The 111,781-nt window shown below is 57.1% G+C and carries 108 protein-coding genes, 6 tRNA genes and 1 other RNA gene; 62 read left to right on the top strand and 53 right to left on the bottom strand.

The window, feature by feature from the left end:
• Together HY282_03340 and HY282_03335 are read left to right on the top strand one after the other, a co-directional pair.
• On the top strand, positions 1-655 hold a 655-nt coding region (locus tag HY282_03340), incomplete at its 5' end, for a GDP-mannose 4,6-dehydratase (protein ID MBI3802775.1).
• A 225-nt stretch (positions 656-880) separates the two neighbouring features.
• Positions 881-2,698 (top strand): ABC transporter ATP-binding protein, encoded by a 1,818-nt coding sequence (locus HY282_03335; GenBank protein ID MBI3802774.1) that lies wholly within the window; start codon positions 881-883, stop codon positions 2,696-2,698.
• A gap of 12 nt (positions 2,699-2,710) precedes the next feature.
• Here HY282_03335 and HY282_03330 read toward each other — a convergent pair whose 3' ends face one another.
• A complete protein-coding gene (locus HY282_03330; protein MBI3802773.1) occupies positions 2,711-3,652 on the bottom strand; it encodes a beta-xylosidase in 942 nt (313 codons plus the stop codon).
• A gap of 636 nt (positions 3,653-4,288) precedes the next feature.
• Between HY282_03330 and HY282_03325 the strand changes: the two genes are divergently transcribed.
• From HY282_03325 to HY282_03240, 18 genes are all read left to right on the top strand, one after another.
• Positions 4,289-5,407, top strand: coding sequence for an SDR family NAD(P)-dependent oxidoreductase (locus tag HY282_03325; protein ID MBI3802772.1), 1,119 nt, complete (start codon positions 4,289-4,291; stop codon positions 5,405-5,407).
• On the top strand, positions 5,404-6,519 hold the full coding sequence (locus HY282_03320) for an NAD-dependent epimerase/dehydratase family protein (GenBank protein MBI3802771.1): 1,116 nt from the start codon (positions 5,404-5,406) through the stop codon (positions 6,517-6,519). The genes HY282_03325 and HY282_03320 overlap by 4 nt, the downstream gene beginning before the upstream one ends.
• Entirely contained in the window at positions 6,516-7,811 is a 1,296-nt protein-coding gene (locus HY282_03315; GenBank protein ID MBI3802770.1) for a TIGR04295 family B12-binding domain-containing radical SAM protein, read from the top strand. Before HY282_03320 ends, HY282_03315 begins: the two co-directional genes overlap by 4 nt.
• A 34-nt stretch (positions 7,812-7,845) precedes the next feature.
• Positions 7,846-8,958, top strand: coding sequence for a glycosyltransferase family 4 protein (locus tag HY282_03310; GenBank protein MBI3802769.1), 1,113 nt, complete (start codon positions 7,846-7,848; stop codon positions 8,956-8,958).
• A gap of 39 nt (positions 8,959-8,997) precedes the next feature.
• The gene (locus tag HY282_03305) at positions 8,998-10,134 is read left to right on the top strand and encodes a glycosyltransferase (protein MBI3802768.1); all 1,137 of its coding nucleotides are present in this window, start codon (positions 8,998-9,000) and stop codon (positions 10,132-10,134) included.
• Complete coding sequence (locus HY282_03300; protein ID MBI3802767.1) at positions 10,131-11,300, top strand: glycosyltransferase; 1,170 nt, start codon at positions 10,131-10,133, stop codon at positions 11,298-11,300. The genes HY282_03305 and HY282_03300 overlap by 4 nt, the downstream gene beginning before the upstream one ends.
• Complete coding sequence (locus tag HY282_03295; protein MBI3802766.1) at positions 11,297-12,406, top strand: glycosyltransferase; 1,110 nt, start codon at positions 11,297-11,299, stop codon at positions 12,404-12,406. Before HY282_03300 ends, HY282_03295 begins: the two co-directional genes overlap by 4 nt.
• A gap of 10 nt (positions 12,407-12,416) precedes the next feature.
• A complete protein-coding gene (locus HY282_03290; protein ID MBI3802765.1) occupies positions 12,417-13,766 on the top strand; it encodes an inositol-3-phosphate synthase in 1,350 nt (449 codons plus the stop codon).
• A gap of 69 nt (positions 13,767-13,835) precedes the next feature.
• On the top strand, positions 13,836-14,345 hold the full coding sequence (locus tag HY282_03285) for a dual specificity protein phosphatase family protein (protein ID MBI3802764.1): 510 nt from the start codon (positions 13,836-13,838) through the stop codon (positions 14,343-14,345).
• 24 nt (positions 14,346-14,369) lie between these two features.
• Positions 14,370-15,626 (top strand): divalent metal cation transporter, encoded by a 1,257-nt coding sequence (locus tag HY282_03280; GenBank protein MBI3802763.1) that lies wholly within the window; start codon positions 14,370-14,372, stop codon positions 15,624-15,626.
• A 34-nt stretch (positions 15,627-15,660) separates the two neighbouring features.
• Positions 15,661-16,752, top strand: coding sequence for a glycosyltransferase (locus HY282_03275; GenBank protein MBI3802762.1), 1,092 nt, complete (start codon positions 15,661-15,663; stop codon positions 16,750-16,752).
• Positions 16,753-16,764: 12 nt separating this feature from the next.
• Positions 16,765-17,565: a nucleotidyltransferase family protein gene (locus tag HY282_03270; protein ID MBI3802761.1), complete on the top strand. Its 801-nt coding sequence runs from the start codon at positions 16,765-16,767 to the stop codon at positions 17,563-17,565.
• A gap of 53 nt (positions 17,566-17,618) precedes the next feature.
• On the top strand, positions 17,619-18,374 hold the full coding sequence (locus HY282_03265; protein MBI3802760.1) for a TIGR04290 family methyltransferase: 756 nt from the start codon (positions 17,619-17,621) through the stop codon (positions 18,372-18,374).
• Entirely contained in the window at positions 18,338-19,180 is an 843-nt protein-coding gene (locus HY282_03260) for a PIG-L family deacetylase (protein ID MBI3802759.1), read from the top strand. Before HY282_03265 ends, HY282_03260 begins: the two co-directional genes overlap by 37 nt.
• Positions 19,177-20,235, top strand: coding sequence for a glycosyltransferase (locus HY282_03255; protein MBI3802758.1), 1,059 nt, complete (start codon positions 19,177-19,179; stop codon positions 20,233-20,235). The genes HY282_03260 and HY282_03255 overlap by 4 nt, the downstream gene beginning before the upstream one ends.
• Entirely contained in the window at positions 20,232-21,281 is a 1,050-nt protein-coding gene (locus HY282_03250) for a GNAT family N-acetyltransferase (GenBank protein ID MBI3802757.1), read from the top strand. The genes HY282_03255 and HY282_03250 overlap by 4 nt, the downstream gene beginning before the upstream one ends.
• 399 nt (positions 21,282-21,680) lie before the next feature.
• Positions 21,681-22,340 (top strand): hypothetical protein, encoded by a 660-nt coding sequence (locus tag HY282_03245; GenBank protein ID MBI3802756.1) that lies wholly within the window; start codon positions 21,681-21,683, stop codon positions 22,338-22,340.
• Positions 22,316-22,951: a hypothetical protein gene (locus tag HY282_03240; GenBank protein MBI3802755.1), complete on the top strand. Its 636-nt coding sequence runs from the start codon at positions 22,316-22,318 to the stop codon at positions 22,949-22,951. Before HY282_03245 ends, HY282_03240 begins: the two co-directional genes overlap by 25 nt.
• A gap of 320 nt (positions 22,952-23,271) precedes the next feature.
• Here HY282_03240 and HY282_03235 read toward each other — a convergent pair whose 3' ends face one another.
• From HY282_03235 to lexA, 4 genes are all read right to left on the bottom strand, one after another.
• Positions 23,272-23,685, bottom strand: coding sequence for a hypothetical protein (locus tag HY282_03235; GenBank protein MBI3802754.1), 414 nt, complete (start codon positions 23,683-23,685; stop codon positions 23,272-23,274).
• The gene (locus HY282_03230; protein MBI3802753.1) at positions 23,624-24,106 is read right to left on the bottom strand and encodes a hypothetical protein; all 483 of its coding nucleotides are present in this window, start codon (positions 24,104-24,106) and stop codon (positions 23,624-23,626) included. The genes HY282_03235 and HY282_03230 overlap by 62 nt, the downstream gene beginning before the upstream one ends.
• A gap of 127 nt (positions 24,107-24,233) precedes the next feature.
• The gene (locus HY282_03225; GenBank protein ID MBI3802752.1) at positions 24,234-26,969 is read right to left on the bottom strand and encodes a DEAD/DEAH box helicase; all 2,736 of its coding nucleotides are present in this window, start codon (positions 26,967-26,969) and stop codon (positions 24,234-24,236) included.
• Between the two features lie 100 nt (positions 26,970-27,069).
• Entirely contained in the window at positions 27,070-27,672 is a 603-nt protein-coding gene (gene lexA, locus HY282_03220) for a transcriptional repressor LexA (protein ID MBI3802751.1), read from the bottom strand.
• 227 nt (positions 27,673-27,899) lie between these two features.
• Between lexA and HY282_03215 the strand changes: the two genes are divergently transcribed.
• Positions 27,900-28,991, top strand: coding sequence for a hypothetical protein (locus HY282_03215; GenBank protein MBI3802750.1), 1,092 nt, complete (start codon positions 27,900-27,902; stop codon positions 28,989-28,991).
• Positions 28,992-29,012: 21 nt separating this feature from the next.
• Here the strand turns inward: HY282_03215 and HY282_03210 are convergent, their stop codons facing one another.
• On the bottom strand, positions 29,013-29,699 hold the full coding sequence (locus HY282_03210; GenBank protein MBI3802749.1) for a hypothetical protein: 687 nt from the start codon (positions 29,697-29,699) through the stop codon (positions 29,013-29,015).
• A gap of 790 nt (positions 29,700-30,489) precedes the next feature.
• Here HY282_03210 and HY282_03205 point away from each other — a divergent pair.
• Positions 30,490-30,717: a hypothetical protein gene (locus HY282_03205; GenBank protein MBI3802748.1), complete on the top strand. Its 228-nt coding sequence runs from the start codon at positions 30,490-30,492 to the stop codon at positions 30,715-30,717.
• Positions 30,718-30,771: 54 nt separating this feature from the next.
• On the opposite strand, the gene HY282_03200 is transcribed toward HY282_03205, so the two are convergent.
• From HY282_03200 to HY282_03185, 4 genes are all read right to left on the bottom strand, one after another.
• Positions 30,772-31,314: a peroxiredoxin gene (locus tag HY282_03200; protein MBI3802747.1), complete on the bottom strand. Its 543-nt coding sequence runs from the start codon at positions 31,312-31,314 to the stop codon at positions 30,772-30,774.
• 71 nt (positions 31,315-31,385) lie between these two features.
• Positions 31,386-31,805 carry a transcriptional repressor gene (locus tag HY282_03195; protein ID MBI3802746.1) on the bottom strand — a complete coding sequence of 140 codons (420 nt, stop codon included), beginning with the start codon at positions 31,803-31,805 and terminating at the stop codon, positions 31,386-31,388.
• Positions 31,806-31,907: 102 nt separating this feature from the next.
• Positions 31,908-31,983 (bottom strand) — tRNA-Lys (locus HY282_03190).
• A 108-nt stretch (positions 31,984-32,091) separates the two neighbouring features.
• A tRNA-Arg gene (locus HY282_03185) sits at positions 32,092-32,168 on the bottom strand.
• Positions 32,169-32,307: 139 nt separating this feature from the next.
• On the opposite strand from HY282_03185, the gene HY282_03180 reads away from it, so the two are divergent.
• Entirely contained in the window at positions 32,308-32,706 is a 399-nt protein-coding gene (locus tag HY282_03180; GenBank protein MBI3802745.1) for a cupredoxin domain-containing protein, read from the top strand.
• 8 nt (positions 32,707-32,714) lie between these two features.
• Here the strand turns inward: HY282_03180 and HY282_03175 are convergent.
• The 4 genes from HY282_03175 to HY282_03160 form a co-directional block, all read right to left on the bottom strand.
• Positions 32,715-32,791, bottom strand: a tRNA-Arg gene (locus HY282_03175).
• 64 nt (positions 32,792-32,855) lie between these two features.
• Positions 32,856-33,413, bottom strand: a complete 558-nt coding sequence (locus HY282_03170) for a DsrE/DsrF/DrsH-like family protein (protein MBI3802744.1) — start codon at positions 33,411-33,413, stop codon at positions 32,856-32,858.
• Positions 33,414-33,451: 38 nt separating this feature from the next.
• On the bottom strand, positions 33,452-33,682 hold the full coding sequence (locus HY282_03165; GenBank protein MBI3802743.1) for a sulfurtransferase TusA family protein: 231 nt from the start codon (positions 33,680-33,682) through the stop codon (positions 33,452-33,454).
• 129 nt (positions 33,683-33,811) lie between these two features.
• Positions 33,812-33,886 (bottom strand) — tRNA-His (locus tag HY282_03160).
• Positions 33,887-33,992: 106 nt separating this feature from the next.
• Between HY282_03160 and HY282_03155 the strand changes: the two genes are divergently transcribed.
• The 5 genes from HY282_03155 (at position 33,993) to HY282_03135 (ending at position 41,069) form a co-directional block, all read left to right on the top strand.
• The gene (locus tag HY282_03155) at positions 33,993-35,519 is read left to right on the top strand and encodes a CCA tRNA nucleotidyltransferase (protein ID MBI3802742.1); all 1,527 of its coding nucleotides are present in this window, start codon (positions 33,993-33,995) and stop codon (positions 35,517-35,519) included.
• Between the two features lie 90 nt (positions 35,520-35,609).
• Positions 35,610-38,498, top strand: a complete 2,889-nt coding sequence (gene ileS, locus HY282_03150) for an isoleucine--tRNA ligase (GenBank protein ID MBI3802741.1) — start codon at positions 35,610-35,612, stop codon at positions 38,496-38,498.
• A complete protein-coding gene (lspA, locus tag HY282_03145) occupies positions 38,452-38,997 on the top strand; it encodes a signal peptidase II (GenBank protein ID MBI3802740.1) in 546 nt (181 codons plus the stop codon). The genes ileS and lspA overlap by 47 nt, the downstream gene beginning before the upstream one ends.
• 131 nt (positions 38,998-39,128) lie before the next feature.
• The gene (locus HY282_03140) at positions 39,129-40,043 is read left to right on the top strand and encodes a tetratricopeptide repeat protein (GenBank protein MBI3802739.1); all 915 of its coding nucleotides are present in this window, start codon (positions 39,129-39,131) and stop codon (positions 40,041-40,043) included.
• A gap of 39 nt (positions 40,044-40,082) precedes the next feature.
• Positions 40,083-41,069 (top strand): RluA family pseudouridine synthase, encoded by a 987-nt coding sequence (locus HY282_03135; GenBank protein MBI3802738.1) that lies wholly within the window; start codon positions 40,083-40,085, stop codon positions 41,067-41,069.
• On the opposite strand, the gene HY282_03130 is transcribed toward HY282_03135, so the two are convergent.
• Together HY282_03130 and HY282_03125 are read right to left on the bottom strand one after the other, a co-directional pair.
• Positions 41,035-41,436, bottom strand: a complete 402-nt coding sequence (locus HY282_03130; protein ID MBI3802737.1) for a hypothetical protein — start codon at positions 41,434-41,436, stop codon at positions 41,035-41,037. The genes HY282_03135 and HY282_03130 overlap by 35 nt on opposite strands.
• A 44-nt stretch (positions 41,437-41,480) precedes the next feature.
• Positions 41,481-41,690, bottom strand: a complete 210-nt coding sequence (locus tag HY282_03125) for a helix-turn-helix domain-containing protein (protein MBI3802736.1) — start codon at positions 41,688-41,690, stop codon at positions 41,481-41,483.
• Between the two features lie 192 nt (positions 41,691-41,882).
• On the opposite strand from HY282_03125, the gene HY282_03120 reads away from it, so the two are divergent.
• The 3 genes from HY282_03120 (at position 41,883) to HY282_03110 (ending at position 44,283) form a co-directional block, all read left to right on the top strand.
• The gene (locus tag HY282_03120) at positions 41,883-42,527 is read left to right on the top strand and encodes an XRE family transcriptional regulator (GenBank protein MBI3802735.1); all 645 of its coding nucleotides are present in this window, start codon (positions 41,883-41,885) and stop codon (positions 42,525-42,527) included.
• A 201-nt stretch (positions 42,528-42,728) separates the two neighbouring features.
• Entirely contained in the window at positions 42,729-43,013 is a 285-nt protein-coding gene (locus HY282_03115; protein MBI3802734.1) for a helix-turn-helix transcriptional regulator, read from the top strand.
• 355 nt (positions 43,014-43,368) lie between these two features.
• A complete protein-coding gene (locus HY282_03110) occupies positions 43,369-44,283 on the top strand; it encodes a branched-chain amino acid transaminase (GenBank protein ID MBI3802733.1) in 915 nt (304 codons plus the stop codon).
• Positions 44,284-44,289: 6 nt separating this feature from the next.
• Here HY282_03110 and HY282_03105 read toward each other — a convergent pair whose 3' ends face one another.
• The gene (locus tag HY282_03105) at positions 44,290-44,667 is read right to left on the bottom strand and encodes a CoA-binding protein (protein MBI3802732.1); all 378 of its coding nucleotides are present in this window, start codon (positions 44,665-44,667) and stop codon (positions 44,290-44,292) included.
• A gap of 80 nt (positions 44,668-44,747) precedes the next feature.
• Between HY282_03105 and HY282_03100 the strand changes: the two genes are divergently transcribed.
• Both HY282_03100 and HY282_03095 read left to right on the top strand, forming a co-directional pair.
• Complete coding sequence (locus tag HY282_03100) at positions 44,748-47,051, top strand: tetratricopeptide repeat protein (protein MBI3802731.1); 2,304 nt, start codon at positions 44,748-44,750, stop codon at positions 47,049-47,051.
• Positions 47,052-47,229: 178 nt separating this feature from the next.
• On the top strand, positions 47,230-47,973 hold the full coding sequence (locus HY282_03095) for a lytic transglycosylase domain-containing protein (GenBank protein MBI3802730.1): 744 nt from the start codon (positions 47,230-47,232) through the stop codon (positions 47,971-47,973).
• 3 nt (positions 47,974-47,976) lie between these two features.
• On the opposite strand, the gene HY282_03090 is transcribed toward HY282_03095, so the two are convergent.
• Together HY282_03090 and HY282_03085 are read right to left on the bottom strand one after the other, a co-directional pair.
• The gene (locus HY282_03090; protein ID MBI3802729.1) at positions 47,977-48,261 is read right to left on the bottom strand and encodes a (2Fe-2S)-binding protein; all 285 of its coding nucleotides are present in this window, start codon (positions 48,259-48,261) and stop codon (positions 47,977-47,979) included.
• 40 nt (positions 48,262-48,301) lie between these two features.
• A complete protein-coding gene (locus HY282_03085) occupies positions 48,302-48,961 on the bottom strand; it encodes an endonuclease III (protein MBI3802728.1) in 660 nt (219 codons plus the stop codon).
• Between the two features lie 141 nt (positions 48,962-49,102).
• On the opposite strand from HY282_03085, the gene HY282_03080 reads away from it, so the two are divergent.
• Together HY282_03080 and HY282_03075 are read left to right on the top strand one after the other, a co-directional pair.
• Positions 49,103-50,071 (top strand): polyprenyl synthetase family protein, encoded by a 969-nt coding sequence (locus HY282_03080; protein MBI3802727.1) that lies wholly within the window; start codon positions 49,103-49,105, stop codon positions 50,069-50,071.
• Positions 50,072-50,106: 35 nt separating this feature from the next.
• Positions 50,107-50,814 carry a TIGR04283 family arsenosugar biosynthesis glycosyltransferase gene (locus tag HY282_03075; GenBank protein MBI3802726.1) on the top strand — a complete coding sequence of 236 codons (708 nt, stop codon included), beginning with the start codon at positions 50,107-50,109 and terminating at the stop codon, positions 50,812-50,814.
• 50 nt (positions 50,815-50,864) lie between these two features.
• Here the strand turns inward: HY282_03075 and HY282_03070 are convergent, their stop codons facing one another.
• The 6 genes from HY282_03070 to HY282_03045 form a co-directional block, all read right to left on the bottom strand.
• The gene (locus tag HY282_03070; protein MBI3802725.1) at positions 50,865-51,341 is read right to left on the bottom strand and encodes a YbaK/EbsC family protein; all 477 of its coding nucleotides are present in this window, start codon (positions 51,339-51,341) and stop codon (positions 50,865-50,867) included.
• Between the two features lie 107 nt (positions 51,342-51,448).
• The gene (locus tag HY282_03065) at positions 51,449-53,230 is read right to left on the bottom strand and encodes an ABC transporter ATP-binding protein (protein MBI3802724.1); all 1,782 of its coding nucleotides are present in this window, start codon (positions 53,228-53,230) and stop codon (positions 51,449-51,451) included.
• 33 nt (positions 53,231-53,263) lie between these two features.
• Positions 53,264-53,686, bottom strand: a complete 423-nt coding sequence (locus HY282_03060) for a hypothetical protein (GenBank protein MBI3802723.1) — start codon at positions 53,684-53,686, stop codon at positions 53,264-53,266.
• 197 nt (positions 53,687-53,883) lie between these two features.
• Complete coding sequence (locus tag HY282_03055) at positions 53,884-54,630, bottom strand: ComF family protein (protein MBI3802722.1); 747 nt, start codon at positions 54,628-54,630, stop codon at positions 53,884-53,886.
• The gene (locus HY282_03050; GenBank protein ID MBI3802721.1) at positions 54,614-55,210 is read right to left on the bottom strand and encodes a VanZ family protein; all 597 of its coding nucleotides are present in this window, start codon (positions 55,208-55,210) and stop codon (positions 54,614-54,616) included. The genes HY282_03055 and HY282_03050 overlap by 17 nt, the downstream gene beginning before the upstream one ends.
• Entirely contained in the window at positions 55,207-55,824 is a 618-nt protein-coding gene (locus HY282_03045; GenBank protein ID MBI3802720.1) for a hypothetical protein, read from the bottom strand. The genes HY282_03050 and HY282_03045 overlap by 4 nt, the downstream gene beginning before the upstream one ends.
• A 165-nt stretch (positions 55,825-55,989) precedes the next feature.
• Here HY282_03045 and HY282_03040 point away from each other — a divergent pair, with 165 nt between their 5' ends.
• The 15 genes from HY282_03040 (at position 55,990) to HY282_02970 (ending at position 65,293) form a co-directional block, all read left to right on the top strand.
• Entirely contained in the window at positions 55,990-56,493 is a 504-nt protein-coding gene (locus HY282_03040; GenBank protein MBI3802719.1) for a nucleoside deaminase, read from the top strand.
• Positions 56,494-56,557: 64 nt separating this feature from the next.
• A tRNA-Ser gene (locus HY282_03035) sits at positions 56,558-56,649 on the top strand.
• A 79-nt stretch (positions 56,650-56,728) separates the two neighbouring features.
• Positions 56,729-56,821 (top strand) — tRNA-Ser (locus HY282_03030).
• A 35-nt stretch (positions 56,822-56,856) separates the two neighbouring features.
• An RNA gene (gene ffs, locus HY282_03025) (signal recognition particle sRNA small type) lies at positions 56,857-56,956 on the top strand.
• 85 nt (positions 56,957-57,041) lie between these two features.
• Positions 57,042-58,724, top strand: coding sequence for a DNA polymerase III subunit gamma/tau (gene dnaX, locus HY282_03020; GenBank protein ID MBI3802718.1), 1,683 nt, complete (start codon positions 57,042-57,044; stop codon positions 58,722-58,724).
• A 24-nt stretch (positions 58,725-58,748) separates the two neighbouring features.
• Positions 58,749-59,069: a YbaB/EbfC family nucleoid-associated protein gene (locus HY282_03015; GenBank protein ID MBI3802717.1), complete on the top strand. Its 321-nt coding sequence runs from the start codon at positions 58,749-58,751 to the stop codon at positions 59,067-59,069.
• A gap of 84 nt (positions 59,070-59,153) precedes the next feature.
• A complete protein-coding gene (gene recR / locus HY282_03010; protein MBI3802716.1) occupies positions 59,154-59,753 on the top strand; it encodes a recombination protein RecR in 600 nt (199 codons plus the stop codon).
• 196 nt (positions 59,754-59,949) lie between these two features.
• On the top strand, positions 59,950-60,576 hold the full coding sequence (locus HY282_03005) for a carbon monoxide dehydrogenase (GenBank protein MBI3802715.1): 627 nt from the start codon (positions 59,950-59,952) through the stop codon (positions 60,574-60,576).
• Positions 60,577-60,629: 53 nt separating this feature from the next.
• Positions 60,630-61,829, top strand: coding sequence for a ferredoxin oxidoreductase (locus HY282_03000; protein MBI3802714.1), 1,200 nt, complete (start codon positions 60,630-60,632; stop codon positions 61,827-61,829).
• Entirely contained in the window at positions 61,822-62,709 is an 888-nt protein-coding gene (locus tag HY282_02995; protein ID MBI3802713.1) for a ferredoxin oxidoreductase, read from the top strand. Before HY282_03000 ends, HY282_02995 begins: the two co-directional genes overlap by 8 nt.
• A gap of 10 nt (positions 62,710-62,719) precedes the next feature.
• Complete coding sequence (locus HY282_02990) at positions 62,720-63,406, top strand: 2-oxoacid:acceptor oxidoreductase family protein (protein MBI3802712.1); 687 nt, start codon at positions 62,720-62,722, stop codon at positions 63,404-63,406.
• Between the two features lie 22 nt (positions 63,407-63,428).
• Complete coding sequence (locus tag HY282_02985) at positions 63,429-63,641, top strand: pyruvate ferredoxin oxidoreductase (GenBank protein ID MBI3802711.1); 213 nt, start codon at positions 63,429-63,431, stop codon at positions 63,639-63,641.
• Between the two features lie 101 nt (positions 63,642-63,742).
• On the top strand, positions 63,743-64,003 hold the full coding sequence (locus tag HY282_02980) for a hypothetical protein (protein MBI3802710.1): 261 nt from the start codon (positions 63,743-63,745) through the stop codon (positions 64,001-64,003).
• Positions 64,004-64,124: 121 nt separating this feature from the next.
• Entirely contained in the window at positions 64,125-64,616 is a 492-nt protein-coding gene (locus tag HY282_02975; GenBank protein MBI3802709.1) for a roadblock/LC7 domain-containing protein, read from the top strand.
• Positions 64,617-64,705: 89 nt separating this feature from the next.
• Positions 64,706-65,293 (top strand): GTPase domain-containing protein, encoded by a 588-nt coding sequence (locus HY282_02970; GenBank protein ID MBI3802708.1) that lies wholly within the window; start codon positions 64,706-64,708, stop codon positions 65,291-65,293.
• Here HY282_02970 and meaB read toward each other — a convergent pair.
• The 11 genes from meaB to HY282_02915 form a co-directional block, all read right to left on the bottom strand.
• On the bottom strand, positions 65,268-66,203 hold the full coding sequence (gene meaB / locus HY282_02965) for a methylmalonyl Co-A mutase-associated GTPase MeaB (protein ID MBI3802707.1): 936 nt from the start codon (positions 66,201-66,203) through the stop codon (positions 65,268-65,270). The genes HY282_02970 and meaB overlap by 26 nt on opposite strands.
• Positions 66,200-67,339: an acyl-CoA dehydrogenase family protein gene (locus HY282_02960; GenBank protein MBI3802706.1), complete on the bottom strand. Its 1,140-nt coding sequence runs from the start codon at positions 67,337-67,339 to the stop codon at positions 66,200-66,202. The genes meaB and HY282_02960 overlap by 4 nt, the downstream gene beginning before the upstream one ends.
• Positions 67,340-67,349: 10 nt before the next feature.
• Entirely contained in the window at positions 67,350-67,913 is a 564-nt protein-coding gene (locus HY282_02955; protein ID MBI3802705.1) for a hypothetical protein, read from the bottom strand.
• Positions 67,914-67,919: 6 nt separating this feature from the next.
• A complete protein-coding gene (locus HY282_02950) occupies positions 67,920-68,408 on the bottom strand; it encodes a Zn-ribbon domain-containing OB-fold protein (protein MBI3802704.1) in 489 nt (162 codons plus the stop codon).
• Positions 68,409-68,909: 501 nt separating this feature from the next.
• Positions 68,910-69,698: a methyltransferase domain-containing protein gene (locus HY282_02945; protein ID MBI3802703.1), complete on the bottom strand. Its 789-nt coding sequence runs from the start codon at positions 69,696-69,698 to the stop codon at positions 68,910-68,912.
• Positions 69,699-69,710: 12 nt separating this feature from the next.
• A complete protein-coding gene (locus HY282_02940; GenBank protein ID MBI3802702.1) occupies positions 69,711-70,529 on the bottom strand; it encodes an SDR family oxidoreductase in 819 nt (272 codons plus the stop codon).
• A 1-nt stretch (position 70,530) separates the two neighbouring features.
• Positions 70,531-71,511 (bottom strand): glycosyltransferase family 2 protein, encoded by a 981-nt coding sequence (locus HY282_02935; protein MBI3802701.1) that lies wholly within the window; start codon positions 71,509-71,511, stop codon positions 70,531-70,533.
• Between the two features lie 30 nt (positions 71,512-71,541).
• Complete coding sequence (locus HY282_02930; GenBank protein MBI3802700.1) at positions 71,542-73,242, bottom strand: glycosyltransferase family 39 protein; 1,701 nt, start codon at positions 73,240-73,242, stop codon at positions 71,542-71,544.
• Positions 73,239-73,958, bottom strand: a complete 720-nt coding sequence (locus HY282_02925; GenBank protein MBI3802699.1) for a phosphatase PAP2 family protein — start codon at positions 73,956-73,958, stop codon at positions 73,239-73,241. The genes HY282_02930 and HY282_02925 overlap by 4 nt, the downstream gene beginning before the upstream one ends.
• The gene (purT, locus tag HY282_02920; GenBank protein MBI3802698.1) at positions 73,955-75,130 is read right to left on the bottom strand and encodes a formate-dependent phosphoribosylglycinamide formyltransferase; all 1,176 of its coding nucleotides are present in this window, start codon (positions 75,128-75,130) and stop codon (positions 73,955-73,957) included. Before purT ends, HY282_02925 begins: the two co-directional genes overlap by 4 nt.
• A 415-nt stretch (positions 75,131-75,545) precedes the next feature.
• The gene (locus HY282_02915; protein ID MBI3802697.1) at positions 75,546-76,547 is read right to left on the bottom strand and encodes a DUF1722 domain-containing protein; all 1,002 of its coding nucleotides are present in this window, start codon (positions 76,545-76,547) and stop codon (positions 75,546-75,548) included.
• A 145-nt stretch (positions 76,548-76,692) separates the two neighbouring features.
• Here HY282_02915 and HY282_02910 point away from each other — a divergent pair, with 145 nt between their 5' ends.
• Both HY282_02910 and HY282_02905 read left to right on the top strand, forming a co-directional pair.
• Positions 76,693-77,070: a hypothetical protein gene (locus tag HY282_02910; GenBank protein ID MBI3802696.1), complete on the top strand. Its 378-nt coding sequence runs from the start codon at positions 76,693-76,695 to the stop codon at positions 77,068-77,070.
• A gap of 36 nt (positions 77,071-77,106) precedes the next feature.
• A complete protein-coding gene (locus HY282_02905; protein MBI3802695.1) occupies positions 77,107-78,291 on the top strand; it encodes an alpha/beta hydrolase in 1,185 nt (394 codons plus the stop codon).
• 12 nt (positions 78,292-78,303) lie between these two features.
• Here the strand turns inward: HY282_02905 and HY282_02900 are convergent, their stop codons facing one another.
• From HY282_02900 to HY282_02850, 11 genes are all read right to left on the bottom strand, one after another.
• Positions 78,304-79,116 (bottom strand): tetratricopeptide repeat protein, encoded by an 813-nt coding sequence (locus tag HY282_02900; GenBank protein MBI3802694.1) that lies wholly within the window; start codon positions 79,114-79,116, stop codon positions 78,304-78,306.
• Positions 79,117-79,205: 89 nt separating this feature from the next.
• Entirely contained in the window at positions 79,206-80,300 is a 1,095-nt protein-coding gene (locus tag HY282_02895) for an AI-2E family transporter (GenBank protein ID MBI3802693.1), read from the bottom strand.
• Between the two features lie 663 nt (positions 80,301-80,963).
• Complete coding sequence (locus HY282_02890) at positions 80,964-82,247, bottom strand: thiolase domain-containing protein (GenBank protein ID MBI3802692.1); 1,284 nt, start codon at positions 82,245-82,247, stop codon at positions 80,964-80,966.
• Positions 82,248-82,365: 118 nt separating this feature from the next.
• On the bottom strand, positions 82,366-83,025 hold the full coding sequence (phoU, locus tag HY282_02885; GenBank protein ID MBI3802691.1) for a phosphate signaling complex protein PhoU: 660 nt from the start codon (positions 83,023-83,025) through the stop codon (positions 82,366-82,368).
• The gene (pstB, locus tag HY282_02880) at positions 83,025-83,786 is read right to left on the bottom strand and encodes a phosphate ABC transporter ATP-binding protein (GenBank protein MBI3802690.1); all 762 of its coding nucleotides are present in this window, start codon (positions 83,784-83,786) and stop codon (positions 83,025-83,027) included. The genes phoU and pstB overlap by 1 nt, the downstream gene beginning before the upstream one ends.
• Positions 83,786-84,601: a phosphate ABC transporter permease PstA gene (pstA, locus tag HY282_02875; GenBank protein ID MBI3802689.1), complete on the bottom strand. Its 816-nt coding sequence runs from the start codon at positions 84,599-84,601 to the stop codon at positions 83,786-83,788. Before pstA ends, pstB begins: the two co-directional genes overlap by 1 nt.
• Before the next feature lie 41 nt (positions 84,602-84,642).
• Entirely contained in the window at positions 84,643-85,527 is an 885-nt protein-coding gene (gene pstC, locus HY282_02870) for a phosphate ABC transporter permease subunit PstC (GenBank protein ID MBI3802688.1), read from the bottom strand.
• A gap of 67 nt (positions 85,528-85,594) precedes the next feature.
• Positions 85,595-86,608 (bottom strand): phosphate ABC transporter substrate-binding protein PstS, encoded by a 1,014-nt coding sequence (gene pstS / locus HY282_02865; protein ID MBI3802687.1) that lies wholly within the window; start codon positions 86,606-86,608, stop codon positions 85,595-85,597.
• 295 nt (positions 86,609-86,903) lie between these two features.
• A complete protein-coding gene (locus tag HY282_02860; GenBank protein ID MBI3802686.1) occupies positions 86,904-88,343 on the bottom strand; it encodes a heavy metal sensor histidine kinase in 1,440 nt (479 codons plus the stop codon).
• The gene (locus HY282_02855) at positions 88,327-88,995 is read right to left on the bottom strand and encodes a response regulator transcription factor (protein ID MBI3802685.1); all 669 of its coding nucleotides are present in this window, start codon (positions 88,993-88,995) and stop codon (positions 88,327-88,329) included. Before HY282_02855 ends, HY282_02860 begins: the two co-directional genes overlap by 17 nt.
• Positions 88,996-89,093: 98 nt before the next feature.
• Complete coding sequence (locus HY282_02850) at positions 89,094-90,365, bottom strand: dicarboxylate/amino acid:cation symporter (protein MBI3802684.1); 1,272 nt, start codon at positions 90,363-90,365, stop codon at positions 89,094-89,096.
• 568 nt (positions 90,366-90,933) lie between these two features.
• On the opposite strand from HY282_02850, the gene HY282_02845 reads away from it, so the two are divergent.
• The 3 genes from HY282_02845 to HY282_02835 are packed head-to-tail and all read left to right on the top strand — an operon-like array spanning position 90,934 to position 96,608.
• Positions 90,934-92,079, top strand: coding sequence for an efflux RND transporter periplasmic adaptor subunit (locus tag HY282_02845; protein ID MBI3802683.1), 1,146 nt, complete (start codon positions 90,934-90,936; stop codon positions 92,077-92,079).
• A gap of 39 nt (positions 92,080-92,118) precedes the next feature.
• The gene (locus HY282_02840) at positions 92,119-95,295 is read left to right on the top strand and encodes an efflux RND transporter permease subunit (GenBank protein MBI3802682.1); all 3,177 of its coding nucleotides are present in this window, start codon (positions 92,119-92,121) and stop codon (positions 95,293-95,295) included.
• Entirely contained in the window at positions 95,292-96,608 is a 1,317-nt protein-coding gene (locus tag HY282_02835; protein ID MBI3802681.1) for a TolC family protein, read from the top strand. Before HY282_02840 ends, HY282_02835 begins: the two co-directional genes overlap by 4 nt.
• Positions 96,609-96,697: 89 nt before the next feature.
• On the opposite strand, the gene HY282_02830 is transcribed toward HY282_02835, so the two are convergent.
• The 4 genes from HY282_02830 to HY282_02815 form a co-directional block, all read right to left on the bottom strand.
• On the bottom strand, positions 96,698-97,918 hold the full coding sequence (locus HY282_02830) for a hypothetical protein (GenBank protein ID MBI3802680.1): 1,221 nt from the start codon (positions 97,916-97,918) through the stop codon (positions 96,698-96,700).
• A 462-nt stretch (positions 97,919-98,380) separates the two neighbouring features.
• The gene (locus tag HY282_02825) at positions 98,381-99,127 is read right to left on the bottom strand and encodes a response regulator transcription factor (protein ID MBI3802679.1); all 747 of its coding nucleotides are present in this window, start codon (positions 99,125-99,127) and stop codon (positions 98,381-98,383) included.
• 39 nt (positions 99,128-99,166) lie between these two features.
• Complete coding sequence (locus HY282_02820; protein MBI3802678.1) at positions 99,167-100,705, bottom strand: oligosaccharide flippase family protein; 1,539 nt, start codon at positions 100,703-100,705, stop codon at positions 99,167-99,169.
• A 75-nt stretch (positions 100,706-100,780) separates the two neighbouring features.
• On the bottom strand, positions 100,781-102,058 hold the full coding sequence (locus HY282_02815; protein ID MBI3802677.1) for an acyltransferase family protein: 1,278 nt from the start codon (positions 102,056-102,058) through the stop codon (positions 100,781-100,783).
• Positions 102,059-102,946: 888 nt separating this feature from the next.
• Between HY282_02815 and HY282_02810 the strand changes: the two genes are divergently transcribed.
• The 7 genes from HY282_02810 to HY282_02780 all read left to right on the top strand — a co-directional run bounded on the left by HY282_02810 (position 102,947) and on the right by HY282_02780 (position 109,373).
• Positions 102,947-103,408 carry an Rrf2 family transcriptional regulator gene (locus HY282_02810; protein MBI3802676.1) on the top strand — a complete coding sequence of 154 codons (462 nt, stop codon included), beginning with the start codon at positions 102,947-102,949 and terminating at the stop codon, positions 103,406-103,408.
• Positions 103,409-103,461: 53 nt separating this feature from the next.
• Positions 103,462-103,656: a YezD family protein gene (locus HY282_02805; protein ID MBI3802675.1), complete on the top strand. Its 195-nt coding sequence runs from the start codon at positions 103,462-103,464 to the stop codon at positions 103,654-103,656.
• Positions 103,657-103,757: 101 nt separating this feature from the next.
• Complete coding sequence (locus HY282_02800; GenBank protein MBI3802674.1) at positions 103,758-105,131, top strand: porin; 1,374 nt, start codon at positions 103,758-103,760, stop codon at positions 105,129-105,131.
• A gap of 35 nt (positions 105,132-105,166) precedes the next feature.
• Positions 105,167-106,183, top strand: a complete 1,017-nt coding sequence (locus HY282_02795; GenBank protein ID MBI3802673.1) for a sulfate ABC transporter substrate-binding protein — start codon at positions 105,167-105,169, stop codon at positions 106,181-106,183.
• Positions 106,184-106,324: 141 nt separating this feature from the next.
• On the top strand, positions 106,325-107,155 hold the full coding sequence (gene cysT / locus HY282_02790) for a sulfate ABC transporter permease subunit CysT (GenBank protein MBI3802672.1): 831 nt from the start codon (positions 106,325-106,327) through the stop codon (positions 107,153-107,155).
• A gap of 25 nt (positions 107,156-107,180) precedes the next feature.
• Positions 107,181-108,062, top strand: a complete 882-nt coding sequence (cysW, locus tag HY282_02785) for a sulfate ABC transporter permease subunit CysW (protein ID MBI3802671.1) — start codon at positions 107,181-107,183, stop codon at positions 108,060-108,062.
• 243 nt (positions 108,063-108,305) lie between these two features.
• A complete protein-coding gene (locus tag HY282_02780) occupies positions 108,306-109,373 on the top strand; it encodes a sulfate/molybdate ABC transporter ATP-binding protein (protein MBI3802670.1) in 1,068 nt (355 codons plus the stop codon).
• 232 nt (positions 109,374-109,605) lie between these two features.
• Here the strand turns inward: HY282_02780 and HY282_02775 are convergent, their stop codons facing one another.
• Together HY282_02775 and HY282_02770 are read right to left on the bottom strand one after the other, a co-directional pair.
• Positions 109,606-110,409 (bottom strand): undecaprenyl-diphosphate phosphatase, encoded by an 804-nt coding sequence (locus HY282_02775; protein MBI3802669.1) that lies wholly within the window; start codon positions 110,407-110,409, stop codon positions 109,606-109,608.
• Positions 110,410-110,481: 72 nt separating this feature from the next.
• Positions 110,482-111,453, bottom strand: coding sequence for an NTP transferase domain-containing protein (locus HY282_02770; protein MBI3802668.1), 972 nt, complete (start codon positions 111,451-111,453; stop codon positions 110,482-110,484).
• Positions 111,454-111,781: the final 328 nt, after the last annotated feature.

The raw sequence follows: 111,781 nt of genomic DNA, 5'->3' as shown, positions 1-111,781 counted from the left end.
CATCGGCATTCGAAGCTGCTATGATGAAGGGAAAAGAGTAGCCGAAACCTTGATGATGGACTATCATCGGCAGTATCGGATCGATATTCGCATTGTGAGAATCTTCAACACCTATGGGCCGCGCATGGCGCCGGATGACGGAAGAGTCGTCAGCAACTTCATCCTCCAGGCCCTGCAAGGAGAAGAGATCACCCTCTACGGAGACGGCCGCCAAACCCGCTCCTTCTGTTATGTCAGCGACCTCATTCGAGGGCTGATTCAGATGATGGAGACCCCTGATCTGACCGGACCGATCAACCTGGGAAATCCGGAGGAGTTCACGGTGCTGGAGCTGGCCGAGAAGGTCATCGCACTGACCGGGAGCCGATCAAAGATTGTCAAAAAGCCGCTTCCGCAAGACGATCCGACGCAGCGCCGTCCCGATATTACACGGGCGAAGCAATCGCTTGGATGGACCCCCTCGATTCAACTCGAAGAGGGGCTCAAGAAGACGATTGCCTATTTTGCAGAGCGGCTCCGCCTCTCACCCGAGACCCTAACCCCGGCGGCAAGGCCGATCCGACTGAATCAGAACGGCAATGGGGAGCGTTCCGACGGAACGCCTTCGCAACGCCGGCCGCGTCTCTCCGGCGGCGCGGTCCGCCGCGTCGGCTAATCGGTTCACTCACATCTTACATATCAAACGCAACGGGCTCCGTTCGGAGTCCGTTGCGTCTCCCCCTCCTTGCGTCAAAGAGGTCTTCTCTATCCATTTTCCCGTCTGAATAAGGTCAATTCCCTATAGCGAAATCTCAAAGATCTGATACCCTGATCGGTTTAGGGTGAACCGATTTCTCTAAGATGAGAGAGCGGATGTAACGGGTCGGGGAAGAGATAACGAATGAGCAATGGGGAGAAGCAGGGGACCTGGTCGTACCAAGGCCGGCGCGCGCTGCGATTTATACAGCCTTTTCGGGGCGCCATCGGGGTGGTTCTCGGACTGACGCTTAGTGGAGCGGTCTTCAGCGCGTTTGAGCCGTTGGTCCTCAAGGCCCTCTTCGATGAACTCGGCCACGAAGCGACCCCGCGGAGCATCGCAATGAACGTCGGGATGCTGCTGCTCTTAGGGCTCGGCCATGAAGGGGTCTTCGCCTTATCGAGATGGCTTTCTTGGCGGGTCCGTCTGGGGGCCCATTATAGTCTTCTCGAAGCGACCGTCGACCGGCTTCAGTCGCTCCCGCTGACCTTCCATCGGCAGGAGAGTGTCGGCGGGATCATGACCCGGCTCGACCGTGGGATTCAGGGATTTTTGGAAGCGCTCAGCGAGATCGTCTTCAACGTCCTGCCGGCGCTCGTCTATCTGGCGCTTGCCCTCATTGTCATGGTGCAGTTGGACTGGCGGCTTTCATTGATGGTGATGGCCTTTACCCCTCTACCGGCGCTGATCGGTGCCTGGGCGGCTGAACAGCAGACAGAGCGGGAGCGGACCCTGCTCGATCGGTGGGCAAAGATTTATTCCCGCTTCAATGAAGTTCTCTCCGGGATCGCCACCGTCAAGAGCTTTGCCATGGAGGACGAGGAGAAGCGACGCTTCCTCCACGATGTGCGCGATGCCAATGCAGTCGTGGTTCGTGGGGTCGGGTTTGATGCAGGGGTCGGGGCTGCGAAGAACCTCGTGGTGATGCTTGCCCGGGTCGCCGCGGTCGCCCTCGGCGGTCTCTTCGTCTTTCGGGGGGAGATTACGTTGGGGACCCTCATCGCCTTTCTCGGATATGTCCAGGGGCTCTTCGGGCCGGTCCAAGGCTTGACCGGGATTTATCAAACGCTGCGGCGCGCCTCGGTCTCGCTCGGCACCCTCTTCTCCATCCTCGACGCCGAGGACCCGCTCGCCGATGCGCCGGACGCCGCCGACGTCGGACCGATTCGAGGGGAGGTTCGCTTCTCGAATGTCTCTTTTGCTTATCATGAGAAACGGTCGCTTCTGCGCCAGATCGACCTCTCTGTCCGTCCGGGAGAAATGGTCGCGCTGGTCGGGCCGAGCGGGGCGGGAAAGACAACGCTCATGGCGCTGCTGCAGCGCCTCTATGATCCGACGGCCGGCGCCATTTTCATCGATGGGGCCGACCTGCGGCGCCTTAAGCAACGATCCCTTCGGCGGCAGATCGGCGTGGTCCTCCAAGAAGCGCTCCTCTTCAACGATTCGGTCCGAAATAACATCGCCTACGGTCGACCGACCGCCTCACTCAGCGAAATCATTGCGGTGGCCGAGGCGGCCAATGCGCATCCCTTTATCGAGCGCTTACAGGAAGGGTATGAAACCGGGGTCGGGGAGCGGGGAGCAAGGCTTTCCGCCGGAGAGCGGCAGCGGATTGCGATCGCCCGCGCCTTGTTGAAGAACCCGCCGATTCTCATCCTCGATGAGGCCACCTCCGCTCTCGATGCAGAGTCCGAAGCGCTGGTTCAGGAGGCGCTCGCACGGCTGATCAAAGGACGGACCACCTTTGTGATCGCCCACCGCCTCTCCACCATCGTGGAAGCCGATCGGATCCTCGTCCTCAAAGAGGGGGAGATCCTCGAGAGCGGAACCCATGAGGCGCTGATCCAGGCCGACGGCTACTATGCCTCCCTCGTTCGCCGGCAAGCGCTGCACATTGTCCGAACCGAAGAAAGACCGGTCCATCCACACAACCTCCTCCCCGCCGTCATATCCCGTCCCTAACCTCATCCACCTTCAGCGAACGTCTTCTGTGGCAGGGGTCCAGATCCGCTGGGGTGTCTCGGTCTCGGTTTTCTGGTTCAGTGCATAGCGCCGAACGACCCACTCGGTGAAGAGGGCGAACTCCTCTAGGACCTGCGGCGGCGAGGTGTGGTGCGGCTGCCGCCCGCGGGACGGCGGGGTAAAGCAGAGGGTGATCGTCGTATCGAATTCGGCGAGCGCATCCATCTGACGGTCGAACCATTCAATGGCGCCCGGCCGATGCCAATCGGCCCAGCTGAGTCCCGTCCTTAATTTCTTCACTCCTATTCGACGGAGCCAGCCGACGGCGGCGTCGAGCCGGTGGTCTTGAAAATGAAACCACTGGCAGACGCCGAGCTGCGGATTGAAGCAGTCGAGCGCCGGCTTTGGTGTTCCGTCATCGCGGACCAGCCCCATGTAGAAATGACGATAATAAGAGCTTCCCTCGCTCTCCTTGTGTCGGGTCGTCGCCTCCCAGTCGGCCGGCAGGTCCAGCAGGCTGTACCAAAAAATCCGCTCCACCCGCCCGAGTAACAGCTCCGTCGTCCGTTGCAGGCCAAAAATCTGGACCTCCTCCGCGCCGAAGGTCGACACCCCGACTTCTGTGACCCATACAGGCTGTCCGGCCGCCTGTTCAATCTCCTCGATCTTCTTCGGCCACTCTTTGAGCTGCCAGTGGTTCCAGTCGAGTGGAAAGCCATGCACCGCCACCACGTCGACGCATTTCAATAGACCGTATCCGCGAAGTAAAGAGATGAAATTCGGATCGATCGGAGAGATCCCGCCGAGCACCCGGCGGAGCGTCGGAGCGAGCGTCCGTACCCGCTCGGCGGCGAGCCGCGTCATCTCGGTGTAGTCTCTCCATTCCGGATCGATCTTGAAGTCCCAGTGGGAGAGATTGTTTGGTTCGTTCCAAAACTTGATCGCCTCAATCATTGCGCATCGCGCCTCCTCTGGTTGCGCCGGCCTGGAGTCTTAAATTTTGATTCAGCCATGCAATCGTGCCGACGTCGTATCTTATACCCTCACCGGCCGATCCGAACCGGCCAAGCGATCTGAAAGGCCTTCGTCTTATAAATACTCCTATGATATTTGATCCGATGGGTATCGCAGCTTCAAAGCTTAATAAAAAAGGGTAGCGTGTTTAAAAAGAGCGCGTCAAGTAAGCGAACTTACAAATGTTGAAAAAGGTTTCAGTCGCGTAAAAATGATGTCGAACTCTCTGCAAATGATTTCGAATCTTTTTGTCATGCCGATTACATTCGCATTTTAACGAGAATGCAAAAGAGGGCCGGGCTGGACCACATTGTGGAAGAAGTGGATATCTAAAAAATGCCTTCCATCAGAAAAATCAGCGTTCCATTTTAACTTAAATTACGGGCATATTCCTTATAATGGGTGTCCGAAAAGGGAGAGATCCCTTTTGTAACTCTTGTGAATATCTTGTGAAATTCTCTGTGGAGAAGTCTTCACGCAGAGGAAGCTGGAAGCCTTTGGCTGAATTTGAGGCATGTCTCTTGCTCCTTCTTCGATGCAACTTTCAAAATGACTTTCTAACGTAAGGAGTCGTACATGAAGAAGCAGATCCTGATCACAGGCGGCGCCGGTTTCATCGGGTCACATCTGGCCGATGAACTTCTCTCGCAGGGGTATCGCGTCCGCGCCCTCGACAGTCTGGAGGCACAGGTCCACGGGGCCGAGGCGGCGCGGCCTTCTTATCTTCATCCCGAAGTAGAATTGGTGATCGGTGATGTCCGCGATCCGGCGGCGGTTCGCCGGGTGCTCGAAGGGGTCGATGCCGTCTATCATTTTGCCGCCGCGGTCGGCGTCGGCCAGAGCATGTATGAAGTGGCCCGTTACACAGAGATCAACAACCTCGGAACCGCCGTTCTGCTCGAAGCCCTGATCGCGCGGCCGGTCGAGCGGCTGATCGTGGCGTCGAGCATGAGCCTTTACGGGGAGGGGTTGTATCGCGCCGCCGATGGGAGCCGGGTGACCGCTGCCGAGCGGAGCGTCGCACAGCTGAAGGCGGGCCAATGGGAGCCGACCGGACCGAATGGCGAGCCGCTCGAGCCGATGCCGACCCCCGAGTCGAAGCTCCCTTGCCTCTCCTCGGTTTATGCCCTCTCAAAATACGATCAGGAGCGGCTCTGTTTGATGATCGGGCGGGCCTATGGCATCCCGACGGTGGCGTTGCGCTTCTTCAATGTGTTCGGAACCCGCCAGGCCCTCTCCAACCCTTATACAGGAGTATTGGCGATTTTCGCGGCCCGGCTGCTGAACGGCAATCGGCCGATGATCTTTGAAGACGGGGCCCAGCGGCGCGATTTTGTGAGCGTCCAAGATGTGGCGCTGGCCTGTCGGCTGGCGCTGGAAGTTCCCGAGGCGGCGGGAGAGGCCTTTAATATCGGAAGTGGGCGCTCCTATCCGATTCAGGGCGTTGCCCGGCAGATGGCGGCGGCGCTCGGACGAGAGGAGCTTCAAGAGGAGATCACCGGCGAGTATCGTGCCGGCGACATTCGGCACTGTTTTGCCGACATTACCCGCGCCCGCAAGGTGCTGGGATTCGAACCGCGTATTCCGCTGGAAGAGGGCTTGGCTGAACTCGCCGCGTGGCTTAAGGGGCAGGTGGCGATCGATCGGGTCTCCGACGCGCGTGCAGAGCTCGCCGCCCGGGGGTTGACGCTATGATCAACGGAGCAGGAAAAGATCGGCCCGTGTTGATCACGGGTGGGGCCGGGTTTATCGGGACCAATCTGGCCCATCGTCTCTTAGAGCAAGGCCGGTCGGTGATTGTTTTTGACAACCTTTCTCGCGCCGGGGTTGAAGAGAACCTTCAATGGCTCCGGAAGCAACATCATGCCGGCCTGGAGGTTGAGATCGAGGATATCCGAAATCTCATCGCCTTGCGGCGGAGCGTGGCGCGGGCCGGCGCGGTTTTTCATTTTGCAGCGCAGGTGGCCGTCACCACCAGCCTCACTGAGCCGATCCATGACTTTGAAGTCAATGCACGCGGGACGCTGAACCTGCTCGAAGCGATTCGGGCTCAGCCCGAGCCGCCGTCGCTTCTATTTACCTCCACCAACAAAGTCTATGGTGCGCTGGAGGATCTCCCGCTCCGCAACGCGGCGAAGCGGTACGCGCCGCAAGAGTCGACGATCCGTGCGCACGGCGTCGGAGAAGATCGGCCGCTTCATTTCCATAGCCCCTATGGTTGCTCGAAAGGGGCGGCCGACCAATATGTTCTCGACTATGCACGGACCTATGGCCTGCCGGCGGTCGTGTTTCGAATGAGCTGTATTTACGGTCCGCACCAATTCGGAACGGAAGATCAGGGATGGGTCGCACATTTCCTCATCCGCGCAATTGAAAACGAGACGATTACCCTCTATGGCGACGGGAAGCAGGTGCGTGATCTTCTCTTCATCGAAGACCTGGTCGATGCCTTCCTGGCGGTGGAGGAGCGGATCGATTTCCTCTCCGGGGAAGCATTCAACATCGGAGGGGGGCCCGCCAATGCGATCAGCCTGCTGGAATTGGTCGAGCAGATCGGGGCGCTGCGAGGGAAGAAGCCGTCCGTACAATTAGATGCATGGAGACGGGCCGATCAGCGTTACTACGTCTCGGATACGAGGAAGTTCCAGGCCGCCACCGGATGGGTCCCCCGTACCGATGTGGAAAAGGGGATCGAGGCGCTCCATGAATGGCTCCTCGCCTTCCGCTCCGAGCGCTCGGCATTGAAGCGGCCACGGAGCGTTTCTAAAATTCGGCTCTCCCGCACCGCCGAGCGAGGGGCGGCATGAAGGTCGCCCTGGTCAATCCCCATTGGCGCTTCGAGGGAAGCATCTACTTCGGCTGTCGGGAGCCGCACCTCCCGCTGGAGTACGGCTATGCGAAGGTCCTCCTCGAGCGGATCGGGGCGGAGGTCTTGATCGTCGACGGTCACCTGGAGCGGTTGTCCCAGGAGGAGGTTCAATCCCGCGTCGCCTCGTTTGCGCCCGATTTTACCGTGATCACCAGCGCCCCCAGCTACCTCTTCTGGCGCTGCGCGCCGCCGGAGCTGCGGATTCCGATCGAGGCCGCGCGCGATCTCCGGGAGGTCGGCGGAACATTGATCGCCGTCGGCCCGCATGGCTCTACCACCCCCACAATCACGCTCAAGAAGCTCGAGGTCGATGTCGTGGTCCTCGGCGAGCCGGAAGAGATCTTGCCGCTTCTCGTTCAAAAAACGGCCGGCGAGTGGCGCGGCATCCCCTCGATCTGCTATCGCGAGGGGGACGAGATCCGGGTCCAGGGCGGGCCGCATGCCGGCGATCTGGCCGCCCTTCCGCCGCTTCGCTGGCCGCGCGCGCTGCTGGCGCGCCATCCGCACCATCATCACCGATTCGATGCCCCACCCGACGGAGCCGGCGCGGAGATGGAGACCTCGCGCGGCTGTCCGTATCATTGTACTTTCTGCGCAAAGGACAATTTCCGGGATGACTATCGGAAGCGCCCCCTCGCGGCCATCGTCGAGGAACTCGACGGGTTGATAGAGGCCGGGGCGACCTACCTCTACTTCATCGACGAGATCTTCCTCCCGAATCAGCCGCTTCTGGAGGCGATCGCCGAGCGGGGGATCCGCTTCGGGGTGCAGACGCGGATCGATCTCTGGACGCCGCCGATGTTGGCGCTGCTGGGGCGCGCCGGCTGCGTGTCGATCGAAGCGGGGGTGGAGAGCATCACGGTGGAGGGAAGAAAGTGGCTCGACAAGCCAAGCCGACTCTCCACCGACGAGATGGTCGATCGGCTCATTATTGCCAAGCGGCATGTCCCTTTTGTTCAAGCAAACCTCCTCGACGCCCAATTCGACGATCCGGAGGCGATTGAACGCTGGCGGGAAAGGTTGCGCAAGGAGGGGGTCTGGGCCAACAAGCCGGTGCCGATGTTCCCCTATCCCGGCTCGCCCGACTATGTCCGAAAGTGGGGGCTGCCGGATGAGGCGGCCTGGGAGCGGGCGCACGAACACTATCTTCGGGAGTATGAGACGTTTAGCGACATCCAAGAGGAACGTCCGATCCCCCTTCCGATGCTGGAGTCGCATGGAAGCAAATGATCCCGACGGAACATTGCTGCCGCGCCGAATTCTCATGACGGCCGACACCGTCGGCGGTGTCTGGAACTATGCATTGGAGCTGGTCGGCGCCCTTGCGCCGCACGGAGTCGAGGTCGTCCTCGCCACCCAGGGAGAAGCTCCCTCGCCGGCCCAGCGACGGGAGGCGGAGCGCCTTCCGAACCTGACGCTCACTTCGGGCCTTTTTAAGCTCGAGTGGATGCGCTCCCCTTGGCAAGAAGTGGCTCAAGCCGGGGAGTGGCTGCTGGAGCTGGAGCGGCAGTGGCGGCCCGATCTGATTCATCTCAACGGTTATGTTCATGGGGCGCTCCCGTGGAGGAGTCCGGTGTTGGTCGTCGGCCACTCCTGTGTTCTCTCCTGGTGGCGGGCGGTCCGGGGGGAGGAAGCCCCATCCGATTGGGACCGCTATCGCCGTGAGGTCCGGCGGGGGATAGAAGCCGCCGATTGCGTCGTTGCGCCGACGGTCGCGATGCTCGACTCTTTGCGACACGATTACGGACCATTTCGTCACGGGAAGGTGATTCCGAATGGACGTAATCCGGCCCTCTTTGCCCCTTCCAAGAAGGTTCCGTTCATCCTCACCGCGGGGCGTCTCTGGGATGAAGCGAAGAATATTGGTCAGCTCGATCGAATTGCTTCGACGCTTCCTTGGCCGGTCTGTGTGGCGGGGGAGTCGTTTCATCCCGATCGTTGGGAAGTTCGGTTCGACGCGCTTCAGCCGCTCGGAAGGCTCGATCCGCCGGCGCTGGCGAGGTGGCTCTCCGAGGCATCGATCTTTGCCCTGCCAGCCCGGTACGAGCCGTTTGGCCTCTTGCCGCTCGAAGCGGCGCTCTCCGGTTGCGCGCTCGTTTTGGGAGATCTGCCGAGCTTGCGGGAGGTTTGGGGGGATGCGGCCCTCTTCGTCCCGCCCGACAATGCCGAGGCGCTGCGGGAGACGCTGCTGCGCCTGATCGGCGATCCCCCTTTTTCCGAGTCGATGGGCCGCCGCGCGCAGCGCCGCGCCCGCCGCTATACGCCTGAGCGAATGGCGGCAGAATACTCGGCGCTTTATGGAGAGATGCTGGCGCGCCACGGCGCATCCCGGGAAGGGAACAAGGCGGCATTGACCCCGCACGCTTCATCCAAATAAAGGCTGCTCAGACAAACAAAGGCTGGTCAGGAGGTTGATTTGCGCATCGCTCTTTTTTATCACTCGTTGGTCTCTGATTGGAACCATGGGAACGCCCATTTTTTGCGGGGTGTGGCGGCGGAGCTGATCGGACGCGGCCATGAGGTCCGTGTCTTCGAGCCGCGCGACGGCTGGAGCCTTTGCAATCTCATCAGGGAGCAGGGGCTGGGGGTCATCGACCGGTTCAGGGAGGTCTATCCCGGCCTTCAGAGCACCTTTTACGATCCGGCTATGTTTGATCGCGCCGATCTGCGAGACGTTCTGGATGAAGCGCTCGAGGGGGTCGATCTCGTCGTCGTCCACGAGTGGAATCCTCCCGAGCTGGTCGGACGGGTCGGAGCGCACCGGGCGGGCGGCGGGCGGTATCGTCTCCTTTTTCACGATACGCATCACCGAAGCGTCACCGCGCCGGAGGAGATGGCCCGATATAACCTCACACACTATGATGGGGTCCTCGCCTATGGTCGCGTCATCCGCGATCTTTATCTCTCCCGCGGCTGGGCGGCGCGGGCGTGGACCTGGCATGAGGCGGCCGATGTCCGCCGCTTCCATCCGCGCAAAGCCGACCGTGAAGGAGATCTCGTCTGGATCGGCAATTGGGGGGATGGGGAGCGGACAGCGGAGCTGGAGACCTTTCTGTTGGAGCCGGTGCGGGCGCTGGGCCTCTCGGCGCGGGTCTACGGCGTCCGCTATCCCGAAGCGGGGCGCGCCGCCCTGGCCGACGCCGGCATTCACTATGGCGGATGGCTCCCCAATTATGATGTCCCGAAGGTCTTCGCCCGGTACCGCGTGACCGTTCATGTCCCCCGTCGGCCGTATGTCCGCGCCCTTCCCGGCATTCCGACGATCCGGCCGTTCGAGGCGCTTGCCTGCGGCATCCCGTTGGTCTCGGCCCCTTGGAATGATGTGGAAGGGCTCTTTACGCCGGGGAAGGATTTTCTCATCGCCCGAAATGGCGAGGAGATGAAGCGGCATCTGTGGGCGGTATTGAACGATGCGTCGTTGGCGCGCGCGCTTTCCGCGCACGGGCGGGCGACGATTCTGGCGCGGCATACCTGCGGCCACCGTGTGGAGGAGCTCCTTGCGATCGATGCCGGGTTGAGGGGCCTGCCGGCGAAAAAGGAGGTGGCGGCATGAGCGGACGAACGATTGCGTTCTTCGGGTCGAGCCTGGTTTCGGCCTACTGGAACGGGGCGGCGACTTACTATCGCGGGGTGATCCGCGCACTCCACGGGCGCGGGTTTCGGGTGACTTTCTACGAGCCCGATGCCTATGACCGCCAGGCCCATCGCGACATCGCCGATCCCCCCTGGGCGCGCGTGGTCGTCTACCCCAACTCCGAGACCGGGGTGGAGGAGGCCTTGGCGTCGGCGCGGGGGGCCGATTGGATTGTGAAGGCGAGCGGCGTCGGGGTCTTCGATGCGCGGCTGGAAGCGGCGGTGCTCGACCTGCGCGATCGCCATACCGAGGCGATCTTTTGGGATGTCGATGCCGCCGCCACGCTCGATCGGGTGTTGCGCGATCCCGGCGACCCCTTCCGGCCGCTCATCCCCCGCTATGATCTGATCCTGACCTACGGCGGCGGGGCGCCGGTGGTTCAGGCCTATCGGTCGCTGGGGGCGCGGGAGTGTCTTCCGATCTACAACGCGCTCGACCCCGAGACACACCATCCGGTCCCGCCCGACCCGCGGTTTGAGGGAACGCTCGGTTTTTTGGGAAACCGTCTTCCCGATCGGGAAGCGCGTGTGGAGCAGTTCTTCTTTAAGGCGGCGGAGGCGCTCCCCTCGGCGCGCTTTCTCCTGGCGGGAGGGGGCTGGGCCGACAAGCCGAAACCACAGAACGTCCACGACCTCGGGCACCTCTACACGCGCGATCACAATGCCTTTAACTGCACGCCGCTGGCGGTCCTGAACATCACCCGCGAGAGCATGGCGCGAAACGGTTATTCGCCGGCGACCCGCGTCTTCGAGGCGGCTGGGGCGGCGGCCTGTCTGATCACCGACGCTTGGGAGGGGATTGAGCTTTTTTTAAATCCGGGAGAGGAGGTGTTGGTCGCACGCGATGGCGCCGAGGTGGCGGCGGAGCTCCAGGCGCTGACATTGGAACGGGCCCGAGCGATCGGAGAGGCGGCGCGGCGGCGAATTCTCTCGGAGCATACGTATGCCCACCGGGCGGCGCAGCTGGAGGCATTGCTCGACGGGAGGGAGGCAACCGGCAGAGCGCGCCGCCGGCGGGAGCGCGCCGACCCGGAAGGAAAAAACAGCGGATCTGAATCGCGTCTTCAAACAGGGGAGGTGTTATGAACGGATCACGATTGTCGATCGTTATCTTGGGCTTATCGATCACCTCTTCGTGGGGAAACGGGCATGCCACGACCTACCGAAGCCTGGTGCGGGGATTGAGCGCGCGGGGCCATGACCTCTGTTTTCTCGAGCGAAACGCCCCCTGGTATGCGTCGAACCGGGATTTGAAGCGTCCGCGGCAGGGCCGCTTCGAGCTCTATGAGAGCCTCGAGGAGCTGAAAGACCGGTTTGCCGAGGAGGTGCGCGAGGCCGATCTGGTGGTCGTCGGCTCTTATGTCTCGGAGGGTTCGGCGATCGGGGAGTGGGTCACGGCCACGGCACGCGGCGCGACCGCCTTCTATGACATCGACACGCCGGTCACCCTCGCAAAACTGGATCGGGACGAGGCGGACTACCTTTCCAGAGCGCTGATCCCGCGTTATCACCTCTATCTTTCCTTTACCGGGGGGCCGATCCTCGGACGGATCGAGCGGGAGTATGGCGCCCGAAAGGCCCGACCGCTTTATTGCTCGGTCGATCCCAGCCTCTATTTCCCGGAGGAGGTCGAGCCGCAATGGTCGCTCGGCTATATGGGGACCTACAGTCTCGATCGACAGGGGCCGCTCGAGGCGCTTCTGGTCGAACCGGCACGCCGTTGGGAGGAGGGGAGGTTCATCGTCGCCGGCTCCAAATATCCCGGGACGATCGACTGGCCGCATAATATAGAGCGGATCGAGCACCTTCCCCCGACGCAGCACCGCGCCTTCTACAACCGGCAGCGCTTTACGCTGAATGTGACCCGCGCCGACATGCGCCGGGCCGGCTACTCTCCGAGTGTGCGCCTCTTCGAGGCGGCTGCCTGCGCCACGCCGATTATCAGCGATGCGTGGCAGGGGCTCGAGACGTTCTTCAAGCCGGGAGAGGAGATTCTGATCTCCCGCTCTCCGGAAGAGACCCTCTCCTATCTGCGTGAGACGTCGGAGGAAGAGCGGCGCGCCATCGGACTGCGCGCCTGCAGCCGTGTATTGGCCGAACATACCGCCGTGCAACGGGCCGCAGAGCTGGAAGAATATGCCCGAGAAGTGTTGACCGTCCTGCCGCGGCTTCGGGAGGCCGCCTCTTTTTAAGGAGTACCGTATGAAGCGTTCCAAGAATGAAGAAGGAAGAGGCCGGTCGATCGCCCCGGCGAAAGGTCGGCTGGGGGTTTTGATTCCGGGAATCGGCGGGGCGGTGGCGACGACGTTAATCGCCGGCGTTCATCTGATTAACAAAGGGCTGGCCCGGCCCTATGGCTCACTCACGCAGATGGAGCGGATTCGGCTTGGAAAGCGATCGCGGCCTCGGTGGAAGCCGATCCGGGAGTTGGTGCCGCTCGCCCCATTGACCGAGTTGGCCTTCGGCGGATGGGATCTTTTTCCGGACGACGCCTATGAGGCGGCGCGAAAGGCGGGGGTCTTGCCGCCGGAGCAGTTGGCCTCGGTGCGGAAGGAGCTGCAGCGGGTGCGGCCGATGACGGCGGCGTTCGATCCGGCGTTCGTTCGGAATCTGCGCGGCTCTCATGTCAAGCAGGCGCGGACCAAAATGGGGCTGGCCGAAGCGCTCATGAAAGACATCGAAGGGTTTAAGGCGGCGCACGACCTCTCCCGACTGGTGATGGTCTGGTGCGGATCGACCGAGGTCTATCAAGCGCAGAAGCCGGTTCATCAGACGCTCGAAGCGTTCGAAAAGGGGCTGAAGGAAAACGACCCCGACCTCTCCCCCTCGATGATCTATGCCTATGCGGCGATTCGGCTTGGCATTCCCTATATAAACGGGGCGCCGAACACCTCCGTCGAGATTCCGGCGCTGGCCGACACGGCGCGGCAGCGAGGGGTGCCGGTCGCAGGGAAAGATTTTAAGACCGGCCAGACGTTGATGAAGACGATCATCGCGCCGGGGCTGCGGGCGCGGATGCTCGGGGTGCGGGGATGGTTCTCGACGAACATCCTCGGAAATCGCGACGGCGAGGTGCTCGATGACCCCGGCTCTTTTCAGGCGAAAGAGGTGACCAAGTCGTCGGTGCTCTCCTCCATTCTCGACGCCGGCCTCCACCCGGAGCTTTATGGCGAGCTCTATCACAAGGTTCGGATCGAGTATTACCCGCCGCGCGGGGATGCCAAAGAGGGATGGGACAACATCGACATCTTCGGCTGGATGGGACAGCCGATGCAAATTAAAGTCAATTTCCTCTGCCGTGATTCGATCTTGGCGGCGCCGCTGGTGCTCGACCTTCTTCTCTTTATCGACCTCGCGCAGCGCTCCGGGCTCAAGGGGACGCAGGAGTGGCTCTCTTTTTATTTTAAAGCACCGATGGCGCGACCCGATTTAGCCCCCATTCATGATCTCTTCGTCCAGTACCTCAAGCTGACGAACACGCTTCGGATCTTGGCGGGCGAGGAGGTCCTGCACCATTCGGGGCTCGACTACTATGAGGAAGAGGCCGCATGATTCAATTTCGGAGTGCGGAATAGCGTGAATGACGAAAAGACAAAAGGCAAAAAGATAGAAGAGAGGAAGATGGGATTTCAGATCTGCTGGATCGATGATGAGAAGAGGCTGGCGCTCGGAGGCTGTCCGAGCGGCGCCGATCCGGAGCTGTTGATTCAGGAAGGAATTGGAGCGATCCTCAGCCTCCAGCAGCATCCGGTCGAGGGACCTCCTCTCTCGGCCGGCGCGCGGCTTGTTTGGGCGAATGTGCCGATTGAGGATGGCGGCGACGGCGGCTGGGATGGGGTCCCGACGGTGGAAGGGCTGGCGGCGGCGGTCGAGCAGATCCGCGGGTGGCATCAAGAGGGCCGCCGCGTTTATCTGCACTGTCGCCAAGGGATCGGCCGTGCCCCGACGGTCGCGATGGCTTATCTGACGCTGGTGCGCGGGATGCACCTCGCGCATGCGATCGCCCGGGTGGTCGAGCGGCGTCCGATGAGCGACCCGAGCGTCTATCAACTCGGTGTATTAACCGAATATGTTCGAAGGGTTTATGAGACGTGCCGGCCCCGGTTGAGCGAAATCCGCCGGGCCAAGTAAACGTCTGGAAGAAGGAAGACCCGATTGGCCATAAAAGATCTTTTTAGAAAGCTGGGGCCCGGCCTGATTGCGGGGGCCTCGGATGACGATCCGACCGCCATCGCCACCTACTCGCAGACCGGCGCCCAACTCGGTTTCGGGATGCTCTGGGCGGTTCTCTTGGTCTATCCCTTGATGGTCGCGGCGCAGCAGATCAGCGGGCAGATCGGGCGGGTCACCGGGCATGGAATCGCTTGGAACATGCGGTATCATTTTCCGAAATGGCTCGTTTATCCCCTCGTCGGGTTTCTCTTCATGGCGAACACGATCGGCTTGGGAGCCGATATCAATGCGATGGGAGAAGCGCTTAAACTGTTGATCGGGGGCTCCTCCCTCGCCTACTCGACCGGTTTCGCGCTTCTCTCTCTTCTGTTGGAAGTCTTTATTCCGTATACCCGTTACGTTCCTTATCTGAAGGGCCTGACCCTCGCCTTATTGGCTTATGCTGCAACCGCCTTCGTCATGGAAATATCGTGGGAGGAGGTGGCCAAGGCGACCTTTTTCCCCTCCATTCGATTGGATCGCGAGCACCTCGCGATCTTCGTCGCCCTTCTCGGGGCGATGCTCAGCCCCTATATCTTTTTCTGGCAGGCAACCGGCGAGGCCGAAGAGCAGAACGGACGACCGGGAGAGAAGCCGCTGAAGCAGGCCCCGGAGCAGGCCCCGGAGGAGCTCCGGCGGATTAAAATCGATACCTATACCGGGATGGCCTTTGCAAATCTGATCGCCTACTTTATCATTCTGACCTGCGGCGCGACGCTTTATCCGCAGGGAATTCACCAAATTCAAAGCACCGCGCAGGCGGCGGAAGCGCTCCGGCCGGTCTCCGGTCGGTTTGCCTCCCTTCTTTTTTCGGTCGGAATGATCGGCACCGGTTTGCTGGCCGTTCCGGTCTTGGCGGGATCGGCCGCGTATGCGTTGGGAGAGACCCTTCAGTGGCGGGTCGGCCTTGAGCGGAAGCCGCATCGGGCGAAGCGCTTTTATGGAGCGCTTGTCATGGCGATGTTTTTGGGGCTTGCCTTCAATTTTTTAGGGATCAATCCGATCCGGGCGCTCTTCTGGGCGGCGATGATCTATGGCGTGGTCGCCGCCCCTGTAATGGGGATGATGGTGGTGCTGGCTTCGAGGCCGAGCGTGATGGGAGCGTTGACCCTCTCTCCGACGCTGAAAGGCTTTGGGTGGCTGACGACCCTGGTGCTTTCGGCCACCGCTATCGGCTTTCTGGTCATGACGGCGCTCTAGGCGCATATCGAGCGGTGGAGGAGATGCGGAAACAATGAAGCTCATCATCTTTGGACTGACGATCAGCTCCTCCTGGGGAAACGGACATGCAACCCTCTGGCGCGCGCTCTGCCGTGCCTTGTTAGAGCGCGGGCACCGCGTTGTATTTTTCGAGCGCGATGTCCCCTATTATGCCGCGCATCGCGATTTTGCCGGCCTGCCCGGACTCGACCTCGTCCTCTATCTCCGCTGGGAGGAGGTCTGGCGGCAGGCGGAGGGGGCATTGGTCGATGCCGATGTGGCAATGATAACTTCCTACTGCCCCGATGCGATTGCAGCGTCGGAACTGGCCCTCTCTTCTCCAGCGCGCCTTCGTCTCTTTTATGATCTCGACACGCCGGTGACGCTGGAGCGGAAGCGGGCGGGCGCGCCGGTAGACTATCTTCCCCCGGGGGGCCTGGCCGATTTCGATCTGGTCCTCAGCTATGCTGGAGGGGAGGCGCTCACCGCGCTTCAGGAGCGGCTTGGGGCCCGCCGGGTCGCGCCGCTTTATGGATGTGTCGATCCAGCGGTCCATCGTCCGGTCTCCCCGGTGGCGGCCTATCGCGCCGATCTCTCTTATCTCGGAACGTATGCGGCCGACCGGCAGGAGGCCCTGGAGCAATTATTCATCACGCCGGCGCGACAGCTCGCTCACCGACGGTTTCTTCTGGGGGGATCGCTCTACCCTCAGAATTTCCCCTGGACGGAGAATCTCTTTTTCCTTCAACATGTCGCGCCGTCGGAGCATCCGGCGTTCTATTGCTCTTCGCGACTCACCCTCAACGTGACCCGCCGGGCGATGGTTGAGAACGGCTATTGTCCTTCGGGGCGGCTGTTCGAAGCGGCCGCCTGCGGCGTGCCGATCTTAAGCGATCGTTGGGGGGGGCTCGATCTTTTTTTCGAGCCCGGCGCGGAGCTCTTGGTTGCCGAGAATGCCGAGGAGGCGATTGCGGCGATCGAGCGGTCGGAGGAGACCCTCTCGAAGATCGCCCGATCGGCGCGGGAGCGGGTGCTCGGCGCGCATACCGCGGCGCACCGGGCCGATGATTTGGAGGAGGCGCTCGAAGCGGCCGCTCGGCCCTCGGTTGAAGATCGAATCGTATAGGAGGATTGAGTCATGTGGGGAATCATCCCGGCGGCGGGTGTCGGAAGTCGGATTCAGCCGCTCGCATTTTCCAAAGAGCTCCTGCCGGTCGGGAGCCGTTCCGACGGCGAGATCGAGCGGCCCCGTGCCGTGAGCGAATATCTCGTCGAGCGGATGATTTTGGCCGGCGCGATGAAGATCTGCTTTGTAATCTCCCCCGGCAAGTGCGATATTTTGGAATATTATGGAGGTCGCCTCTCGTCGACCCACCTCTGTTATACCGTTCAGCCGCGTCCCGCCGGTCTCTGCGATGCGATCTTCTCCGCGTTGCCGCTGATTCATCCGGAGGAGTCGGTTTTGGTCGGCCTGCCCGATACGGTCTGGTTTCCGGAGACCGGCCTACGTGCGCTCGGAAGCGAGACCCTATCGTTTCTCCTCTTTCCGGTCGAGCGGCCGGAGTTCTTCGACGCGGTCGTCACCGACCGGGAGGGACGCGTCCTGAAGGTCCAGGTAAAACAGCCGAATCCCGAGACCCATTGGATTTGGGGCGCCTTCCGGATGCCCGGCGTGGTCCTTCGCGACCTCTTTGAACTATGGTGTTCGCGAAACCGGCGTGACGAATATTTTGGAACGTTGGTCAATGCCTATATCGAAGGCGGTGGGAGAGTTCAGGCGGTTCCGGCCGGAGAGGCCTATGTCGATGTCGGAACGATCCATGGTTATCGCGAGGCGATCAAACTTCTGAGTTTACAAAGAGGGGAGGGTGTGAAGCCGCCCGATCCTTCGGAGGGGAAGGCTGATCCGAGCCGATTCAACGTGCGTCGGGTGGCGTGAGAGAGAGCGTGAATGCGAATACGAGCATCGCGAAGAGAGAGAGGATAGCATAAATGAATCGATCGAGTTCCGCCGTCGGCCGTGATCTCAATCCGGAGCAGATCCGGCAGCAAGTTCAGTCGCTCGGCAAGTGGTTCCATAATCTCAATTTGCGGGGGGTTCAGACCGCCCCCGACCATTTCTTGGGAGACTATCCCACCATTAAATGGCGTCAATTCGCCGATGCCCTCCCCGCCGACCTGAGCGGCCGCTCGGTTCTTGATATCGGCTGCAACGGCGGGTTCTATTCAATCGAAATGAAGCGGCGGGGAGCCGAGCGGGTCGTTGGAATCGATAGCGATCCGGACTATCTTGCCCAGGCGCGTTTCGCCGCGGAGGTCTGCGGCGTCGAAATTGAATTTCAACAGTGCTCGGTCTACGACGTTGGGACGCTCGGGCGAAAATTCGACCTGGTCCTTTTTATGGGGGTCCTCTATCATCTCCGCCATCCGCTGCTGGCGCTGGATCTGCTCCACGAGCATGTGGTCGGAGACCTTCTGGTCTTCCAATCGATGTGCCGGGGGGAGGATCATCTGGAGGCATGGGAGGAAGATTATCCCTTCGAAGAGGAGGGGATCTTCAACCGAGCCGCCTTCCCTCGGATGTATTTTATCGAGCATCAGTATGCGGGCGATCCGACGAACTGGTGGATTCCAAACCGAGCGTGTGCGGAGGCGATGCTCCGGAGCGCCGGCTTTCGAATTATCGATCATCCGGAGCGTGAGGTCTTCATTTGTCGGCGCGGGGCGGAGCAGAACCGACAGGGTTAAAGAGGGCGCTTGCGGGATGGACCGGCAGCACGGTCGCGATCGTCGCGGCGCATCCGGATGACGAGACGATTGGTGCGGGCGGCGTTCTCCCCCGCTTTAAAGCGGTCACCTTTCTCCATTTGACCGATGGGGCGCCGCGCGATGGGCGCGACGCGGCGGCGGCCGGCCTGAAGACGAGGGAGGCGTATGCCGCGGCGCGGCGTCGCGAATTGCTCGCAGCGGCGCAGCTCGCGGGTGTCCCTCCGAGTCGCTGTATCGAGCTGGGGGGGGTCGATCAGGAGGCCTCGCTTTATTTTGAATGCTTGACGCGTCGGCTTGCCGATCGCCTCAACGAAATACAACCGGAGTTGATCTTTACCCATCCCTATGAGGGGGGACATCCCGATCACGACGCCGCCGCTCTCGTCGTCTGTGCCGCGTGCCGGCTCTTGGAAAGGGAGGGCAAGCCTTTCCCGGTGGTCGCGGAGTTTACCTCCTATCATGCACAACAGGAGCGCTTTACCGCCGGTCTGTTTCTCCCCGTTTTACCCGCCGGTGGTTCCGAGCAGACGGTCGTTGTCCTTTCGGAGGCAGAGCGGGAATTAAAGCGGCGGATGTTCTCCTGCTTTATGACACAGCAGAAGGTATTGAGCGCCTTCCCGATCGCGGTCGAGCGGTTTCGTCCGGCCCCGATCTATGACTTCACCCAGCCGCCGCATCCGGGCCGACTTCATTATGAATCGTTCGACTGGGGAATAACGGGAGCGCGCTGGAGAGGCCTTGCCGAGCAGGCCCTCCGGAGGCTCGGCTTGGAAGGTCCCCTGTGAAGCTGACGATCCTCAACGTTGCATACCCATTGGCTGTCGTCCGGCCCGACACCGCGGGCGGGGCGGAGCAGATTCTGGCTCGCCTTGATGCCGCGCTGGTGGCGGCGGGACACCGCTCGATCGTCGTTGCCTGCGAGGGCTCCTCGGTGAAGGGAGAGCTCATCGCCACCCCCCCTCCGGGCGATCTGTTCAGTGCCGAGATCCAAAAGAAGGCGACGGAGCGGCATCGCATCGTGATTGAGGCGCTTCTGCGACACCGCTCGATCGATCTGATTCATTTCCACTGGATCGACTTCGACCACTATCTTCCTCCGGCCGGTCTGCCGGTGCTGGTGACCCTGCATCTGCCGCTCGACTGGTATTCTCCGGAAGCGCGCTCACTGAAGCGGCCGAAGACCTACCTTCACTGCGTCTCCCATTCACAGCAACATGCGCCTCGGGCGGCATTTTGGGCTCCTTCCGGGGGGACGGCTTTTTTACCGCCGATCGAGAATGGGGTTCCGGTCGATCCGCTCGCGCTTCGGATTAGCAAGCGCCGCTTCGCCTTCGCGCTGGGTCGGCTCTGTCCCGAAAAAGGACTGCACCTGGGGGTCGATGCGGCCCGGTCCGCCAAAATCCCGCTCTTGATTGCAGGCCAGTGCTTTCCCTATCCGGATCATCAGCGTTATTTCCAAGAGGTGCTTGCGCCCCGTCTGGCGGGAGGGGGCGTTCGGCTGATTGATGCGCTCGGCTTCGAGCGGAAACGCCGCCTTTTGACCGCTGCCTGGTGTCTGTTGGTGCCGAGCCAGGCGCCCGAAACGAGCTCGTTGGTGGCGATGGAGGCGCTGGCCTGTGGCACCCCGGTGATTGCATTTCGGGCCGGAGCGCTCCCCGAGATCGTCGAGGAGGGAAAGACCGGATTTCTGGTCGACAGCGTTGCAGAGATGGCCGAGGCAATCAAAGCGGTCGGAGCCATTGACCCTCGCCGCTGCCGGAAGGCGGCCCGGCAGCGCTTTTCCGCGGCGAGAATGACGGCGCAGTATCTGGCGCGTTATGAAGCGCTTGTGCGGTCATGATTGATCTGGAAGCGGTCACGACGGTCGAGGCACTGGAGGCGCTTTGCCCCGAATGGTCGGCGCTTCTCGAACGAGATCCTCATGCCACCCCCTTCCAGTCGCCGGAGTGGCTCCTTCCTTGGTGGAAACATTTTGGCCGAGGCGCGTTATGGATATTGGCCCTTCGCTGGCAAGGGGCGTTGGTCGGACTCGCCCCTTTTTATATCGATACCGTGCCGGAAGAGAATCTGCGCGTTCTTTCATGGATCGGCGCCGGGATCACCGATTACCTCGACCTGATCGTCGATCCCGACGTGGCGCTGCCGGCGGCTTCCCGCGCTTATGACCAGCTGGTCCGTTGTCGATCTCGGTGGGATCGCTGCGACCTTCAAGAGCTTCGCACCAGCTCCCCGCTCCTGGCCATCCTGCCGAAAGAGAGCTGCTTAATGACTCTCTCTGCGCAAGAGGCCTGCCCTGCCATCTCCTTGCCAACAACCGTAGAGGCATTTTGGAAGCATTTCCCCGCCGAGCGGCGACGGAAGCTGCGTCGGGCCCAACGGTATCTGGAGCGGTTGGGTGGATTTTCTGTCGAGCGGGCGGCTGCGGAGACATTACAGGAATGTTTGGATGCCCTCTTTCGATTGCATCGCTCCCGCTGGGAAGAGCGTGAACTCCCCGGCGTGCTGGCCGATCCATCTATACAGGTCTTTCATCGGGCGGTGGCGGCCGGATTACTGAAGCGGGGGATGCTTCGTCTCTATGCCCTGCGGCACCGAGGGGCCATTGTCTCGGTCGTTTATGGGTTCGCCGGAAAGAAATGCTTCTATGCCTACCTCGGTGGATTCGATCCGGCACTTGCTCCGGCGAGTCCCGGCGCCCTCCTAATTGCCCATGCCATCGAGGAGGCGATCCGCGAGAGAAGAAGTGAATTCGATTTTCTCCGGGGGAGAGAAAGTTACAAATACTTCTGGGGGGCTCAAGATCGGATGAATTATCGCCTTCAGATGGAATCCTCCTCCCTTTCGACGGAGGAGAGGGTTTCTGTCGAGGAGTCGAACGGTACGTGAGGCCGGCTTGATGGGCACGCCTTCACTCCGATTGACCTCGCCGGCGCTCCGTTTTTTATTGACAGCGGCGCTTTAGAGAGGTTATTTTGTCCATACTTCTCTTTAGAAGAGATCGATCCTGCCAAACCGAAGCCGGCTGTAAGCAATGGAATGAAGTCAAACCGTCTATCTTCAAAAAAAACCATTCACAGGAAGGGGCTTTCTCCTATCCGAGACTCAGGGGACCGAGATCGGGAGGAAAGGCGTTCCCGCTTCCCTCTCTGCCAACCTGCTTTCTGCGCCGGCGGATCGATCGCCTTTAGGGGAAGCGCTCTCTTTTGGAGCAAGCCGGCCTCTCTCATTCTTTTTTTTCTCTTATTCCTTTTTCTCTCTCTGGCGCATCCCTTCCCAGGGGATGCGGTGTCCGCACCGCGCCTCCACTACATCCCTCCGCTTCCGATGATGCGGCTCCATGAGGTTCAGCTCACCGCATCGGTCGCCGATCGATCGGGAGTTGATGCCGTTCTCCTCTTCTACCGGAAGAAGGGCACTCAGGGGTACCGGTCGATCCCCTTCGAGAGAAAAGGGGGAAATGACAGAGAGGGGCTCTACCGGGTCTCCATTCCTCGGATGGAGGTCGGCTCGGAGGGGGTGGAATATTATCTCGTTGCCGAGAGCCGCGCCGGACAGCGAAGTTTCAAAGGAGATCCGGCCCGGCCCCTGCTTCTAAAGATTGCCGCTCCGGCTATTTCGGCGTTAGAGGTCCGGCAGCGTTTCGAAGAACTCCGGCGGGCCTGGCAGGCCCGGGATCTCGCAAGGATTGAAGCGCTCTCTTCTCTCTCCACGGAACGGAAGACTTTCCTTCGGCAGCTGTTCGATCACTATCGTGCGATCGCTATCGAGATGTCTTGGGAGGGGGACAAAGATGAAGAAGGCGTTTGGGCCCTCTTTACCATAAAGGAACTGGTCGATCAGGAAGGGAACAGTGTGGTCCCGGGTGCGGGATGGTCGCAAGCGAGGATTCAGCTCCCGTGGGTTCTGGATAAGGAAGGGGAATGGAAAAAGCTGATCTGGGAATAGGTCCGCGTCGCCTGCTCTCGCCTCTCTTTTGGGTGGGATTGGCACTCTATGCGTTCGTGCTTCAGCCGCTTATTGCGGCGGCGCAGGAACAGGTGCCCGACCTGATCGCACCGAAGATTTTGCACGCCCGGCCGCTCGGGACTTTCCGCGCGGGCCAAGAGGTGGAAATTGCGGCGGCGGTGACCGATCAGGAGTCGGGGGTGGCCGCAGTTCGACTCTTCTTCAGGTCGAAAGGAGAGGAGAACTTTATCGGAACGGAGATGGCGCGCGGAGACCGGGACCAATTCCGGGGGAGGATTCCGGGCGACTATGTGAGATCTCCCGGTGTGGAGTATTACATCGAGGCAGAGGACCGGGCCGGAAATCGGGTCCGGACGTTGAGGCCGCCTGACCTCTTCCCTTCGTTTGTGGCGGTGGAGACCCCTTCGCTCTGGGAGCGGTTTAAGGCGGAGGAACAGCCCTGGTATAAACGTCCCTGGGTCTGGACGCTCGCCGGGGTGGTTGCAGTCGGTGCGGTTGCGGCGATAGCGGGTGGGGGAGGCGGTGGCGGTGGCGGCGGACAGCCTGCGCCGACCACGGGGACGGTGACCGTGACCGGACCGGTTCCATAACACCTCTATCCATTTCGCCGATTCTTTTCAGGCGGGACGAGGAGAGCACCCTCGTCCCGCCTTTCTTTTTTCCTCATCGGATCTTTTGATCTTCTCGAACCGGCGGATGAATCGGCGGCGCGAAGTGTAATATCATCAATCCAAGCATGAGGGGTGAAAAGCCCAAAAAGAAATAGCTGATCTCCAAGATCGTCATAAATTCCTCCTGTGTGTGGGAGTCGATCGCGCCCTTTGCGCCGATCGCTGTCCGAGGAGAAGATTAGCGGAGAATCGGTTTTTTAAAGTGCCCTGTTGGTGGGACAGTTCGGGGGAGGGCGAGGTTAGGAGTATGCCTCGTCAAATCCAACGCCGGCACGGGCCTGCTGCCGGCGGCATCGGCCGCAGATCCAGCGGGAAGAGAGGAGACCGCAGCGGAGGCAGATCCGTCTCGGTTTCATTTTTTCTTCGAGGACGCCGAGGACGGTGGGGAGGTCGATCACGAGGATCTCGGCGATGTCAATCGGGGAGATCCCGGCTGCATCCATTTCAGCGATTTCTTCCCGCTCCGATAATGGAAGGGCTTGGACGGAAGGACGCCCGTACCGTGCGTTCGGGGGAAGGTCGAGAAGGGATCGAAGCTGGCGGTAGACGCGATCGCGCTTGCAGCCGATGAGCTTTGCGATCCATGAAACATTACAGCCGAGGCGGTAGAGCTCCACCATCATCAGCGGTTCGATCGGATCTTCCTTGAGCATGGTTTTTCTCCTTTAAAAAGCGGATTTCCTTCAAAAGCAAGGAGATCACCCGGTCCTTTTGTGTCTCCCGACCGGCGGGGGATTCGGGAGGAGCGAGATCGACCGGTGGAGGAAGCTGGTGGAGACAGATCAACGGGAGAAGGTCGGCCGCTTCCAAGAGGAGGCCATCCGACCGGCCGGTCCATCCGCTCGCCTGGGCCAGGAGCGCCTCGGAATCGATCCCTTCCACCCCCAGCAGCGCCGCGATGCTGGAAGGGGGAAGATCCCGCCTCGCTCCCACCACCCGGAGCAGACGGAGATGAAGGTAGTTTAGGTCTCGAACAAGAGAGAAGATCTCGGCAATCGACGAGGGGGGATCGGGCCGTTCGAGTCTGCCGAGGATTTTCTCCCGAAGCCGTTTGAGTAGTTCCATCCGATCCATCACGTCATCTCCCGCATGTTGTTTGAGCATAACAAGCGGGGGGAAGGAAGTCGTGGTCGATCGGTGGGTTTGATGTGGTTTTTGCGTGGTCGCGCAGTGAGAATCGATCGTTTTTATGCGGCCGCTTTTATCGGATAATTCGGACCGCTTCGGGCGGGAGCGCCAGCAGATAACCCCGACGGGCTTTGGTCCGTATCAGGCCCTGGATCTCCTCATCGGTAATGCGGTCGCCGACCGCCTTCCGGATGCATTGCAATACCCGCCGCTTGTGATCGCGCAGCTGGGCTTCGTATGGGAAGTCGTCGGGGTTCCGGATCTCACCCCAAAGGTGCTCATAGAGCGTTTGTTTGGTGGCGATCTCCCCCGGTTTCTCCGCCAGCGCGACCAGCAGCCGGAGTGTCAGCGGGGGAAAGTGAACCGGAATGCCTTTGTAAAAAACTTCATCCCGCCGGAGGTGGATCAGCAGACGAAAGGAGGCGGAGGGGTTCTTCTGATCCGCTCCGCCCGACGCGTGCGAAAGAGCCGGTCCGGCAAATTCGCTCCGCGCCGCGTTCGGGGTTGTTCCGGGAAGCAGATAATCGGCGTCTTCCTCCCTTGCCGATTCTCGGTCGGGAGGGCAGGGGCTCCATTCAGCGTCTGTCTTTGAATGAAGAAGGGGATGGAGCCGCTCACTCAGCGGGGAGGGGAGAATCCGCTTCATCTCTTCCAAGGAGAGCTCGAAGAGCGCCTCGGGCGTGTCATACCCGGCGCGAAGAAGCTTTAAGAGGGCGCTTCTTCCCGCACGGAGCGGAAGTTTGAAGAGCGACCGTCCGGTGACGGGAAGGCCGTTGATGAGCCGGTTGGAGAGCCCTTGCAGCTGGGCGGCCCCCTCTTCCGGCCAGCCGACCGCCTTGGCGATCGCCGCGGCGGCCTCCACCAGCCAGGAGAACTCCTCACCCACCCGTTTGATCGCGCCGGCATGAAGGTGATAAAAGAGCTCCATCTCGGATGTCGCCTTGGCTGTGACCCACTCCGAGAGGAGGAGGGTTTTTTTGATGGCGGCCGCCTCTTCATAAGCCGACGTTTTCATCGGCTCTGCAAGGGTCTTGAAGATCGGTTTTTGCTCTTCTTGCTGGGAGAAAATTTCTTTTTGGAGGAGGGCCCGATAGTTTTTCCTCCGAATTTCCTCGCGTGAGAGGGGAATCGCGATCGCTTTGGCATCTTTGGTCCGGGCGAGGGCATAGAGGCACTCGATTTCGGAGAGACGTTGGGGATCGCTTTTCCGCATCCAGGCAATCAAAGAGAGGGCGGTCTGAAGTCGAATCCCTTTCAGCGCCGTGATCGTTCCGATCTCGGTGGTCCTGTATCGCCCTTTCTCATCGCGAACCACCACCCCCTGTTCGACCGCCTGACTTAAAATCGCCTCGATCTTCGCTCTCTGGGCGTCATGGTTCCGCTGCTTCCAGCTTCCCGCGCTGAAAGTTTCTTGGAGAAAAGAGAGGAGGTCATCAATCGATGCACCTTTCCCGGAGGCAATGAGGTTGAGGAGATATTCCGTGAGGTCTTCCGAAACAAGCGCGCCGGTGATCTTTTCCAAAGGGCTGTCGATATAGGCGTCGGTCCAGACCCGCCGCTGAAAGGGGGAATGGGTCACGAGGATCGCCCGGCCGAAGTCGTCGATGTAGCCCCATCGGCCGCCGCGGCCGGCCATGTTTTCATACAGTGCGCGGGGGAGATCGCGTGTCGCCATCTTTCCATACCGCCGGTAGTAGTGCCACTGGCGGGATTCAATCAGGACGTTTTTGGCCGGGCAGTTGATCCCCATGGCGAGCGTGCTTGTCGCGCAGAGGATCCGAATCGCACCCGAGCGGAAGGCGCGCTCGACGAGGTCGCGCAGCTCCCAGGGAAGGTCGGCATGATGAAGGGCGACCCCTTTTTTGAGGAGATTGAGAAGAAACGCGCGGGAGGCGGTCTCCTCCATGGACGCCAGTGCTTCAATCGCTTCCTCCGCCGGCGGCAGAGAGACCCGGTCGGCGATCGCTCCGGCGGCGAACTCCACCGACGATTTGTCTTTTAAGAAGAGAAGGGTCGGCTCGCCGCGGCTCTCTCCGAGATACCGGGCGAGCGCAATCAAAAGATCGCTCTCCTTCTTCAGAGGGGGCAGGTCGATCCAGCGTTCCTCTCCGATTTGACCGGTATTATGTTCCCGGTAGAAGAAGGTGCCGTTGCAGAAGATCCCTTTGCGAAGGGGGACCGGCCGGCGCGTTTCCACCAAGAGATCGGCGTTCAGCCATTTCGCCAAGGCTTCTCCTTCGGCCAACACCGCCGAGAGGCCCAAAAGCCGGGGCCGGGAAGGGGCGGTTTTGATTTTCGTCAGCAGGATCTCGATCATCCCGCCCCGCTCTTCATCGGAGAGCATCTGCAGCTCGTCGAGGACGACAACGCCGATCTCCTCCAAAAGCTGCGGCCATCCGACCAGGAGCGCGGAGAGCTTTTCATAGACGAGGACCGCTATGTGAAACGACATCGATCGGATCGCATCGTCCCACTCCCGATGATCGCGGCTGGAGAGAACCGTCGTGATTCCCGCCGGCTGATAGAGGCGGGTAAAGTGCGCCGCTTTTTCTTCCGCCAGCGCTTTGGTTGGAACGAGATAGAGAACCCGCTTTCCCTTTCGGGCCGCCGTGGTGGCGAGAAGCTCGCCGACGAAGGTTTTGCCGGAGGTCGTCGGCGCAAAGACGAGAAGATTCCCTCCCTCGAAGAGGCGGCCTTCGGTGACGGCGCGCGCCTGTACCGGGAGGAGCGACGCTCCATATTCTTTGATCCAGAGATCGATGAGGGGGGGATCGATTCCGAACGTCTTTTGTAAATCTGCAATCTTCATTGCCTCCCTCCATGGAGAATAGATTCGGGATGGGCGAAAGCGATTCGGGCAACTCCGTCCGGCGGAAGGTGGAGATCGAGGGGAACGACGAGAGGATCGACTAATAGAGCCGGAAAACCCCGACGACCTTCCCCAAGACGTTGATCTCCTCTCCAGGTTCTATTTGAATGGGAGGGAAGGTGGGGTTTTCCGATTGAAGGAGAATCTTTTTTTGGCGCTTGACGAGCCGTTTGACCGTCGCCTCGTCTCGGAGGAGGGCGACGACGATCTCGCCGGAGTCGACATCCGATTGCGGTTTGACCAGGACATAATCCCCTTCCAGGATGCCGGCATTTTTCATGCTGTCTCCCTTGACCTTCAACAGAAATGCATCTCCCCACCGTCGATGAATCCGATCGACGGAAAAGGTGCCGATCAGATGTTCTTCGGCCAGGATCGGTTTTCCGGCGGCGATCTGTCCTAAGATCGGGATTTCCTGGCTTTTGCTCCTTTCAACCAACTCAATCGCCCGCGCCCCCTTCCCGCGGCGAAGCAGCCCCTTGGTTTCCAAGGCGGCCAGATGCCGCTGAATTCCCCGGACCCATCGGGTGCCGAGCGCTTTTGCGATTTCTCGCTCGGAGGGGGGATATCCATGCTCGGCGATATACCGGTGCAAGAAGTCGAGAACCGCTTGTTGCCCTTCCGTTAAAGCAGTATTAGTCATATGACTAAATATAGCCGGATGAGAAAAGCCTGTCAACAAAAAAGATCGGCATCGGTATTTTTGATATCAAAAAATCTTTGAAGGTTGCTTGACAGAACCGTTGAAATTCATGATAACAGAGGATCTATTTCTGTTGCCGTAGACCGTTTCCTCTGTCGTCATTTCACGAAAGCGGAATGAAGCTCCGGGAACATCCACCTGTCGCTGCGGGAGTGCTCACTTTTTTGATGAGAATGATCCGATACGGCCGGGTAGACGCTTTTTATCTCCTTCTCCTTTTTTTATTCTTGTCGAGCCACGCAGAGGCGGCGGCGCCGATTCCCTACTTTGGAAGGGAACAGGGGGATCTTTTAACCAATCGGGCCGAGAGGGAGGGAATTGAGAATCCTCTCATCGGCCAGCTTGGCGGGGAGTTAATCGATACGCGGGATGGCAAAAACGACCAGCGGCTCCTTCTTTTGTCATGGGAGAAAGATTTTATCCTTGAGCGGCCGTCGCTCTCCTTCCTCAATGTCTTGCTCGAGTCGGACGAGAGCCGATTCGTCCTCGAGTTTCCCAGGGCGATCAACCCTTATCTGGTCCTGATTGCAGAGTATCCCTTCTTTTTCCGATTCGACCCAAGCGGGCTGTTGAAAACCGACCGTTTTCTCGGGCTCGGCGCCGGCGCGGGGGTGATGAAACGAACCGGGGCGATCAACTATCGGATCGGCGCGGAGTGGGTCTCCGGCGCCCTGAAGGCGGAAGGCCGTCGAGACGCCGGTCAGAAATTAACCGCCTATCTGCAGTTGGAGCGAGACCGGGTTCAAAGGGCGAAATATGATCAGCCGATCGGCGGAAGCCGCCTTTTCTTCTCATTGGCGCAGCAACAGTTTGAAGGTTTTTCTTCCGAATCGGAAGGGGGCGGGGTTTTCATTGAAGGGGCACAGGAGTGGTACCATTCCCTTTGGAAGGAGACAACCTTCGGACTGATTGCGCGGGAGGGGAGGGACTCCCGGCCGGCCAAGTTCTGGCGGACCACCCTCGGCTCTTTTCAGGGGGATAATTTTAACGTTCCCCTGCCGGGATATCTCTATCAACAGTTCCCGGCGGAAAAGTATCTGAGCGGCGCGGCCGACCTTCAATCGTGGGTCCTGCCGAGCCTTCTGCTCCACGTTGGATATCATGCCGCCGGAGGGTGGGACTCCCACATTTATACCTCGACCTCTTTGGGAGCCACCGTCCTTCTTCTCGGTAAACTTCCGCTGGTGATGGAGGGTGCGTTGGGCCATGCGCCTTCCGGAGCGCTGGAGCTTTTGATTGGAACCGCGATTCAGTGGTAACGATCAGCCGAAAGATTTAATCTATTGCTCCATAACGTTATAGTTAATTTTATATTTATAGCTTTTCGCTTCTGACGGCAGGACGGCGAGGGGCACGGAAAATGATCCAGATGCCCCGGCGGTAAGGCAGTTGTTGCCTGCTTGTTGACAGTCGGATCCATTGATGAAATTTAATTGGGTATCGATAACCTTTTCTCCAGCGTCGATCGCTGCAAAGGCAATCCTGACCTGGGAGAGGGTATAGTGTGAATTCTTATTTTTGATTGATCCCACAAGGACTCGATTTCCGGCAGGTCCGGTCGATTCGGTGAGACCCTCGACGACCACCTCCGCTGAGGTCACCTTTGGAGTAGAGATATTATCTTTATTCCAATAAATGGAGCTTGAAAGGGAGGCCGGAGATGAGTGAAGTGGAGAGGCTACATCAAATGCTCCCACTTCATTTGGATTTAAACAGGTCCATTCTGGAAAGGAGGACACGAGAAGGGTCGAGCCTTGAACAAAGTCGAAATCGATACTGTCGGGCCCGCCGGACGGATCTTTTGAGTCGATATATATCTGGACATCGCAGGCCGGCTCAGTGCTCTTATTGATCAACTCCCCGAAATATTGCAAATTGCCCGCAGCATCGATCCTCGGATTGATTTGCTTCACCTCAATCGTGCCGTTTTGTAAAGGGGATGAAGGAGGAAAGGGATAACCGTCCACTTTACCGGAAGACGGCGTCTTAGGCGGAGGTGGAGAAGTATCGCCAACTGGACGAGGTGTCGATGAAGACGGCGGTGTCGATGGAGATGAAGATGGGGGCGTCGAGTCTGTCGGAGGCTCCGATGAACCGGGCGCAGTCGATGAAGGGGGCTGTGTCGGGGTAGAAGGGGATGTCGGTTGGGAAGGTGTTTGAGGCCCCTCTTTTGTGATTTCATCCCCCCCTTTGCCGCTTCCGCAGCCGGCGAATACAAACAGGAACAGGACCACCAGCACTTGCCTCATCAAGAACCCCCCCATAAACCAGATCTTTCCCAGTGTGTGCGAGAGTTCCATCTCTCTACTCGTTTGCTGTATCTCTTCCTGTTTTTTCAAGCCATCCTTGGCAAGACAGGCCGGCTAGTGGATATCCCATAAGCCAATCTGACCAATCAAAACTCCGATTATTAATAAAAGGATAATGTTTCACGTTCTTTAAAGTCAATCCAAAAAACCGTGAAGTGATATACCTCACTGTCTAATGAGGGAAGATAAACGGTTCACTTATGAGGCTGGCTTTAAATTGTGCTCTCCTGCCGTCAGAAGATCCGACCCGGAATAGGCGGCATTTCCCCTGTTGCGGATCAAAGGCAAATGCCGGCTAAGGAAGGATTTAACAGAGAATTAATAGGGATTTAGGCGGAATGTGCCTTGAACCTGCGATGATGATTCTGGCCGGTCTTGATTCCTTCTTCCGATCCACTCCGGTGAATAGCCCGGAAGAGGGCCAGAATAAACAGTAGGAGGGGCAAAAATGTATGAGGGCTTTTTAGAATATGGACTTCCGATATTGATTGTCCTGACCTTCGTCAATTTTATTTGGGCTTGGGTTTTAACCGCGGTGAAGGCGCCGGAGCGCTCGGAGGAGAAGCGGAGGGCGGGCGAAGCCGGTGCAGATCGGCCGTATTTAGAGGAGGGGCGATCCGGAGGAACGAGAAAGAGCATCGCCGAAAAAGTCTATCCGAAAACGAAAACGGTATGAAAAAGCGGGGAGATCAAGCCAAATCAGGGCGGCTTGATCTCCCCGAAGTGAAGCCTAGGAAAGGGTCGCTTTCCCCCGCTCCCAGTTGCAGGGGGTCATCGCGCCGGTCTGTAGCGCATCCAGCGTCCGAAGAACCTCCTCGGTATTCCGTCCGACACTGAGGTCGTAGACGCTCACCCATCGGATGATCCCTTCGGGATCAACGATGTAGGTCGCGCGATAAGGCACTTTTTCTTCAGGATGAAGAATTCCGAGCGCATCGCTCAGCGTTTTCTTATAGTCGGCCAACATGGGAAATTTGAGCTCTTTTAAATCGGGATGGGACCGCCGCCAAGCAAGATGCACATAATGGCTGTCGGTGCTGGCGCCGTAAACCCCTGTCTCCCTTTCTTGGAATTTCTTTAAGTCTCTATTGAACTCCGCAATCTCCGTCGGGCAAACGAAGGTAAAGTCAAACGGCCAGAAGAAGAAGACCGACCACTTTCCCTCGACCGCCCTGGAATCGACGGTTGTAAATTCTTTTCCCTGCTCGATGGAGGTCACCGCTGGAAGCGAGAACTCCGGGAATTTCTCTCCAAGACCCAATAATCGACCCATTTGAACCTCCTTTGTCCTCGTTGTAGATATACTCTAAATCTAGATCAGTTCTATATGCTGACCCAAAAAAATTACTTTTTGGTGCCCCGCAGTAGAATCTGAATGCCTTTGACTGTGAATTCTTTTTTTAATTTAACCGTCAGATTGATCGATTCCGGCTCGACATCGTGCAACGCTCCGGTTTTTTCATCCAGAAAATGGTAATGAACGGCCGTATTGCAATCATAAACCGCAGCATCGGAGTGGGGAAATTTAAACTCTTGCAAAATCTCCGCATCGACCAATATTTTGAGGGTGTTATAGACGGTGGCCATGCTCATTTTCGGGAAATGACGATCGGCCCATTTTTTAATCTCTTCCGCGGTCGGATGATCGGCTTCAGAAAGAATATATTGGCAGATCGCAATCCGCTGCGCCGTCGGTTGGACCCCCGCGGCGATCAATTGTTTTTCGATTTCGGCGTGACTGAATTTGATTCGTTCCTTCTGCATCCTTTTAGATTAACTCTAAACCTAGAGCATGTCAATATAAAAGAAGTCATGAGGAGAGGGGCCCCGGGAGGGTATCCATCTATTTTGAGTGTTGTAAAGATGTGGTGAGCCGTGAAGGACTTGAACCTTCGACCCGCTGATTAAGAGTCAGCTGCTCTACCAACTGAGCTAACGGCCCATCTTCAAATTGTGGGACCTGCGGGGCCAGAAAAAGAGGGTATTCCCATTCTGGTCCCAGATCCCCGCACTCGCTCGGGCAACGCCCGCGGCGCGTTTTTTATCTGGCTGGTGCGCCTGAAGGGATTTGAACCCCTAACCTACGGCTCCGGAGGCCGACGCTCTATCCAATTGAGCTACAGGCGCAAGGGAAAACGAATCCTAGCACAAAAATAAATTGAAAACAACAACCTCTTATTGCTGCATCCTTGATGTTGCGCACCAGGGTGCTAAGATAAATCACTGTAGTAAGATTGCTTACTATTTATTTAGAATGAGGGAGAAAATGTTGCGTCGTTTGGCTTTTTTATTCGTTCTTATTTTTTTATTGGGAACCGCCGCCTGGGTGGAGGCGACCATCGATAAACGCGTCCACATTCCGAAAATTCCCAAACTGGTCGACCAGCGTCCTGAGGCGCCCAAATTGGTCGCGCGGGACAATTACTACTCCCCGAAGTATTTGCAGGTGAAGGTGTTCGCCGGAAACACCATCTTACTTGAAAACAAAGGGACCAACACCCACGGCTTTGTCATCCCGGCGTTCTCGCATGTCAGCATCATCAAACCGGGAGAGACAGAAAAAATCGCCGTGCCGCCACAAAAAGCGGCCGGTTATTATGATTTTTTCTGCCATCTTCATCCGGGAATGCGTGGAACGATCCAGGTCTTGTCGAGCCCGACCTAGTTAAAGAGTGGTGCGCCCAGAGAGATTCGAACTCCCGACCCCTTGGTTCGAAGCCAAGTGCTCTATCCAGCTGAGCTATGGGCGCAGAGGGATCTATTTACCAGATCCGAGGGGAAGGAAGCAAGAGGCTTTCTTCCCCGAAGGTTGTTCTAGACGAAAAGGGTGATATCTGAATCGCTGGCGTAAGAGAGGAAGGTTGCGGCCCCGACCGGCTCTTCCAACCCTTCGATCAGCCCTTCCCACGGGATGTCCATCATGTCCATCGTCATCTGGCAGGGCCAGAGCTTTACCCCGCTCTCACGGGCCAGGCCGAGCAACTCGGGAATGGAAACGATCTGCTTCGACGAAATGGTCTTCTTCATCATCAGGGTGGCAAGTGCCGTCATCCCAGGAAGGGCAGAGAGGATGTTCGGCATCGGCAGGGGCGTTGCCGGATTGCCAAGCGGGACAAATCGGAGCGACTCCGCGGCCCCCTTCTTTAAGATATGCAGGCCGAAGAAGGTAAAAAAGAGCGCCGCCTCCATCTCTAAAGCGATCGCCGTGGTTGCCAAGATCAGCGGCGGATAGGCCGCCTCCAACGTTCCCTTCGAAACAATGATCGCCAGTCGCTTCTTTTTCCGAGAACGTTCCTTTTCACCCTCTCCGAGGAGAGAGGCGAGTTTCTCTTCGACGCGTGCATCAATGAGCGCCTGGAGCCGCTCTTCCATCTCCGGGCCGAGGATTTCCTTTAAGTGATGATCCATTTTTACTTCGTCTTCTGAATGTAATAGGTGTAGACGCCATTGTGCTCATTCATCGAGAGCAACGCATGGCCGGTTTGCTCGATGAACGCCCCTATATCGGGCTTCGACCCTTTGTCGGTCGCAATCATTTCTAAAATTTGTCCCACGCGAAGCGTTTCCAAAGCCATTTTGGTTTTTAAGATCGGCATGGGACATTTCATCCCTTTGCAGTCAAGAACCTGGTCTGATTTGATTTCGGTCGACATGAATCTAATCTGGCCTCTCTGAATTATTTAAAGGGCAGGTTTGTTTGACGGAGGTGCCGTTCGAACGACGGAATGAGAAGAAGAACTCGAGTGAGTCTGTCCGCGTATCGGTATGTCTGGGGTGAGTGAGGGGTTTCGAACCCCCAACCCCTGGATCCACAATCCAGTGCTCTGCCCTTGAGCTACACTCACCATTAAAAAGAGAAGGGATTATAGCATAGATCTCCATGAAAGAAAATATTTTCTATCGCGATTGGATCGTCTTGCGGAAAAAAGAGAAGCCTTCTATTATAAGGGGATGGAAATCTTCATCGAGCTTCTCTGGCGTCGGTTGGATCAGGCACGGGCATTATTTCCCTTCTTGGCGGCGCTGGAGGAGCGCTTTCCGGCAGGAGAAATCTACCTGGTCGGCGGCGCGGTTCGAGATCTTCTTCTGGGGCGGGAGACGAAGGATTATGATTTTTTAATCCGGGGGATTCCCGCCGAAGCGTTAAAAGAATTTCTTCGATCTTATGGAAAGGTCAACTGGGTCGGAAAGAGCTTCGGGGTTTATAAATTCATGCCGAAGGGCCTCGGTTTAGAAGAGCCGATCGATATTGCCCTGCCGCGGACGGAGCGCTCTTTTATGAAGGGGGGCGGTCGCCGGGACTTTGAGGTTCAGAGCGATCCGCAGCTGCCGGTGGAAGAGGACCTGCGCCGGCGCGATTTTACCGTCAACGCCATCGCGGCCGATTTAAAACAGAAGCGGCTGATCGATCCCTTTGGCGGCGTCGCCGATCTGAAGTCCGGTCTGCTTCGGGCGGTCGGGGAGCCGGCGCAGCGCTTTGCCGAGGATACCTCCCGTCTGCTGCGCGGGTTGCGCTTTGCCTGTCAGTTCGGCTTCGATCTGGAAGAGAAAACCTGGCGGGCGCTCTGCGGCGGAATCTCCGCCCTCAGCGCCGTTCGCGAAGAGGGCACCCCGGTGGTTCCGCGCGAGATCGTCGCAAAAGAATTTGTGAAAGCGGTCGTCTCCGATCCGGTTCGGGCGTTCGACCTCTGGGATGAGAGCGGCGCCTTTCGGGAGCTGATTCCGGAGCTTCTCCGGATGAAAGGATGCCCCCAGCCGGAGATGTACCATACAGAGGGAGATGTCTGGACCCACACCCGCCTCGCCCTCTCTATCCTTGCATCGCCCGCTTTCCAGGAAGAGTTTGGTCATACTTATGACGCGGAGACGGCGCTTGCCGTCCTCTTTCACGACATCGGCAAGCCGTACACGCTCCAAACACCGGAGCGGCACGGGGTCGATCGGATTCGGTTCAACAACCATGATCAGGTCGGCGCGCGGCTGGCACGGGAGATTTCCGGACGGCTGAAGCTGTCGAGCTATGCCAAGGGGAGCCGGTATCATGTCGATGAAGAGGCGCTTGCCTGGTTGATCGAAAAACATTTGATTCTGGTGCACGGCGAGGTCGATCAGCTGCGGGCCGCCACAATTGAAAAAAACTTCCTGACGCCGTATCGGCCGGGAGCCAAGTTGCTGCAGCTGATCTTCTGCGACGGCAGTGCGACGATTCCTCCCGCCGGCGCGCCGCAGCTGGTGTACTATCATCGGCTCAGAGAGCGGATCCGCGGAATGGAGGCGCTCAGCGCAGAGCGCTCGCGGGTTCCCCCGCCGCTTCTCTCGGGTGGCGAGGTGATGGAGCTCCTCGGTCTTTCTCCCGGACCGGAGGTCGGAAAATGTCTGGCGCTGCTTCGAGAAGAACAGCTCTCCGGTCGGGTTCACGGCCGGCCCGAGGCGGTCGATTTCATCCGCAAACAACAGCTTAAAAACGGCCGAGAATGAGGCCGTTTTTGCCCGCGTCCGATCCTGTTTCTAGACATTAAGAATCGTTGACAACCTATAGGACCAATGTTACTATCGGGGCACTATTTTATGGAAAAGAAAGCCGATTATAAGCAAAGTTTGCATCTTCCGAAGACCGATTTTCCGATGCGGGCCAACCTCACGCAACGAGAGGTGGAGCAGCTGGCGCAGTGGGAAAATGATCGGCTCTACGAGCGCATTCAGCGCGAGCACGCCGGGCACGAGAAGTACATCCTTCACGACGGCCCTCCCTATGCCAACGGCCACATCCATATCGGCCATGCACTCAATAAAATTCTAAAAGATTTTGTCGTCAAATCGCGAGCAATGAGCGGCCGCTCGGCCCCTTATGTTCCCGGTTGGGATTGCCATGGTCTTCCGATCGAGCATCAGGTCTTCAAAGAGCTTGGCCCCAAGAAGCAGGGGATGAGCAAGACCGAGATCCGGAAGCGCTGCCGGGAGTATGCGGAAAAGTTCGTTCAGATTCAACGGGAGGAGTTCAAACGGCTCGGTGTCCTCGGCGACTGGGAGCACCCTTATCTCACGATGACCCCCGATTACGAGGCGGCGATCGTCCGGGAGTTCGGCAAGGTGGTCGCCGCGGGAGGGGTCTACAAGGGGAAGAAGCCGGTTCTCTGGTGTCCGGTCGATGAGACGGCGCTTGCCGAAGCGGAGGTCGAATACGCCGATCATACTTCGCCGTCGATCTATGTGAAGTTTTCGGTCAAAGATCCGAAAGGAAAGTTTGCCGTCCGGCCGGATGGAGAGACGTTCGTCGTCATCTGGACGACGACCCCCTGGACCCTCGTCGCCAATGAAGCGATCGCCCTTCATCCCTCGTTCACTTACCGATTGGTTAAAACACCGGCGGGTGAGCTCATCCTGGCGGAGAAATTGATCGACGCCTGCATGAAGCGCTTTCATTTCGAGCCGGGCACCTATGAAATCACCGAAGGGGCTTGGGCCGGGAGCGAGTTGGAGGGGGTGCTCTGCCGCCATCCTTGGCTCGACCGCGACGCCCCGGTTATCTTGGGCGAGCATGTAACGCTGGAGCAGGGGACCGGCTGCGTTCATACCGCGCCGGGGCATGGCCAGGAAGACTATGAAGTGGGGCTGCGGTACCATCTTCCCGTTTATGCGCCTGTCGATAATCAGGGGCGTTTTACGAACGAGGCGGGAGAATTCGCCGGGCAGAGGGTCTTCGAGGCAAACCGCGCCATTATTGATTTGTTGAAAACGCGCGGGATGCTTTTGAAGGAAGAGGCGATCGCCCACTCCTATCCGCACTGCTGGCGCTGTAAGAACCCGGTGATCTTCCGTGCGACCGAGCAGTGGTTCATTTCGATGGAGAAGAATCATCTGCGCCGACGGGCGATTGAGACGATTGAACACGGCGTCGAGTGGATTCCGAAGTGGGGGAAGGACCGCATCCTCGGAATGATGCAAAGCCGGCCCGACTGGTGCATCTCGCGCCAGCGCGTCTGGGGGGTGCCGATCGTTGCATTTGATTGCCTCGACTGCGGGACGGTCCTCTACTCGAAAGAGATCGCCGATTACGTCGCCGACCTGATGGAAAAGGAGGGGGGGAGCGACCTCTGGTTTTCGAAGTCGGCTTCGGAGCTTCTTCCGAGCGGAACGGCCTGTCCCTCTTGCAAAGGGGGTCGGTTTCAGCAAGAGCATGACATTCTCGACGTCTGGTTCGAATCGGGGGTCAGCCATGCGGCTGTTCTAAAAAATTCAAAACGATGGCCGGAGCTGAAGTGGCCGGCCAATCTTTATCTGGAAGGATCGGATCAGCACCGCGGCTGGTTCCACAGCAGCCTCTTGACGGCGCTGGAGACCGACGGGCGCGCCCCCTATGACGCGGTTCTCACGCACGGCTTCGTCGTCGACGGCGCCGGAAAGAAGATGTCGAAATCGGCCGGCAATGTGGTGGCCCCCCAGGAGGTGATCAATAAATATGGCGCCGAGATCCTCCGGCTCTGGGTGTCGGCGACCGATTTTCGGGAGGACGTCCGGATCTCGCAAGACATCCTCGGCCAATTGGTCGAGGCCTACCGAAAAATTCGGAACACCTGCCGCTTCCTTCTCAGCAATCTTTACGATTTTCATCTCTCGGACGGTCCGGTCCCTGAGGAAGATCTCTTGGAGATCGATCGCTGGGCGCTTCATCGTCTTCAGCTTTTAAATGAAAAAGTCCAGCGGGCGTACGGAGAGGCGGAGTTCCACCTGATCTTTCATGCGCTGAACAATTTCTGCGCGGTCGATCTCTCCGCCTTCTACCTCGACATCCTCAAAGACCGCCTTTATGCATCGGGGGCGAAATCGCCCGAGCGGCGCGCCGCGCAATCGGTCCTGCTCGAAACACTGACGACGCTCGTTCGATTGATGGCGCCGATCCTCTCCTTTACCGCGGAAGAAATTTGGAGCTTTATCCCAAGCGATCTCAAGTCGGCGCCGAGTGTTCATTTGACCACCTTCCCCCCGATCAGGAAATTGCAACCGGCGGAGCAAACATTCCTAGATCACTGGAATGAATTGATTAGTATTCGAGAAGAAGTATCCCGTCTCTTAGAACAGCAGCGCAAGGAAAAGAAGATCGGAAATTCTCTAGAGGCGAGTATTATTTTGTATGCTAGAGGTGATGCTTGGGTTGCTCATGACTTTCCTTTTTACAAACTTTTAGAGCGGTATAAAAATTTTCTTCCTACGTTTTTTATCGTATCACAGGTTGAGCTGCAACCCTGGGACAAAAAGCCGGAGGGAATCTCTCCCGTTAAGGAAGGTCTGGCTATAGAGGTTTGGCCTGCCAGAGGAACCAAGTGCGAGCGGTGTTGGATCTACCGTGAAGATGTCGGGGTGAAGGCAGAATATCCGACCCTTTGCGGACGGTGTGCAGGGGTGATTTCCGATGGCCCCGGTGAAGGAGCGACCTCCCGTGGTACAGGTCCAGAGTAAACTTATCTTCTTGACTTTGGTCGGGGGTGGAACTATCATTCTGGACCAAGTCACCAAATTTTACATTCAGCAAGCGATCCGTCTTAACGAGTCTGTGATTGTGATTCATGATTTCTTTTCTCTGACCTACATCCGAAATCCGGGGGCCGCCTTCGGATTCTTTGCAGATCAGAGTGCGGGCTTCCGTTCTATCTTCTTCTTTATTATTTCCGTGATTGCACTCTCTCTTCTTCTCTTCTTTTTTGCTCAAACACCCAAAGAAGATACTTCCAATTTGCTGGCGATCTCTCTTCTCTTCGGGGGGGCGATCGGGAATCTCATCGACCGGCTGCGATTGGGAGAGGTGGTTGATTTCCTCGACTTCTATATCGGCCGATTTCATTGGCCGGCGTTTAATGTCGCCGATTCGGCGATTACGGTCGGTATCTCCTTGTTGATGTTTTATCTTTTTTGGCCAAAAAAAGAGATGCAGACCGCCGGATTAAGAGGCTGTGAGTGACGCACAATTTGGCAAAGCGTCTCTGTCCCAGAAGAGCGCAGGAAAAAAATTGTGCAGAGGCAAAGAGGCCAACCATAATTCCAATTATCGTCTATAATTAGAGCCAGAAGGTTGGAGGGAGTTCGATCCGTATGCGGAAAGAATCTGAGAAATTTGTGAACAAGGCGGTGCTGGCCCTAGATCGGGGCAACTGGTTGTTGGCGGTGCAGTTCCTCAAGAAGGTTTTGGCCGCCGATCCGAATCATCTTCCAGCCTATCATGAGTTGTCGGACATCTATCTCCATCTCGGCCATTTCGATGCCGCCTTGGAGGTCATTCGAAAGGCCGTCGAGGTTTTTCCGGAAGATTACCAGAGCAGTTTTATACTGGCGAATATCCTTCTTGTTCAGAATAAATCGGACCAAGCGCTCTGTATCTATCGCCGTCTGGAGAAAGTGCGGTGTGATGAGCGAGAGGTGACCGACCTCTACTTCAATATCGCGCTCGCCTATCATGCCAAGAACCAGATGGTCCGCGCCCTACGCTATCTGCGCCTCGCAATCGATGAAGACACCGCTTACACCGAGGCGTACGAGCTGATGGGGAAAATTCTCTTCGAGCGGAAAGACCTCCCCGGCGCCAAACAGGCGTTTCAGAGAATTATTCAACTCGAGCCGAATCATCTCAATGCGCATCACATGCTCGGCATCATCTACTCCAAAGAGTTGAAGTGGAACGATGCGATCTCTGAGTGGAAGACCGTTCTCGCCTTGGCACCGGAGACCGATGAGGCGCTTCGGGAACTCGGTTGGGCGTTTAACATGATCGGCCAGGAAGAAGAGGCGGTCAGTTTTTTGAGGAAAGCGCTGGAGATCAACCCCCAGAACATACAGGCCCGCATCGATCTCGGCGCCGTCTTTATGGGACAGATGCAATTCAAGGAAGCGATTGCCGAGTGGGAATGGGTCCGGCAGTACGACCCGAACAATAAACTCATCCACAAATTTTTGTCTCAAGCCCGCCTTTACGAAAAGAAAATGAAACAGGAGAAAAAAGGAGAACGGTAATCCCACCCCTGCTTTCGGGACCCGTTGGAGTCGCCCTGCATGTCCTTTTCCCTCCCCTCCTCGCTGGTGGTCACCCCTCATACCCCCCCTGAACGGATTGATCTCTATCTTATCCGGCGCGGTGTCTCCCTCTCTCGTTCGCGTATCCAAAATCTGATTGAAGAAGGCCAAATTCTCATCAACGGTCATCCGACGAAGGCGAGCTATCGCGTCCGCGAAGGAGACCGGATCGATGTAAAGATCCCCCCCCCGGCGCCGCTGGAACTGATCCCCGAAGAGGTGCCGTTGGATGTTTTGTATGAGGATGAGTCGCTCTTGGTCCTCAACAAGGCGGCGGGGATGGTGGTCCATCCCGCTCCCGGACATGACAAGGGGACGCTGGTCCATGCGCTGCTCCATCACTGCCGGGATCTGACCGGGATCGGGGGACGGGAGCGCCCCGGCATCGTTCATCGCCTCGACAAGGATACCTCCGGTGTGATGGTGATCGCCAAGACCGACGCGGCGCATCAGCGGCTCTCGAAGCAATTCAAACAACATACGATCGATCGCCGATACTTGGCGGTTGTCTGCGGGAAAGTCGCCAAAGGCTCCGGAAAAATCGATCTGGCGATCGGCCGCGATCGGGTCGATCGAAAAAAAATCTCCTCTCGGACGGCCCATCCGCGGGAGGCGCAAACCCACTGGGCCGTCCGAGAGCGCTTTCGGGTCGCGACCCTGCTGGAGGTCTATCCCCAAACCGGTCGAACGCATCAGATCCGCGTCCATATGGCCCACCTCGGCCATCCGATCGTCGGCGACAAGGTTTATGGCGGCCGGGCGGCTCGGATGTTTGAGATCAACGTGGCGCGGCAGATGCTCCATGCGGAGCGGCTTGGATTTATCCATCCCACCCGGAATGAGCAGATGACCTTCTCGTCGCCGGTTCCTCCCGACATGGAAGGGCTATTGTCAGCGCTTCGGGCGGAAAAGCGAGAAGGGAGTGAGAGAATCAGGGGAGGGCTCTCTCGTCCGTCTGAAGGATGAGAGAGATCTGGCTCGCAAGGTAAACCGGATCGATCGGCGGAAAGACCAACCGATCGGCTCCGAGATCATACGAGTAGCTCCGTGTGACTTGAATCGGGAGCGGATGCTCGCAGAATAGAAAAATTGCGGTAGAAGCAATCCGATAATCTTCTCTCAACCTTTTGCATAGGTCATAGCCGCTCGGTTCTCCCGGAACCAATAGGTCGATCAAGATTAAGCCGATCGGAAGGCGGTGGGCGGCGAAGAGTACCTCCGCGGGCGCCCGGCATTCGTAGATCAAAAGATTGCTTCTGCGGAGTTCCCGTTTCAGCGGAAGGAGCGTCGGCGAGCTATCGAAGAACAAGATGGTTCGGTTTCGTGCCTGCATGAATAAAAATCCATAATAAGGATTGTCTTTTAGTAGGGCCTATGCTAATGATAAAAATATTTCGGACGATCGTTCCAAAGGACCGTCACCTCTTTTTTAAGGATTTTAGCAATGAAGATCCGAATTCTCCGTGAGCGGGCTCGATTGAAGATGACTTGGTGGACCGCCGATTGCGTGACCCCCAGCGTGCGTGCCACGCGCGTCTGTGTCCATCCCCGCTTTCTTAGCTCAAAAGAGATCTCAAGACCGCCCATGCTCTTTTTTTGAGAAGAGAACTTATCAATATTAGCGCTCGATTAGCACTCGGAATTAATTGTTGAAGCGTGATTTTAAAATTAGTGATTCACCACTGGGTAAAAGGGCAAGTCTGAGTCTAATTCGTTTAAGCGACATTGTCAATGAAAAAAATCTCTAAAACGACAGAAATCAATAAAAGAATAAAATTGGTGCGGAAGCAGGCGGGGCTGACGCAGAAAACATTCTCCGAGCGAATCAGTGTCTCCCGCAGTTTCCTCTCTGAGATCGAATCTGGAAAGGTCAAGCCGTCGCTGGAAACGCTCGTCGGCGTGGTGATGCAGTTTCAGGTCGACGCCCATTGGCTCCTGGTCGGAACCGGAAAAGGAGCGACGGCCGACCTGGCGGCGGAGCCTTCGTCCGGATATCAACCGACCCCCGAGCGGCAGAGCGCCTATCCGCTGATCCCTCTTTTAGATGATCGGGTGGTGCAGGGCCCTCCCCGCCGCCTCTCAAAAGACGAAATCATCGCCTATCTCCCTTTGTGGGGTCCCGTCGCTCAGAAAGAGAGCTATTGTTTTTATCTTCAGGACGACGCGATGGCTCCTTTCCTCCGCCGGGGGGCCTTGGTCGGGATGGTCCCGATTGCCGCCCCCTCTAAAAAATGGGAGGGAAAGCTCGTCGCGCTCTGGCAGACGAAGGGCGGAATCACCCTTCGGCGGCTCCGAATCGATCAGAAATATTTTATCTTTGAAGCGGAGAACAAGAGCCATTCCGTTTTTTATCTGGAGCGCTCGGCGAAGCCGGTTCTCTTCGGCGTCGAATGGTGGTGGCAGAATCAAAAAGAGCTCGGCTAGATCTAAAAGGTTTCCTTCCAGTGTTAGCTAACCAACAGTATATTCGAATTTGAGATTTTTCCTCGCAAGGTGCTTGACTTTTAAATTTTAACTCACGTATACTTCTAGAAAATAGTTGGCTTGTATCCCGCCTCTGGATAGGACCATCCAGGTAATGAAACCGTAAATATCATCAGATCATAAAAAAGAAGGGGGTTAACCATGGAAAAAGTATCTCCGCAAAAAGTGGGTGAGCGGATTCGGTTGGTGCGCGGCAACAGAACGCAGACGGAATTTGCAAAGGCGCTCGGGGTGAAGAAGCAGAACTACATCAGTCGGTATGAGCGGGGTCGCATCCCCTCCCCGGACCTCCTGGTTCGTATCGCCGAAATGGGAAGGGTCAGCATCGATTGGCTCTTGACCGGGAAGAAGGGTGCGGGCCGTGCGACAGCGCCTGCCCAGGCGAGCCGTGGAACAAGAACATTGCGTCAGGCCAAGAGAAAGTAGCCTGCGCCGGGGTGAGTCTATCGCGGCCGGTCTGCCTCGATCTCTTCAGCGGCGGACCGGCCTGCGGGGTGCGATCCCCCTTTATCGTCCTCGTTAAGGCCAAGCCTATTACAACGCCGGGTCCTCTTTCATCGTGTTAGAGGATCTTCTGGAAGGCCGGTTTTTTCTCTTCATCCGGTGAAATCGCCTTCCTAAAGAAGATCGACGTAAACTGAATTCCTGATCGGTTTCTCTCCTTCCGCCTTCCCTCTTTCCTATTTCCCCGATAAAGGCGTTGACAGCCTGCAAATTTCTTTTATATACTCCAAAAAGTTAATCTACTTGAACTGCTTAAGCGATTGAGAAAGGAGAAGGTGTGCTAAAAGAGACCCCCTTTATCTGGATGGATGGGAAATTGGTTCCATGGAAAGAGGCCACGGTCCATGTGCTGACACATAGCCTTCATTACGGTTTGGCTGTTTTTGAAGGGATCCGCTGTTATAAAGGGGTGTCCGGAACCGCCGTATTTCGATTGGCGGAGCATGTCGAGCGGCTTTTGGGATCGGCCCACGTGGTTCAGATGAAGATCCCCTTCTCTCAAAAAGAGATTGAGCAGGCGGTGATCGAGACGGTTCGGGTCAATCAACTTGAAGAAGGATATATCCGGCCGCTCGCTTATATCGGTTACGGCGAGATGGGACTTTACGTGAAAGAGAACCCGATTCGTCTCTCCGTGGCCGCCTGGCCGTGGGGAACCTATCTCGGCGAAGAGGGGATTCGGCGCGGCATTCGGGTCGCCGTCTCTTCCTTCGCTAGGCATCATGTCAACATCAGCCTGACCCGGGCCAAGGTCGCCGGCTACTATGTCAATTCTCAGCTTGCCAAGCGGGAGGCCAAGGAGGCCGGTTATGATGAGGCGGTGCTCCTCGATACGGAGGGCTATGTTGCAGAGGGGCCGGGCGAGAATATCTTCATCGTTCGAAAAGGGGTGTTGAAGACGATCCCGCTCACTTCTATCTTAGAGGGGATCACGCGGGATACCATCGTTCAGCTGGCGCAGGAGCGAAAGCTCAAAGTCGTTCATGAGCGCTTTACGCGCGACGATCTCTACCTGGCGGAAGAGGCCTTCTTCACCGGGACCGCGGCGGAGGTGACGCCGATTCGGGAGGTCGACGGGCGGACGATCGGAAAAGGGGAGCCCGGTCCGATCACGCAAGCGCTTCAGGGCCGGTTTTTCGATATTGTCCGAGGCAAGGATAAAAGCCACCCCGAGTGGCTCACCTTTGTTTAAGCGCGCTCAATAGCGTCTCGGATCGGCACCGATCGCGAGAATGCTGCAGGCGACGCGGATCTCCAATCCAAGGTCACTTCCCCTTCGGATCAACTTTTCACCGTCCGCTCCCGGATTGAGATAGACGATCTTCATCCCCGCTTTGGACGCAACCTCTTCGATGATCTGCAGTCCGACATCGGGTGGAACGTAGAAGCTGGCTGTCCGGACCTCTTCCGGAATCTCCAGAACGGAATGATAGACCCGGAGCCCCTCAACCTCCGTTTCGGAGGGATGAACCGGAAAAACACGAAATCCCTTCTCCAAAAACGCACGAACCGCCTTGTTTCCGAATTTGCGTCGGTCGTGTGACGCCCCGACGATCGCCACTTTTTTATCATCCATTCTCTGTTTTCCTTTCTCCATCGCCTTGACAGGAGTCCCTTGTTGGGGTATCCCTAGTATATCAAAACTAGGTGATCCTCATGTTGCGACTCTCATCCTCTTCGTCGGCCTACTCCCGCTGGGTTCTCCTCCTCATCCCACTGCTTGTTTGCCTTGTTTATTCGAATACCTGGGACGCCAGTTTTCATCTCGACGATGAGATGAATATCGTAGAGAATCGGGTCGTTCAGATCAAGACGATCACGCCGTCAAGCTTATATCAAGCCGGATTTCAGAGCCCGCTGCCGAATCGCTTTGTCGCAAACATCTCCTTCGCTCTCAATTATTATCTCGGTGGCCTTCACGTATCAGGATATCATGCGGTCAACCTGCTGATCCATCTGATAACCGCTTTGCTTCTTGCCTTATTCCTCTATCGGACATTGACCTTGCCGTCCGTTCGGGGGGCGGTTCCCTTCCCGGGCGAGGCGGCGACGGTCGCCGCGCTGCTCTGGGCGATCCATCCGATCCAGACGGAGTCGGTGACCTATATCGTTCAACGGATGACCAGTCTTTCAGCGCTCTTCTACCTCCTTGCGCTGGTTCTCTTCGTTTCCGGAAGGAGACGGTCCGAGGAGGGCCGATCGGACGGTCCTCGGCCGTTTTTTTGGTATCTCTGTGCATTGATGTCGGCGCTTTTAAGCCTGGGGAGCAAGGAGACGGCGATCACCCTTCCGCTCTTTGTGGCGCTGTATGATCTCCTCTTTTTTAGAGGAGGAGAATGGGGGAAGATCAAACGGGTCCTTCCCTTTTACGCTGTTCTCTTTACCGCGACGGTTCTTCTCGCCTTTTTTTATCTTGGCGGGACGCCGGGAGAGCTTCGTGAAGGGATCTCAAAGCAGTACGGTGTTGATCAAATTCCACCGGCGATCCGGCTGATGACCGAATCTCGGGTTCTTCTCTATTATGTTTCTCTGCTCCTCTTTCCCCATCCCGCGCGCCTCAACCTAGACTATGACTTTCCCCTCTCCGGCGGGCTGCTTTATCCTTGGACCACCCTCCTCTCCATTCTCTTCCTGATTGGAGTGATGTCATATGGATTTTATGGTTGGAGGCGGAGGCCACTCCTCTCGTTTTTTATCTTTTGGTACGTTGGAAACCTCTTCCTTGAATCGAGCGTGCTTCAACTTGATCTCGTTTTCGAGCATCGTCTCTACCTGCCGTCGATCGCCTTCTTCACCGGGGTCGGGGTTGGTTTGGCACGCCTCCGGGCGCTGCCGCCGTCAAAGCAGGCGTCGGTTCTTGCCTCCGTGGTGCTCGTCAGCCTGATCGGGGTTTATTCGTTTTGGACGTTCGATCGAAATCGCATCTGGAAAAATGAGGTGACCCTTTGGGAAGACACCGTCAGCAAATCACCGAAGAAGGCGCGGCCCTTCAAGGCGTTGGGGACCGCCTATGCGGAGGAGGGACGGCTCGATGAGTCCATCACGGCCTTTCTGACCGCTTTGCGGCTCAATGAAAATTACGCGAAAGCCCATACCAATCTCGGCGTCGCCTACTATAAAAGCGGCAGGACGGTCCCGGCGATATCGGAATTTCAACGGGCGATCGAAATCAATGAGCGGGATGCGCTCGCCTATTATAATCTGGCCAATATCTTCACCGACCAGGGGCGCTGGGATGATGCGATCATCGTCTATCGGAAAGCGCTTGAAATCCTGCCGGTTGAGCCGATGATTCGGCATAATTTGGCCTATGCGCTCAGCCAGAAAGGGATGCGCCGGGAGGCGATTCACCAATATTTGGAGGCGATTCGAGCCGAGAACAGCAGGGTGGAGACCCATAAGAACTTGGCGGCGCTCTATTTTCAAGAGGATGAAGTCGAGGAGGCGCTCCACCATTATCAAGAGGCGACCCAGATCCAGCCGAACGATCCGGCCGTGCATCGGATGATCGGACAGATCTATAAAAAACAGAGACGATTTGATCTGGCCCTCCAGGCGTTTTCCAAATCGGCCGACCTCCAGCCGAACCCGGTCTCTTATTATCAGATGGGGACGCTGTTCGACCAGAAGAAAGAGTGGGACCGCGCGGCGCACGCGTATGAAAAGGCGACTCAGCTCGATCCGAAGATGGTCGAGGCGTATATTAACCTGGGCATCGCTTATCAGAAGGAAGAGAAGCTGGATGAATCGATGCGCGCGTTTCTGGCAGCAATGCGCCTGCGGCCCGATCTTCCCGAAGCGCATAATAACCTCGGCTTTCTATATCAACAAAGGGGCTTGGTCGACCTGGCGCGGTTTGAGTACCAATCGGCATTGCACTTCCGTCCGGAATGGGATCTTCCCCGTCTGAACTTGACGAACCTCGGCGTCGTTCAACAATCCGCCTTGCACCGGCCCTAGTAAAAACAGCGTAAACGAATGCAACATTTTACATTCCGTATGCATCGTTTCGTGGAATATCCCGCAGAAATCCCCTCCTTTTCCCGAAAAGAACCGATTTAAATCGATCTCTCGGTCGGGCCTTTTATTTGCACAACAAGCCGTACACTTTACCATGAACCCTTTCAAAATAGGATTAATGTCACTGAGACGGCGCTACACGCGATATTGGATCTTGACCGGTGCGGTCGGCCTGATGATCTTTCATCCCTTCTCCGCCCAACTGCCCCCCGTCGTTCCGGATGCCGTTCCATCGTCGACCCTTCCAGCCGAATCTGTTTCAAAGAAGCTCTCCACCGAAAGCAAACCGGTCACGCAAGAGCGGGGCTTAAAAGAGCGGGAGCCGGTCTCAAAAGCGAAGAAAGTATTTCAAATCTTATCCCGATTTAAGACCGGTCTGGATGCCAAACAAGAAGAGCGGCTGGCAGGTTTTATCGCTCAAGAGAGCCGGCGGTATGGATTTGATCCCGAATTGATTGTCGCCGTCATCTCGACCGAGAGCTCCTTTTATAACTGGTCGATCTCCTCAAAGGGGGCGGTGGGGCTGATGCAGATGATTCCGACGACTGCAAAAGAGATTGCGGAGGTCAATCATCTTCTCTGGCACGAGGGGGATCCGCTGTTCGATCCTTTCATTAACATCCGCCTTGGGATCCACTACCTCTGGACCCTCTATTTGAAATTTGGAGATCTCTCTCTGGCGCTCACCGCCTACAATCATGGTCCGGGAAAGGTGCTGCGATGGGTCAAAACAGGGGATGAGATTCCAACCGAATATGCGGAGAAAGTGCTCGCCTACTACCAGGACTTTCTTGAATTTGGAAAAGAAAAAAGGGAGGAGACGGTGAAGGTCGCAGAGACACAGGTTGCGCTCCGGTCTTAGCGATTACAGCCTTTTGTAAAACAGCGTCGGCATGTCGGTGATGATCATACCCTCTTGCGCCGGCGTTCTGCAGGCCCGCTCTGTCACTTCCGGATCCTCCGGACCCGTCTTAAATGTCACCGTGCAATTCTTACACTCGCCATTCCAGCAGAATTTATTGGAAAAACGGATCAGTCCCATCTCTTGAAAGATCCAAATCAGCTTGTCCTCTTCGACGCGACAGGCTTTTCCTTGAATCGTAATTTGGAGTGACGGGGGGCCGCTTTGGGGGGAAGATGTCGAGTCCATACGCCCAGCCAGTCTAACACAAATTAGATAGAAGTAAAGATTATCGCCTCCGCTCCACACCCACCTGTTTGCAATAAGAAGCAATCTTGCATCGGCTGCAAAACGGGGAGAGCGGCTTACAGATAAATTGTCCAAAGGGGACGAGCAGGTCGTTGTAGGTAATCCAATATTGCTTCGGCAGTTTTTTTCGAAGCGCCGTCTCGCTTTCCTCCGGCGTCCGGGTCTGGATATAGCCGATCCGATTGGAGATCCGATGGACGTGGGTGTCGACACAGATCCCCGGTCTGCCGTAGGCGACGGTCACAACAAGGTTGGCTGTTTTGCGGCCGACCCCGGGAAGGGTCAGCAGCGTGTCAATCGAATCAGGGACCGCGCCGTCGAATTTCTCCAACAGCGTCCGGCAGAGCGCCACGATCTGTTTCGTTTTGTTTCGATAGAACGAAACCGGATAGATCGCCGTCTCGATCTGATCGGGAGAAAGCCGGATCATCCGCTGCGGCGTTTCGGCGAGCTGAAAGAGTCGGGCGGAGGCGGCCTCGGTCGTCTCATCCCGTGTCCGCAAACTTAAGAGGCAAGAGATTAAAACCTGGAAGGGATCTTTCGTCGTTTCGGCGATCATGCCGACCGCCGGCGTCTTCAAGCGTCGGGTCTCTTCTTTGAGAATCGCGACGATGGAATGGATCGAATCGGCAGCGCGCATGCAGTTAAAATAACATAGGGATTGATCAATGTAAATCTCGATGCAGAGGGGCTGAAAACGATTTTTGCTTGACTTAGGTATGGGGTTGGCCTAGTATCTTTTTAGACTCACCCTCCTTAAAGGTCGGATGCTGTGAAAGAGATGGATCAGGTCTGGTCCGCTTACAAAGAGGGGCTCGACGAAGTCGAAGAGCAGATCAAGAAAAGCCTCGATTCCGAGGTGGCGCTGATCAACGAAATCGCCTACCATATATTGAACAGCGGTGGAAAGCGAATCCGTCCCCTCCTCCTCATGATCAGCGCGCAACTCTGTAAGTCCCGTGACCGACGCCATATCCTTTTGGCCGGCATGGTCGAATTCATCCATACCGCGACCCTTCTTCATGACGATGTCCTCGACAATGCCGAAGTACGCCGCGGCATCCCCGCCGCACGCGTTCTCTGGGGGAATCAGGCGAGCATCTTGGCCGGAGATTATCTCTATACCCTCGCCGTCTGTCAGGCGGTCAAGATGGAAAACTTCGAGATCAACTATCTCCTCTCCACGACCTGTCGGAGGATGTCGGAGGGGGAGACACTCCAGCTGGTTCACAGCCGCGATCTTGCCCTGACCGAAGCGACCTATCTGCAAATCATCGAATACAAAACCGCCACCCTCCTTTCCGCCTCCTGTCGCCTGGGGGGAATTATCGGGAATGAATCGGACGAGAAAAAAGAGGCGCTGACGCGTTATGGCCGAAACCTCGGCATCGCTTTTCAGGTGGCCGACGACACGCTCGACTATGTCGGCGACCGGGCCCGCTTTGGAAAATCGCCGGGAAAAGATATCCGTGAGGGAAAGGTCACGTTGCCGCTGCTCCACCTCCTTCAACATTGCTCCACCAAAGAGAAACAAGAGATCAAAAAAATCATCAAAAAAGAGCGGCTCCTTAAAAGAGACTTCTCCTTTGTCACCGGGCTGATGGAGAAGTACGGTTCCATCACCTACGCACTTCAAAAAGCGCAAGATTACGCCAATCGGGCCAAGGGAGATCTATCGGTTTTTGCCGATTTACCCCCACGTCAGGCGCTTCTTACTCTGGCTGATTACGTCGTCCGACGCGATCATTAGCGCCCCTCTGCAATAGAACCCGGCCTGATCAGAAAATGAGCCTCACAACGGTTTCCGTGGTGGTTCCTCTCCTCAACGAAGAAAAAGCTCTCCCCAAATTTTTGACCGACCTACAGATGCTGGAGGGAGCGGAGATCCTCCTCGTCGACGGCGGGAGCACCGATGGGACATGGCAGCTGCTGGGCCGATGGCTTGGCACTCTTCCATATCGCGCGCATCGCGGAAAGCAGCTTCTTCGGACCGATTGCGGCAGAGGCCGACAGATGAATGAAGGGGCGCGGAAGGCAACCGGAGAAATTCTACTTTTCCTCCATGTCGATTCGACTTTTCCTGTAAAGGGGCTCGATGCGTTAAGGCAGGCGCTGGAGAGACCCGACGTGGTCGGGGGGGCCTTTCGGTTGAAGATCGACGCGACCCATCCGGTTTTGAAATTCATCGAGCGGATGGCAAATTTCCGGGCCCGCTTTCTGAAGCTCCCTTATGGGGATCAGGGGCTCTTTGTTCGGAGAGACCTCTTTGAGCGACTGGGGGGGTATTCGACGCTCCCGTTGATGGAAGATGTCGATCTCATCAGGCGGATGAAGCAGATGGGAAAAGTCGTCCTCCTTCAAGAGGCGATCGTTACCTCGCCTCGCCGCTGGATTCGAGAGGGGATTTACTATACCACCTTTCGTAACCTGGCGCTGATCAGCCTTTACTTTATCGGTGTCTCTCCCCGGACTTTGGCCAAATGGTATCGGTAGGAGATAAAGAAAAAATAAAGAGGTCGTCCATTTAAGCTTTAAGTTAAGCCTTAAGCCGCTTTGGGTCTGGGCCTTCCAAACAGCGCAATCTTGGGAGAGACAAGCCGCCTGTAATCGTCCATCGACATCATGACCGTCTCCGTATGGCGTCCCGCCTGGAAATAGAATCGGTCATATTGCACCAGACGCTCGTCCAGAAAGACCGGAATGCCATAAAGATTACCGAAAGGCGGCATCGCTCCGACCTCACAGTCGGAGAACCGTTCTTTAAAATCGACTTCAGTCGCCATCCGGATCTGTTTGCTGCCGACGATCGTCTCAAGGCGACCAATATCGATCAATTCATTCGCCGGCAGAATACACATGACGAGCTGCTCCCCCGCCCAGAGAATCACGACCTTCGCAAGCTGCTTTCCCGATTTGTGGAGCGAAGCCGCGACCTCTTGAGAAGTATATGCTTCCGGATGGGTCGTCATCTCATAGCCGACCTGATTCTGATCTAAATAGTCCTTCAATCTTAAATTCATCACAGCACCTCATCTTTATATTATCGAAATCCTTCCGAATGATTCAAGGAGACGCTCTCGCGAGGAATTTGATCAAAAGCGCTGGATCAGGAAGAGGGGATAAAGGATTACCCGTTTGGTATCGGCGTCTCCGCCGCTTTCAGAGTGTAGAGATGATAATAAAGGCCCTGCTGCTGAATCAACGTTGCGTGGGTTCCCTGCTCGACCAATTGACCCTTGTTGAGAACCAAAATCCGGTCGGCTTTTTGAATGGTCGTCAGCCGATGGGCGATGACGAAGGTGGTCTTCCCCACCATCAATCGCTCCAACGCTTCCTGAATGAAGAATTCCGACTCGTTGTCGAGATAAGCGGTTGCTTCATCCAGGATGAGCAGGCGGGGATTTTTCAAGAAGGCGCGGGCGAGGGCGATCCGTTGTCGCTGGCCGCCGGAGAGGGTCAGCCCTTTCTCGCCGACGCGGGTTTCATACCCCCGCGGGAAAGTGGCAATGAAGGCGTCAGCATGGGCTGCGCGCGAGGCAGCAAGCAGCTCCTCCTCCGTGGCGTCGAGCTTTCCGTAGAGGATGTTCTCACGCAGCGTTCCGCCGAAGAGGATCACCTCCTGCGGAACATAAGCAATTTGGTCGTAATAGCTCTTGATCTGAATCTGTCGAAGCGGATGTCCGTCGACCTCGATCGTACCGGAAGTTGGATCGTAGAAGCGGTGGAGCAGGTGGATCAAGGTGCTCTTCCCGGCGCCGCTCGGCCCGATGAGCGCGACCTTCTCTCCCGGCGCGACGCTAAAGGAGATCTGCTGCAAGACCGGCTGATCGGAAAGGTAGTGAAAGGAGACCTGTTTGAAAGCGACCTCCCCTCGGATCGGCGGGAGCGGCGGGGCAAGAGGAAGATCGGTGACGTCGGGCTTTGTGTCGAGAATTTCGAAGACCCGCTGGCTCGATCCTAACCCTTCTTGAAGCTGCGAGAAGAGCCGGGCGAAGCTGCCGATCGGACCGGTAATAATAATGGCGTAGATGACAAAGGCGATCACCTCGCCCGGCGTGATTTTCCCGGAGAGGATCTCGCCGGCGCCGTACCAAAGAATCGCCGTCGCCGCGCTTGAGCCGAGGAAGACCATCACCGGCCCGAACGCCGCCGAAATTTGAAGCCGCGCGAGGGCGACGGAGAGCGTCTTTTCCATCTGTCGGTTGAAGCGATCTTGTTCATATCGTTCGCGGCTGAACGATTTGATCGTTCGAATTCCCGTAATCATCTCCTCCATCAAAGTCGTCGTATCGGCCAGGCGGTCCTGCACCGCCAAGGAGAGCCGCCGGAGCCGCTTTCCCATCCACCGGGCGATCGCCACCACGATCGGGATGAGGAGAAGAACCAGAAAGGTGAGCCGCCAGTTCATATAAAGGATGATGGCGATCCCGCCGATCAGGATCAGCGCCTGCCGGATTAAATTCACCGGCAACTCCGTCGCCAGCGTTTGAACGACCGCCAAATCGTTGGTCAGCCGGGAGAGGAGCTCTCCGGTGCGTCGCCGTGAAAAAAATGGGAGCGAGAGCGATTGAAGGTGTTCAAAGAGAAGGATGCGAAGCTGCATCAAGACCTTCTGGCCGATCCCGCCGAGGAGATAGTTGTGCCCGAAGGAAAAGAGGGCCTGAATAAAAAAGAGGAGGATCATCCCGATCAAAAGGAGCGGCGAGACCATCCGATGGTCGACCATAATGGCGTCGACGGCGCGTCGGGCAATCCAGGGAAGGGCGAGGCTGATCACGGAAGAGAGAAGCAGAAAAAGGGTCGCGAGCGCCATCGATCCCCAGTGGGGCCGGGTATAGGAGAGGATGCGTTGCAGATCGCGTCTTTTGGAAGGAGGGTCGGGTCGTCTGACGGGGGAGTCGGTTTTCATCAGCAAGCGATCAGCCGGCCTGGAGGCCGGCGTCTACCGAGACGCTTTCGGTTGCTGGAGGGTCTTTCGGATCAGCAACCCAAGGATGGTGATCGGAAGGGTCGGAAAGAGGAGCGCCTTGAAGAGATCGGTTAAGAAAAGATAGGAGCCGGCGCGGAGTCGAACCACCTTGGCCATGCTGGAGTGGTATTCGATCCTTCCGTCGTTGAGGGCATCGGAGACCATTTTGTTCTGGTTGTTTTCGATCTGTGCCTCGGTCGAATCGATGCTGTTGCTCTGGACCGGTTCATAGCGGGCCGGATTCCAGGCAAAGCCGGCGAGGGAAACAATCAAGGAGAGGACGATTCCGACGGCCCAAAGGGCGCCGAGATCTCTCTTCTCAACGAGTGCCTCACGGGTCGGAACATCGGCCTCCTCGCGGGCGACCTGGAGCTGCGGCTCGATACGGTTTTGCATAAAAAGCCTTTCGATCAATATAGATGAAGCGGTGTGGAGGAATATCATAACGGGGTTGTCGGAAAAATACAAGGGGGAAGAGATGGAAAAATTCAAGGTCAAATCCAAGAGAACGGAGGCGGTCTCTGTGCATGGCCGGCCACGGTTCCCTAAATCCGATTTCAAAACCTCTCATCGGGTTCTTGGTAGAGACCCCTTTATAACATCCGTGCGACGGCGGCGACGACCACCGCTTCGGCGCCGCTTTTTAGAAGGGTTTTTGCTCCCTCTTTCAAGGTGGCCCCGGTGGTGTAGACATCGTCAAGGAGGAGCACCCGTTTTCCTTGAATCGGAGCGGGATTGATGATGCGAAAAGCCCGTCGGACATTTTCATCACGCTCTTTTTTGGAGAGACCGACCTGGGGCGGCGTCTCACGGGTGCGCTCCATCAGATCGATCAAAAGGGGTTTCTTCAGACGGAGGGCCACCTGCCTTGCAATCAGCAGAGATTGATTGAATTCGCGGGCGCGAAGTCGGGAGGGATGAAGCGGAACGGCGGCAATTTGGTCGAATGAAACAGGGTCGAGGCACTCCAGAAGAAGGGTCGCCAGCGGAAGGGCGAGGGTCGTCTGCCTTCGATATTTGAAGCGCTGGATCGCTTCGGCGAGGGCGCCTTCATAGGCAAAAGGGGTGATGGCCTGCGTAAATGGGGGAGGGGCGTCGCGACATTCCCCGCATCGGTGATCGGGGCTGTGGGACAGGGCCGACCCGGAGGGGAAGGGGATGGCGCAGACCGGACAGTGCGGTCCGGAGAGGAGCCGAACGCCTCCCCAACAGGAAGCGCAGAAAGGAAGCGCCGTGGCGGCGCCGGTGATTGGGAGGGTGCAGTGAAAGCAGACGTGGGGGTAGAGGAGGTTGAGGAGTCGCTGAACGACCGTGTTAAAACGATCACCGATGCCGAACATAGTAAAAGACCCCCGCCGCGCCGGAGAGGATGCCGATGCTGAAGATGAGGAGGAGCATCTTTCCGAAAGAGAGGGCGCCTCCTTTGAGGACGATCAACACCATAATGGTCGAGAAAATTCCCCAGGCGCACCACCATCCAAAGAATTTTGCCCGGACCGTCAAGCGGATTTTGGTATGGGAGAATGCCCAGACAGCCTGGCCGATGAGGGCGCCTAACGAATCGAATCCGACATCCATGACGCTGGCGGTGCGTGAGGCGACGAACGATTGGTGGAATTCATCGAGGCTTGCATAAATAACGCAGATCGCGAGCGCCCCCAGGGCGGCTTGACGCGACCAACCCGGTCTTCCCCGTTGGATGGCATAAAGCCACAGGAGGGAGAGGACGGTGTATTCGACGATATGGGCGATCTTCCGGATGACAATCAGTGTGGTGACCAGGTTTTTTCTTGAAATTTCGGGCGAGATCAATTTAATGATCGGAACCAACACCGAGTTGGTATGGACCATCGAGCCGGCATCGGTAGAAAAGATAAAGATCAATCCCATCCAGACGATTGGACCGATATAGTACTTCATGACGCCGACGGGGCGGCCTCGATCGGTTCATCGAAGAGGACCAGCCGGATCAGTTTTTGAGAGATTTCCATAATCACGGGCGACTGCTGCGAGATCATGAAGGAAAAGGAGAGATCGAGCGTCTGCATGATCTCAGCGATGTCGTTTCCAAATTTAAACGCCGGAGCGAGCCGCGGGTCCTCAAAATTGGGGTTGCGGTAGGTGAGGTAATCGACGAAACTTCCTTTTGCCGGAAGCGCTTGATAGATCTCGTAGTGAAGGGCATCGGTGAGCCCGGAAGGAACCGGGGAGTCGGGATAGAGCTCCGAAAGTTGGTTGAAGAAGGCGACGAGCATAAAGCCGGTCAGTTTCTTCAAGATCGCCGATTGCTTCGTGTCATCGATCTGTTTCGAGATATTGCTTCCAAACCGGGTATCGTAATGGCCGATCTGCTCCTGCAAAACTTTATGATAGAGGTATTCGGCTCCCTGGCGGATCGTGTCTCCCAGTTGGGGAAGGCGGTTGATGATCTCCTCGGTCTTTGAATCGAGCTTTTTGTCTGTCCGGTAAAGGGTTTTTACGGCCGGATTTTTGGGGGTTGGTGTTCGCTGAAGCAGCTTCTGGAGCCAGCCCAAGGTCGGTGTCCCTCTTCGTCATAATGGTTCAACGTACTATACAGTAATTGTGAAAATCGGGCAAGTTTTTGACCGATTGATGTTTTGTCTTTCCCCGTAGCGGAATGTCGAAGATAAGCCAATGTAACCTTGACAAGCGTGGCTGAATTCCCTAGAATCGGTCGAATGATCTCCACGGTCCAGCCTTATGCGCATGTCTCCCCGACCGAGCAGGATGAGCGGTTCATGCGGATCGCCTTGAGCGCGGCGGAGTCGGCCGCGGCCGAGGGAGAGGTGCCGGTCGGGGCTGTGTTGGTTTGCGGGGAGGGGGTTGTCGTCAGCGCCTATAACTTGAAAGAGCGCCGGCACGATCCGACGGCACATGCCGAGATGCTTGCGATCCGACGGACGGCGGAAAAACTGGGTCGCTGGCGACTGGGCGGAACCCTCTATGTAACGCTGGAGCCTTGCGCAATGTGTGCCGGTGCTTTAATTCAAGCGCGCATTCAGCGTCTGGTCTACGGCGCGGCCGATCTAAAGGCGGGGGCCTGCGGCTCTGTGCTGGAGGTGGTGCGCGAGCCTCGGTTCAATCACCGGATAGAGGTGATCGGCGGTCTTCTTGCAGCAGAGTCCGAGCGGTTGCTTCATCTTTTTTTCTCCCGCTTGCGATCGGAACGGGCGATCAATTAGATTCCCGGAGATTCCCGGTACGACCTAAAGCCGAGACAGCAGTCAGCGTGAACAGCAGGTTTATGGAGAGATGGCCGAGTCCGGTTGAAGGCGTCTGACTCGAAATCAGATGTGGGGGTAACCCCACCGGGGGTTCGAATCCCTCTCTCTCCGCCAGGTTAACACAGCCATCAGCACGCAGCCGTCCGCTCGGAACGCTTAAGGGGTCGGCTGATTGCTGAACGTTTTTATTTACGGAGAGATGTCCGAGCGGCTGAAGGAGCACGACTGGAAATCGTGTAGGCGGTCAAAAGCTGCCTCGGGGGTTCAAATCCCCCTCTCTCCGCCAATTCAGCTTTCAATGTAAGATGCATTCGATGGAGGGACCGGGCCCTGTGCAATAGGAACCTATGAACCCCGCCAGGTCCGGAAGGAAGCAACGGTAAATGGGCCCTCCTATGTGCCGCAGGTTCACCTGGTCTCTCCATCGAGTGCACCTTTCCCAAGGAGATGGTTCCATCCCTTTTTCACCATAAGCGATTGCCCAATGAGCTATCGAAGGACACGGAATGGCGAATCCATATCAAGTCTCGGCGAGAAAATGGCGGCCTCAAACCTTTGAGGAGGTGATCGGACAGCATCATGTCGCGACCACCCTGATGAACGCCGTCCAAAAGAGAAGGGTCGCGCAGGCCTATCTCTTTTCCGGGATCCGGGGGGTCGGAAAGACCACGATGGCCCGGCTCTTGGCCAAAGCCCTCAATTGTCCCACCCCGCAAGGAGCGAGCCCCTGTAACCGATGCGACTCCTGTAAAGAGATCACCGAAGGGCGCGCGGTCGATGTGGTGGAAATCGACGGCGCGTCGAATACCGGCGTGGATGATGTCCGCGAGCTCCGCGAGAAGGTCAAATACCTCCCGCTGGGGGGCAAATACAAGATCTACATCATCGATGAAGTCCATATGCTCTCGAACGCCGCCTTCAACGCGCTTCTCAAGACGCTGGAAGAGCCGCCGCCCCATCTAGTCTTCGTCTTTGCCACGACCGAATCGCACAAGATTCCTGCGACGATTCTGTCCCGCTGCCAGCATTTTGTTTTCCGCCGGATCTCCCGTCAGGAGATCATCGCGCAACTGCGCCGCGTCACCGAAGATCGGAAGGTCCAATTCAGCGAACGGGGTTTGGTGCTGATTGCAAAGGCGTCCGAGGGGAGTATGCGGGATGCCTTGAGCTTGCTCGATCAAGCGATCGCCTATGGCGGACAGGAGGTCAAGGAGGAGGACCTCTTCACCCTTTTGGGCCGGATCGGCGAGGCGCGATTTCATGCGTTGGTCCGGGCGATTCACGAGCGGAATGCCGAGGGGGCCCTTGAACTGGCGAAGGAGATCGCCGATAAAGGATATGATCTTCGGCAGTTCTTGGCCGATTGGCTGGAGCATCTGCGCCATCTGATTATCGTGCAACATCTCGGGGAGGCGGAGGGGTGGATCGATCTTCCCCGAGAAGAGATCGAGGAGATCCGCGCGGAGGCGGCCCTTTTTTCGATCGATGACTTGCAGCGTCTTTTTTCTTTATTCGCCCGTTTGCAGGCGGAGATCCGCTCCGCGTCGCATCCGCATCTTCTCTTTGAGGTTGCCTTGATGAAGGCGATCGCCCTCTCCCATCTTCAACCGATCGAAGAGATTCTCGATCGACTGCAGGCGCTGGGGGGTAGTAATACGAGTACGGCGGAGCCGGGACTGTCGTCGAGGATGCCGGAGGCGGCCGCTCCATTTAAGACGGCCGCTCCAATCAAGACGATTGAGAAGAAGTCGCCCGCCGAAAAACCGCTCCCGCAGAAAGGGGCTCCGGATGTTGCGGGAGCGACGCGGGAGACCGATCCCGATAAAAGTGCGCTTTGGAGAAAAGTAGTTTTAGAGATGAAGGAGAAGCGTCCGAGTCTCGGCTCCTATCTTGAGCAGGGAACCCTCTTGGAAATCAGTGACCAAAGGATTAAAATAGGATATTCGGAGTCATTTTTAATTCCGCTTATCCAGAAAGAAGAAAATCAAAAACTCGTGGGCGCTTCATTAAAAGGCCACTTCCAGAAAGAAATGGCGTTGGAGTTAATCGACCTTCAAGGGGCCAAAGCGAGGGCTGTTCCCTTTTCTGAGAAGAAAAGGTCGAATGATCCGGCCCCGTCCCATCCTCTGGTTCAAGAGGCCTTGCGTCTCCTGGGTGGAGAGGTGATTGAGACCAAGCAGGGAGGTTAAGAGGACACTTGGGTAGGAGTCATCATGTCGAATAAAAAAATGCTCGGCGATATCATGAGACAGGCGCAGGCCCTTCAGGAGCGGATGGCGAAGCTGCAAGAAGAGGCGGCTAAAAAAACGGTCGAGGCCTCCTCCGGCGGAGGGATGGTGACGGCAAAGGTGAGCGGCAAACAGCAGCTCCTCTCTTTGACCATCGATCCGGAAGTGGTTAAATCGGGTGATGTTGAAATGCTCCAGGACCTGATCGTGGCGGCGGTAAATGAAGGACTCCGGAAGAGCCAGGAGCTCATGGCGGAGGAGATGAAGGGGATGACCGGTGGGTTAAACATCCCCGGATTATTTTAATCGGCCCGTTTAATGGTTAAGATGCTTTTGTCCCCTGGCATCAAAAGGGGGCGTGTTGTTCCCGTTTATTTTACTTAAGTGATGATGGATCAAAAAGGAAAGTTTGCATATTTGATTGAGCAGCTGATGGAGCTTCCCAGTGTGGGGAGAAAGTCGGCTCAGCGGATGGCTTTTTATATCTTAAAGATGCCGACGGAAGAGGCAAAAAAAATCGGCCGGGCCATTATCGATGTGAAGGATCTCCTCACTTTCTGTAAAATTTGCAATAACATTGCGGAAGGGGAAATCTGTACCATTTGTGCTAGCCCCAACCGGGATGCGCAAAAGGTTCTGGTGGTGGAAGAGCCGAGCACCCTCTACGCAATTGAACGGACGGGAGAGTACAAAGGGCTCTACCATGTCTTATTGGGAGCGGTCTCGCCCCTCTCCGGCTCGAATGGAGCCGATCTCACCATCCGTAATCTCATCGAACGGCTTGAAAAGGGGGGAATTTCGGAGGTCATCATCGCCACCAATCCGAACATAGAAGGCGAAGCGACCGCCATATATCTTACCCGTCTTATTAAGCCACTTCATATCAAGGTCACCCGGATCGCCTGCGGCATTCCGGTCGGTGTCGATTTAGAATATGCCGATGAGGTGACCCTTGCCAAATCACTCGAAGGAAGACGCGAAATTTCATAAAATTCCCTTGACGAGATCAGAGGGGGTATGCTATCTTTTGACATACCCTTTTAGCAATTATCTTGTTATTTCAAGAGAATTTAGCTAATTGAGCGTTGAAAAGGCCAGCTGAAAGCCTTCGGTCTTTTCTTCTGGAGTGCCTTGAAAAGCCTCGTTTAATCATATGGTTCATTGAGTCTCGAAGGGAGTTCTGTCGATGCCAAAGTATCGCGTCTTACCTGGTCCCGAAGCCTTCTTACCTCCTTCTGCTGCCTGTGCGGGCGTTGTCCTGCCGGATCCGGGCCAGGCGCTTATCCATGGCGATATCGTTCATGAAGACATCGCAATGGATGAGGCTGCGAAGCAATTTTTGATGGCCAAGGTGCCGACGATCTTCCCGGGTCCATTGGTTCTTTGGAATTGGAACGAAAAGGCCGCAAAAAAAGCAACCGCCATCAAAGCCCTTTATGATGAACTTAAGTCGCACAATCCCGGCGCTTTGCTTATCCCGATGCCGGACTATCGGCCGAAGTATCCAAAGATCAATCCTGAAGTCGAGATCAACCCCAATCATCCCAATTTAACTATATGGCATAATAAGATCGACGTCTGTATGTTTGTCGGTGTCCATTGTCATCAGGCGAACCTCTCTTTAAAAATTATTCGGGGTGGGACGAACTGCTACACGGTCGCGATGTGTGCGCAGGCGGGTCATGAAGATGCGATGCTCACCTTCCGGGATGCAACACCGGAGAAGATCTGGAAGTTTACAGAGGCGGTTCGAAAGGCGAAGGCATCCGGTGTTTATGCCAGCCCGAGCGGAGTGGCTGTTTCAAAGGCTTAAGCGAATGTGGGCGAGTTGCAGACCCTAAATCCTAATTTTAGGAGGGGACCAATATGGAAGCGAATTCGGTAATCGGTACAATTAATAAGAAGGGCCAGAAAATCGTTGACCCGGAATATCTCTTTTTTGAGGCTCCACGGCAGCAACATTTTATGACCGGGAGCGAGGTCGTCCGTGAGGCGATCCGTCGGGCGAGCGTCGATATTTCTGTCGCCTACCCGATTACCCCACAGAGCGAAGCGGCGGCGATGGTCGGCGATCTTTATGTTGAAGGCTACGTCGGAGACTACTTCCGGGGAGAGAGTGAATTTGCCGTGATGTCGCAGTGCGCCGGAGCCTCTTTCGGCGGTGCCCGCGTCTTTACCACCACCTCCGGGCCGGGAACCCTCCGCGCCTATGAAAACTTTCCGATGTGGGCCGGATCCCGTCTCCCGATTCTGATCAACGTGATGGTCCGCGGTATCAACTCTCCTTTAAATATTCAGCCGGATACCCTTGAGCTGGGGATGATTCTCGATACCGGGATGCTGATCTGGCATGCCGAGACCGCCCAAGAACTCCTCGATTATCTTCTGAAAGGTTATATCGTTGCCGAGGAACCGGATGTCCATCTTCCGATCGCGATCGTGATCGACGGCTTCTTCGTCAGCCATACCAAAGATATGGTGATGATCCCCTCTGCGGATATCGCGCTTCCTCCTTACAACCCATACCGCTCTCCGGTTCCCTGCATGGATATGGAAGTTCCCCCGGTTCGGATGATGCGTGATCCTTTCGTCATGAAGAGCAACTACATCAGCTATGCGACTCACGCCAGTTGGCAGCAAGAAATTCGGGCCGCCATCGAACGCTCCCGGAAGCATACGATCCGTCTTATCGGAGGATTGATTGAGGAAGAGAACAGCGATGCGGAGATCCTGATCGTTTCGTCCGGAACCGCCGTTGCCCAGGGGCGGGAAGCGATTCGTCTCTTGGCGGAGGAGGGGATCCGTGTCGGTATTGTGAAGGTAAAGACACTCCGCCCCTTCCCTCATGAAGAGATCCGTCAGGCGACGAAGAATGCCAAGCTGATCTTTGTGCCGGAGTTCAATGTGGTCGGCTGGATGGCGCGTGAGATTAAGGCGGTGATCCCCGACAACCACCGGGTGATTGATGGACCGCATGTGGCGGGCGGAATGACGATGCCCCCTGAGGTGATTGTGGAAGAGATCAAGAAGGTTCTTGCTGGTAAAAAGGAGGTTGTCCATGGGTAAGGAGAAGATCAAAATTTGTGATGAGTTTTATGACATCATGCCTCCCGAATATCGTGAGCTGGTCGATAGCGCGACATACGGAAAAGAAGGGCGCGGCTGGAAAGATGTCGGTATTGCAAAAGAGTTAATTGAAGAACACTCGCTCTGCGCAGGGTGCCCGGAATCGATCGCCTTCCGTTATGTCATGGCCTGTCTCCCGAACCCGGAAGACACCGTCATGGTCGGCTCGACCGGATGTACCAGCTTGGTTTTCCCCCATGTAGCGGTTCACAACATCCATTCTCTGTTCGGAAACCAAAATGCCGTCGCATCGGGTCTGAAGCGAGCGCTGGCCTACCGCTTTCCCGGCAAGGTGAAAGATGTGGTGGTCTTGGCCGGAGATGGTGCCACGGTGGACATCGGTCTCGACATGACCCTTCAGTCCTGGTTCCGCCAAGAGAAGTTTCTGACGATCTGTTTCGACAATGAGCTCTATGCCAATACCGGTGGACAGGAAAGCGGACTGATGCAGAAGGGGTTCGTCTCCAAGATGGCGCCGGCCGGAAAGAAATTCGACAAGGTTCGCCTTCCGGAGATTGCCGAGGAGTCGGGATGCCACTATGTGGCGACCCTCACCGTCAGCAAGCCGAATCGGGTTGAAAAGGCGATTCGCCAGGGCATTCTGATCGCCCGCGAGGTCGGCCCGACCTACATCCAGCTCTACACCCCCTGTATTCTTGAGATTGGAAAGCAGGCGATGGAGGGTCTCCAAGAGATGCGGGATTCCGAAGGTCCGAATGAGCGCTTCGCCTTTAAGGAATATATCTCCGAGGAAGCGAAAGCCTATTTGGCCAGCTTGGAAAAGGAAAAGAAACCGGCGGCGATACCCTCGCAGGCCTAAGGAGTCAGCCATGAGAAAGCGCGTCAACATACGAATGTCCGGATTGGGAGGACAAGGGGTTGTGACCTCAGCCCATGTTCTGGCGACCGCCGCCTCCAAGGAAGGGAAGCATGCGATTTCGAATCCCTTCTTCGGGGCCGAGAAGAGAATGGCCCCCGCCGAAAGCTATGTGCGGATTGCCGGTGAGCGAATCTACGATCGGGGCGAGTTGGTCTATCCCGATGTCATCATGGTCTTCCATCCCCAGGTGATCACCCTCGGAAAGTGTTACACAATGCCTTTCTACTCGGGGATTAAAGCGGGCGGTATTCTAATGATCAACTCGGATGAGCCGCTTCCTCTTTCAAATGATGACCTCGGCTTTTTAGACAAGATGAATGTTCCGATCTTTTATGTTCCCGCAACGACCCTGGCGGTTGAAATTGCAGGGACCGAGTTGGCCACCAACATGAGCATGCTCGGCGCCTTAATGGGAGCGACCAAGATTGTCGCCATGGAAGCGATGGAAGCGGCGCTGCAAGATCGGTTCGGTAAAAAGTATGTCGCCTCCGGGGGAACGGCCACATTGGATGAGGCGATCAAGAAGAAGTTTGCCAAGAAAGAGCAGCTCTTGGCGAAGAATATGGATACGATTCGACGGGGTTTCGATCTCGGTGTCGCTTGGGCTGAAACGATTAAGACCCCCATGTTGGTCTAAGTTCGAGGAGGAGAGTTAAGTAATGTATGCTGTTGCTGAAGTAGTTGACGAAGCGTGTGTGGCCCATAAGGGATGCCGACTCTGCATCATGTATTGTCCCGAGGCCGATACGATTCTTTTTGATAAAACAAAAAAGGTGGCGGTGGTCGTCGAGCAGCGATGCAAGGGATGCGAGCTTTGCGTGGTGGTCTGCTCCGCTGCGAAGCACAATGCCATCCGATTGGTTCATCGATAAGGTTAATTTTTAAATTAAAAGGCCCCATCGCTTGTCAGCGGTGGGGCCTTTTGTTATGATCGCGTTCAGGTTGCGTGTTTCCATTTATTAAGGAGGAGTCGATGTCGAACAATGTCGAGCAAGCGCTCGCAAATGTGATTCAAGCGATGCAGGGTCTAAATCAGCAGTTCGAAGATAAGATCGAGGAGATGAGACAGCAAGGGAAGGATGAGGAAGAGCTCCAGCAGTTGGTGAAAGGTGCCCTCGCGATGAAAGATGCCAGCGGTATCTATCTTTCCTGGGCCAACCATTATATCGCGAAGTTGGCGCAGACCGAAGGGGCTGAGCCGGATGATGACGAGTCGATCATCATCGAGAGATAATCCCCCGCATGTTCTCCTCCCTTTAATTTTCCTCATACGGTCTCCTCACATTGCGCAAACGCGGACTCCGTGGTATAAAATAAAGTGCTTCCCAAAAGGCGCACCTCCCCAGGATAGACCGATGGCGGATACCGGCTTGGTCATGTATGAAGAAGAATTTAAGCAGATTGATGCGGAGCTGTCAAAGCTGCACCAACTCGCGAACGCCAAGGTCACCTTTCTCGTCGATAAAAATGGACAACTGATTGCGAGCGTCGGCGAGACCCAAAATCTCGACACGACCTCATTGGCTTCTCTGACCGCCGGGAATATTGCCGCCACCGGCGGGATGGCCAAACTCTTGGGCGAACGAGAATTCTCGATCCTCTTTCATGAGGGGGAGCGAGACAACATCCACATCTCTTTGATCGGGCAACGGGTGATTCTGGTGGTGATCTTCGATCAACGTTCCTCCTTGGGGTTGGTCCGACTGAGGGTCAAAAAGAGCTCCGAGGCGCTCTCGCAGATTTTCGCAAAGCTGATCGACAAAGCCGATAAAGAAAAAGAGACGCGGAATAGTCATTCGCCCTTCTCAGAAATTACGGAAGATGATATCGACCGATTGTTCGGATGATTTACCCAAACGGGGCCGGCCAAGCGGCTCAGGGGAAGATCGCATGCCACGCGACAGGACCGTGGCCTCTTCGATGGAGTAACGATTAGATGTCGTTCATCAACTATTCAGCCCGTGAGATCAACTGCAAGATCGTTTACTACGGTCCGGGGCTCTGCGGCAAGACGACGAACCTCATCTATATTTATAAGAAGACCAATCCCGACAGCAAGGGGAAGATGATCTCGCTGGCCACCGAAACGGAGCGGACCCTCTTCTTCGATTTTCTTCCACTGGCACTCGGCAACATCAAAGGATTTAAGGTCCGCTTTCATCTTTATACCGTGCCGGGCCAAGTCTTTTACGATGCGAGCCGCAAGCTGATTCTGCGGGGGGTGGACGGTGTGATCTTCGTCGCCGACTCTCAAGTGGAGCGGATGGAAGCCAACATCGAAAGTTTGGAAAACCTGCGAAAGAACCTGAAAGACCAAGGACTGAACCTCGATGCGATGCCCTTTGTCATTCAATATAACAAGCGGGACCTCCCGAATGTCGTTCCGGTAGAGGAGCTGAATCGCGTCCTCAATCCACGGGGGGTTCCTTCTTTTGAAGGGGTTGCTGCGACCGGCAAAGGGGTTTTCGATACGTTGAAAGAGCTGGCAAAAATGGTGATCATGGAGTTGAAGAAAAAGTCTTAACCCCGCTTCTTTTTATCCAGGAGCGGATCAGACGATACGGATCTCGCCTCCGAAGTAAAACCGATTCAATCTCTTTCTCATTAAAAGAAACCTGATCGATTACATTCCCAAGATGCTCTCTTAAAAGGGTGCGGAGCTCCTCCCGGACAAAGCCCCGCCGCCGTGCCGGCGCAGGCTCGGTCTCCAGCTGCTTTTCAATTTCGGTGATCAAAGCCGGAATACCCTCCCCCCGGTCGGCGATCACCCGCAGCAGCGGCCGGTCCGAAAGGGTCTCTTTGAGTTGATGATAAAGCCACCGCGCCTCTTTGAGATCTCCCTTATTGACGACCACCGCATCGCCGATCTCCAGGAGCCCCGCCTTCATCATCTGCACCTCATCCCCCATGCCGGGGGCCAAGACCAACACGACGACATCGGCCAGCCGCGCAATTTCCACCTCGTCTTGCCCGACGCCGACCGTCTCAATTAAAATGATCTCTTTTCCCATCGCGTCGAGGACATGGATCGCCTCAAAGAGGGCCGGACTGAGCCCGCCCCACGCGCCGCGTGTCGCGAGGCTTCGGATAAAAACATCCCGGTCGAGAAAGTGCGGCTGCATCCGGAGACGGTCTCCCAGAAGGGCGCCCCCCGAGAAGGGACTGGTCGGATCGACGGCCAGCACCCCGACCGATTGCTTTTTTTCCCGGAAGGCGGTGATCAATTGATTGATCAGTGTGCTTTTTCCAGCGCCGGCCGGACCGGTGATCCCGATAAGACGCGCCTTGCCGGTGTGGGGAAATAAGGCTTTAAGTATGGGGCGGGCCGAGGAGCTTTGATTTTGGACAAGGGTGAGAAGTTGAGAGGCCGCGCGGACATTTCCTTTGAGGATGGATCGAATAGACGCCGATCGATCGGTCCGTCGATCGGTCACGAGAGAAGTCCCTTTGCGATGATCTGTCTCTGGATCTCCGACGTCCCCTCGCCGATCTCGCACAGCTTGGCATCCCGAAAGTATCGCTCGACCGGATAATCTTTCAGGTAGCCGGAGCCGCCATGAATTTGGATCGCCTGCGTCGTCGCCCTCATCGCGACCTCCGATGCGAAGAGCTTCGCCTCCGACGCCGCCTGCTTGTACGCTTCCCCGGCATCTTTCAAGAGGGCGGCGCGATAGATCAGGAGCCGCGCCGCCTCAATTTCGGTCGCCATGTCGGAGAGCTTCCATTGGATCGCCTGAAAATCGCCGATCGGATGTCCGAACTGAGCTCGCTCTTTGGCATATTTGATTGAATCTTCCATCGCTGCGCGGGCGAGTCCGACCGCCATCGCGCCGATCCCGATCCGTCCGCCGTCTAAAATCTGGAGGACATCCTGAAAGCCGTGATGGAGCGTTCCGACCAGATTTTCCTTCGGAACCTGCAGCCGATCGAAATGAAGGGCGGCGGTATCCGAGGCGCGGACGCCGAGTTTTTTCTCGATCTTTCCGACCACCAGGCCGGGGGTGTCCCGCTCCACGACAAAGGCGGAGATGCCGAGGGCGCCCCGGTTCCGATCGGTGGCGGCGGTGATCAGATACACTCCGGCGGTCGATCCCTGCGTGATAAAAAGCTTGCTTCCATTGAGGACCCAGTGATCCCCTTCCAACACCGCGGTCGTTTGCATCGCGGCGGCGTCGGAGCCCGATCCCGGCTCGGTCAGCGCCCACGCTCCGAGCTTTTCTCCCCGTGCGAGCGGAGCAACATGGCGCCGGCGTTGCGCCTCATTTCCGAAGCGATAGAGGTGCATCGTGCAGAGGGAGTTGTGCGAGGCGACAATCAACGCCATCGCGCCGTCCTGCCGGGCGACCTCTTCCATGACGATCGCCATCTCCATCGCCCCGAGCCCCGCCCCGCCATACTCTTCCGGAATGGCAACGCCGAAGAGCTTCAGCGCCGCCATCTTGGGGATCAGCTCGTGCGGAAAGCGCATCGTCTCATCCCGCTCCGCCGCCCCCGGCGCGATCTCGGCGGCGGCAAACTCCCGAACCGTCTGTTGAAGCAGTTGCTGCTCTTCGGTGAGGTCGAAATCGATCATCGGTCGATTATCCTGCCAGCTTGTTGATGAGGAGCTCTCGAATTTTTTCGGGAAGTTTTCGGGAGTAGCTCTGATAGAGATTGGCCTTCTTGGTGAAATATTCATTCTCGGACAAGAGGCCGGCCTCTCTTGCTCTTTCTAGAAGGTCCAGCTTGGCCTGCAGGGCCGCCTGGAGGTCCCCTCCCAGTTGCGCTACGAGCACCTTATTTCGCTCCATCTCTTTTTCGCGAAAATATTTCAGCAGCTTCTGAACCGAATAGGCGGTGGCCCCGGCCGCAATGAGGGGGAGAAAAACCGAGAGAAAGCGATACGTGCCGCTGCTGACGACCCGGGTTCCCCCCTTCATGAATCCCCAAGAGGCGAGGGTGGCATAAATCGGAGAGGTGGTGAAGGTGGAGGCGACCCAGCCGCCGACGAGGAGGGCGGCGACGGCGCTGGCGCCCGGAATCTGGTTAAAAAGCTGTCTCACCAGAGCGCGGCCGACTTCTCTGCTTTCTTGGGCGATCTTCTTTTTATCCCAGCCCCTGAGCCGGGTGAGAATGTCGGTCGCAATGTCGCTGATCTTGTCCATCTTGGTTTACTTTTCTTCCTTCGGAACGAAATAGACATCGGTTGCCTTGAACTTGCTGTTCCGCAGGAATTGCGCCTGCACCGGCATTCCGATCTCCGCCTGATCGGGCGCTACCCCAGCCAGCCGCGAGAGAAAGAGGGTGTCGACGCCGCGAAACTCCACGAGGATCAAGGTGAACGGCGTCTCCTTTAAGAAGGCTTCGCCGCCGAAGTAGCAGGTGGTGAAGGTGTGAACCTTCCCCTCGAGCGGCAGCTCAATCCAGGCGGTCGGCGCGCCGCATTCCATGCAGTGCGCGCGGGGGGTGGCGTATTTGGTTTTGCACTTCGTGCAGGCGCTTCCGAGGAGCTTTCCCTTCGTCAGCCCGGCGAAGAAAGGGGAGTCTTGGGCGTAAGAATGAATATAGTCGATTTCATAGTGCCACTTTAAGATAATCGGATCGATCTTGTAGAGGACGGTCCCTTCATCGGTCTCGGGAAGACGGGTTTTTTTTGCCATGACGTCTCCAATAAGGGGGGGGCGGCGTGGTTGATAGAAATTAGTTTACTTTGGATTTAATCTTTGTGCAAGGCTGGAGATGGTGGTCAGGCACTGACTCGCACACCTTCTCCCGACTGGATTGACGATAACGCTTGCAGGACAGATGGGACGAGTGGCTTCAGTTCCTTCATCCGATTTCTGGTCGCTTTAACAACAATGATGCCGAGACCAGAATGGGCGAGATTCTCCTGATATTCGAGGTCTTGATCCGCTGTGATGAATACTTCGAATCCTTCGTTTTTTTGCGCGGCGTAGTAAGTCACCGTTTTTTAGACCGGTCCATCTTTGTTGAACGACAGTGCGGACCTCATGGCCAGGAATTCATGTGCAAGTTGAATGCGCCAGGCCTGTCAACCTTCTAGAAGCGAGATGGGATAATAGACTGAGAGAAGAAAGACCCTCTTCTCTTGTTGGCGGCGCTTCATCTGATCAACCAATCCCTTTCGACTTGATATGAAATCATCCGGATGCTTCCTTCTTGATCGCCTTCAAACGAAGCCGCTTGTAGTCGGCCTGCCAGATACCGAGTTGGAATAGTATGGGGCGAAGGACGTCTTCCATCGTTTGGATGACGGCGGCACGTCGGTCGGGGGGAACCTGCTGGAGGAGACTTCCAGCGAAAGTATCGATCCAGTCGCGCAGGCCGGCTTCTCCCCCCTCGAGCGGGGTCGGACGCTCAAAGAGAGAGGCATCGGTGACCTCCAGACCATTTTTTTCGAGCAAGGTGGCGTATTCGCCGATGCTCGGGAAGTACCATGGAATCATTTCTTCTTTCAGCGGAGAACCGGCCGCTTTGAATGCTTCTCTCATTGCACCGACGATCCGCTCAATATTCCCCTTGCCACCCAACTCCGCCACAAACCGCCCGCCCGGTTTGAGCGCGCGTGCAATGCAGGCGATCACCCGCTCCGGCGCTTTGATCCAGTGAAGGGCGGCGTTGGAGAAGACGGCGTCGAACGGTTCGCTGAATCGGAACTCTCTCGCATCCTGGACTTCAAGCCGGAGAGCAGGATAGCTTTTCCGCGCCTGGGCAATCATCTCGGCAGAGGCATCGATCCCGACCATCTCCGCGCCGAGCGCAGCGATCCGGGCGGTCAGGTGTCCCGTCCCGCAGCCGATGTCGAGGATTCGCTCTTCCGGCTGCGGGGCGAGGAGATCGATCAGTTCGGCCCCGAACTTCCAGACGAAAGAGTGCTTGTCGTCGTACAGGGTCGGATTCCATTTCGGGTTGGTTTTATCGTCCTTCATCCAGCGCTCTGCTTATTTATCTTCAGCCTTTTTCTCACCCTTCCACCGCCGCGTCAGCCCATACTTCAACAGCCGGAGCAGGAATTTTCCCTTCGTCATCACCTGAAACGTTTTTCCGGTGACCCGGTCGTTTTCCGGCGAGGCCATCTTCACTGCCAGCGCCGCCGGCACCGCCACCGGATTTGCCATCATATCGATGAACCAGCCGATCTTTTCCCGATAAGGGCGTCCTTCTTCGGTCGCCTCGCCGCTCATCAAAAGATCGGTCTTCACCATCCCGGGAGAGAAGATGTTGGCGGTGATCCCCGTCCCTTTGTACTCGCGGGCGAGCGAGCGGGTGAAGGCGACGAGCGCCGCCTTGGTCGCGCCATACGCGGTGACGCGCGGGGAGGGGAAGTCGGCGCCGTAGCCTTTGAGGTTGAAGATCTTTCCTTTCCCCTGTTGGAGCATCTGCGGGATCACCGCGTGACAGCAGTTGAAGGTGCCGACCAGATTGACGGAGATCACGTAAGCCCAGCGGCGCGGATCGATGTCGCCGACGCGGCCGTAGGTCATGCTGATCCCGGCGTTGTTGATGAGGATGTCGATCCGTCCAAACCGCGACACCACCGCGCCGACCATCGATTTGACGGAGGTGATCTCCGAGACGTCGCAGACGACCGACAACACCTCCCCGATTTCGGCGAGTCGTACCGCCGCTTCTTTGAGCCGCCCCGCATCCCGCCCGCAGATTGCGACGCGCGCCCCTTCACGAAGATAAGCTTCCGCGACGGCATAGCCGATCCCGCGACTTCCCCCGGTGATCAACGCGACCTGACCCTGAAGGCGCACTTTACTGAATGATCTCCTTGATGCTGTAGATCGGCTTCTTCTGAGACTCGTAGTAGGTCCGGATTTGAATCTCCGCCAGAATCCCGAGGCTGAAGATCTGAAGACCGGCCAAGATGAGGACCGTTCCGAAGAGGAGGAGGGGACGGTTTGCGAGCTGGGCTCCCCAGACGATCTTCTCCACCGCCAGCAGCCCGTCGATCGCAAAGCCGGCGGTGAAGAGGAGGAGCCCGAACATCCCGAAGAGCTGAAAAGGGCGATGGGAGAAAGTTTTGAGGAAGAGAACGAGGATCAGGTCGATCAAGACGCGCGAGGTCTTCGAGAGGGTGTATTTGCTCCGGCCGTACTTCCGCGAATGATGGTTAACTGGAATCTCGGTGATCTGGGCCCCGTAGATGCTGGCGAGCGCCGGGATGAACCGGTGGAGCTCGCCGTAGAGGGGGACGTTCTTAATCACATCGGCGCGATAGGCTTTGAGCGAGCAGCCGTAGTCGTGCAGCTTCACCCCGGTGGTCCGGCCGATCAGCCAGTTGGCGATTTTGGAGGGGAGGACCTTGGTAAACTTTTTATCCTGCCGGTCCCGCCGCCAGCCGTTGACGATATCATACCCTTCCGCCATCTTCTTGAGCAGCTTGGGGACATCTTCCGGATCGTTCTGCAGATCGCCGTCCATCGCGATGATGATCGTCCCCTGCGCGTGATCGAACCCGGCCGACATCGCCGCCGTCTGACCGAAGTTGCGGCGGAAGCGGATCGCCTTGACCCTCGGGTAGTGGAGGCAGATCTCGCGGAGGACGGCGTCGCTGCCGTCGGTGCTCCCGTCGTCGACGTAAATCACCTCAAACGGCTCGCCGATTTTGGAGAGCGATTTGACGATCGCCTCCGTCAACGGCCGGATGCTCTCCCGCTCGTTGAAAAGGGGCACGACGACCGAGAGGTTCGGCACCGCTTCTTCTTTTAGATTTTCCTGATCCATTGAAGCCATCCTGTCTAACAATCCTGTGAAACGATCCGGTTAGGTCGGCGGCGGGGAGAGCGGCCGGTTGGAGCCGAAGGCATAGGCGCCCCGCTGATCCAAGAGAACGAAGGACGGCTCCTTCTGAAGCTCGGAGACCAGCTTGCTTTTGGTGATGATGAAACTCCGCTCCGGGGCCGCCAGAATCTTTTTCAGCGCCTCGAAACTCTCCGGCTCATGGCGGATGAAGGGGACGATCGAATGCCGCGCATAAAAGACGACGCTCGGCTTGTTCAACCCATAGACGACCAACTTCTCGTTGCCCCGAAGCTGCTCTCCCGCCTGCGTCGCATAATCGTGGAGCGGTCCTTGGACCACCTCCGCCACCGGTGGAACGACCAGCGCCAACAACGTCGCCGTGAACAAAACGATCGTCGCGACCATTGTAGCAAAAGCGCGCTCTTTCTGAAAGGACCTTAAAAAATAGGCCGCGGTGAGCATCCCGAGAAAAAGGACCGCCGCGACGATTTTAAGCGGCGCGGTGAGTTCGGGGAGGACATCGAGAAACGGAGAGGGGGGGAGCTGCGCCTGGGCTTTCATGACGAACGTCGGCGCGACCATCAATCCGGTTCCCAACAAAAAGCCGATCGCCGCCAAAAAAAAAGCGCTCCGTTTCAGCCACCGATCCGACACCTGCTGCTCTTCCCACCAGAGCCCGACCAAAACGGCCATCGCCGGAAAGAGGGTGGCGATGTAGTTCGGCAATTTCGTTTTGGAGGCGGAGAAGAAGATAAAAATAATCGCAAACCAAAGCAGGGTAAAGAGGGGAAGCTGCCGGTCAGGCGATTGCGCTCTAAAGGCTTTTAGATTTTTGGGAACCGCGTGAAAGAGGGCGGCCGGGAAAAAAGCGCTCCAGGGGAAAAAGCCGATCAGGATGACGAGGATGAAATAGTAGAACGGGCCGCGGTGTCCCGAGACAACCTCCGTATAGCGGGTCAGATGGTGCTTGATGAAGAAGGCCTGAAAAAACTCGAGGCCGTTCACCGAAAATTCCAGTAGATACCAAGGAAGCGCCACCGCCATGAAGAGCAACGTTCCCGAAACGGGACGCGCTTCCTTCAGAACGATCGGCAGCCGTCCGGTGAGGAGGATGAACAATAAGATAATCGCCCCCGGAAAAACGATTCCGATCAATCCTTTGGTCAACATGGCGAGCGCCATCCCGACAAAACATCCCCAATAGCCCCACCGCTTCGGGCCCGGATCGGTCGCCGCATACCCCTGGAAGAAGCCGAAGAGGGCGAGGGAGACGAAGAAGGTCAGGGTCATGTCGGTGATGGCGGAGTGGGCCAGTCCGATCATCTCGAGCGACGTCGCCAAAATAAATCCGGAGACCCACCCGGCCCGCGCGCCGCGATGGGCAGAGACGAACCGGTAGGTCATCCAGACCAGCGCCACCCCCATCGCCGCCGAGGCGAACCGGGCGCCGAATTCGTTGATTCCGAAGAGCCGATAGGAGAGGGCCATCATCCAATAAAAGAGGATCGGCTTGTCGTAGCGGTTGACCTCGTTGTAATGCGGGGTGATCCAGTCGCCGGTTTCGACCATCTCCCGCGTCGCTTCCGAGAAGACCGCTTCGTCGACGTCGAAGAGATAGATCGAGCCGAGCTTGAAGAAAAAGAGAAAAGTGGTGACCAGAAGCAATCCGACCGCCGCGTTTCGGTTGGAGAGGAATCGGGGAGCCGGGGAAGCCGCCATCATCGTGCCCCTCCGCGCAGCTGGTTCCGCACCGACTGCCTGATTTGTGTCTCTTTAAAATGAATCGCCTCCCGCCATTGAAAGATCAGCGAGGCGGAGAGGAGCCCGATCCCGGCCCCGCCGAAAACATCGGAGGCATAGTGAGAGCCGAGGTAGACCCGGGAGAACGAAATCAATGCCGCCACCGCATAAAAAAAGAATTTCCCGCGCGGGTAGTAGTGCGACAAGACGAGCGCGAGGGCGAAGGAGGCGGTGGCATGGCCGGAGGGAAACGAGTCGTATCCGGAGGCGAAGGTCGGGCCGACCGGAAAGGTTGTAACCGCCGCCAAACGGGGCCGGGGCCGGCCGAGGAGGTGTTTGATGATCTGGCCCAACAGCCCGGCGAACGCGGTGGCGTACATGCCGTATCGGCCGGCCTCCTGCGTTCGCTCCTGCCGTTTGATCAGGCCGACGATCAGAACGAGGAGGCTGACGACAAAGAGGATCTCCCCCGCCCCGATGTAGCTGATACACCGCATTATTTGATATCCGGTCGGATCTTTGAGCTGTTGAATTCCGTCACGAATCCGGCTGTCGAGAAAAAAGAGGATGGCGAGAATAGGCCAAAAGATCAGGATGAAGAACCTCCATGTCGGGGTGATGAATGCGCTTCTATTAATAGCAAAGCGGCGGGGAGTGATCAACCCTTTTTTCGGGAGGGTGAGCGAGGGACGACTCAATAGCTGATTTTGACGAGGCCGGCCGCCTTCATTGCCAGATCGCGCGCCTCGAAGGGGTCTTTGCCGGGGGCGAGGACGACCCCGAGCCGCCGGTTTTTTCGGCAGTCGGGTTTTCCGAAGAGCCGGATCTGAATCCCCGGCTCCAGCAGGGCGGGGCCGATCTCGTACGAGGGGGCGATCGCTTCTTTTTCCGCGAGGAGGACGGCGGAGGCGCCGGGGGTCTGGATTACCGGGGGATGGACCGGAAAGCCGAGGATCGCCCGGACATGCAGGGCGAACTCGGAGAGATCTTGGCTGATCAAGGTGACGAGCCCGGTGTCGTGGGGCCGGGGGGAGACCTCGGAGAAATAGACCTCCTCCCCTTTGACGAAGAGCTCGACGCCGAAGATCCCCCGGCCACCGAGGTTTTCCGTTACCGTTCGGGCGATCGTTTTGGCTTTGTTCAGGGCGGCCTCCGACATCGGGTGGGGCTGCCACGACTGGCGGTAATCGCCGTCGATCTGAATGTGTCCGATCGGCGGGCAGAAGACCGTTCCATTCACGGCGCGGACGGTCAGCAAGGTGATCTCATAATCAAAATCGATAAACGCTTCGAGGATGATCCGGGCCCCTTTCGCCCGGCCGGCGGTCATCGCATATTCCCATGCCGCCGGGAGATCCTTCTCGGAGCGGACGACCGACTGTCCTTTTCCGGAGGAAGACATGATCGGCTTCATGACACAGGGATAGCCGAGCGTCGCCGCCGCTTCTTTCAATTGCTCCGGCCGGTCGATAAAGTAGAATCGGCTCGTCGGGAGCTTGAGCTCCTCCGCCGCCAGCCGGCGGATCCCCTCCCGATTCATCGTCAGCCGGGTGGCGCGGGCGGTCGGGATGACGGTGAAGTTTTTCTCCACCTCGGCCAGATAATCGGTGGCGATCGCCTCAATCTCGGGGACGATCAGGTCGGGCCACTCCCGGTAGATCACGTTGTCGAGCGCCCGCGGGTCGAGCATGTCGATGACATAATTCCGATGCGCCACCTGCATCGCGGGGGCATTCGAATAGCGATCGACCGCGATGACCTCCACGCCGAGCCGCTGCGCTTCAATCGCCACCTCTTTTCCCAACTCTCCTGCGCCGAGGAGCATCAGGCGGAACGCGTTTTTAGAAAGGGGGGTGCCGAGCATCGGGATCTCCGTCCGCTATTATAAATATAGTAATTGGCGAGAGGATAGCCGGTTTATAGGGGAGGGTCAAGGGGATTTTGCGTTTGGGTGAGGTCGTAATGAACGGGTGAAGTTGGTTCGCGAGCCTTGTTACTTCCTCTCTTTTAGTAAGAGGAGGCAGAAGATTAAGAAGATGGAGCGGGGTTTCACCCCACGCCCCACCGCGGGGGTTGCTTGCCCAACCCCCTTCGGCTTCCCAAGGGACACCAGGGGGACAAGCCCCCTTGGATCCCCACGGTCAGACGCTACAGCGACCGCGCACAGTACAGCGACGGACTGCTGCATCGGCTGACCTAATGTAGTGGATGGAATGTCTGATTGTAGAAAAGCAGATCCACACTAGGCATTCATTTATATAAGGATACAATTTTAATTTAGATAATTAGGAGACAATCCGCTTCTTCTTCGGTTTGAGGGTCTCCTCTTCGGTGAGGTTCAGCGATTCGGGATAGGGCTCGAAATAGCGTTGGTCTTGGAGGTAGGTGGTTTGGAAGCGGACCACCCAGGCGCGGAGGATGCTGGAGGGGGCGCTCAGCGGGAGGTGTCCTGCGCGGTAGGCGTCGAGTCGCTTCAGGAAGAAAGCTTTTTCTTTTTTGGAGAGGGTCTCTGAGAAGTAGCCGAATGCGTGCATCAGCGTATTGATGTGGGAGGAGGCTCGGGGCGGACGGGAGAGGGCCTGTTGCAGAGCAGGGGCGTATCTGTTGAAGAGGGCGGCGGGAGCCTCCTTCTCCGGGTTGGCGACGATCTGTCCGAGGAGGCGCATCTCTTTTTGATAATAAGCCATCAACAGAAGTTTGTGGGTTGCGTGGAAGCGGATCAGCGCTTCCGCCGTTCCAATCTCTCTCGCCGCGCGAAACCGGGCGAGGGTAAAGAGCTTCGTCAGGAAGTGGTCTCTGAGTTTGGGGTTGTTCAGTCGCCCTTCATCTTCGATTGCGAGGCCGGGAAATTGTTCGAGCACCGCCGCTGCAAAGAAGCCGGCCCCCTTACCGCTCGGCGCATGGGCCTCGTGCTTGGGGAAGTGCTTCACATCTTTGATCCCGCAAGAGGGGGAGCGGTTTTTTAAAATGAACCCGTCGACCTGATCGATGGAGGAGAGAAACCGATTGGAGAAATGGCGCATCCGATCGGACAGATCTCGGCCGGTGGACGGCTGCAGCAGACGAAGCATCCCGTGCTCCGAGACGACCCGAACCGGGTCGCGGGGGACGCCGAGGCCGATCTCCAGCTCCGGGCAGATCGGAACGAAAGTGACATGCGGCTCCAGCTGCTTCACGAACCGATCGGCAATCATCGCGCCATTGTATCGACAAGGGGCAAACTCAAGGCATCGGCTGACGACGACGATCGGTTTGCGGGTGCGGTCGATGACGGAGGCTTCTTGCATGAAGGGTATGTTGCCTGCGATGCCATTTAATTGTCAAGGCCGGGACTAAAGGATGCCGCCGGAGTTGCATTCTCGGTTCGGCTGGTGTACCATCGCGCCGTTTGGAAGGCCGAGCATCAGGTCGGCACCGTTTCAGGGGAAAGCGATGAAAAAGACGATTGGCCTGGCCGTTTTGTTCTTACTGCTGCTTGAAATTGTCCCGCCATCGGCTCACGCGGACGATACGGCAAAGCAGGTCTTCACCGACGGCTTCTACGGTGGGCTGGCAGGGGCGCTGGTCGGGGCCGCTGTCATGGCTTTCACGAAACATCCGAGCGATCATCTGAAGGACATTGCGGTCGGCGCGGGGGCTGGCGTCATCGCCGGGACCCTCTATGGAATAGGGAAAGCATCGCGGGCCTTCGCCGAAATCGATAACGGACATCTCACCGTTCAGCTCCCGACCCTCCGGTTTGAGGCCGAGCCGGTCGGAAAAGGGGTGCAGCCGTGTCTCTCGGCCGACCTCCTCCACGTTCCGTTCTAATAAGCATTACACTCAGAAAGTCAGACGGACATGGTCATGGATCGGAACCGACCCGGACGCGCGCCGAACAGCCGGCTTCGGCTCGCTGCCGGGGGGCTTGGGCTGGCGGTCTCTCTGCTGGCATTTTTCCCCGCCCCCACCACTCTGCTCTGGATGGTGGCGATCGGTGTCACCGAATGGGGATACCTCTTCGCGCCGCTGCCGCTCTTTCTGTTTCTGCCCGGCGGGCGCGCCTCCCTCGCCGGACGGATCGCCGCGCTCCTCGGCCTCCTGACCACCCTCTTGCTGATCAGCCCGCTGCTCCGCGCCTTTCCGGTGGCCGCTTCGCTTCCGTCGCGCCTCACCGCGGCCTTCGGAGAAGCGGCGCCTCGTTTTGTCGTCGGGGCGGCGCCGCGGCCGGCCCCACTGAATCCGCTCGACCTCTTTCGGGGGATCGCTTCACCCGAGGTCCGGGAGGTGCAACGAAGCTATAAGACGGTTGCCGGCCAGACGCTCGGAATCGATCTCTACCTCCCGCGCCTCTCACAAGCGCCGGCCCCGGTCGTTCTGATCGTTCATGGAGGTGGCTGGCGGAGCGGCGACCGGAGCGAGCTTCCCCAACTCAACCGCTACCTTGCTGCACGGGGATATCTGGTCGCTTCGATCGATTATCGCCTCGCCCCCCGCGCCCCTTTTCCCGCCGCATACGATGACGTGAAGGGGGCGATTGCTTATCTCAAAGCGAACGCCGGCGAGCTCGGAGTCGATCCGGAGCGGCTCGTCCTCCTCGGCCGGTCGGCCGGCGGGGAGTTGGCGCTCCTCGTCGCCTACACCGCCGAGCCGGGGATGGTCCGCGGGGTGGTCGCGTTTTATGCACCGGCCGATCTTCAGTACAGCTATGCGCATCCGGGGAACCGATGGGTGATCGACTCGCGCGGGCTCCTGGAAGGGTATCTCGGCGGCCCGCCGGTCCGCCGGCCGACCGCGTATGACGCCGCTTCACCGATCCGCTTCGTCGGCCCGCCGACCCCGCCGACCCTGTTGATCCACGGCGGGCGCGATGAGCTCGTCTCCCCGGTTCAGAGCGAGCGGTTGGCGGCCCGCCTCGAAGAAGTGGGGCGTCCCGCGCTTCTCCTCTCGCTCCCCTGGGCGACCCATGCGTGTGATGCGCACTTCAACGGCCCGTGCGGGCAGATCAGCGCCTATGCGATCGAGCGTTTCTTGGCGGCGGTGACGAAGTAAGCGAGGCGCGGCTTACATTGTCATGGCGTCATGGAGCCCTTTCATGATCTCTTTTCGGAGTGAGGGATCGGTGGCGAGCTTGAGCGCTTTCTGATAATCGGAGAGGGCGGCCTCTTTGTCCCCTTTGCCCATATAAGCAAGGCTGCGGCTGGCGTAGGCCTCGGCGTAGTTCGGTTTTAAATCAAGAGCACGGCTGTAATCGAGGATGGCGCGATCAGGATCATCGATGAGAACGAAGGCGTTCCCTCGGTTGTAATAAGCCTCCGCATAGTTGGTGTTGTGTTGGATCGCCCGATCGAAATCGTCGATTCCTTTTCGAACCTCTCCCTTCTTTTCGACATAGATCATCCCGCGCCGATTATATGCCTCGGCAAAATCTTCTTTCAGCGCGATGGCATTTCCATAGCTGGCGATCGCTGCCTCGTCCTCCTGCCGCTTTCGATAAGCGTCGCCGAGGGAATACCAGGTGATCGCCGAAAGCGGCTCGCGCTTCAACGCTTCTCTGAAATCGTCGACTTCCCCTTCGAGGGAGCTGATCGGCGTGCCGACCGGTCGGCGGTCGATTGAGGGGCGGCCCGATCGGACGAAGCCGCTCACAATAAGGATTGGGAGAAGGAGGAGGCTGAGGAAAACGATTTTACGGGTGGGATTTTTTTGCGGCGCGGTTTCTCTAAAGTAAATCGACGCTAAAAAAGTCCAGGCGAGGGCGAGGAGAACGAACGTCTCCGTCTGGACCGCTCCGGAGAAGAGCCGCAGCGTGCCGTAGAGGCCGCCGACCAGCGCCAGGAGAAGAGCGATAAAATCCCAGGTTGTCTTCCGATTCATATCGTTTTGAAGGTTTGTCTCGAAGGGGTCCGTAAGAAACTATACCAGACCGGTGCTCGCCTGACAATGAAGGGGACGGTTCCTTTGAACTAAGCCTCCTCGATCCGATCGCCAAGGGTATCCTCGACATAAAGCATTTTGATCGCGACCAATAAACTGGCGGTCAGCGGAGAGGCGAACATCACGCCGAGGGCGCCGACGAAAACGCCGAGGATCAGCTGCACGGTGACGGTGAGCACCGGCGGGAGGTTGACCGCCTTTCGTTCGACCATCGGGGTGACGAAATGGTTGTCGATCGATTGAACCGCGATATAGAGGAGGAGGGCATAAGGCAGCTGGGTCGGGTCTTGTCCGAGGGTGATCAGCAGGACCGGGACGGCCGAAAGGAGGGGGCCGATGTAGGGGACGAAGTTGAGGATGCCCGCCACGATTCCGAGCGCCAGCGCCGGTTGAATGTCGAGGAACCAGAGCCCGAGGGTGGTCAGGACGCCGATGACGATCATCGCAACCATCCGGGCGATCATCCACCACCGGAGGGTCTCGCCGATCTGATCGATGACCCCGGCGATCCGCTCCCGCCGATGAAGCGGAAAGAGCCGGACGACCCCGTTTCGATAAGTGGCCGGATCGATCGCCAGGTAGAGTCCAATAAAGAAGACGATGACGACGTTGGCCAGAAGTCCAAAGGTGCTTGAAAAAAGAGCGGCCAGTCCTGACAGGAGGCCGGCCGGTTTCGCCAGCTGCTCGGCGGCCTTGGGTGTTTGCGCCAGAAGCTGCTGTCCCCATTGAGATTGCATGAGACGGCGGTTGAGCTGCGCCACCATCTGCGGGATGTTTTGGATCAGCTGGTCAAACTGTTGGGAGATGTCGGGGGCGAGCGACCAGCCGCACAATCCGAACAGCCCGAGCAGAAGAAAGAGGACTGCTGCCAGCGACCAACCGGCAGAGAGCGGCGTATGGGAGGCGATCCAATCGCTCAGACTCCGAAGGAGCACCGCCAAAAGAATGCCGGCAAAAATAAGAAGGAGGACGTCGGCCGCGGCGCCGATCAGCAATAATAAAATGACGACTGCCGCGGTGATCCCGACGGCGACAAGCGTCTTTCTTGCGAAAAGATCGGTATTTGATCGGGTCGACGGAGGCAGCTCTTTTTTTTCCGTTTTGACGCGGCGGACCGCTCTCATCGCTGCTCTCCTTCTTTCAGGGAATATACCACTATCATATCCGAAATGGCGGTCTCGATGCGACCGTTCCAAAGGAGAGGCAGAGACACTTCATCGTGCGGTGTCGGTTATCCGAGCTGCAAGAGTCCGACAATGAGGAGAACCATGATTCCGACCATGGCGACGATGAAGACGGCGGGGTGGAGACCGCTTAGATCTGGTTTTTCGTCTTCAGGGAAGATCATTGGCGTTCGGGGATAAGGGTTGTCTGTTGGATTATTTATCTATTATAAAAAAAATTAAATCGAGTGCGCAATCGGGGGGAGATGCCCATGGACGGGAAGGGAAGTATCAAGTTGAATTCAGGGCGATGGAATGGGGCTTCGCCCCAAGCCCCACCGTGGGGGCGCCTCGTCGCGCCCCCTCCGGCTTCCCCAGACGCCGGGGGTGGAACCCCCTGGCCCCCCTGCGGCCGAACTCGGCGCGACCGCACAAAGCAGTGCGGACTGCGCCTCAGACAGGCGCCCTGTAAAGGTCGATGGAGCGTTTGATCAAAAACGCAGCAGAGTGGCGGGCACGGGACGCCATGTCGCGCAGGCGCTTACGACACTCATTCGTAATATAGTGCCTGTGCAATGCAGCTGTAGCGTAACAAAAGAGGGAGGCGGTATAAAAAGAATCCGCTTACGGCTGCTCTAGGATGCTTACCGTAATGTAGGTGCCGGTGCCGGCGTGGCTGTGGATCAGGCCGCGCTTTGGGTTTTTGATCTGGAGTTTTCCGACGCCGAGGTGTTTTTTGATCGTTCCTTGGAGTTGCCAGAAGGCGAAGACCGCCTGCATGAGGCCGGTGGCGCCGACCGGGTGGCCGCAGGCCAGCAGCCCGCCGCTGGGGTTCACCGGGAGGCGTCCCTGTTTCGGTAAGGGGAGGCCGTAGTCGATTCCCGGCATGAACGGATTTCCCTCCTCGACGAAGGTCCCCCCCTCGCCGTATTTGCACAGGCCGAGGTCTTCGTAGGTCTGAATTTCCGACGAGGTATAGGCGTCGTGCAGCTCGATGAAGTCGAAATCGTCGATCGGGTTTTGGACCCCCGCCATTTCATACGCCTGCTTCGCCGCCGCCCGGCCGCCTCGGAAAGAGTGGACGCCGGGGTATTTGAGGTTTCGGTAGTCGCTCGCTTTCTCGTGCGGCAGGAGAAGCACCTTTCCGTGGGGGCGGTCGGCCATCCGCATCGCGTCGCTGCCGGAGCCGACCCCGGTGATTTTCACCGGATGGGGACAGAGCTTCATGGCGACCTCTTCCGAGGCGAGGAAAGCGACCGCGGCGCCGTCCGACATGGTGCAGATGTCGAGCATCGTCAGCGGGGTCGCGACCATTTCGGAATTCCGGACATCTTCTACCGTCAATTTTCCCGGACGCTGGGCATAGGGATTGTAGAGGGCGTTGGCGTGATTCTTGATCGACACCATCGCGAGCTGCTCCGGCGTCGTCCCGAACTCATGCATGTGGCGCCGGACCATCATCGCATAATAGCCGGTGTAGAAGCCGCCGACCGGAAAATCAAAATTCGTGTCCGAGGCGAGCGCGATGAACTCGTTCCCCTTCCAGGTGTTGACCCGCGACATCGTCTCGAAGCCGAACGCCAGACAAATGTTCATCCGGCCCGATGCGACCGCCTCCCAGGCGCTCTGGAAGCAGAGGCCGCCGGTGGCGCCGCCTCCCTCGATCCGTTTCGACGGCTTGGGACAGAGGCCGAGGTAGTCTTGGACCATGCTGGCCGCTTTTAGCTGCCGGGTGAAATGATCGGAGAAGTAGGAGCCGACGGCGCCGTCGATCATCTCCAATTTCAATTTGGGGAGATCGGCGAGGGCATAGTCGAACGCCTCTTTGACCATGTAGCGGAAATCTTTTTCAGGGTTGGCTTTTTTGAATTTGGTGATTCCGCCGGTGATCATGTAGACGGGGCGCATCGGATACCTCTCAGCTGGGGGTGGGAGGAAAAGGGTCGAGATCAATCGTAGCGGAGGAGGGGGACGCTGTCAAGATTGCGGATTTCGGAGTGAAGATCCGAGTCGATCGGCCGCAGCGTCACACTTTTGTATGTCGGATGATTTTTCCTTCGACCAGGTAGACGACCATTTCGGCGATGTTCGTGGCGTGATCGCCGATCCGTTCGATGTATTTGGAGATGAAGCTGATCCGGATGGCGCGGGTGATCGTGGCAGGGTCTTCCGACATGTAGGAGAGAAGCTCCCGGAAGATCTGCTGGGTAAGGTCGTCGATGAATTCATCTTCGGCGCAGACTTTTCGAGCGAGTGCGGCGTCTTTGTTGACGAATGCATCGAGCGTCTCCCGGACCATCTTCTGGGCCGCTTCCGCCATTCGCGGCAGGTCGATATAGGGCTTGAGGAGCGGCTCTTCGGCGAGCTCGATCGATCGCTCGCAGATATCTTCCGCCAGATCGCTCATCCGCTCCAGGTCGGTCGTGATTTTCATGGCGGTCGTGATAAAGCGGAGGTCGCGGGCCGCCGGCTGATAGAGGGCGAGGAGCCGGATGCACTCTTCATCGACCTCGACATCCATCGCGTTGACCAGATGGTCGTTCTGGATCGTCTGCTTCGCCAATGCGGTGTCGCGCTCCACCAGCGCTTTAATGGAGGCGGCGATCTGCGTTTCAACCAGCGCCCCCATCTTCAGGATGCGCTCCTTCAGTCGTGTCAGCTCTTCTTCAAAATGGCGGTGCGCCATTATCCAAATCTCCCGGTGATATAATCTTCCGTCCGCGAATCTTTCGGATTCGTAAACATCTTTGAGGTGACATCGAATTCGACCAGCTCTCCGAGCAAGAAAAATCCGGTTTTGTCGGAGATTCGGGCCGCCTGCTGCATGTTGTGTGTGACAATTACAATTGTATAGCTCTCTCTCAATTCCCGCAACAGCTCCTCAATCCGGCCGGTGGCGATCGGGTCGAGCGCCGAGGTCGGCTCGTCGAGCAGAAGGACTTCCGGATCGACGGCCAAGGCGCGGGCGATGCAGAGCCGCTGCTGTTGGCCGCCGGACAGGCTCATTCCCGATTTGTGCAAGGCATCTTTGACCTCGTCCCAAAGGGCCGCCTGTTTCAGCGCCCGCTCCACCCGCTCCTCGAGAACGTCGCGGCGGCGGACGCCGCCCAATTTTAATCCCGCCGCCACGTTGTCGAAAACCGACATCGTCGGGAAGGGATTCGGCTTTTGAAAGACCATTCCGACCCGCCGCCGGATCATCGCCGCATCGATCCCCGGTCCATAAATCGTCCCCCCATCGAGGAGAATGCTTCCGGAGAGGCGCGCGCCGGGAATGACCTCGTGCAATCGATTCAGGCAGCGGATAAAGGTCGATTTTCCGCAGCCGGAGGGGCCGATCAGGGCGGTGACCTCCCGTGGCGCAATCGAGAGGTTGATCCCTTTCAGGACATGGACCTCGCCGAACCAGGCGTGGAGTTGACTGATTTCAAAGATCGGTTTGCTCATCAAGATGCCCCAGATTGAAAGAATCGACGGTGCAGGACGAGCCGCGCAACCAGATTGGCGACGAGCACGAGCATCAAGAGGACCATCCCGGCGGCCCACGCTTGGCGATGCCAGTCTTCATACGGGGCGATGGCATAGGTGTAGATCATCACCGGCAGGCTCGCGGTCGGCTCCATCAGCCCCTTGGCCCAGAAGCGGTTGCTGAAGGCGGTGAAGAGGAGCGGGGCGGTCTCCCCCGCCACCCGCGCGATATCGAGCATCACCCCGGTCAGAATTCCTCGAAAGGCGGTCGGGATCACGACGAAGGTGATCACCTTCCACTCCGGCAGTCCCAGCGCGAGCGCCGCCTCCCGGATCGAGGCGGGGACCAAAGTCAAAAACTCTTCGGTGCTACGGAGCGCGATCGGAATCATCATGATCCCGAGGGCGAATCCCCCGGCCAGGGCGGAGAAGTGTTTCATCGGAAGAACGATCAGAATATAAGCAAAAATGCCCATGACGATCGAGGGAAAGCCGTTGAGAAGGTCGGTGGAGAAACGGACGAGAAAGCCGAGGGTCGTCTCCTTTCCATATTCCGAGAGATAGACCCCGCCGAAGAAGCCGATCGGAACGCCGATCAGGCTCGCCAGCCCCAGCAGCTTGATCGTTCCGACAATCGCATTGGCCATTCCGCCCCCCGTCTCACCGACCGGTTTCGGCAGCTTCGTAAAGAAGTCCCAATCGAGTGCCGTGATCCCGTGATAGGTGATATATCCGAGGATAAAGAAGAGAACGCCGAGGGTCAAGAGGGTAAACAGACCGGTCAGGGAGAGCATCACGATGTTGGTCAGTCGGCGATAAAGCGGGGTGGCGGCATTCACGTTCGGATCGCTCCTCTCTTTGTGGAGACGCTGTAAATCAGCAACCGGGCCAGCGCATTCACGACGACCGTCACCGCGAAGAGAACCAGCCCGATTTCGACCAGGGCGCTGACATAGAGATCGGAGGTCGCCTCGGTGAATTCATTGGCGATGACCGACGCCATCGTATATCCCGGCTCGAAGAGCGAAGCGCTGATCTCGGGGCGGTTGCCGATCACCATCGTCACCGCCATCGTCTCCCCGAGCGCCCGGGCCAACGCCAAAAAGATCGAGCCGAGAATGCCGGAGCGGGCGTAGGGAAGGATGGCGATCCAGACCATCTCCCATCGGGTTGCCCCCAAGGAGAGGATCGCCTCCCGTTGCGAGCGGGGAACCGCGATGAGGACCTCTCGAGAGACCGATACGATAAAAGGGATCACCATAATCGCCAGCACGATTCCCGCCGTCAGCATCCCGACGCCGTACGGCGCCCCCTGAAAGATCGGGAGAAAGCCGAGGGTGGCGCTCAAAATCGGCTCCAACACATTGCGAATCCAGGGAACCAAGACAAAGATTCCGATCAAACCGTAAATCACGCTCGGAATGGCGGCGAGCAGCTCCACCAGGAAGGTGATCGGATCGGAGAGCCAGCGGGGGGCGAGCTCCGAGAGGAAGATGGCGACCCCCAATCCGATCGGAATGGCGATCAACAATCCAATAATCGATGTGACGAGGGTGCCATAGAGAAAGGGAAGGGCGCCGAACTCTTCCGCCACCGGATCCCAGGTGGATTGCCAGAGGAACGCCCAGCCGAATTTCGCAATCGACAAACGGGAGTGCCAGTAGAGCTCGAAGGCGATGACCGCCGTAATCAGGAGAACGGAGAGGGCGATGAGCAACATCGTGACGCGAAAAATCCGATCGGCCCAATGGACTCCGGACCGATCGGAGATGAGGGGGAGCGAGGAATCAGTACTTGATCTGCCCAATTGCTTTATCTTCCATGGTGACCACTTCCTTTGGAAGCGGCGCGTAAGTGAGCTGCGACGCCATCGCCTGGCCGTCGCGAAGCATCCATTTTAAGAAGTCGACAATCGCTTTCCCTTTGGCCGGGTTGGAGATCTGCGCCGGGATCAGAAGCCAGGTAAAGCTTGAGATCGGGTAGGCCTCTTTTCCGGGAGGGTTGGTGATGGAGACCCGAAAGTCTTCCGGCATCTTGGCCGAAGCCGCCGCCGCGGTGACCCCCGCCAGGTCGGCCTTCACAAAAGCCCCCGACTGATTCTGGACCTTTCCAAACGGGAGCTTGTTCTGCTCGGCATAAATCAACTCAACATAGCCGATCGAATACGGTGTCTGCTTGACCAGCCCGGTGACCCCTTCATTCCCTTTTCCGCCGAGGCCGACCGGCCATTTGACCGCCGTTCCGACGCCGACCCGCTCTTTCCACTCGGGACTGACCTTGGCGAGAAAATCGACCCAGACATAGGTCGTCCCCGATCCGTCCGAACGATGGGCCACGATGATCGGCTTGTCCGGGAGTTTGGCGCCGGGGTTGGCCTTCGCGATCTCCGGATCGTTCCACTTCGTGATTTTTCCGAGGAAAATGCCGGCCAGCGCCTGAGCGGTTAAGTTGAGATCGGATTGAACGTCCGGAATGTTGTAGGTCGGGACGACCGCGCCGAGGACGGTCGGAAAGTGGAGGATCTTGGTCTTGGTCTTTTGGAGCTGCTCATCGCTCATCGGACCGTCGGTCGCGCCGAAATCGACCGTTCCCTCGGAGATCTGCCGAATGCCGCCGCCGGAGCCGATCGATTGGTAATTGAAGTGGACATCGGGATGCAGTTTGGCATATTCGTCAAACCACTTCGAATAGATCGGATAGGGGAAGGTGGCGCCGGCGCCGTTGATCAGAAGGGATTCAGCCGAGACTGGAGCGATGAAAGAGATCAGGAACAAGCTGCTTAAAATTATTTTTTTTAACATAAGTCTCCCAGTTAATGTTAAATCGATTTTATTTCGCTTCCGTTGCGAAGTTGTTAAATCCGTGTTAACAGGTTTGACGTTCACTGGATACAGAAGCCGTTCACCTATTTTTATAATCCAGTAGTTTCAGTAGCTTATCGACACCTGCGGGGTCCACCCCAGAAAGCCTTCTGGGTCTCTATGATCTTGCGATAGAACGATATTTTATTTGGATCACGTGCTGATTACGCCAATGTTAACTCGCTGTTAAATGACGCCGGGAGAGGGTCTATTGATTTCAAGCTTGAGTCCGCGTTTAGGCCAGGATTGGAAAATGGACGGTGAAGGTCGTCCCTTGGCCCGGCAGGCTTTTCACCGCAATTTCTCCCCGGTGAGATAAGACAATCCATCGACAGATCGACAGCCCCAGACCGCTCCCTTTGGGGTGGAGCGCGCGCGCAGATTCGGCACGGTAGAAGCGGTCAAATATTTTGGGAAGGTCTTCCGGGGTGATTCCGATTCCGGTATCTGAGATGTTGATGAGGATCTGTTTCTCCCTGCGCGAGACCGATACGGTGATCCGCCCTGTGGGGCCGGTGTAGCGAATGGCGTTCTCGATCAGATTTGAAAAGAGCTCCCGCAGGCGATAGGTGTCGCCATAGAGAAGCGGTTCATCGGTTGAATCGAGTTCCAGAGAAAGATCCCTGTCCGCGGCAAGAAGTTTCATTTGGGAGACAGTCTCCTGAAGGAGAGGGGTCAATAAGACCGGCCCCATCTCGAGCCGCGCCTCCTCCAGGTCCGCCTTAGAGAGGAGAAAGAGATCTTCTACGATTCGGGAGATCCGGTCAATTTCTTCCAGGGAGCTAATGATCATTTCTTTATATTCGTCTTTAGAATAATCTTCGCTCAGCGCCAGCTCCGCCTCCCCCTTTAAGATCGTCAGCGGGGTCCGAAGCTCGTGGGAAGCGTCGGCGGAGAATTGGCGGATCCGTTGAATCGACTCCTCCAACTGGGCGAGCATGGTATTAAAAGTTTCGGCCAGGCGCGCCAGCTCGTCCTCTCCAGGATGGATCGGAATCCGTCTGGAGAGGTCCCCCGCGGTAATTTTCCTTGCGATCTGCGCCATCGCATGAACCGGACGCAAAGCCTGGTCTGCAATAAACCACCCTCCGATTAACGCGACCACCAGGGCCGTTGGAAGGGTCAGAAAAAGAATGAAGCGAAGCCGGCTCAAAACCTCATCGACCTGTTTTAACGATCCTCCGACCTGGAGCACATGGAGGACCTTTCCTTGGGTAACGACCGGTCGGGTCATCACCCGGATGGTGTCACGGCCGGGGTACGAAAAACTTTCGAACGTTGGTTTTTGATGAAGGGCGTTCTCAAACGACGGGGCGCTCAATGGAACCGTTCGCTTTGGATGATTTTTCGACCGAATTTCCATCTCCCCATGGGGGGTATAGAACCGGAAGAAGTTCGTGAAGAACTCCGGATCATCGGTTCCTTGTAAGAAATCGTCGGCCGTGAACGGCTCGGTTGATTGGGACTGTTTCAACGAAAGACGTGCGAGGGCATCGGCGGTCAAACGGAGGGAGAGATCAAAATCGGAGGAGGCATTTTGGGAGAGTCTGAGATAAAGAAGAATTCCGAGAAATAAGAAGACCCCCCCCAGGATGCCTCCATACCAGAGGGCCAGGCGGTTTCGAATAGAGGAGGGACGCGAGGCTGGCCGCCAGGCGTTAAGGTTTAAGGACATAACCAATGCCCCGGACCGTGTGAATCAAAGGACGGTTAAAATTATGGTCTATTTTGTTTCGGAGGTAGTTGACCTGGACGTCGATGACATTCGTCGCGGTATCGAAATGAATATTCCAGACGTGCTCTGAAATTTCCGACCGGCTGAGGACACGGCCGGGGTTTCTCAGAAAATATTCGAGGAGCGCATATTCCTTGTTCGTTAAGGTGATCTTTTGATCGGCACGATAAACTTCGTGTGAGATCAAATGAAGGGTCAAATCGTCCGCCGTAAGCAGGGTGGTCGGTCCACTCCCACCCCGCCGCAACAGCGCGCGAACCCGTGCAAGCAGCTCCACTATGGCAAAGGGCTTGACTAAATAATCATCCGCCCCGAGGTCTAATCCCCTGACCCGGGTCCGGATCTCCGATCGCGCCGTCAGGATGAGAATGGGAACCTGGTTTCCCTGCTGCCGTAGGAGATGGAGAACCTCCAGTCCCCCTTTCTGAGGGAGCGTTAAATCGAGGATGACCAGATTGTAGGGCACGATGTCAATTTGATCGAGGGCCGACTGGCCGTTCGGAGCGATGTCGACCTGATAGCGCTCTTTTTCGAGCACACGTCGAACAAAACGGGCCACCTTCTCTTCATCCTCAACGACCAAGAGTCGCATGGGCGCGATTGTAACATACTCCGAGAGTTAATAAAATCAGCGCCGATCGGGCTCTGGGAATCGACCCCTCTCGAGGACGACCCTCTCAGAAGATTGATTCAGTTCCCTTCTGTTGTTTTGGGATTGAGGTTTGCCTGCACCCGGTCCTGATCAACCGCGTTGCACCAGCGGCCGACCACGACGGTGGCAACCGCATTGCCGATTAGGTTGGTCAGCGCGCGCGCCTCCGACATGAAGCGGTCGATCCCGAGGAGCAGCGCCAAGCCGGCGACCGGCACCTCTCCGACCGCAGAGAGGGTTGCCGCCAGGACAATAAACCCGCTACCGGTCACTCCCGCCGCTCCCTTGGAGGTGAGCAACAGCACCCCCAGCAGCGTCAGCTGGTGGGTGAGATCGAGCGGGGTGTTCGTCGCCTGGGAGATAAAGAGGGCGGCCATCGTCAGATAAATCGCCGTGCCGTCGAGATTAAAGGAATAGCCGGCGGGGATCACCAGTCCGACGACCGACTTGTGAACGCCGAGTGATTCGAGCTTCGTCATCATCCGAGGGAGGACCGACTCGGAGGAGGAGGTTCCCAACACGATAAAGAGCTCTTCCTTCAAATAGCCGATCAGCCGTGTGATGCGAAAGCCGTGCAGGCGGGCGACAGCGCCGAGCACCCCGAAGATGAAGATCAGACAGGTGCCGTAAAAGGTTCCCATCAGCTTGGCGAGCGAGGCAAGCGAGCCGACCCCGTACTTCCCGATGGTAAAGGCCATCGCCCCGAAGGCCCCGAGCGGGGCGAGCTTCATGATGTAGCCGACGATCGTGAAGAGCAGGTGCGAGCTCTCCTCGATGAGCCTGAAGATCCGCTTGCCCCCCTCGCCCAATCGGTGCAAGGCAAACCCGGCGAGAATTGCAAAGAGGAGCGTCTGCAAGATATCTCCCCTCGCCAACGCGCCGACCACACTCTCCGGGATAATATTCAGCAGAAACTGGGAGAGGCTCTCGATTTTCCCGGGGGCGGTGTAAGCCGAAATCGCCTGGGTGTCGAGCGAGGCCGGATCGACATTCATCCCGGCCCCCGGCTGAATGATATTTACCAATACCAGGCCGATGACCAATGCGACCGAGCTGAGGAGCTCGAAGTAGAGTAGGGCGAGCGCGCCGGTTTTCCCGACGGTCTTCATGTTCTCCATCCCGGAGATCCCCAGGACGACCGTACAGAAGATCACCGGCGCAATGAGCATTTTAATCAGTTTAATAAAAGCCTCTCCGAGCGGCTTCATGGCGGCGCCCGCCTCCGGATAAAAATGTCCGAGGAGAACGCCGAGGAGGATGGCGGTGATTACCTGAAAATACAGGGACCGATAAAAGCGGTTCTGACTCATTTCATCTCTCTCCTCCGGTTCAACAGCGTTTCTCCCCCTGGATTGCCGTGAATCCGTTTCAGCGCAATTATACCCTGATTGGCTGATCAAAGGGTGGATGCATTATGTGTGGGTCTCTCTGAAATATTAAATAAGTTTAATCCCTTTTTAACGGTTTTCTAATGGGCATTAGGTTAAATTTTTATTCGGTTAGAGGTTGGCGGTCGTTCACAATAACAAACGGACAGGACAGAAGTTCGGGACGGCAAAAACCAACAGGGAGGTGAATATAAAAGTATCTTCTCGGAAAGCCCATGGAGAAAGAAAGAGACGGGATTACAGAAAGCCCGATCTCTTCCGCCCATGGGCCCTATTGCCTCTTTGAAGATTCTTCTTCCTTCACTGGGTCCTTCTCACGAGTGGAGAGGGACAGAGTGAGGGACGGTTAAAATTACTTCCGGTATGTTTTCCAAAATATCGTATATGCCTTCCTTCAGCTGATCACAAGGATGTTCCGGCGCCTCGTCCGGCGTGGCTGCTTGCGCTGAACCGTGGCTCTGTAATCAGACCCACAAGGTGGATGATATAAATGAAGATCAAATCGTTTGTTTACATTGTCGCGGCCGTCGGCCTCATTCTCGGGATGACCTTCCTCATTCATGAGAGATCGGCCTCTTCAGGCACCCATTTAAAGCTGGAGAAGGGGTTGCGCAAAGTCTCCGTCCAGGTGATCAAGCCGATCATCCAAGATCTCGATATCAAGCTGCGCTACCCGGTGAACATTCAGGCGGTCTACCAGGCCAATATTCTCCCAACGGCGGTGAGCGGTTTTTTGATGCAGGTTGATGTCGACAAGGGAGACTTCGTGAAGAAAGGCCAACTTCTTGCGACCATCAATCCTTCAGAGGAGGCCGAGAATGTCAAGCATGCGGAGGAGGCGGTTCGGCAAGCGGAGGCCAACTATAAAAATGCGGAGCTGAACCTGCAACGCTACCGTGATATGCATAAAAAGGATTTTGTGTCTCAACAGGATGTCGACAATGCCGAGCTCGCCTTTGAAGTTGCGAGGACCAATTGGGAGAAGGCAAAAGCCGATCTTCGCGGAAGACAGGTCCGACTGCAGTACACCACTTTAACCGCCCCCTTCTCCGGCTATATCACCATGCGCTATCTCGATCCCGGCGCAATGGTGGCGCCGAACAGCAACCCGCCGATCATGACGTTGATGAAGATCGATGCCCTCCGCATTCAAGTAAATGTCGCCGAGCAAGAGACCCATCTCATCCGGCTCCATCAGAAGGCGGAGTTCTCCGTCGACGCCTTTCCGGGACGGCTCTTTCGGGGGGAGGTTACCCGGTTCGCCCATGCGATTGATCCAAATTCGCGGACACTGCTGGTGGAAATCGATCTCCCGAATCCCGATCTGGCACTGAAGCCGGGAATGTATGGACGGGTCAGCCTGGTCGTCGACCGCCATCCCAAGAGTCTTCTCCTTCCGGCGGAGGCGATCCAGGTTCAAGAAAGCGGGGCTTCCATTTTTATCGTGGAGGACGGAAAGGCGAAGCGGATTCCGATCACGACCGGGTATGACGCGGGCGATTTCCTCGAAGTGACGCGGGGGCTCTCTGGCGGTGAGCGCGTCATCCTCTCCGGACAGGATCTGGTGACCACCGGCACCCCCGTCGAAGAGACCGAGACAGCGCCCCGTCCGCTCGGGGTTCCCACGGCTTTATAATCAATGGACCTCATTCTTCTAAACCCAGAGATGTGACGAATGTTTTTGACAAAGGCCGCATTAAAGAATCCGATCGCCATTTTTTTCCTTTCCATGGCAATCATCCTCCTTGGAGCCATCTCCGTCAGTGAGCTCCCGATTGACCTCTTTCCGAATATCAGCGTTCCGGTCATCATGGTCGGGACCCTCTACCCCGGCGCCAATCCTTCTGATGTCGAACGGGCGGTCAGTTATATTATCGAGCGGGCGGTCAGCGGGGTGAGCAGCCTCGATCATGTGTCGTCGACCAATAAGCAGGGGCTCTCCGTCGTTCGGGTCTGGTTTAAGTGGGGGGCCGACATCAACGCGGCCGAATTGGAAGTTTCCCAGATGGTCCAGTCGGTCATGAAAAATCTTCCCCAGGGGATCTTTCCGCCGTTTATCGTTAAATTTGATATCTCCAATATTCCGATCGCCTCCGTGACACTCAGCGGAGAGGGATATGATGAAAAATATCTCTATGACCTTGCCTTCAATACCATTGAACCACAGCTTGAATCGCTGCCCGGTATTTCTGCGGCGACGGTGAAAGGAGGAAAAGTCCGTGAGATTGATGTGGAGATTGATCCCAACCTGATGCGGGAGCGGGGGATCTCGGTGCTGGATGTGGAGAAAGCGGTCCGAAACGCCGACCTGATCTTTCAATCGGGAGATATCAAAATTGGAACGCTCGACTATAACGTTTTCACCAACAGTCAGATCTCCGCGGTTCAGCAGCTGAATCAAGTGGTGGTCCGGGTCGCCAACGGCACCCCGATCCGGATTAAAGATATCGGGCGGGTGAACGACGGCCATCAAATTCAATTGAACGTCTCCCGGGTGAATGGGACCCGAGGGGTCTACATGGATATCTATCGCCAACCCGGGACGAATACCGTTCAGGTGGTGGACCAGATCAAAGAGGCGATTCACCATCTGAACGGGGTTCCTCCCGGGGTGCAGCTTAACGTCACCTTTGACACGTCTATCTATATTCGGAATGCGATTGAGAGCCTCAAGAACGAGGCGCTCCAGGGAGCGGTCCTCACCTTTATTGTGATCCTTCTTTTCCTCGGGAGCATGAAGGAGACCCTCTTTGCCGCCGTTTCAATTCCCCTCTCGGTTTTTGTCGCTTTTGTCTTTCTTTATTTCACCGGCGGAACATTGAACACCTTCACCCTCGGCGGGCTGACCTTGGCGATCGGGCGGCTGATCGATGATGCGATTGTTGTTCTGGAGAGCATTCACAAGCATGTGGAAAAGGGGGAATACCCGATGGAGGCGGCGCTGGCCGGGACCCGCGAAGTGGGACTTCCCGTGTTGTCGGCGACGTTGACCTTCATGATTGTTTTTCTCCCGGTCGCTTTTATCACGGGGGTCGCTAAATATACCTTCATGCCGCTCGCCTTAACGGCGTGCGCTGCGATGGGCGCCTCCTACTTTGTTTCGATGACGGTCATTCCTGCTTTGGCCCAGCGTTTTCTGCGGGCTGAAGGCCATGAGCAAAAACGGGCCGGCCCACTCAAGCGCCTGCTCAAGGGATCGCAACGTCTTCTCGATCGCCTTGACGAGAAATATGAGCGGGGGGCCGCTTGGGCAATCCGACGGAGGGTTCCGCTCATTTTTGGAATGGCGACGATTTTCTTCCTCTCGCTCGGTCTGCTGAAGTTCATCGGCACGGAATTTTTCCCGGAAGCGGACGAAGGACAATTTCGCGTGATTGTCCGAAACCGGATCGGAACCCGGCTCGAAGAGACGGAGAAGGTGGTGGAGAAGGTAGAGAAAATGATTCGAGAGACGATTCCTCAAAAAGAGGTTTTGACCCTCCTCTCGAATATGGGATCTCCTCGGGCGGGGCGCTCCGCATTCTACAGTACGAACACCGGGCCGCACTCCGGTTATGTCATGGTCTACCTGGTCCAACCGGATCAGCGGAAGAAGAGCGTCTTGGAATATGTCAGTCTGCTGAGGCCCAAGCTTGAACAAGCCCTCCCCGGAATTCTGGTCTCGTTTGACACGGGAGGGGTGGTGAAGAAAATTCTGAACTTCGGCTACAGCGCCCCAATCGATGTGGAGCTGAGGGGGTATGGTTTCGAGCAGGCGGCCTCCACGGCAAGACAGCTTGCCTCGGAGATGAAAAAGATTCCCGGCTTGACCGATGTGATGATCAGTCGGGAGGAGAACTATCCTGAGATCGATATTAATGTCGATCGGGAAAAGGCTTCCCTCCTTGGTATCGATGAATCTCAGGTCGCGCATGCCGTCCTCTCCTCCATTTTCGGAAACCTCTCCGGGGCGCCGATCTTCACCGATCCGGCGACCGGAAATGAATATTACGTGGTGACCCGGCTGCAGGAGCCTTTCCGCAGCAACCTGGAAGATCTGGAGAACAACATCTTTTTTATCAACAATGGTCAGCCGGTTTTCTTGAAGACGGTCGCGCGCCTACAAAGAGGCTCCGGGCCGGTTCAGATCGAACGACGATACCTGCAACGGGTGATCGATTTAACGGCCAATCCCGCCGGCCGCGATCTCGGCTCGGTCGGAGAAGATCTCAAAAAACAACTTGCGACCGTTTCACTCCCGACCGGTTTTCACCTCGCCTACCGGGGGCAGATGGAAGAGCAAGAGAAGACCTTTAAGAGCCTTTTCTTTGCAATGGGCCTGGCCGTTCTCCTCATCTACATGGTGCTGGGATCGCAGTTCCGCTCGTTTATCCATCCGCTGATCGTCCTGCTCACCGTGCCGCTCGGGCTCACCGGTGTTTTTATCACCCTTTATTTAACCAATACCACCCTCTCCACCACCTCCTTGATGGGAATCATCATGCTGGTGGGGATTGCAGTGAGCAATGGGGTTCTTTTAATTGACTATGCGAACTTCCTCCAGCGCCAGGGGGTTGCGCCGGCGGAGGCGATCAGCCGCGCCGGCCGGGTCCGGCTCCGCCCGATTTTAATGACCTCCCTGGCGACGATCTTCGGCCTTCTCCCTTTGGCGTTGGGATTAGAGGTTGGAAGCGAGGCGAACGCGCCGCTCGCCCGCGCCGTGGTCGGGGGGCTTCTGGTTTCGACCTTCCTTACCCTTTTTCTGATTCCGGCCCTTTACTCTCTAATAGAGGAGCGGCTGCGAAAGCGTTTCGGCCCACCCGCCATCGGGCAGGCCGAACCGATCCACTCGGATGGTGGGGGAGCGGCATGAAGCGGGCTCTTTTCTTCGTCGGCCTGCTCATCCTGTTGACCGCCGCGAACGTTGGAGCGGAGGAACCGCCCACGCTCAGCTTACAGCAGGCGATCACCAACGCCCTTCAGAACCTTCCGGAGATCCGGGCCGCGCAGGGAGGATTTCAGGCGGCGAAGGCCGGTGAGGCGTTCGCTCAGTCGAACTATTATCCCGATATCCATTTCTTTGCCGAGGATCTTGAAGGAACCAATAACCAAACGCGATCGAGTTATCTTTCGCTCCCCGGGATTCCGAGGACCGGCCAACCGGGCCGCTCTTGGGATGCCTCCAACAATTTTCTCGGCGGATTCGTCGTCAATCAGGTCCTCTACGACTTCGGCCGTCGGTCATCGCAACTGAAGACGAGCGAGGCGGGGGCACGGGCGGCCGGCTATACGCTGGAAGTGGCCCGGCAAGAGGCGATTCTCAATGTAAAGGAGGCCTATTTCGCCTACCTGGCGATCCAACGGTTGATCGCGGCCGATCAGGCGTCGGTGGCCAAACTCGAAAAAACGTTGGAGATGACGCAAGAGGGTTATGCAATCGGCCTGCGTCCAAAGATCGACGTCTCCACGGCCAAAACCAACCTGATCGATGCGCAGACCGTCTTGGTTCGGGCGGTCGGCCAGCTCAAGAATGCCACAGCCTCCCTCGACCATGCGATGGGGTTGGAGACGAACCGGCCCTACAAAGTCGAAGATATCCTCGCATATGCGGAGCCGCCGGGAACTTTGGAGAACTTTCAAAGGCAGGCCTATGCGCAACGCCCCGATCTGAAAGAGCGGCTTGCACAGGAAGAGGGGGCGCGGGGCGAAGTCGAAGGGGCACGGAGCAACTTCTTTCCATTTCTGGTCGGGAGCGGCAGTGTGAACGCCCGCGGAGCGGACTTTCCGTTCACCTCCAATTGGGATGTGGCGGTGATCCTCGATTTTCCGCTCAATTGGTTTCGGGTCCGGCATCAGGTCGATGGGGCAAAGGCGCATCTGACCCAGGTTCGTGAACAAACTGAAGCGGCGCGGCAAAAGGTCGCGCTGGAAGTGGAGGAGGCGTATAACGATATGCAGTCGGCGCGGCAGAGGATTCCGCTGGCCCAACAAAATTCGACCGAGGCGAAAGAGCGATTGGGGATTGCGGAGGGGCGCTACAAAGGAGGGGTCGGCAATATCATCGAGTTCATCGATGCGCAGACCTTCTTGGCGGGTGCAGAAACCGGATATATTCGGACCCTCTATGACTACAACCAGGCGGTGGCCCACCTGGAGCTGGCGGTCGGGGGATCGCTCACGAAGTGATCCGGATCTGTTCAAAAATGCCTGGCCGCTCCCATTCACTGTTTTTAACAAACGAGGGGAGCGGCCAGGAATAACACTTCGTGCTTTTCCTAGAACGACAACTGAGCGCGGAGGCCGATGATGTTGTCTTTGAAGGTTTCGGTATCTCCGGTGGAGACGCGAAGCAGCTTCTGAGAGAGCATCGTGTCGTCGATCGCCACAATCAGCTCTTTGGAAATATCATAGCTGATGCCGGCATTGAATTCCGTCGTCTTGCCCGCATTGGTCGTGGTGTTCGGCTTGATCGTATAGAATCGGCCGAAGACGCGGAGTGCCTCGATTCCCGGAATTCGCACCCATGCCCAGGAGCCGTAGCCTTTTGCCTGATCAAAGCGCGGACCGGAGGTGCTTGCTCCCTTGGAGCCGCTCGCACTGCCCGGTGTCGTCATGATCGCCAGGGCGGGGCTGTTTCCCTCTGATTTATCATCGGCCAGCATATATTCGGCGGCGATTCGGAAGATTTCATGCGTATACATGGCATAGAAAATTTCCCGGGTCGGGTTCCAGCTCTGGACGCCGTTGTGGACCGTCTCGGCCAAACCAAAAGCGGAGAGGGTTAAGCCATGAAGCACGTTCAGATCGATCCGCCCCTGGCCTGCATAGCCCCGTCCATCGACGCTGTTGTTCTGATAGCCTTCTCCATTGGAGAACATGAGATGATAGCTGACCAGATTATTGAGGATCCCTCCGATCGCGGAGACCCCCAGGTCGGAGGAGGTCAACACCCCCTGCTCATCCCAGAAGGTGGGGCGCAAGAAGCGGAGTGTCCAACGCTCCTCCGCGGTTGCGATCCAGGGAGTCTGGGTGAGCCCCGCCCGAATCATCAGCTCGGGAGAAAACTTATATTGAGCATAAACGAATTTAATAAACATATTGCCTCGGCCGGCGCCGCCATAACCGGAGAGACCAAAGGGGGATCCCTCGGTGCTTCCGTCCGGTCGGACGGTCATCTGGTCGGTGGTGATCCGGAAGGAGAGCTGGTCATTCACGTCTTTGGTGAGGGTGAAATAAACCCGGGTGAAGTGAAATCCATCGGCCAATCCCCGATTGGTTTTTCCTTGACCCGGACTAATATCTTTGTCCGATGACGTATCCACCAAATCTCCGGAGGCGTTCGTGAAATCGAGATAGGTGAGATTGCTCAGGCTAAATCCATTTCCAAGATCTACGGCCCAACTCAATGTGGGGCCGATCAGCATCAAGAGCGAGGCTGCGGTAATGACGAATACCGAGCTTATTTTCCCCAAAAATTTCCTTAAAGTGTTCTTCATCTAGTCTCCTTATTTTGATGGGTTTCGTTTACCGGAACAGGTGCGGCCTGCTTGTCACTCCAGGTCCTCTCTGGGGCGAATGAGGTCGTTATTCATCTGGATTGGGGAATGATAATGAAGCGGTCCGCGATAGACGATGGCGTTGCTTAGCCGATCGCCCGAGCGACTTCTCTTCGGATCGCCATCAATAAGCTGGAGATTTGCTCTCTCTTTTTCTTCTGCTTCTGTCCCATCTGATCAACCTTCACTGTGATGAGTTCATAACGGAAGGCGACAGGAAGATAGCCGATTTCGCCTTCAAAAGACAAGGTCAAAATACGTTGTTTGAATCACGCGGGGGTTACCGGTTTGTTAAATAGATGTTAAATGCGTCCCGAAGAAGGATGGAGCGACGGGGGATAATAAGCCCCGGGATAAAGATCGGATAGACGAAAGAGAATAAGAATTCATAGAAACGAATCCCTATCCGGTCGCTTCTTCCGGCGGGTGGAATTTATATCCGACTCCGCGGACGGTGATCAAAAAGCAGGGATTCGCCGGATCGGGCTCCAACTGTTGCCGAATGGAATGGATGTGGACATCGAGGTTGCGCGCCTCGATAAATCGACTCTCTCCCCAGAGCAGGGAGATCAGCTCGTCCCGTTTAAATACTTTATCGGGATGCTGCGCCAGGTGTTTCAAAATTCCAAACTCAATTCGGGTGAACCGGAGAAGCCGGCCGGCCATTCGAATTTCATGGCGAGCGGTATCGATGACGAGCGGACCGCTTCGAAGGAGAGGGTCTGTTTTCTCATCCGAGGCCATTCGTTTTCGCCGGAGGAGGGCGCGGACGCGGGCCATCAGCTCGCGGAGGCTAAACGGCTTGGAGAGATAATCGTCCGCGCCCGACTCCAGCCCATGGATCCGGTCGGCTTCCTCCGCCAGCGCGGTGAGGATCAGAAGGGGAATAGTCTCGGTTTGCGGGTCGGCTTTCATCAGTCGACAGATGTCCCATCCGCTGAGGCCGGGAAGCATCAGATCGAGGATGACCAGGGCCGGCGGCTGTCGTTTTGCCTCGAAAAGCCCCGTCTCGCCGTCGGGTGCGGCGCGGACGCGGTAGTGGTGCCGGGTCAGCTCCTTTTTCAGAATCTCGATCATGTCGAGATTGTCCTCGATGATGAGGATCTCCTCCGACTCCGTCCTCTTTTCTGCTGCATGTGGTGGCATCATCTTAAGTGGCTCGGGGATCAATTGTGTTCCCGGAAAACATCAAGCCGGTTTCTTGGCCAGATTTCTCGTTCCCCGCATCGTTTGGAGCAGACGGTCGAGGTGGCTCCAGACGAGCGCCCGAATCGAGGAGGGAAGAAGCGGTGTCGAAAAGAGAAGTGCTGCATAGATCGTCCAATAAAGGGTGGTCAGGAGTGCCAACGCTGTAAATGGCTGCAGGACGATCGTATGACGAAGGAGCGCCAGCGGCGCGGCCACCCCGCCGGCGAGCAGAATCGTCCCGGAGAGGTTTGCCCAAGGGAGAAAACGTCTCCAGGAGACGGCCATCCGCTTTTGAATCTTCCAGAGCATGATCAGCTTCCCAAAATAGACCGTGATCACCGCCGTGAGGGCCGCCCCGGTCAGTCCGGCGGTTTTGATGAGAACGATGATCAACCCGACCGTAAGGAGAGATTTTAAGACCGTTGTCACGAGGATGAAGCGGATCTCGGCATAACAGCGCAGCATTCCATCGGAGAGAAGCGCCGCCGGCAAGATCGTCAGGACGGAGAGCTGAAACAGAGGGATGCTCTGGCTGTATTTATTTGTGAAGAGAAGGGTGATGAAATCGGGGGCGATTAAGCAGAAGAAGAAGGCGGCGGGAAAGAAGAAGAGGGCGAGCCGCGCGGTGACATCATGCCAGAGCGCGAGGCGCTCCTCCCCCGATTCCGACTTGAGCAGCGGGGTCATCCGGACCATCAAGACCTGCGTTGCCGGGGTGTAGATAAAATCGACGATCGGAAGCTGCATGATTCCAACCGAGTAGATCGCAAAGGTTGCCGGATCGAAGAGGTTGCCGACGACATATTGGTGAAGGTTCTGCTGGATGATGTCGACCAAAACCGCCACCCCAAACGGAAGGGCATAGGCCAGCTGCGTTTTAAGGCGGCCGGCATCAAAGAGAGAGAGGGGAAACGCCACCGGCGTGATGACGCTCCGGATGGTAAAGATCGCCGTCGCAAGGAATCGAATCATCGCGAAGGCGATCAATCCTGAGACGACGGATGAGAGGGAAGGATCGATCAGAAGCGGAACGATAATGAAAAGGCCGCGAACGATCTCGGAGAGAAAAAAGGCGGCCGAGCCGGCGGCCATCCGCTGCTGGGCGATCAAAGTGGTTTCCAGATAAGACGACCCGAGCATCAACAAGGTGAAGAGGGCCAGCTTGGGAATGAACTCCCCGAGCGCCGGGTTGGAGAAGTAGAGCGCCAGTCCGTTTCCGCCGAGGAGGACGGCAACGGCGGCGAGCCCCCCCGCCGCGGTGACGAAGAGCGCCGATTGAAAGACCCAGGCCGATCTTCGCGCCGGGTCCTGCGGAATGAAATAATAAAGACTCTGAACCATCCCTCCTTGCAAGATCAAATAGAGGGTGGTGAAGACCAGGAAGATCTGTTTAAAGGTGCCATACTCCGCCGGAGCGAGATTCCGGGCGAGGAAGATCGGTATAAAAAAGGTGAAGAGAAAAGAGGCGGCCCGTCCCACAATCAAGATCAATGTCTCTACATGAATCGATCTGTCTTTTGTTTCGAAAGCGAATTTCATGAACCAACTCCTTTTCAACGCCTCCGCGTTCGATACGGAAGAGCGGAAATAAACGGTTAGGGGGCGAAAGAGAGTTCACCAAAGGTCTCTCCTCGGTTGGGGGAGGTCTGAAGCATAAAGAGGCGAGACTTTTTTTGCGGAGAGGCTCCTTTCAACCCTGATCGCATGGGTTTCGTCCGTTCGTCGTGATCGCTTCAAAAAGCGGCTATAGACGCTGGCGGCGGCATAGAGGAGAAGCATTGCGCCGAAGAGATAGAGAAGGAGCTCAGGGAGGTTCATGCTGTTCCGCCATCCGAGCAGAGAGGGAAAGGTCTGCACGACGAAGTATTGTGCCACGTAGGTAAATAGAGAGATTCTTCCAAAGAGGGCGAAGAGACGTTCCATCGGCCCGAATTTTCCCTGGACCTCAATCTTTTGAATATAGTAGGCCAGAATCAAAAAAAAGATTGCGATATAGAAGGGAAGGAGAGCGGAGAGCTTCTCCGGATAGAAAACCATTCTCAAAATGCCGCTCAACGGACTCTCCGGATGGCGCTTTCCCCAGGCCCAGAGACCGACCATCAAAAATGAAAGAAGGAGCAGCGGCGCGATCCTCTTTTTAAGTTCTTTTACGAAACCCTCCGTCCGCCCGCCCCGGACGGCCTGCCCGAAGCGGTTTCCCAACACCGTTGCCGTCAGAAAGAGACCGAACAGCGGAACCATCGGATAGGTGTCGCTCAACAGATGATTGCCTTGGAAATTCACGCCGAATAAGAATTCTCTCACCAGAAGAAGGGGGGCGAAGCCGGTGGGCGCGAAGGCAATGGGCGCGAAGCCAATGAGAAAGAAGAGAGCGAGTTTCCAGAGGGAGAGACAGGCGATGCCGATCAGGAGGCGGCCGGCGGGTCGGACCTTCACAAAGAGAACCGGAACCACGATAAAGAGAATCGCCAGCGTATCGGTGACATACCAATAGTGCAAGAACGCCGACGCAAAAGAGCTCTCCTGACGCAGCGGGTAGGTCCCCGCTGCGATGAGAAGATGGGCGAAGAGGAGAAGTTGGAGCGCCCGTTTGAAGTAGCTCTGCTGAATGCGTCGGAAGTCCGACGCGGTCGCTTCGAAATAACCGAGAAGCATTCCGCTGATAAAGGTAAAGGCGGGGGTTCCCAGATTGGTTATTTTGGACAAGATCAAAACAAGCCGTTGATTGAACTCCGAATCGTTCAGAAGGATGTGACTGTGGCCGAGGGTAATCAGGCAGATCAGGAGTCCCCGGACGACATCGATCGCACCGATACGCCTCTGCGGGAGGGTCGGGCTCGTCGGAACGGCCGGACGGTGAAGCAACGTTGGAAGATTTAAGGACCCCATCATGAACACCCTATTGAATGCAAACCGCCTCTCATGAGACGTTCCGCGCGGCGCGCACGGGATGAAGGAGGATTTGGCGAGGGGGGTGCTTCTTGTTGATGTGAGGCCAACGCATCCGGTTGATCAGAATCACTGGATCAATCATGTCGCCGCAGGAGACACAGCGCCACATGAGCTGCGCCGTACGCCCGGGCGCGTCCAAAAATCGATCGGCCACCATCATTCCACAACAACGTCTGCAGGTCATTTATCGGATCCTTCTTGAAGGTCGTTTTCGGATGCGATCCCTCTCTTTGTTTTTTCATTCTAAACGCTGCCTGTTATCGCCGAATCAAGTCGATGTTAAAGGGCTGTAAATTCTTTCATAAAGTCTGTCGGCGCTCATACGGCCGGGCGCGTCTTCTGGGACACTGGGTGGATCAAATGGATCGGCGGTGCTGCGACCGTCTGACGATAAAGCGGACACCACCGATACAATCGGGAGGTGCAATAATCGGCGAGTTCAAAGGAACTCGGCTCAAAGGCCGATTCGGTCGCGCAGCAATGGGACGTTCCGGCGATGCTCCTCATGGTGTTGAGATAAGGGCAGGTCATTGTGTGGCTCCTTCCGGTTTATCGCTCGTGTTATCGTTCCGTTCCTTGCTTCGGCGTCATCAGCGATCCGATGATCAGGAAAGCATCCTCCTTTGTTTGTCTATTTATCCCCTTTGGTTCTTACCTACTTCAATTGAAACAAAACGATGTTGGGGGAAAATCAACGGAGGGTGAATTTCTTGTTAAGCGGGCGAATGGGATCGGTATTGTTACTTGGAAGAATTTTTTTTCTAATGAATATGAAAGAGGTTGACAATCGCTCGGTTAATAGTCTATAAAGTCTATAGGGAATACAATATGCTCTCTAAAAAAGCAAAATATGCACTCCAAGCATTGACCCTCCTGACCAAGGAGTATGGCCGGGGTCCCATTCTGATTTCAGAGCTGGCGGAAAAGGAAGGGATTCCCAAAAAGTTCCTCGAACTGATTCTGCTGACCCTAAAGAACAAAGGAATACTACAGAGTAAAAAGGGAAAAGGGGGGGGCTATTTTCTCGGTCGTCCGCCCGACAACATCACCTTGGGAGAGGTGATTCGAATCTTGGATGGACCGCTTGCGCCGCTCCCCTGTGTCAGCCAGACCGCCTATCGTCGGTGTGACGAGTGTCAAGATGAAATCAACTGCGGCATCCGGTTGGTCATGAAAGAAGTCCGCGATGAGACCGCCCGAATCTTGGATGGGACGAGCTTGGCCGATTTGCTCAAGAATGTCGAAATGCAGACCGCGAGGCGGAAAGAAGCGCTGATGTTTCACATCTGAAATTTTTTTGACCAAATTAATCTACTTTATTGATCGATTGAATGGAGGATTCCATGGATCGGAAAAGAGCGGCTGGAGAGGATGGAGAGATCGACCGGGAGATCCTTCTCGCGGTTAGAAATATTCGATACGGATCGGTCGAGATCGTCATCCACGATTCGAAAGTGGTTCAGATCGAGCGCAAAGAGAAGGTGCGATTCGATCCGGTCGGCAAATCAGAGAGATCGGATCGGCAAGGCGCGTTTTAAACGAATTGAAGCCGACCAGGCCGCTGGAGGCCACTTGTATCTTTGTTCAGAGACTGACCGGACCACCGGAGGGACTGACGTCGAATAAGGAGTATTGGTAAATGACCTCTTTCCGCATCTTTGTTTTGACAGCAGCGCTTCTCTTCATGACGGTCGAGTTCGTCTTCTCGCAGGAGGACGGGGCCTCTTCCTCGAAATCGGTTGAAGAAAAGGTCGATCATTTGGATCAAAAAGTACGAATTTTGGAGCGGCGTTTTGAATTACAGCAAGAGGGGGTGGCGGAAAAGACAGCGGAAAAGACAAAAGAGGGGCCCAGTTTGGTTTCCGGGAAAGAGGGGTTTTCGATTCAATCGTCCGACGGCCAATTCCAGCTCAGATTTCGAGGGGTGATCCAAGCAGACGCGCGATTTCTTCAGCCCGGCGCAGATACCTTCGTTCTCAGCCGTGTTCGGCCGATCCTGGAAGGGACCCTTTATCGTAATATCGACTTTAAAATCATCCCCGATTTTGGGCAAGGGAAAACAGTTATCCAGGACGCCTATTTCGATCTTCGCTTCCTCCTGTTGGCGAACATCCAAATCGGGAAGTCGAAAGCGCCCTTTGGGTTGGAACGCCTTCAAGCCGATACCGACCTTCGTTTTGTCGAGCGGGCATTGCCGACCGACTTGGTTCCCAATCGAGATATCGGTCTGGAGCTTTATGGAGAGACACCCAGCAGCGTTTTTGCTTATGCAGTCGGTGTCTTTAATGGTGTCCCAGACGGTGGTAGCGCCGACATCGATAGTGACACGAACAAAGATGTTGTCGGACGCATCTTCCTTCAGCCCTTTAAACGAATTAACTTTGAGCCGATTCAAGGGTTCGGTGCCGGCATTGCCAGCAGCTATGGAGTGACACACGGAACCCTCACAGCCGCAGGGCTTCCCTCCTACATCACGGTCGGTCAGCAAGTTTTTTTTCAATACCGATCAGGAACGACAGCCACCTCCGCCACCCTCGCAGACGGGGCCCGATTCCGAATTTCGCCGCAGGCTTATTATTATTGGGGGTCATTCGGTCTGATCGGAGAATATGTCCGCTCCTCGCAAGAGCTCCGAAGAGATCCGGCGACGGAAAAAGTCAAGAACACTGCCTGGCAAGCGACCGTCTCCTACTTACTGACAGGGGAAAAAAATTCTTATGGAAGCGTCTCTCCGCTTCGTCCATTCGATCCCGGATCGGGGAAATGGGGTGCTTTTGAAGTGGCTGCCCGTTATAATGTGTTGACCGTTGACCGGGATGCCTTTCCTCTTTTTGCCGATCCGACCAAGTCGGCGCGAGAGGCGAAGGCAAAGGCCGCCGGGGTCAACTGGTATTTGAATAAAGTGGTGAAGTTTATGTTCGACTATGAGCTGACTGAATTCGAGGGGGGGGCCGTCAGAGGGAATCGTGAAAAGGAAAAGGCCTTTTTGGGCCGATCCCAGATCGCATTTTAACCGGATGATAGACACGCTCGTTTAGGAGATCGATCATGTCAAATAAAGTTTGGCTCTTTATTCTCTCCAGCCTCCTGGTAGCGTTTGGGAAAACCCAAACGCTACCAGCGGCGGACATCATGCTGCTGAACGCTTCCTATGACCCCACACGGGAGCTTTATCAAGAGTTCAACACCGCCTTCTCAAAAAAGTGGAAGGAGAAAAACGGACAGAATGTGACGGTCAAACAATCCCATGGCGGATCGGGAAAGCAGGCGCGCGCCGTCATCGACGGCCTCGAAGCCGATGTGGTCACCTTGGCGCTCGCCTATGACATCGATGCCATCTCGGAGAAAGCCGGTCTGCTTCCGAAGAATTGGCAATCGCGTCTTCCGAACAACAGCGCGCCCTACACTTCGACGATCGTCTTTTTGGTCCGAAAGGGAAATCCGAAGGGGATCAAAGGTTGGGAAGATCTCGCCAAGCCGGGGGTCTCGGTCATCACCCCAAACCCGAAGACCTCCGGCGGCGCGCGGTGGAATTATTTGGCCGCGTGGGGATATGCGCTGAAAAAGAACGGCGGGGACGAGGGGAAGGCGAAAGAGTATGTGACCCAGGTCTATAAGAACGTGCCTGTGCTCGACTCCGGCGCGCGGGGGGCGACGACGACCTTTGTGGAACGGGGAATCGGAGATGTGCTGATCGCCTGGGAAAATGAGGCGCTCCTCGCCATCAATGAGATCGGCAAGGGAAAGTTCGAGGTCATCGCGCCGTCGATCAGCATCTTGGCTGAGCCGCCGGTCGCTCTGGTCGATAAAGTGGTCGACCGGCGCGGCACCCGGGCGGTGGCGCAAGCGTATCTCGACTATCTTTATTCGGAGGAGGGGCAGGAGATTGCAGCGAAGCATTTTTACCGGCCGCGGCTTGAATCGGTTGCGTCCAAACATGCCGATCAATTTCCGAAGGTGACCCTCTTCACCATCGACGAGGTCTTCGGCGGCTGGCAGAAGGCGCAAAAGACCCACTTTGCCGATGGCGGCGTTTTTGATCAGATCTATCAGCCGGGCGGCTAAGCGGTCGGCTCAGGAGCGGGGGGGAGGGTCCGGGGCCAGCCGGATCGTCCCCCCCCCTGACGGGCACCCTTCGACGAGGCTCAGGGCCGGCGTGTTGAAGGAGCCGATTTTCCCGAAAATGTTTTAAGGAGCGCGGTTTAGATGGGCTTCAAACAAAAGAGCATCCTTCCGGGGTTTGGACTGGCAATGGGGTTTACCCTTTTTTACCTCGGATTTATCGTCCTGATCCCCCTCTCCACCCTTTTTCTCCGGACGATGACGCTGAGCTGGGGACAGTTTTGGGAGACGATCGCCTCCCCCCGGGCGTTGGCCTCCTACCGGTTAAGCCTGGGGGCGTCGCTCGTGGCGGCGCTGGTGAATGTCCTCTTCGGGCTGCTCGTCTCCTGGGTGCTTGTCCGGTATTCATTTCCCGGCAAGCGGATCGTCGACGGATTGGTCGATCTTCCTTTTGCCCTCCCGACCGCGGTCGGAGGGATTGCGCTGACGACCGTTTACTCCAGCAGGGGATGGATCGGTCAATATCTGGAGCCGCTTGGAATCAAAGTGGCCTACGCGCCGCTCGGGGTGGTCATCGCATTGACCTTTATCGGGCTGCCCTTCGTCGTTCGAACGGTGCAGCCGGTCTTGGAGGATTTTCATCCGGAGTTCGAAGAGGCGGCGACCACGCTGGGGGCGAGCCGCTGGCAGGTCTTCTTCCGGGTGATCTTGCCGACCCTGATGCCGGCGCTGCTCACCGGCTTTGCGCTGGCGTTTGCGCGAGCGCTCGGGGAGTACGGCTCGGTGGTCTTCATCTCCGGCAACATGCCGATGCGGACGGAAATCACCCCGCTGCTGATCATGACGAAGCTGGAGCAGTTCGATTACGCCGGGGCGACGGCGCTTGCCGTCGTCATGCTGGGGGTGTCGTTCCTCCTGCTCCTGGCGATTAATCTGCTCCAGTGGTGGAGCCGAAACCGCCTCGCGGCATTGTAGCAACCCTATCACGGTAGGAGAGAGGATGTTTGCATCAGGCAGGGTGAAGGGAGGCGGGGGGAGCGTGCTGACCCGGGCACAGACCGAGCCGTGGGTCGTCCGATGGCTGCTGATCGGGCTGGCGCTCTTGTTTCTCGGGATCTTCTTGCTTGTCCCGCTGGTGGTGATCTTCGCCGAGGCGCTTCAAAAAGGGGTCGGCCTCTACCTCGCTTCATTTCAAGATCCGGAGGCCTGGTCGGCGATCCGGCTGACGCTGCTGACGGCGGGAATTGCGGTGCCGCTCAATTTAATTTTCGGCATTGCCGCGGCCTGGGCGATCGCCAAGTTCGATTTTGTCGGTAAGAATGTCCTGACGACCTTGATCGATCTTCCCTTTGCCGTCTCTCCCGTGATTGCGGGGATGATCTTTGTCCTTCTCTTCGGCCTCCAAGGATGGCTCGGCCCTTGGCTGCGGGATCACGATCTTAAGATCATCTTCGCCGTTCCGGGGATCGTCCTCGCCACGATCTTCGTCACCTTCCCCTTCGTGGCGCGGGAGCTGATTCCGCTGATGCAAGCGCAGGGGACTGAAGAAGAAGAGGCGGCGATTGTGCTTGGGGCGAGCGGCTGGCAGACCTTCTTTCGGATCACCGTCCCGAATATCAAGTGGGGGTTGCTTTACGGCGTGATCCTCTGCAATGCGCGGGCGATGGGAGAGTTCGGAGCGGTCTCGGTCGTCTCGGGGCATATCCGCGGGCTGACCAACACCATGCCGTTGCATGTCGAAATTCTCTACAACGAATATAACTTCGTCGCCGCGTTCGCCATCGCCTCGCTCCTGGCGATGCTGGCGTTGGTTACGCTGGTGGTGAAGCGGTTTATCGAATGGAAAACAGAGCGGCAGGGGACGCCGCGCGGCCCGCATTGAATCAATGAATCTTTCAATATCGATCCGAACCCCTTCCCATCTTTTCTCCAGCCGATCGACGACCTCGGTCGGCGGAGCACTCCGCACGGGCCCCCAAAAGGGATTTCTCCTGATCGTCCGGCGCATCGCTGCGCGGTCTCAGGCCCGGCGTGAAAAACTCCTTTTGCACTTTTTTCGCCTTTGGTTTAAAATGCCGAAAGGCCCATGCAGGGAATACCGTAGAATCAAAAAGGGGACGATTCAATGAGCATCGAAATTCGTCAGATCACCAAACAATTCGGCGAATTCTATGCGTTGAAAGAGATTAATCTGACGATTGCCACCGGCGAGCTGGTGGCGCTGCTCGGCCCCTCCGGCTCCGGCAAAACGACGTTGTTGCGGATCATGGCGGGGCTCGAAAGTTCCGACGGCGGGGTGATCCTTTTTCACGGGGAGAATGCGACCGACCGAAGCGTTCGCGACCGGCATGTCGGCTTCGTCTTTCAGCACTATGCCCTCTTCAAACATATGACCGTTTTTGAGAATGTCGCCTTCGGCCTGCGGGTCCGTCCCCGACATAGCCGCCCCTCGGCGGAGGAGATTCGGGCCAAGGTCCACTCCCTGCTTCAGCTTGTCCAGCTCGATCGGATGGAGCGGCAATATCCCTCGCAGCTCTCCGGGGGGCAGCGGCAGCGGGTGGCGCTCGCCCGGGCGCTGGCGGTCGAACCGAAGATGCTTTTGCTCGACGAGCCGTTCGGCGCGCTCGATGCCAAGATCCGGCAGGAGCTCCGACTCTGGCTCCGTCGGCTGCACGATGAATTACACATTACGAGTGTTTTCGTCACGCACGACCAGGAAGAAGCGCTGGAGGTGGCCGACCGGGTCGTCGTCATGAACAAAGGGCAGATCGAGCAGGTCGGCACGCCGGAAGAGGTCTATGATCATCCGGCCAATCCATTCGTCTATAATTTTCTCGGCAATGTAAATCTTTTTCACGGACGGGTCGATGCGGGGCGGATCCAGATCGGCCCGATCGAGATCGACGCCCCGGAGCATGCGGCCGTTCAAGACGCCCCCGCCGTCGCCTATGTCCGTCCCCACGACATCGAAATCAAGCGGCATCGCAACGGCCAGCCGGCGATCGCGGCGACGATCCGCCATATCCATCGGGTCGGCTCGGTGGTCCGCCTGCAGCTCCACCGGCAGGACACCGGCGGGATGATCGATGCGGAGTTGAGCAAAGAGCGCTATCTGGAGCTGGGGTTGAAGGTGGGGGAGGCGGTCTTTGTCCAGCCGAGGCACTGGACTGTTTATCAAGGTGAAGGGATCTAATGTAATGATCGGCTCGACTCGCCGCCCGGCCGGAATGCCGAGAAGGGTTTTCCGGATCTGATCTGAACGTTCGTTCTCTCTCTTTTAATTAGGTGTCCTGTCTTCTGGCTTTCATCTCTCCAAGTCCTTCTTCTCTTCCAACCGGTACATCATTGAGACCTAGGTCGAAGGCATCGAAGGATCATCCTCCTGATGTTCCCAAGTCGATTTTTTCGGTCGGTCTAAGGTCGAATCACGATCCGGTTCCGAGAAGCAGCAGGAGCAAGATCGCCACCCCGATTCGGTACCATCCAAAGGGGGTCAATGTGTAGCGGGTGAGGAGCTGAATAAACGATCTTACGGCGAGCCAGGCGGCGACAAACGAGACGACAAAGCCGACGGCGAAGAGCGGGATATCGGAGGCCTGCAAGAGGGCGCGGTTTTTGTAGAGGTCATAGATGGTGGCGGCGAACATCACCGGGACGGCGGCGAGAAAAGAGTACTCGGCCGCCGTTTTTCTTTCGGTCCCGAGAACCATCCCGCCGACAATGGTCGAGCCGGAGCGGGACATCCCCGGCCAGAGGGCCAGACATTGGAAAAGGCCGATCAGCAGCGCATCTTTCGGTTGCAGCGAATCGAGCCGCTGTTTGTCCGGCTTGGGGAGAAAACGCTCGGCGAGGAGGATGCCGACGCCGCCGACGGCGAGGCCGATCGCCACGGTCGTGGTGTTGAAAAGATGCTCTTTGATAAATTTGTGGGCGAGGAAACCAAACAGAAGGGCCGGGGCGGTCGTCAGCCCCAGGAGGAGAATTCCGTTGAAACCGTTGAAGCCTTTTTTGCCGGAGAAATCGAGGAGGTGAAGAAAACGTTCTTTGTAGACGACGACGACGGCGAGGATGGCGCCGAGCTGGATGAAGACTTCAAAAGTGGAAGCCTTGGCCCCTTCGAAGCCGAGGAAATGTCCGGCGATGATCAGATGGCCGGTCGAGGAGACCGGAATAAATTCGGTCAATCCCTCCACCACGCCGAGAATGACCGCGTTCACCAAATCTGTCATGCCGAAGATAAAACCTCCCGGTCCGATTGTACTTGCAACCGGCCCGGTTCGTCAATGGAGATTCGGCGCGGTTTAGCGGGCCACGAGATGCTCTTCTTCTTTCATCGCGCCGACCGTATTGAAGGAGCCGATGGCGCGAAGATCGCCCATGACCCGTTGAATCGATCCCCAATCGCTCCAGTAAACCCCGCGCACCGGCAGGACCGCCAATGCGTTCAGATCGATTTGCGGAAAGCGCTCCAGCAGCGCTTTAGAGAAATTGACCGATGGAATCTCTCGATAGAGCGCTTCGGCGGCGGCCTCTTCCCCGGAGGTTCCGAGGATCTGCAGAAGCTTCTCCATCTGACCGGTCAACTCGGGGGCCGCCGCGCGGGACAGTTCCCAGAGACGGGCCACTTTGGCCACCAGGATCATCGTGTTCCAAAGCCCCCCTTGGCGGAGCAGCTCGGCGGCGACGAGCGGCGTCGGTTTTTCAATAAACCGGGTCACCTGCCGCGCCCCGGAAGGGGCTAACTTCGGGAGTGCTTCTCCCGGAAGAAGGTAGCCGTATTCCGTCTCCGGTCCGGTCGGCCTCATGCCGAGGAGGATCAGACGGGAAGGCTCCTCCGCCACGAGACGGAAGGCGAGATCGACATGGTCGCTGAAGAGCCCCTCCTCGCGGACATAATGATCCGACGGGAAGATCGCCACGGTCGCTTCGGGAAAGTGCTTGTATGCGTGCAGCAGCGGGAGGAGGATGCCGGGACCGGTCTCTTTGTTCTGAGGCTGGAAGATCACCGTCCCGCGGGAGCGGCCGGCGAGCTGCTGCCAGACCTCCTGGAAGCGGAGGTGTTTCCGGTCGATGATGGTGAAAATCTGCCCCGGCGGGATCAACCGCTCCGCCCGTTGGAGCGCCTGCTCCAGCAGAGAGCGCTCTCCGGTAAAGGGGACATATTGTTTCGGCAGGTCATCTCCGCGCCATTGGCGGATCAGCGGCTGCAGCCGCCGTCCCTCTCCTGCCGCCAAAACGATTCCGCATCGATCGGTTCCTTGAAGGTCACGCATCTCTTTATTCCTCCTGTCGGTTGGGGGCTTCTCCATTTTAATCACCTTCATTTAAGCAGACCGACATTGCAGCGGGGTCAAGCTTGTGTAAACAATTCGTTAAAGGGAGCGTTCGGAGACAATAGGGAAGTCGGCCCGTTCTCTTGATTTTCTTTGGGTTCGCTTTTGAAGGGGATGCCGAGAGGAGACCTCTCTCTTCCCCGACGCAGCCGATTTGGCCCCCTCGGTGTTTCCAGCATCGGGGAAGAGGAGGTAGGATGAAGCGGCTTCCGGTCATCGCGGAAGCAGGGTCATCTTCCCCCGGCGCTGTCACGGTGGGATAAGCGTG

The organism is Candidatus Manganitrophaceae bacterium (assembly GCA_016200325.1).
GTDB lineage: Bacteria > Nitrospirota > Nitrospiria > SBBL01 > Manganitrophaceae > Manganitrophus.
This window is presented reverse-complemented; position numbering and strand designations above follow the sequence as displayed.

Coding starts and splice junctions, on each gene's coding strand:
- HY282_03335 (MBI3802774.1), top strand. CDS start 881: ATGAGCAATGGGGAGAAGCAGGGGACCTGGTCGTACCAAGGCCGGCGC.
- HY282_03330 (MBI3802773.1), bottom strand. CDS start 3,652: ATGATTGAGGCGATCAAGTTTTGGAACGAACCAAACAATCTCTCCCAC.
- HY282_03325 (MBI3802772.1), top strand. CDS start 4,289: ATGAAGAAGCAGATCCTGATCACAGGCGGCGCCGGTTTCATCGGGTCA.
- HY282_03320 (MBI3802771.1), top strand. CDS start 5,404: ATGATCAACGGAGCAGGAAAAGATCGGCCCGTGTTGATCACGGGTGGG.
- HY282_03315 (MBI3802770.1), top strand. CDS start 6,516: ATGAAGGTCGCCCTGGTCAATCCCCATTGGCGCTTCGAGGGAAGCATC.
- HY282_03310 (MBI3802769.1), top strand. CDS start 7,846: ATGACGGCCGACACCGTCGGCGGTGTCTGGAACTATGCATTGGAGCTG.
- HY282_03300 (MBI3802767.1), top strand. CDS start 10,131: ATGAGCGGACGAACGATTGCGTTCTTCGGGTCGAGCCTGGTTTCGGCC.
- HY282_03295 (MBI3802766.1), top strand. CDS start 11,297: ATGAACGGATCACGATTGTCGATCGTTATCTTGGGCTTATCGATCACC.
- HY282_03290 (MBI3802765.1), top strand. CDS start 12,417: ATGAAGCGTTCCAAGAATGAAGAAGGAAGAGGCCGGTCGATCGCCCCG.
- HY282_03285 (MBI3802764.1), top strand. CDS start 13,836: ATGGGATTTCAGATCTGCTGGATCGATGATGAGAAGAGGCTGGCGCTC.
- HY282_03275 (MBI3802762.1), top strand. CDS start 15,661: ATGAAGCTCATCATCTTTGGACTGACGATCAGCTCCTCCTGGGGAAAC.
- HY282_03270 (MBI3802761.1), top strand. CDS start 16,765: ATGTGGGGAATCATCCCGGCGGCGGGTGTCGGAAGTCGGATTCAGCCG.
- HY282_03265 (MBI3802760.1), top strand. CDS start 17,619: ATGAATCGATCGAGTTCCGCCGTCGGCCGTGATCTCAATCCGGAGCAG.
- HY282_03250 (MBI3802757.1), top strand. CDS start 20,232: ATGATTGATCTGGAAGCGGTCACGACGGTCGAGGCACTGGAGGCGCTT.
- HY282_03240 (MBI3802755.1), top strand. CDS start 22,316: ATGGAAAAAGCTGATCTGGGAATAGGTCCGCGTCGCCTGCTCTCGCCT.
- HY282_03235 (MBI3802754.1), bottom strand. CDS start 23,685: ATGCTCAAGGAAGATCCGATCGAACCGCTGATGATGGTGGAGCTCTAC.
- HY282_03230 (MBI3802753.1), bottom strand. CDS start 24,106: ATGGATCGGATGGAACTACTCAAACGGCTTCGGGAGAAAATCCTCGGC.
- HY282_03225 (MBI3802752.1), bottom strand. CDS start 26,969: ATGAAGATTGCAGATTTACAAAAGACGTTCGGAATCGATCCCCCCCTC.
- lexA (MBI3802751.1), bottom strand. CDS start 27,672: ATGACTAATACTGCTTTAACGGAAGGGCAACAAGCGGTTCTCGACTTC.
- HY282_03215 (MBI3802750.1), top strand. CDS start 27,900: ATGAGAATGATCCGATACGGCCGGGTAGACGCTTTTTATCTCCTTCTC.
- HY282_03205 (MBI3802748.1), top strand. CDS start 30,490: ATGTATGAGGGCTTTTTAGAATATGGACTTCCGATATTGATTGTCCTG.
- HY282_03200 (MBI3802747.1), bottom strand. CDS start 31,314: ATGGGTCGATTATTGGGTCTTGGAGAGAAATTCCCGGAGTTCTCGCTT.
- HY282_03195 (MBI3802746.1), bottom strand. CDS start 31,805: ATGCAGAAGGAACGAATCAAATTCAGTCACGCCGAAATCGAAAAACAA.
- HY282_03180 (MBI3802745.1), top strand. CDS start 32,308: ATGTTGCGTCGTTTGGCTTTTTTATTCGTTCTTATTTTTTTATTGGGA.
- HY282_03170 (MBI3802744.1), bottom strand. CDS start 33,413: ATGGAAGAGCGGCTCCAGGCGCTCATTGATGCACGCGTCGAAGAGAAA.
- HY282_03155 (MBI3802742.1), top strand. CDS start 33,993: ATGGAAATCTTCATCGAGCTTCTCTGGCGTCGGTTGGATCAGGCACGG.
- ileS (MBI3802741.1), top strand. CDS start 35,610: ATGGAAAAGAAAGCCGATTATAAGCAAAGTTTGCATCTTCCGAAGACC.
- lspA (MBI3802740.1), top strand. CDS start 38,452: ATGGCCCCGGTGAAGGAGCGACCTCCCGTGGTACAGGTCCAGAGTAAA.
- HY282_03140 (MBI3802739.1), top strand. CDS start 39,129: ATGCGGAAAGAATCTGAGAAATTTGTGAACAAGGCGGTGCTGGCCCTA.
- HY282_03135 (MBI3802738.1), top strand. CDS start 40,083: ATGTCCTTTTCCCTCCCCTCCTCGCTGGTGGTCACCCCTCATACCCCC.
- HY282_03130 (MBI3802737.1), bottom strand. CDS start 41,436: ATGCAGGCACGAAACCGAACCATCTTGTTCTTCGATAGCTCGCCGACG.
- HY282_03125 (MBI3802736.1), bottom strand. CDS start 41,690: ATGGGCGGTCTTGAGATCTCTTTTGAGCTAAGAAAGCGGGGATGGACA.
- HY282_03115 (MBI3802734.1), top strand. CDS start 42,729: ATGGAAAAAGTATCTCCGCAAAAAGTGGGTGAGCGGATTCGGTTGGTG.
- HY282_03105 (MBI3802732.1), bottom strand. CDS start 44,667: ATGGATGATAAAAAAGTGGCGATCGTCGGGGCGTCACACGACCGACGC.
- HY282_03100 (MBI3802731.1), top strand. CDS start 44,748: ATGTTGCGACTCTCATCCTCTTCGTCGGCCTACTCCCGCTGGGTTCTC.
- HY282_03095 (MBI3802730.1), top strand. CDS start 47,230: ATGTCACTGAGACGGCGCTACACGCGATATTGGATCTTGACCGGTGCG.
- HY282_03090 (MBI3802729.1), bottom strand. CDS start 48,261: ATGGACTCGACATCTTCCCCCCAAAGCGGCCCCCCGTCACTCCAAATT.
- HY282_03085 (MBI3802728.1), bottom strand. CDS start 48,961: ATGCGCGCTGCCGATTCGATCCATTCCATCGTCGCGATTCTCAAAGAA.
- HY282_03080 (MBI3802727.1), top strand. CDS start 49,103: ATGGATCAGGTCTGGTCCGCTTACAAAGAGGGGCTCGACGAAGTCGAA.
- HY282_03075 (MBI3802726.1), top strand. CDS start 50,107: ATGAGCCTCACAACGGTTTCCGTGGTGGTTCCTCTCCTCAACGAAGAA.
- HY282_03070 (MBI3802725.1), bottom strand. CDS start 51,341: ATGAATTTAAGATTGAAGGACTATTTAGATCAGAATCAGGTCGGCTAT.
- HY282_03065 (MBI3802724.1), bottom strand. CDS start 53,230: ATGAAAACCGACTCCCCCGTCAGACGACCCGACCCTCCTTCCAAAAGA.
- HY282_03060 (MBI3802723.1), bottom strand. CDS start 53,686: ATGCAAAACCGTATCGAGCCGCAGCTCCAGGTCGCCCGCGAGGAGGCC.
- HY282_03055 (MBI3802722.1), bottom strand. CDS start 54,630: ATGTTCGGCATCGGTGATCGTTTTAACACGGTCGTTCAGCGACTCCTC.
- HY282_03050 (MBI3802721.1), bottom strand. CDS start 55,210: ATGAAGTACTATATCGGTCCAATCGTCTGGATGGGATTGATCTTTATC.
- HY282_03040 (MBI3802719.1), top strand. CDS start 55,990: ATGATCTCCACGGTCCAGCCTTATGCGCATGTCTCCCCGACCGAGCAG.
- dnaX (MBI3802718.1), top strand. CDS start 57,042: ATGGCGAATCCATATCAAGTCTCGGCGAGAAAATGGCGGCCTCAAACC.
- HY282_03015 (MBI3802717.1), top strand. CDS start 58,749: ATGTCGAATAAAAAAATGCTCGGCGATATCATGAGACAGGCGCAGGCC.
- recR (MBI3802716.1), top strand. CDS start 59,154: ATGGATCAAAAAGGAAAGTTTGCATATTTGATTGAGCAGCTGATGGAG.
- HY282_03005 (MBI3802715.1), top strand. CDS start 59,950: ATGCCAAAGTATCGCGTCTTACCTGGTCCCGAAGCCTTCTTACCTCCT.
- HY282_03000 (MBI3802714.1), top strand. CDS start 60,630: ATGGAAGCGAATTCGGTAATCGGTACAATTAATAAGAAGGGCCAGAAA.
- HY282_02995 (MBI3802713.1), top strand. CDS start 61,822: ATGGGTAAGGAGAAGATCAAAATTTGTGATGAGTTTTATGACATCATG.
- HY282_02990 (MBI3802712.1), top strand. CDS start 62,720: ATGAGAAAGCGCGTCAACATACGAATGTCCGGATTGGGAGGACAAGGG.
- HY282_02985 (MBI3802711.1), top strand. CDS start 63,429: ATGTATGCTGTTGCTGAAGTAGTTGACGAAGCGTGTGTGGCCCATAAG.
- HY282_02980 (MBI3802710.1), top strand. CDS start 63,743: ATGTCGAACAATGTCGAGCAAGCGCTCGCAAATGTGATTCAAGCGATG.
- HY282_02975 (MBI3802709.1), top strand. CDS start 64,125: ATGGCGGATACCGGCTTGGTCATGTATGAAGAAGAATTTAAGCAGATT.
- HY282_02970 (MBI3802708.1), top strand. CDS start 64,706: ATGTCGTTCATCAACTATTCAGCCCGTGAGATCAACTGCAAGATCGTT.
- HY282_02955 (MBI3802705.1), bottom strand. CDS start 67,913: ATGGACAAGATCAGCGACATTGCGACCGACATTCTCACCCGGCTCAGG.
- HY282_02950 (MBI3802704.1), bottom strand. CDS start 68,408: ATGGCAAAAAAAACCCGTCTTCCCGAGACCGATGAAGGGACCGTCCTC.
- HY282_02945 (MBI3802703.1), bottom strand. CDS start 69,698: ATGAAGGACGATAAAACCAACCCGAAATGGAATCCGACCCTGTACGAC.
- HY282_02935 (MBI3802701.1), bottom strand. CDS start 71,511: ATGGCTTCAATGGATCAGGAAAATCTAAAAGAAGAAGCGGTGCCGAAC.
- HY282_02930 (MBI3802700.1), bottom strand. CDS start 73,242: ATGATGGCGGCTTCCCCGGCTCCCCGATTCCTCTCCAACCGAAACGCG.
- HY282_02915 (MBI3802697.1), bottom strand. CDS start 76,547: ATGCAAGAAGCCTCCGTCATCGACCGCACCCGCAAACCGATCGTCGTC.
- HY282_02910 (MBI3802696.1), top strand. CDS start 76,693: ATGAAAAAGACGATTGGCCTGGCCGTTTTGTTCTTACTGCTGCTTGAA.
- HY282_02905 (MBI3802695.1), top strand. CDS start 77,107: ATGGATCGGAACCGACCCGGACGCGCGCCGAACAGCCGGCTTCGGCTC.
- HY282_02900 (MBI3802694.1), bottom strand. CDS start 79,116: ATGAATCGGAAGACAACCTGGGATTTTATCGCTCTTCTCCTGGCGCTG.
- HY282_02895 (MBI3802693.1), bottom strand. CDS start 80,300: ATGAGAGCGGTCCGCCGCGTCAAAACGGAAAAAAAAGAGCTGCCTCCG.
- HY282_02890 (MBI3802692.1), bottom strand. CDS start 82,247: ATGCGCCCCGTCTACATGATCACCGGCGGAATCACCAAATTCAAAAAA.
- phoU (MBI3802691.1), bottom strand. CDS start 83,025: ATGGCGCACCGCCATTTTGAAGAAGAGCTGACACGACTGAAGGAGCGC.
- pstB (MBI3802690.1), bottom strand. CDS start 83,786: ATGAGCAAACCGATCTTTGAAATCAGTCAACTCCACGCCTGGTTCGGC.
- pstA (MBI3802689.1), bottom strand. CDS start 84,601: ATGCTCTCCCTGACCGGTCTGTTTACCCTCTTGACCCTCGGCGTTCTC.
- pstC (MBI3802688.1), bottom strand. CDS start 85,527: ATGTTGCTCATCGCCCTCTCCGTTCTCCTGATTACGGCGGTCATCGCC.
- pstS (MBI3802687.1), bottom strand. CDS start 86,608: ATGTTAAAAAAAATAATTTTAAGCAGCTTGTTCCTGATCTCTTTCATC.
- HY282_02860 (MBI3802686.1), bottom strand. CDS start 88,343: ATGTCCTTAAACCTTAACGCCTGGCGGCCAGCCTCGCGTCCCTCCTCT.
- HY282_02855 (MBI3802685.1), bottom strand. CDS start 88,995: ATGCGACTCTTGGTCGTTGAGGATGAAGAGAAGGTGGCCCGTTTTGTT.
- HY282_02850 (MBI3802684.1), bottom strand. CDS start 90,365: ATGAGTCAGAACCGCTTTTATCGGTCCCTGTATTTTCAGGTAATCACC.
- HY282_02845 (MBI3802683.1), top strand. CDS start 90,934: ATGAAGATCAAATCGTTTGTTTACATTGTCGCGGCCGTCGGCCTCATT.
- HY282_02840 (MBI3802682.1), top strand. CDS start 92,119: ATGTTTTTGACAAAGGCCGCATTAAAGAATCCGATCGCCATTTTTTTC.
- HY282_02835 (MBI3802681.1), top strand. CDS start 95,292: ATGAAGCGGGCTCTTTTCTTCGTCGGCCTGCTCATCCTGTTGACCGCC.
- HY282_02830 (MBI3802680.1), bottom strand. CDS start 97,918: ATGAAGAACACTTTAAGGAAATTTTTGGGGAAAATAAGCTCGGTATTC.
- HY282_02825 (MBI3802679.1), bottom strand. CDS start 99,127: ATGATGCCACCACATGCAGCAGAAAAGAGGACGGAGTCGGAGGAGATC.
- HY282_02820 (MBI3802678.1), bottom strand. CDS start 100,705: ATGAAATTCGCTTTCGAAACAAAAGACAGATCGATTCATGTAGAGACA.
- HY282_02815 (MBI3802677.1), bottom strand. CDS start 102,058: ATGATGGGGTCCTTAAATCTTCCAACGTTGCTTCACCGTCCGGCCGTT.
- HY282_02810 (MBI3802676.1), top strand. CDS start 102,947: ATGCTCTCTAAAAAAGCAAAATATGCACTCCAAGCATTGACCCTCCTG.
- HY282_02805 (MBI3802675.1), top strand. CDS start 103,462: ATGGATCGGAAAAGAGCGGCTGGAGAGGATGGAGAGATCGACCGGGAG.
- HY282_02800 (MBI3802674.1), top strand. CDS start 103,758: ATGACCTCTTTCCGCATCTTTGTTTTGACAGCAGCGCTTCTCTTCATG.
- HY282_02795 (MBI3802673.1), top strand. CDS start 105,167: ATGTCAAATAAAGTTTGGCTCTTTATTCTCTCCAGCCTCCTGGTAGCG.
- cysT (MBI3802672.1), top strand. CDS start 106,325: ATGGGCTTCAAACAAAAGAGCATCCTTCCGGGGTTTGGACTGGCAATG.
- cysW (MBI3802671.1), top strand. CDS start 107,181: ATGTTTGCATCAGGCAGGGTGAAGGGAGGCGGGGGGAGCGTGCTGACC.
- HY282_02780 (MBI3802670.1), top strand. CDS start 108,306: ATGAGCATCGAAATTCGTCAGATCACCAAACAATTCGGCGAATTCTAT.
- HY282_02775 (MBI3802669.1), bottom strand. CDS start 110,409: ATGACAGATTTGGTGAACGCGGTCATTCTCGGCGTGGTGGAGGGATTG.
- HY282_02770 (MBI3802668.1), bottom strand. CDS start 111,453: ATGCGTGACCTTCAAGGAACCGATCGATGCGGAATCGTTTTGGCGGCA.